The sequence below is a fragment of the Caballeronia sp. SBC1 genome, assembly GCF_011493005.1.
Taxonomy (GTDB): Bacteria; Pseudomonadota; Gammaproteobacteria; order Burkholderiales; family Burkholderiaceae; genus Caballeronia.
This window is the reverse complement of the sequence record NZ_CP049157.1, coordinates 1,836,198-1,951,540: the sequence shown is the minus strand read 5'-3', so window position 1 is coordinate 1,951,540 and position 115,343 is coordinate 1,836,198. Positions and strand designations below refer to the sequence as shown.

The 115,343-nt window shown below is 59.1% G+C and carries 99 protein-coding genes and 13 pseudogenes (2 of these 112 cut by a window edge); 40 read left to right on the top strand and 72 right to left on the bottom strand.

Translation table 11 applies throughout. From position 1 onward, the window contains the following. From SBC1_RS26770 to SBC1_RS26740, 7 genes are all read left to right on the top strand, one after another. On the top strand, window positions 1–337 hold the 3' end of the coding sequence (locus tag SBC1_RS26770; protein WP_165100389.1) for an isoaspartyl peptidase/L-asparaginase family protein. 644 nt of this gene lie to the left of the window's left edge; 337 of the gene's 981 nt are visible here — the last part of the coding sequence; its start codon lies off the left edge, out of view; the stop codon is at window positions 335–337. A gap of 72 nt (window positions 338–409) precedes the next feature. Continuing rightward, window positions 410–2,323 (top strand): dipeptide ABC transporter ATP-binding protein, encoded by a 1,914-nt coding sequence (locus SBC1_RS26765; protein ID WP_165100394.1) that lies wholly within the window; start codon window positions 410–412, stop codon window positions 2,321–2,323. Between the two features lie 87 nt (window positions 2,324–2,410). Beyond that, entirely contained in the window at window positions 2,411–3,973 is a 1,563-nt protein-coding gene (gene gsiB, locus SBC1_RS26760) for a glutathione ABC transporter substrate-binding protein GsiB (protein ID WP_165100397.1), read from the top strand. Between the two features lie 116 nt (window positions 3,974–4,089). Continuing rightward, window positions 4,090–5,010, top strand: coding sequence for a glutathione ABC transporter permease GsiC (gene gsiC / locus SBC1_RS26755; protein ID WP_165100402.1), 921 nt, complete (start codon window positions 4,090–4,092; stop codon window positions 5,008–5,010). Between the two features lie 7 nt (window positions 5,011–5,017). Next, window positions 5,018–5,926 carry a glutathione ABC transporter permease GsiD gene (gene gsiD, locus SBC1_RS26750; protein ID WP_165100405.1) on the top strand — a complete coding sequence of 303 codons (909 nt, stop codon included), beginning with the start codon at window positions 5,018–5,020 and terminating at the stop codon, window positions 5,924–5,926. Further along, window positions 5,923–6,993: a P1 family peptidase gene (locus SBC1_RS26745; RefSeq protein ID WP_165100408.1), complete on the top strand. Its 1,071-nt coding sequence runs from the start codon at window positions 5,923–5,925 to the stop codon at window positions 6,991–6,993. The genes gsiD and SBC1_RS26745 overlap by 4 nt, the downstream gene beginning before the upstream one ends. A 19-nt stretch (window positions 6,994–7,012) precedes the next feature. Beyond that, window positions 7,013–7,846 (top strand): M55 family metallopeptidase, encoded by an 834-nt coding sequence (locus SBC1_RS26740; RefSeq protein WP_165100429.1) that lies wholly within the window; start codon window positions 7,013–7,015, stop codon window positions 7,844–7,846. A gap of 82 nt (window positions 7,847–7,928) precedes the next feature. Here SBC1_RS26740 and SBC1_RS26735 read toward each other — a convergent pair whose 3' ends face one another. The 3 genes from SBC1_RS26735 to SBC1_RS26725 form a co-directional block, all read right to left on the bottom strand. Next, entirely contained in the window at window positions 7,929–8,843 is a 915-nt protein-coding gene (locus SBC1_RS26735) for a PhzF family phenazine biosynthesis protein (RefSeq protein WP_165100432.1), read from the bottom strand. A gap of 123 nt (window positions 8,844–8,966) precedes the next feature. Further along, window positions 8,967–9,611, bottom strand: a complete 645-nt coding sequence (locus SBC1_RS26730) for an ankyrin repeat domain-containing protein (RefSeq protein WP_165100436.1) — start codon at window positions 9,609–9,611, stop codon at window positions 8,967–8,969. Between the two features lie 176 nt (window positions 9,612–9,787). Then, window positions 9,788–11,842 carry a M3 family metallopeptidase gene (locus SBC1_RS26725; RefSeq protein ID WP_165100439.1) on the bottom strand — a complete coding sequence of 685 codons (2,055 nt, stop codon included), beginning with the start codon at window positions 11,840–11,842 and terminating at the stop codon, window positions 9,788–9,790. Window positions 11,843–12,663: 821 nt separating this feature from the next. Between SBC1_RS26725 and SBC1_RS26720 the strand changes: the two genes are divergently transcribed. The 3 genes from SBC1_RS26720 to SBC1_RS40110 all read left to right on the top strand — a co-directional run bounded on the left by SBC1_RS26720 (window position 12,664) and on the right by SBC1_RS40110 (window position 16,138). Further along, on the top strand, window positions 12,664–13,062 hold the full coding sequence (locus SBC1_RS26720; protein WP_165100443.1) for a hypothetical protein: 399 nt from the start codon (window positions 12,664–12,666) through the stop codon (window positions 13,060–13,062). A gap of 64 nt (window positions 13,063–13,126) precedes the next feature. After that, window positions 13,127–15,436: a hypothetical protein gene (locus SBC1_RS26715; protein ID WP_165100446.1), complete on the top strand. Its 2,310-nt coding sequence runs from the start codon at window positions 13,127–13,129 to the stop codon at window positions 15,434–15,436. Window positions 15,437–15,796: 360 nt separating this feature from the next. Then, entirely contained in the window at window positions 15,797–16,138 is a 342-nt protein-coding gene (locus SBC1_RS40110) for a hypothetical protein (RefSeq protein WP_241202174.1), read from the top strand. A gap of 227 nt (window positions 16,139–16,365) precedes the next feature. On the opposite strand, the gene SBC1_RS26705 is transcribed toward SBC1_RS40110, so the two are convergent. The 10 genes and pseudogenes from SBC1_RS26705 to SBC1_RS26660 form a co-directional block, all read right to left on the bottom strand. Further along, window positions 16,366–16,929 carry a cytochrome b gene (locus SBC1_RS26705; RefSeq protein ID WP_165100456.1) on the bottom strand — a complete coding sequence of 188 codons (564 nt, stop codon included), beginning with the start codon at window positions 16,927–16,929 and terminating at the stop codon, window positions 16,366–16,368. Window positions 16,930–17,236: 307 nt separating this feature from the next. Beyond that, window positions 17,237–17,638, bottom strand: a pseudogene (locus SBC1_RS26700) (aminotransferase class III-fold pyridoxal phosphate-dependent enzyme); the annotation flags it as partial. A 213-nt stretch (window positions 17,639–17,851) separates the two neighbouring features. Beyond that, a complete protein-coding gene (locus SBC1_RS26695) occupies window positions 17,852–19,300 on the bottom strand; it encodes an ISNCY family transposase (protein ID WP_241201903.1) in 1,449 nt (482 codons plus the stop codon). A 236-nt stretch (window positions 19,301–19,536) separates the two neighbouring features. Continuing rightward, window positions 19,537–20,262, bottom strand: coding sequence for an amino acid ABC transporter ATP-binding protein (locus SBC1_RS26690; protein WP_165100459.1), 726 nt, complete (start codon window positions 20,260–20,262; stop codon window positions 19,537–19,539). Next, on the bottom strand, window positions 20,259–20,936 hold the full coding sequence (gltK, locus tag SBC1_RS26685; protein ID WP_165086161.1) for a glutamate/aspartate ABC transporter permease GltK: 678 nt from the start codon (window positions 20,934–20,936) through the stop codon (window positions 20,259–20,261). The genes SBC1_RS26690 and gltK overlap by 4 nt, the downstream gene beginning before the upstream one ends. Beyond that, window positions 20,936–21,676 carry an amino acid ABC transporter permease gene (locus SBC1_RS26680; protein WP_165989055.1) on the bottom strand — a complete coding sequence of 247 codons (741 nt, stop codon included), beginning with the start codon at window positions 21,674–21,676 and terminating at the stop codon, window positions 20,936–20,938. Before SBC1_RS26680 ends, gltK begins: the two co-directional genes overlap by 1 nt. Window positions 21,677–21,892: 216 nt before the next feature. After that, window positions 21,893–22,687 (bottom strand): aldolase, encoded by a 795-nt coding sequence (locus SBC1_RS26675; RefSeq protein ID WP_165100465.1) that lies wholly within the window; start codon window positions 22,685–22,687, stop codon window positions 21,893–21,895. A gap of 126 nt (window positions 22,688–22,813) precedes the next feature. Next, window positions 22,814–23,719 carry a glutamate/aspartate ABC transporter substrate-binding protein gene (locus SBC1_RS26670; protein WP_165101608.1) on the bottom strand — a complete coding sequence of 302 codons (906 nt, stop codon included), beginning with the start codon at window positions 23,717–23,719 and terminating at the stop codon, window positions 22,814–22,816. A 122-nt stretch (window positions 23,720–23,841) separates the two neighbouring features. Then, window positions 23,842–24,765 (bottom strand): ornithine cyclodeaminase family protein, encoded by a 924-nt coding sequence (locus tag SBC1_RS26665; protein WP_165100468.1) that lies wholly within the window; start codon window positions 24,763–24,765, stop codon window positions 23,842–23,844. Then, window positions 24,762–25,667 carry a PhzF family phenazine biosynthesis protein gene (locus tag SBC1_RS26660; protein WP_165100471.1) on the bottom strand — a complete coding sequence of 302 codons (906 nt, stop codon included), beginning with the start codon at window positions 25,665–25,667 and terminating at the stop codon, window positions 24,762–24,764. The genes SBC1_RS26665 and SBC1_RS26660 overlap by 4 nt, the downstream gene beginning before the upstream one ends. A 489-nt stretch (window positions 25,668–26,156) precedes the next feature. Here SBC1_RS26660 and SBC1_RS26655 point away from each other — a divergent pair, with 489 nt between their 5' ends. Continuing rightward, entirely contained in the window at window positions 26,157–26,975 is an 819-nt protein-coding gene (locus SBC1_RS26655) for an AraC family transcriptional regulator (protein ID WP_165989053.1), read from the top strand. A 358-nt stretch (window positions 26,976–27,333) separates the two neighbouring features. Here SBC1_RS26655 and SBC1_RS26650 read toward each other — a convergent pair. Together SBC1_RS26650 and SBC1_RS26645 are read right to left on the bottom strand one after the other, a co-directional pair. Next, window positions 27,334–28,727 (bottom strand): annotated as a pseudogene (locus SBC1_RS26650) (ISKra4 family transposase). A gap of 37 nt (window positions 28,728–28,764) precedes the next feature. Beyond that, the gene (locus SBC1_RS26645) at window positions 28,765–29,373 is read right to left on the bottom strand and encodes a plasmid pRiA4b ORF-3 family protein (protein ID WP_165100486.1); all 609 of its coding nucleotides are present in this window, start codon (window positions 29,371–29,373) and stop codon (window positions 28,765–28,767) included. A 74-nt stretch (window positions 29,374–29,447) separates the two neighbouring features. Here SBC1_RS26645 and SBC1_RS26640 point away from each other — a divergent pair. Further along, window positions 29,448–30,018: pseudogene (locus SBC1_RS26640) on the top strand (tyrosine-type recombinase/integrase); the annotation flags it as partial. A 242-nt stretch (window positions 30,019–30,260) separates the two neighbouring features. Here SBC1_RS26640 and SBC1_RS26635 read toward each other — a convergent pair. From SBC1_RS26635 to SBC1_RS26595, 9 genes are all read right to left on the bottom strand, one after another. Continuing rightward, window positions 30,261–30,647 carry a BON domain-containing protein gene (locus SBC1_RS26635; protein ID WP_165100489.1) on the bottom strand — a complete coding sequence of 129 codons (387 nt, stop codon included), beginning with the start codon at window positions 30,645–30,647 and terminating at the stop codon, window positions 30,261–30,263. A 30-nt stretch (window positions 30,648–30,677) separates the two neighbouring features. After that, window positions 30,678–31,823 (bottom strand): porin, encoded by a 1,146-nt coding sequence (locus tag SBC1_RS26630; protein WP_165100498.1) that lies wholly within the window; start codon window positions 31,821–31,823, stop codon window positions 30,678–30,680. Between the two features lie 93 nt (window positions 31,824–31,916). Beyond that, the gene (locus tag SBC1_RS26625) at window positions 31,917–33,545 is read right to left on the bottom strand and encodes a 3-(methylthio)propionyl-CoA ligase (protein ID WP_165101611.1); all 1,629 of its coding nucleotides are present in this window, start codon (window positions 33,543–33,545) and stop codon (window positions 31,917–31,919) included. 41 nt (window positions 33,546–33,586) lie between these two features. Beyond that, window positions 33,587–33,949 (bottom strand): Rieske 2Fe-2S domain-containing protein, encoded by a 363-nt coding sequence (locus SBC1_RS26620; protein WP_165100525.1) that lies wholly within the window; start codon window positions 33,947–33,949, stop codon window positions 33,587–33,589. Continuing rightward, window positions 33,936–34,484: an alpha/beta hydrolase gene (locus SBC1_RS26615; RefSeq protein ID WP_165100530.1), complete on the bottom strand. Its 549-nt coding sequence runs from the start codon at window positions 34,482–34,484 to the stop codon at window positions 33,936–33,938. The genes SBC1_RS26620 and SBC1_RS26615 overlap by 14 nt, the downstream gene beginning before the upstream one ends. Further along, window positions 34,481–35,329, bottom strand: coding sequence for a TauD/TfdA family dioxygenase (locus tag SBC1_RS26610; RefSeq protein WP_165100533.1), 849 nt, complete (start codon window positions 35,327–35,329; stop codon window positions 34,481–34,483). Before SBC1_RS26610 ends, SBC1_RS26615 begins: the two co-directional genes overlap by 4 nt. A 10-nt stretch (window positions 35,330–35,339) precedes the next feature. Continuing rightward, a complete protein-coding gene (locus SBC1_RS26605; RefSeq protein WP_165100536.1) occupies window positions 35,340–36,320 on the bottom strand; it encodes a quinone oxidoreductase in 981 nt (326 codons plus the stop codon). A 108-nt stretch (window positions 36,321–36,428) separates the two neighbouring features. After that, window positions 36,429–37,748 (bottom strand): MFS transporter, encoded by a 1,320-nt coding sequence (locus SBC1_RS26600; RefSeq protein WP_165100539.1) that lies wholly within the window; start codon window positions 37,746–37,748, stop codon window positions 36,429–36,431. A 152-nt stretch (window positions 37,749–37,900) separates the two neighbouring features. Further along, window positions 37,901–38,956: a 3-keto-5-aminohexanoate cleavage protein gene (locus SBC1_RS26595; RefSeq protein WP_165100542.1), complete on the bottom strand. Its 1,056-nt coding sequence runs from the start codon at window positions 38,954–38,956 to the stop codon at window positions 37,901–37,903. A 247-nt stretch (window positions 38,957–39,203) separates the two neighbouring features. Here SBC1_RS26595 and SBC1_RS26590 point away from each other — a divergent pair, with 247 nt between their 5' ends. Continuing rightward, entirely contained in the window at window positions 39,204–40,205 is a 1,002-nt protein-coding gene (locus SBC1_RS26590) for an AraC family transcriptional regulator (protein ID WP_165100545.1), read from the top strand. Window positions 40,206–40,442: 237 nt separating this feature from the next. On the opposite strand, the gene SBC1_RS26585 is transcribed toward SBC1_RS26590, so the two are convergent. The 5 genes and pseudogenes from SBC1_RS26585 to SBC1_RS26565 all read right to left on the bottom strand — a co-directional run bounded on the left by SBC1_RS26585 (window position 40,443) and on the right by SBC1_RS26565 (window position 45,980). After that, window positions 40,443–41,627 (bottom strand): acetyl-CoA C-acyltransferase family protein, encoded by a 1,185-nt coding sequence (locus tag SBC1_RS26585; protein WP_165100548.1) that lies wholly within the window; start codon window positions 41,625–41,627, stop codon window positions 40,443–40,445. 274 nt (window positions 41,628–41,901) lie between these two features. Continuing rightward, a complete protein-coding gene (locus SBC1_RS26580; protein ID WP_165100551.1) occupies window positions 41,902–42,960 on the bottom strand; it encodes a 3-keto-5-aminohexanoate cleavage protein in 1,059 nt (352 codons plus the stop codon). A gap of 543 nt (window positions 42,961–43,503) precedes the next feature. Continuing rightward, on the bottom strand, window positions 43,504–44,850 hold the full coding sequence (locus SBC1_RS26575) for an MFS transporter (protein WP_165100554.1): 1,347 nt from the start codon (window positions 44,848–44,850) through the stop codon (window positions 43,504–43,506). Window positions 44,851–44,904: 54 nt separating this feature from the next. Next, window positions 44,905–45,235, bottom strand: a pseudogene (locus SBC1_RS26570) (3-keto-5-aminohexanoate cleavage protein); the annotation flags it as partial. 184 nt (window positions 45,236–45,419) lie between these two features. Then, window positions 45,420–45,980 (bottom strand): alpha/beta hydrolase, encoded by a 561-nt coding sequence (locus SBC1_RS26565; RefSeq protein ID WP_165100557.1) that lies wholly within the window; start codon window positions 45,978–45,980, stop codon window positions 45,420–45,422. A 235-nt stretch (window positions 45,981–46,215) separates the two neighbouring features. On the opposite strand from SBC1_RS26565, the gene SBC1_RS26560 reads away from it, so the two are divergent. After that, entirely contained in the window at window positions 46,216–47,250 is a 1,035-nt protein-coding gene (locus SBC1_RS26560; RefSeq protein WP_165100560.1) for an AraC family transcriptional regulator, read from the top strand. Here SBC1_RS26560 and SBC1_RS26555 read toward each other — a convergent pair. Further along, window positions 47,247–48,176: a LysR substrate-binding domain-containing protein gene (locus tag SBC1_RS26555; RefSeq protein ID WP_165100565.1), complete on the bottom strand. Its 930-nt coding sequence runs from the start codon at window positions 48,174–48,176 to the stop codon at window positions 47,247–47,249. The genes SBC1_RS26560 and SBC1_RS26555 overlap by 4 nt on opposite strands. A gap of 99 nt (window positions 48,177–48,275) precedes the next feature. On the opposite strand from SBC1_RS26555, the gene glaH reads away from it, so the two are divergent. The 4 genes and pseudogenes from glaH to SBC1_RS26535 all read left to right on the top strand — a co-directional run. Continuing rightward, window positions 48,276–49,211 (top strand): glutarate dioxygenase GlaH, encoded by a 936-nt coding sequence (gene glaH / locus SBC1_RS26550; protein ID WP_370469645.1) that lies wholly within the window; start codon window positions 48,276–48,278, stop codon window positions 49,209–49,211. Further along, complete coding sequence (lhgO, locus tag SBC1_RS26545) at window positions 49,208–50,488, top strand: L-2-hydroxyglutarate oxidase (RefSeq protein WP_165100568.1); 1,281 nt, start codon at window positions 49,208–49,210, stop codon at window positions 50,486–50,488. Before glaH ends, lhgO begins: the two co-directional genes overlap by 4 nt. A 995-nt stretch (window positions 50,489–51,483) precedes the next feature. Further along, window positions 51,484–51,642: pseudogene (locus tag SBC1_RS40685) on the top strand (DDE-type integrase/transposase/recombinase); the annotation flags it as partial. A 62-nt stretch (window positions 51,643–51,704) separates the two neighbouring features. Further along, a pseudogene (locus tag SBC1_RS26535) lies at window positions 51,705–51,949 on the top strand (transposase); the annotation flags it as partial. Here SBC1_RS26535 and SBC1_RS26530 read toward each other — a convergent pair. From SBC1_RS26530 to SBC1_RS26520, 3 genes and pseudogenes are all read right to left on the bottom strand, one after another. Continuing rightward, window positions 51,941–53,149 (bottom strand): CaiB/BaiF CoA-transferase family protein, encoded by a 1,209-nt coding sequence (locus tag SBC1_RS26530; protein WP_165100571.1) that lies wholly within the window; start codon window positions 53,147–53,149, stop codon window positions 51,941–51,943. The pseudogene SBC1_RS26535 and the gene SBC1_RS26530 sit on opposite strands and share 9 nt — an antisense overlap. Window positions 53,150–53,288: 139 nt before the next feature. Further along, window positions 53,289–53,824 (bottom strand): annotated as a pseudogene (locus SBC1_RS26525) (acyl-CoA dehydrogenase family protein); the annotation flags it as partial. 145 nt (window positions 53,825–53,969) lie between these two features. Beyond that, window positions 53,970–55,265, bottom strand: coding sequence for an MFS transporter (locus tag SBC1_RS26520; protein WP_207958444.1), 1,296 nt, complete (start codon window positions 55,263–55,265; stop codon window positions 53,970–53,972). 679 nt (window positions 55,266–55,944) lie between these two features. On the opposite strand from SBC1_RS26520, the gene SBC1_RS26515 reads away from it, so the two are divergent. Further along, window positions 55,945–56,244, top strand: a complete 300-nt coding sequence (locus SBC1_RS26515) for a hypothetical protein (RefSeq protein ID WP_165100574.1) — start codon at window positions 55,945–55,947, stop codon at window positions 56,242–56,244. A 176-nt stretch (window positions 56,245–56,420) separates the two neighbouring features. Here the strand turns inward: SBC1_RS26515 and SBC1_RS26510 are convergent, their stop codons facing one another. From SBC1_RS26510 to SBC1_RS40105, 7 genes and pseudogenes are all read right to left on the bottom strand, one after another. After that, window positions 56,421–57,245, bottom strand: coding sequence for a GntR family transcriptional regulator (locus SBC1_RS26510; RefSeq protein WP_165100577.1), 825 nt, complete (start codon window positions 57,243–57,245; stop codon window positions 56,421–56,423). A gap of 382 nt (window positions 57,246–57,627) precedes the next feature. Continuing rightward, entirely contained in the window at window positions 57,628–58,470 is an 843-nt protein-coding gene (locus SBC1_RS26505) for a TauD/TfdA family dioxygenase (protein WP_165101621.1), read from the bottom strand. 344 nt (window positions 58,471–58,814) lie between these two features. Then, entirely contained in the window at window positions 58,815–59,102 is a 288-nt protein-coding gene (locus tag SBC1_RS26500; protein ID WP_241202177.1) for a hypothetical protein, read from the bottom strand. Between the two features lie 7 nt (window positions 59,103–59,109). After that, the gene (locus SBC1_RS26495; protein WP_206366089.1) at window positions 59,110–59,631 is read right to left on the bottom strand and encodes a hypothetical protein; all 522 of its coding nucleotides are present in this window, start codon (window positions 59,629–59,631) and stop codon (window positions 59,110–59,112) included. A 225-nt stretch (window positions 59,632–59,856) separates the two neighbouring features. After that, the gene (locus SBC1_RS26490; protein ID WP_165100583.1) at window positions 59,857–60,231 is read right to left on the bottom strand and encodes a BON domain-containing protein; all 375 of its coding nucleotides are present in this window, start codon (window positions 60,229–60,231) and stop codon (window positions 59,857–59,859) included. 28 nt (window positions 60,232–60,259) lie between these two features. Next, a complete protein-coding gene (locus SBC1_RS26485) occupies window positions 60,260–61,381 on the bottom strand; it encodes a porin (protein WP_165100587.1) in 1,122 nt (373 codons plus the stop codon). A gap of 660 nt (window positions 61,382–62,041) precedes the next feature. Next, window positions 62,042–62,140, bottom strand: a pseudogene (locus SBC1_RS40105) (hypothetical protein); the annotation flags it as partial. Between the two features lie 240 nt (window positions 62,141–62,380). Here SBC1_RS40105 and SBC1_RS40680 point away from each other — a divergent pair. The 3 genes from SBC1_RS40680 to SBC1_RS26465 all read left to right on the top strand — a co-directional run bounded on the left by SBC1_RS40680 (window position 62,381) and on the right by SBC1_RS26465 (window position 64,987). Next, window positions 62,381–62,611, top strand: coding sequence for a 3-keto-5-aminohexanoate cleavage protein (locus SBC1_RS40680; RefSeq protein ID WP_165100593.1), 231 nt, complete (start codon window positions 62,381–62,383; stop codon window positions 62,609–62,611). Window positions 62,612–62,717: 106 nt separating this feature from the next. Beyond that, window positions 62,718–63,776: a 3-keto-5-aminohexanoate cleavage protein gene (locus SBC1_RS26470; protein ID WP_165100598.1), complete on the top strand. Its 1,059-nt coding sequence runs from the start codon at window positions 62,718–62,720 to the stop codon at window positions 63,774–63,776. Window positions 63,777–64,006: 230 nt separating this feature from the next. Then, on the top strand, window positions 64,007–64,987 hold the full coding sequence (locus tag SBC1_RS26465; protein WP_165100602.1) for a quinone oxidoreductase: 981 nt from the start codon (window positions 64,007–64,009) through the stop codon (window positions 64,985–64,987). A gap of 254 nt (window positions 64,988–65,241) precedes the next feature. On the opposite strand, the gene SBC1_RS26460 is transcribed toward SBC1_RS26465, so the two are convergent. From SBC1_RS26460 to SBC1_RS26450, 3 genes are all read right to left on the bottom strand, one after another. Beyond that, window positions 65,242–66,264, bottom strand: coding sequence for an IS30 family transposase (locus SBC1_RS26460; protein WP_165100605.1), 1,023 nt, complete (start codon window positions 66,262–66,264; stop codon window positions 65,242–65,244). Further along, window positions 66,216–66,554 carry a hypothetical protein gene (locus SBC1_RS26455; RefSeq protein WP_165100608.1) on the bottom strand — a complete coding sequence of 113 codons (339 nt, stop codon included), beginning with the start codon at window positions 66,552–66,554 and terminating at the stop codon, window positions 66,216–66,218. The genes SBC1_RS26460 and SBC1_RS26455 overlap by 49 nt, the downstream gene beginning before the upstream one ends. Window positions 66,555–66,728: 174 nt before the next feature. Beyond that, a complete protein-coding gene (locus tag SBC1_RS26450) occupies window positions 66,729–66,974 on the bottom strand; it encodes a hypothetical protein (RefSeq protein ID WP_165989051.1) in 246 nt (81 codons plus the stop codon). Window positions 66,975–67,209: 235 nt separating this feature from the next. On the opposite strand from SBC1_RS26450, the gene istA reads away from it, so the two are divergent. Next, window positions 67,210–68,694 (top strand): IS21 family transposase, encoded by a 1,485-nt coding sequence (gene istA, locus SBC1_RS26445; RefSeq protein WP_243830260.1) that lies wholly within the window; start codon window positions 67,210–67,212, stop codon window positions 68,692–68,694. Continuing rightward, window positions 68,691–69,542 (top strand): IS21-like element helper ATPase IstB, encoded by an 852-nt coding sequence (gene istB / locus SBC1_RS26440; protein WP_122944000.1) that lies wholly within the window; start codon window positions 68,691–68,693, stop codon window positions 69,540–69,542. Before istA ends, istB begins: the two co-directional genes overlap by 4 nt. A gap of 303 nt (window positions 69,543–69,845) precedes the next feature. Here the strand turns inward: istB and SBC1_RS26435 are convergent, their stop codons facing one another. From SBC1_RS26435 to SBC1_RS26380, 12 genes are all read right to left on the bottom strand, one after another. Continuing rightward, entirely contained in the window at window positions 69,846–70,430 is a 585-nt protein-coding gene (locus tag SBC1_RS26435) for a TlpA disulfide reductase family protein (RefSeq protein ID WP_165989049.1), read from the bottom strand. Window positions 70,431–70,601: 171 nt separating this feature from the next. Next, on the bottom strand, window positions 70,602–71,303 hold the full coding sequence (locus SBC1_RS26430) for an MBL fold metallo-hydrolase (protein ID WP_165100615.1): 702 nt from the start codon (window positions 71,301–71,303) through the stop codon (window positions 70,602–70,604). A gap of 56 nt (window positions 71,304–71,359) precedes the next feature. Next, on the bottom strand, window positions 71,360–71,809 hold the full coding sequence (cynS, locus tag SBC1_RS26425; protein WP_165100618.1) for a cyanase: 450 nt from the start codon (window positions 71,807–71,809) through the stop codon (window positions 71,360–71,362). Between the two features lie 39 nt (window positions 71,810–71,848). After that, window positions 71,849–72,772, bottom strand: a complete 924-nt coding sequence (locus SBC1_RS26420; protein WP_241202178.1) for an ABC transporter ATP-binding protein — start codon at window positions 72,770–72,772, stop codon at window positions 71,849–71,851. Further along, window positions 72,762–73,670, bottom strand: a complete 909-nt coding sequence (gene ntrB, locus SBC1_RS26415; protein ID WP_165100621.1) for a nitrate ABC transporter permease — start codon at window positions 73,668–73,670, stop codon at window positions 72,762–72,764. Before ntrB ends, SBC1_RS26420 begins: the two co-directional genes overlap by 11 nt. Before the next feature lie 16 nt (window positions 73,671–73,686). Next, window positions 73,687–75,078 (bottom strand): CmpA/NrtA family ABC transporter substrate-binding protein, encoded by a 1,392-nt coding sequence (locus SBC1_RS26410; protein WP_165100624.1) that lies wholly within the window; start codon window positions 75,076–75,078, stop codon window positions 73,687–73,689. Between the two features lie 83 nt (window positions 75,079–75,161). Then, the gene (locus SBC1_RS26405) at window positions 75,162–76,517 is read right to left on the bottom strand and encodes an FAD-dependent oxidoreductase (protein ID WP_165100628.1); all 1,356 of its coding nucleotides are present in this window, start codon (window positions 76,515–76,517) and stop codon (window positions 75,162–75,164) included. Beyond that, a complete protein-coding gene (locus tag SBC1_RS26400) occupies window positions 76,514–77,656 on the bottom strand; it encodes an acyl-CoA dehydrogenase family protein (protein WP_165100631.1) in 1,143 nt (380 codons plus the stop codon). Before SBC1_RS26400 ends, SBC1_RS26405 begins: the two co-directional genes overlap by 4 nt. A 55-nt stretch (window positions 77,657–77,711) precedes the next feature. Continuing rightward, window positions 77,712–78,269 (bottom strand): OsmC family protein, encoded by a 558-nt coding sequence (locus tag SBC1_RS26395; RefSeq protein ID WP_165100635.1) that lies wholly within the window; start codon window positions 78,267–78,269, stop codon window positions 77,712–77,714. Window positions 78,270–78,498: 229 nt separating this feature from the next. Beyond that, window positions 78,499–80,127, bottom strand: coding sequence for a sigma-54-dependent Fis family transcriptional regulator (locus SBC1_RS26390; protein ID WP_241202179.1), 1,629 nt, complete (start codon window positions 80,125–80,127; stop codon window positions 78,499–78,501). 832 nt (window positions 80,128–80,959) lie between these two features. Next, window positions 80,960–82,438 carry a YncE family protein gene (locus SBC1_RS26385; RefSeq protein WP_165100639.1) on the bottom strand — a complete coding sequence of 493 codons (1,479 nt, stop codon included), beginning with the start codon at window positions 82,436–82,438 and terminating at the stop codon, window positions 80,960–80,962. Beyond that, complete coding sequence (locus SBC1_RS26380) at window positions 82,438–82,884, bottom strand: DUF305 domain-containing protein (protein WP_241202180.1); 447 nt, start codon at window positions 82,882–82,884, stop codon at window positions 82,438–82,440. Before SBC1_RS26380 ends, SBC1_RS26385 begins: the two co-directional genes overlap by 1 nt. A 324-nt stretch (window positions 82,885–83,208) precedes the next feature. Between SBC1_RS26380 and SBC1_RS26375 the strand changes: the two genes are divergently transcribed. Beyond that, the gene (locus SBC1_RS26375) at window positions 83,209–84,252 is read left to right on the top strand and encodes a pyridoxamine 5'-phosphate oxidase family protein (protein ID WP_165100645.1); all 1,044 of its coding nucleotides are present in this window, start codon (window positions 83,209–83,211) and stop codon (window positions 84,250–84,252) included. A 267-nt stretch (window positions 84,253–84,519) separates the two neighbouring features. On the opposite strand, the gene SBC1_RS26370 is transcribed toward SBC1_RS26375, so the two are convergent. The 8 genes from SBC1_RS26370 to SBC1_RS26335 form a co-directional block, all read right to left on the bottom strand. Continuing rightward, a complete protein-coding gene (locus SBC1_RS26370) occupies window positions 84,520–85,428 on the bottom strand; it encodes a LysR family transcriptional regulator (protein WP_165100649.1) in 909 nt (302 codons plus the stop codon). Window positions 85,429–85,961: 533 nt separating this feature from the next. Then, window positions 85,962–86,879 (bottom strand): DMT family transporter, encoded by a 918-nt coding sequence (locus SBC1_RS26365; protein ID WP_165100653.1) that lies wholly within the window; start codon window positions 86,877–86,879, stop codon window positions 85,962–85,964. A 331-nt stretch (window positions 86,880–87,210) separates the two neighbouring features. Beyond that, window positions 87,211–89,391 carry a molybdopterin-dependent oxidoreductase gene (locus tag SBC1_RS26360; RefSeq protein ID WP_165100656.1) on the bottom strand — a complete coding sequence of 727 codons (2,181 nt, stop codon included), beginning with the start codon at window positions 89,389–89,391 and terminating at the stop codon, window positions 87,211–87,213. A 94-nt stretch (window positions 89,392–89,485) separates the two neighbouring features. Then, on the bottom strand, window positions 89,486–90,967 hold the full coding sequence (locus SBC1_RS26355) for an aldehyde dehydrogenase family protein (protein WP_165100661.1): 1,482 nt from the start codon (window positions 90,965–90,967) through the stop codon (window positions 89,486–89,488). 112 nt (window positions 90,968–91,079) lie between these two features. Further along, window positions 91,080–92,489: an FAD-dependent oxidoreductase gene (locus tag SBC1_RS26350; RefSeq protein WP_241202181.1), complete on the bottom strand. Its 1,410-nt coding sequence runs from the start codon at window positions 92,487–92,489 to the stop codon at window positions 91,080–91,082. A 2-nt stretch (window positions 92,490–92,491) separates the two neighbouring features. Continuing rightward, window positions 92,492–92,797, bottom strand: a complete 306-nt coding sequence (locus SBC1_RS26345) for a ferredoxin family protein (RefSeq protein WP_165100664.1) — start codon at window positions 92,795–92,797, stop codon at window positions 92,492–92,494. 173 nt (window positions 92,798–92,970) lie between these two features. Continuing rightward, the gene (locus tag SBC1_RS26340) at window positions 92,971–94,308 is read right to left on the bottom strand and encodes an MFS transporter (RefSeq protein WP_165100669.1); all 1,338 of its coding nucleotides are present in this window, start codon (window positions 94,306–94,308) and stop codon (window positions 92,971–92,973) included. A 74-nt stretch (window positions 94,309–94,382) separates the two neighbouring features. Further along, a complete protein-coding gene (locus SBC1_RS26335) occupies window positions 94,383–95,186 on the bottom strand; it encodes an aspartate dehydrogenase (protein WP_165100672.1) in 804 nt (267 codons plus the stop codon). 494 nt (window positions 95,187–95,680) lie between these two features. Between SBC1_RS26335 and SBC1_RS26330 the strand changes: the two genes are divergently transcribed. After that, complete coding sequence (locus tag SBC1_RS26330) at window positions 95,681–96,880, top strand: amino acid aminotransferase (RefSeq protein WP_165100675.1); 1,200 nt, start codon at window positions 95,681–95,683, stop codon at window positions 96,878–96,880. A gap of 223 nt (window positions 96,881–97,103) precedes the next feature. Next, complete coding sequence (locus tag SBC1_RS26325; RefSeq protein WP_241202182.1) at window positions 97,104–97,748, top strand: hypothetical protein; 645 nt, start codon at window positions 97,104–97,106, stop codon at window positions 97,746–97,748. 105 nt (window positions 97,749–97,853) lie between these two features. On the opposite strand, the gene SBC1_RS26320 is transcribed toward SBC1_RS26325, so the two are convergent. From SBC1_RS26320 to SBC1_RS26310, 3 genes are all read right to left on the bottom strand, one after another. Then, window positions 97,854–98,501: a porin gene (locus SBC1_RS26320; protein ID WP_165100680.1), complete on the bottom strand. Its 648-nt coding sequence runs from the start codon at window positions 98,499–98,501 to the stop codon at window positions 97,854–97,856. An 18-nt stretch (window positions 98,502–98,519) separates the two neighbouring features. Then, window positions 98,520–100,072, bottom strand: a protein-coding gene (locus tag SBC1_RS26315) for an IS3 family transposase (protein ID WP_241202151.1) whose coding sequence is annotated in 2 segments (ribosomal slippage) — window positions 98,520–99,610 and window positions 99,610–100,072 — 1,554 coding nt in all. Because the reading frame shifts where the segments join, the coding sequence is not laid out codon by codon here. Between the two features lie 40 nt (window positions 100,073–100,112). Continuing rightward, the gene (locus tag SBC1_RS26310; RefSeq protein WP_165100683.1) at window positions 100,113–100,457 is read right to left on the bottom strand and encodes a porin; all 345 of its coding nucleotides are present in this window, start codon (window positions 100,455–100,457) and stop codon (window positions 100,113–100,115) included. 33 nt (window positions 100,458–100,490) lie between these two features. Between SBC1_RS26310 and SBC1_RS26305 the strand changes: the two genes are divergently transcribed. The 5 genes and pseudogenes from SBC1_RS26305 to SBC1_RS26285 all read left to right on the top strand — a co-directional run bounded on the left by SBC1_RS26305 (window position 100,491) and on the right by SBC1_RS26285 (window position 103,630). Then, window positions 100,491–100,838 carry a hypothetical protein gene (locus SBC1_RS26305; RefSeq protein ID WP_165100686.1) on the top strand — a complete coding sequence of 116 codons (348 nt, stop codon included), beginning with the start codon at window positions 100,491–100,493 and terminating at the stop codon, window positions 100,836–100,838. A 54-nt stretch (window positions 100,839–100,892) separates the two neighbouring features. Next, entirely contained in the window at window positions 100,893–101,174 is a 282-nt protein-coding gene (locus SBC1_RS26300) for a hypothetical protein (protein ID WP_165100690.1), read from the top strand. After that, entirely contained in the window at window positions 101,171–101,596 is a 426-nt protein-coding gene (locus tag SBC1_RS26295) for a cupin domain-containing protein (protein WP_165100693.1), read from the top strand. Before SBC1_RS26300 ends, SBC1_RS26295 begins: the two co-directional genes overlap by 4 nt. A gap of 176 nt (window positions 101,597–101,772) precedes the next feature. Beyond that, window positions 101,773–102,687: pseudogene (locus SBC1_RS40095) on the top strand (2Fe-2S iron-sulfur cluster-binding protein); the annotation flags it as partial. A 583-nt stretch (window positions 102,688–103,270) separates the two neighbouring features. Further along, the gene (locus SBC1_RS26285) at window positions 103,271–103,630 is read left to right on the top strand and encodes a hypothetical protein (protein WP_165100699.1); all 360 of its coding nucleotides are present in this window, start codon (window positions 103,271–103,273) and stop codon (window positions 103,628–103,630) included. 221 nt (window positions 103,631–103,851) lie between these two features. Here SBC1_RS26285 and SBC1_RS26280 read toward each other — a convergent pair whose 3' ends face one another. After that, the gene (locus SBC1_RS26280; RefSeq protein WP_241202183.1) at window positions 103,852–104,205 is read right to left on the bottom strand and encodes a hypothetical protein; all 354 of its coding nucleotides are present in this window, start codon (window positions 104,203–104,205) and stop codon (window positions 103,852–103,854) included. Between the two features lie 183 nt (window positions 104,206–104,388). Between SBC1_RS26280 and SBC1_RS26275 the strand changes: the two are divergent. The 4 genes and pseudogenes from SBC1_RS26275 to SBC1_RS26260 all read left to right on the top strand — a co-directional run. Continuing rightward, window positions 104,389–104,787 (top strand): annotated as a pseudogene (locus SBC1_RS26275) (HTH domain-containing protein); the annotation flags it as partial. A gap of 136 nt (window positions 104,788–104,923) precedes the next feature. Further along, on the top strand, window positions 104,924–106,192 hold the full coding sequence (locus SBC1_RS26270) for a site-specific integrase (protein ID WP_165989047.1): 1,269 nt from the start codon (window positions 104,924–104,926) through the stop codon (window positions 106,190–106,192). Continuing rightward, window positions 106,189–107,556, top strand: coding sequence for a tyrosine-type recombinase/integrase (locus SBC1_RS26265; protein WP_165100709.1), 1,368 nt, complete (start codon window positions 106,189–106,191; stop codon window positions 107,554–107,556). The genes SBC1_RS26270 and SBC1_RS26265 overlap by 4 nt, the downstream gene beginning before the upstream one ends. Further along, window positions 107,553–108,554, top strand: coding sequence for a tyrosine-type recombinase/integrase (locus SBC1_RS26260; protein WP_165100712.1), 1,002 nt, complete (start codon window positions 107,553–107,555; stop codon window positions 108,552–108,554). The genes SBC1_RS26265 and SBC1_RS26260 overlap by 4 nt, the downstream gene beginning before the upstream one ends. A gap of 120 nt (window positions 108,555–108,674) precedes the next feature. On the opposite strand, the gene SBC1_RS26255 is transcribed toward SBC1_RS26260, so the two are convergent. Then, the gene (locus SBC1_RS26255) at window positions 108,675–109,088 is read right to left on the bottom strand and encodes a hypothetical protein (RefSeq protein ID WP_206366091.1); all 414 of its coding nucleotides are present in this window, start codon (window positions 109,086–109,088) and stop codon (window positions 108,675–108,677) included. A 55-nt stretch (window positions 109,089–109,143) separates the two neighbouring features. On the opposite strand from SBC1_RS26255, the gene SBC1_RS26250 reads away from it, so the two are divergent. The 3 genes and pseudogenes from SBC1_RS26250 to SBC1_RS26240 form a co-directional block, all read left to right on the top strand. After that, on the top strand, window positions 109,144–110,163 hold the full coding sequence (locus SBC1_RS26250; protein ID WP_370469665.1) for an alpha/beta fold hydrolase: 1,020 nt from the start codon (window positions 109,144–109,146) through the stop codon (window positions 110,161–110,163). Between the two features lie 145 nt (window positions 110,164–110,308). After that, window positions 110,309–111,095 (top strand): annotated as a pseudogene (locus SBC1_RS26245) (alpha/beta fold hydrolase). A gap of 465 nt (window positions 111,096–111,560) precedes the next feature. Then, window positions 111,561–111,962, top strand: a pseudogene (locus SBC1_RS26240) (epoxide hydrolase); the annotation flags it as partial. A gap of 154 nt (window positions 111,963–112,116) precedes the next feature. Here the strand turns inward: SBC1_RS26240 and SBC1_RS26235 are convergent. From SBC1_RS26235 to SBC1_RS26225, 3 genes and pseudogenes are all read right to left on the bottom strand, one after another. Beyond that, the gene (locus SBC1_RS26235) at window positions 112,117–112,467 is read right to left on the bottom strand and encodes a hypothetical protein (protein ID WP_241202184.1); all 351 of its coding nucleotides are present in this window, start codon (window positions 112,465–112,467) and stop codon (window positions 112,117–112,119) included. A gap of 53 nt (window positions 112,468–112,520) precedes the next feature. Continuing rightward, on the bottom strand, window positions 112,521–113,492 hold the full coding sequence (locus SBC1_RS26230; RefSeq protein ID WP_165100719.1) for a zinc-binding alcohol dehydrogenase family protein: 972 nt from the start codon (window positions 113,490–113,492) through the stop codon (window positions 112,521–112,523). Between the two features lie 56 nt (window positions 113,493–113,548). After that, a pseudogene (locus SBC1_RS26225) lies at window positions 113,549–113,701 on the bottom strand (alpha/beta fold hydrolase); the annotation flags it as partial. 268 nt (window positions 113,702–113,969) lie between these two features. Here SBC1_RS26225 and SBC1_RS26220 point away from each other — a divergent pair. After that, complete coding sequence (locus tag SBC1_RS26220; RefSeq protein ID WP_165100722.1) at window positions 113,970–114,602, top strand: ABATE domain-containing protein; 633 nt, start codon at window positions 113,970–113,972, stop codon at window positions 114,600–114,602. 74 nt (window positions 114,603–114,676) lie between these two features. On the opposite strand, the gene SBC1_RS26215 is transcribed toward SBC1_RS26220, so the two are convergent. Continuing rightward, window positions 114,677–115,343 carry the 3' portion of a 2Fe-2S iron-sulfur cluster-binding protein gene (locus SBC1_RS26215; protein ID WP_165100725.1) on the bottom strand. Its footprint extends 347 nt past the window's final position, so only the last 667 of its 1,014 coding nucleotides appear in the window; the start codon falls outside the window, past its right edge — the gene reads right to left on this strand; its stop codon occupies window positions 114,677–114,679.

The window sequence follows — 115,343 nt, the reverse complement described above, 5'->3', positions numbered from 1 at the left end:
CAACAAGCAAGCCGGGCGGGTGGGCGACACCCCGTTGATCGGTGCAGGCTGCTATGCCGACGATGCCACTTGTGCCGTCTCCACAACGGGCTCCGGCGAGATGTTCATGCGGATGGTCGCCGCTTACGACGTGGCTGCGCAAATGGCGTATCGCGGGGTATCGCTGGAAGAAGCTGCGACCGATGTCGTGATGAAACGGCTGCCGCGCATTAATGGCCGCGGTGGACTGATCGCCGTCGACGCGCGCGGCAACGTCACGTTGCCGTTCAATACCGACGGCATGTATCGCGGTTTCGCGCGGGTCGGAGAAGCACCCGTAACGGCGATTTATCGCTGACGTTCGTTCTTTTGCTGCTCGGCACTGCGCGAATCATCGCCCGGGCCGCGTTCACCTCCTGAGGAAAACATCGTGCCGATTTCACCGCACATTGCACAACCACGTCTGGACACCTTGCCGCCGCAACGCGTGCTTGCCGTCGACGATCTTTCGATCGCGTTCCGCCAGGGCGACAAGGCTTTTAACGCGGTGCGCAACCTGTCGCTGACGGTCGATCGCGGCGAGACACTCGCGATTGTCGGTGAATCGGGGTCGGGCAAGTCGGTGACTTCGCTCGCACTGATGCGCCTGATCGAGCATGGCGGCGGCCGCATTTCCAGCGGCTCCATTGCGTTCCGGCGGCGTGACGGCCACGTACTCGATCTCGCGCGCGCTTCGTCCGGCACGATGCGTTCAATACGCGGTGCAGACATCGCGATGATCTTCCAGGAGCCCATGACATCGCTTAACCCGGTGTTCACCGTGGGCGATCAGATCGGCGAAGCGATCGAGTTGCATCAGCACAAGAGCCGCAGCGCTGCCCGCGCGGAAACCTTGCGTTTGCTTGAACTCGTGCGTATTCCCGAAGCGCGCCGCGTGGCAGCGCGGTTTCCGCATCAGTTGTCCGGCGGCATGCGCCAACGCGTGATGATTGCAATGGCGCTCTCATGCAAGCCCGCGCTGCTGATCGCCGATGAACCGACCACCGCGCTCGACGTCACGATCCAGGCGCAGATCCTGCAACTGATCCGTGGCTTGCAGGACGAGATGAACATGGGCGTGATCTTTATCACGCATGACATGGGTGTAGTCGCTGAAGTGGCTGACCGCGTGCTGGTGATGTATCACGGTGAGAAGGTAGAGGAGGGCGAATCCGGAGCGCTGTTTGCCAAACCTTCGCATCCCTACACGAAAGCGTTGCTGGCCGCGGTTCCGCGTCTTGGCGCGATGTCCGGCACTCACTCGCCGGCCAAGTTTCCGATTCTCACCGTGGAACAGGCCGGTGCCGATGAAACACTGGTTCCGGCGCCAGCGGTCGCGTATGAACCACAGCCGGCTATTGCCGATGCCACGCCGCCGATCCTCCGGGTGCGTGATCTGGTCACGCGCTTCCCGGTCAGGACCGGTCTGTTCGGCCGCGTGACAGGCCGCGTGCACGCGGTTGAACGCGTGAGCTTCGACCTGCGTCCCGGCGAAACGCTTGCGCTGGTGGGCGAATCGGGCTGCGGCAAATCCACCACGGGCCGCTCGTTGCTGAGGCTCGTGGAAAGCCAGAGCGGTTCGATCGAGTTCAACGGCAACGAGATCAGCTCACTGACCGGACCCGCGTTGCAGGCGTTGCGCCGCGACATCCAGTTTATTTTCCAGGACCCGTTCTCGTCCTTGAACCCGCGCCTGACGGTTGGCTTCTCGATCATGGAGCCTCTGCTCGTACACGGCGTATCGCAAGGCGCCGAAGCACAGGCGCGGGTTGCATGGCTGCTCGACAAGGTGGGCCTGCCGGCCGAAGCGGCGCGCCGTTATCCGCACGAATTTTCTGGCGGACAACGACAGCGCATAGCCATTGCCCGTGCGCTCGCATTGAATCCGAAAGTAGTCGTCGCCGATGAATCCGTGTCAGCGCTTGATGTGTCCGTGCAGGCGCAGATCGTGAACCTGATGCTCGATCTGCAGCGTGAACTTGGCGTCGCTTATCTGTTCATTTCGCATGACATGGCGGTGGTCGAGCGGGTCAGCCATCGCGTGGCGGTGATGTATCTCGGGCAGATCGTCGAGATCGGGCCGCGCCGCGCGGTGTTCGAAGCGCCGCAGCACGCCTATACGAAAAAACTCATGGGCGCGGTGCCGGTTGCCGATCCGGCGCGGCGCCACGCGAAGCGCGTGCTTGCTGTCGATGAAATGCCAAGCCCGATTCGCGCGCTTCACGACGAGCCGGTGTTCGCCCCGCTCGTCATGGTCGGTCCGGACCATTTTGTTGCCGGACATCGAATTGGCGGTGCGTACTGATCGTTTGTGATCACTCAAGCGCCGGACGTTTTTCATCGCAACCTTGCTTACCTGTTTTTATTACCAAGCTGCCTGGAGCCCACCCTTATGACCTCGCTTGTCCTGTCTTCTCCGTTTCGTTTGCGCGCGCTGCTGGCCGGCGGCGCGGTAGTTTTCGCCATGCTCGCGAGCGGTACGGCGCACGCCGGACAAACCGCCGTGATGGCCGTTGCATCGACCTTTACGACCCTCGATCCCTATGACGCCAACGACACGCTCTCGCAAGCTGCCGCGAAGTCGTTCTACCAAGGCCTGTTCGGTTTCGACAAAGACATGAAGCTCGTGAACGTGCTGGCAACCAGCTACGAAGCGAGCCCCGATGCACGCGTCTACACGTTCAAGTTGCGCCAGGGCGTCAAGTTCCAGGATGGCACCGACTTCAACGCTGCGGCAGTGAAGGCCAACTTTGACCGGGTGACCGACCCGGCGAACAAGCTCAAGCGCTACAACATGTTCAACCGCATCGAGAAAACCGAAGTGGTTGATCCGTACACAGTCAAGGTCACGCTCAAGACGCCGTTCTCCGCGTTCATCAACGTGCTCGCACATCCGTCGGCGGTAATGATCTCGCCCGCTGCGATGACGAAGTGGGGCAAGGACATTGGCTTTCATCCGGTCGGCACGGGCCCATTCGAATTCGTGAAGTGGGACCCGGCGGGCGACCTGACGGTGAAGAAGTTCGCCGGCTATTGGAAGACGGGGTATCCGAAGATTGATGCTATTGACTGGAAGCCTGTTGTCGACAACAACACGCGTTCCGCGCTGATGCGCACCGGCGAGGCTGACTTCGCCTTTCAGGTGCCGTATGAACAGGCTGCCATGCTCAAGGCCGATCCAAAGGTCGACTTGTTTGCCGGGCCGTCGATCATCGTGCGTTATATCAGCCTGAACGTGACGAAGAAACCGTTCGATAACCCGAAGGTCCGCGAAGCGCTGAACTATGCAGTGAACAAGGACGCGCTCACGAAGGTGGCGTTCTCAGGGTACGCCACGCCAGCCGACGGTGTCGTGCCCCAGGGCGTGGACTACGCAATGAAAACCGGGCCTTGGCCGTACGATCCGGCCCGAGCGCGCGCCCTGCTGAAAGAGGCCGGTTATCCGAACGGTTTCGAGTCGACCCTCTGGTCGGCGTATAACAATTCGACCTCGCAAAAGGTCATTCAATTCGTGCAGCAGCAACTCGCGCAGGTCGGCGTGAAGGTGCAAGTGGAAGCGCTCGAAGCGGGGCAGCGCGTGGCGAAGGTCGAGAGCGCACCGGACCCGGCAACCGCGCCCGTCAGGATGTATTACATCGGCTGGTCCTCGTCGACGGGTGAAGCGGACTGGGCGATCTCGCCTCTGCTGGCCTCGGCGTCAACCCCGCCGAAGCTCGCGAACACCGCTTACTACAAGAACGATACTGTCGACGCCGATTTGTCGAAGGCGCTCGAGACCACCGACCGCGCGCAGAAGACAGCGCTCTACACAGACGCGCAAAAGCGCATCTGGGCCGACGCGCCGTGGATTTTTCTGGCTCAGGAGAAGCTGCTCTATGCGCGCAGCAAACGTCTGTCGGGTGCCTATGTGGCGCCGGACGGTTCGTTCAACTTCGATGAGATCGCTATCAAGTAGGGTTTATCTCGTTGTCCGGCTCGTCATGCCGGACGGCTTCCTAGTCTCTTTTGCTGTTGTGTGCTGTGGCCGGGAACGTCGGGCCACGGCGGCTGCATGACAGCCGGATCGCCTTCATGCTGAACTTTCTCGTCAAACGTCTCCTGGGCCTGCTGCCGACGCTTTTTATCGTCGCCGTGCTGGTCTTCCTGTTCGTGCATCTGTTGCCGGGGGACCCGGCGCGTCTTGCCGCCGGTCCCGAAGCCGACGAGGCCACTGTCGCTCTGGTACGCAGCGACCTCGGTCTCGACAAACCGCTGCCGCAGCAATTCGTGCACTTTTTCTGGCGCATTGCGCACGGCGACTTCGGCGTCTCGACACGCAGCAAACGGCCCGTCAGCGCCGAGATCGGTGAACGCTTCATGCCGACCTTGCTGCTGACGTTGGTGAGCATGGTGTGGGCGGTAGTCTTTGGGATGGCGGTGGGGATAACGTCGGCGGTATGGCGTAATCGATGGCCGGACCGCCTCGGCATGACGCTGGCGGTATCGGGTATTTCATTCCCCGCGTTTGCACTCGGCATGCTGCTGATGGAAATCTTTTCGGTACAACTGGGCTGGCTACCGGTAGTCGGCGATGGCTCATGGAAAAGCTACGTGCTGCCTTCGCTGACGCTTGGCGCAGCGGTTGCCGCGGTCATGGCGCGCTTCACGCGTGCGTCGTTCGTCGAAGTGATGCACGAGGACTTCGTGCGCACCGCGCGCGCCAAGGGCGTGCCGGAGTGGCTGGTGATCGTAAAGCACAGCCTGCGCAACGCGATGATTCCAGTCGTCACCATGATGGGGCTCCAGTTCGGCTTCCTGCTAGGCGGCTCCATTGTGGTCGAGGTCGTGTTCAACTGGCCGGGACTCGGGCGCCTGCTGATCGATGCCGTTTCCATGCGCGACTATCCGGTGATCCAGGCAGAAGTGCTGTTGTTTTCGCTTGAGTTCATTGTCATCAATCTGGTTGTCGACGTGCTGTATGCCGTCATCAATCCGACTATCCGTTTCAAGTGAGGTCCGCATGAGCACGACAAGCAGCAAGGTAAATATCGTGGCGCCCGAAACACAGGCAGACAGCGCGATCCGCACGCCCTGGGGCGAGTTCTGGCGCAAGTTCCGCAAGCAACACGTAGCGCTCGCAGCGGGCGTCGTGGTGCTGCTGCTCGTGGTGGTCGCGATCGTGGCGCCGCACATTGTTCCGTACGATCCGGAGAACTATTTCGACTACGACGCGCTGAACGCAGCGCCATCCATGGCGCATTGGTTTGGCGTCGATTCATTGGGTCGGGACATCTTCAGCCGGATTCTTTCGGGCGCTCGCATCTCGCTTGCTGCGGGTTTCCTGTCGGTTGCCATTGGCGCTGCGATCGGCACTTTCTTCGGTCTGCTTGCCGGTTACTACGAAGGCTGGTGGGATCGCATCACCATGCGCGTGGCAGACGTCCTGTTCGCATTCCCGGGCATCCTGCTTGCGATCGGCGTGGTCGCCATTCTCGGCAACGGCATGGTCAACGTGATCTGCGCGGTGTCCATCTTCAGCATTCCGGCGTTTGCACGGCTCGTGCGCGGCAATACGCTGATGCTCAAGCGGCTGACGTATATTGAGGCGGCTCGAAGCATAGGCGCGTCGGACTGGACCATCATCATGCGGCATATCCTGCCGGGGACCATATCGTCCGTAGTGGTGTACTTCACGATGCGTATTGGTACCTCGATCATTACCGCGGCGAGCCTGTCGTTCCTCGGTCTTGGCGCACAACCGCCTACGCCGGAGTGGGGCGCCATGCTTAACGAGGCGCGCGCAGACATGGTGACGGCACCGCATATCGCGTTGTTTCCGAGTCTTGCCATTTTCGTGACCGTGCTGGCGTTCAACCTGCTCGGCGACGGTTTGCGCGACGCGCTCGATCCGAAGCTCGACCGGCCATGAGCGACACGCATTTGCCCCTCAAGCCCGCTATTGGCGCGTTGCCGAGCGGGCCGCTTGGGACTATCGCCGATGTAGCGGGCGTGACGGTCGGCCATTTCACGCTGGACGACGGACCGGTTCAAACCGGTGTGACGGTCATTCATCCGCATGGAGGCGATCCCGGGGGCGATCCATTTCGCAGCAAGGTGCCGGCTGCCGTAACCGTGATCAACGGCTTCGGCAAGAGCATCGGTCTCATGCAGGTTGACGAACTCGGCGTGCTGGAGACGCCGATCGCGTTGACCAATACGTTTGGTGTCGGGGCGGTCGCTGAGGCGCAGATTCGCGCAACGATCCGTGCCAATCCGCAAGTCGGACGCGAATGGCCGACGGTGAATCCGCTCGTGTTTGAATGCAACGACGGTTACCTGAACGATATCCAGGCGCTGGCGGTCAGAGGCGAACACTACCTGCGAGCGAGCGACGCGGCAAGCATCGAGGTAGCCAGCGGCTCGGTGGGTGCGGGGCGCGGCATGTCGTGCTTCGACCTGAAGGGGGGCATAGGCACGGCTTCGCGCGTGGTATCTGTCGCGGGGAAGACGGTCACCGTGGGTGCTTTGGTGCTCGCTAACTTCGGCCGACTGCCTATGCTCACGCTCGCAGGCAAACCCATCGGCCGGATACTGGCGGAGCGCAACGCCCATGCTACTGCTACCAAACCTGAGCAGGGCTCGATCATCATGATCATTGCCGTGGACGCTGCGCTCGACGCACGCCAACTGAAACGCTTATCCATGCGCGCCGCAGCCAGTCTGGCGCGGACCGGTTCAGTCTACGGACACGGCAGCGGAGATATCGCATTGGCCTTCTCGACGGCCTACACGGTGCCCCACGACGCCAGCCTCATTACTCCGCCTCCCATCCTCGCCGATGCCCGCCTCGACCCGCTCTTCCAGGCCTGTGCGGATAGCGTCGAACAAGCTATTGTCGACGCGCTCTGGAGCGCTACCTCGCTGTCGGGCCGCGATGGCCATCGACGTCTTTCATTACTCGACGCGGCGCCGGATATCGCGCGGCTGCTCACCTGACCTGGCCTTTATCTTCCCCATGAACGTCCTGATTTCAGTCGATATAGAAGGCATCGCGGGTGTGTTTAATCCCGAGCAAACGCGTGCGGGCAATGGCGAATATGAACGCGCTCGACGCTGGATGACGCTTGAGGCAAATGCCGCGATACAAGGAGCATTTACGGGCGGCGCAACCCGGGTCTGGGTCAACGATTCGCACGGCGGATTCCGCAACTTGCTGCCGGATCTGCTCGATACCCGCGCGCAAGTCGTGCTCGGAAAACCCCGGACACTCGGCATGATGGCGGGGCTGGAATACGGAGCCGAACTCGTATTCATGATCGGATACCACGCGATGTCGCAGAGCCGCGGCATTCTGGCCCACACCGTTAATAGCTTCGCGTTTGCGCGGGTGTTGTTGAACGGCGTGGAGACCGGTGAAGCAGGGTTGTATGGCGCACTGGCTGCGCAATACGGTGCGCATGTCGTGCTGCTTTCAGGCGACGATGTTTTCGCCGAGGAAACGCGAGCACAATTCCCGGATGCCAGCTTCGTCGTTACCAAGAACGCGACCGGTCACGCGAGTGGCGTGACACAGACGCCGGAAAGCGCGTGCATGGCGATCGAGCGCGCGGCGCGCGCGGTTGTTGAGCGTCATGTGGTGGAGGGCACGATTCGAGATGCCGCGCGCGTGTCATCCGCACCCGTTGAATGCGAACTGCGTGTGCAGACTACTGCGCTTGCCGATCTGTTTTGTCAGTGGCCGTCGCTGACGCGAGTGGATGGTGTGACGCTGCGCTTTAACGCAGCGTCCGTCGAACATGTGGTGCGTATGTTGAACTGCTTGTCGGCGATGTCGTTCATGCTGCGGTGAGGGGGCGGAGGCTTGCGCCGTGCATTGCAGAACGTTCCATGTCGAATTGACTGCCAGCCTCAAGCCTCGCCGACGCGTCCGTCTAGTCAGAAGACGCGAGCCAAAACGATCCTTCCATCACGCTGACACATTTACCGCCAATGCGAACCCTTGACTTGCCGTTGTCAGTATCCACGCTGGCGATCAAGACGCTCGGCCGCCCCATGTCTACGCCTTGACCCACGCGCAGCACCAGATCCGACTGCCCGCGGACCTGGGCGACCAGTGCGGCCATGGCTCCGGTTGCGCTCCCGGTCGCCGGGTCTTCTGTCATGCGGGGCGTGAACATGCGGGCTTGCAGATCGCAGTCCGCGTTAGTCGCGTCCCGGCCTGCATCGCGTGTATAGGCGTAGATAGACACAGCGCCGTCAATGGGCAGCAAGCCTTTATAAGCGATGAGGTTCGGTGTACACCGGCGGAGCGCATCCCGGGACGCAAGTTCAACAACGACGAATGGGAGGCCGACCGAGGCGACCTGTGGTGGGTGAGCGTCGACCAGGATATCGGCGGGATCCAGGGAAAGACAAGCGGCCACGCGGTCTTGCGGCACTTGCGACAGCCGGACTAACGGCTCTGGCGCAATGAGTTCCGCTCCGACCAGCTTCCCGTCCTCTTTCAGTTGCGTGACAGGAACGAGGCCCGCGGCTTCCTCAAACACGAGTTGATCTCGCAGAGGCGTCTGACCCGATGCCGCCCGCGCAGCCAGTACAAACGCCGTACCAATGTTCGGATGTCCGGCGAAAGGAATTTCACGGCTCGGCGTAAAAATTCTTACCCAGGCCGTGTTGGCGGGATCGCGGGGTGGCAATACAAATGTAGTTTCGCTATAACCAAATTCGACAGTAATCGCCTGCATCTGGCTCGTCGACAAACCTTCTGCGTCCAACACGACAGCGACCGGATTGCCTTTGAATTTTTCGTCCGTGAATACATCTGCCGTGACATAGCGACGGTTCATGAGTGCCTCCAGGGTTCATTAAGCTCACCAACGACGAACCGCCATTATTGCGTGATGAACCGTCAAGGCGCCCTATACAGATGGGCGAGGATGGATCGGGCCAGTCGCTCTGATTCAATGCGCTCACGTACGGCTGGTCTGCATGCCGCTCTTCAGATGCTCCAGCCGGTCAATGATTGCTTTGGGCAGGCGCCTTGCCCGCGCAATGTCCACCGCGTCGCGGCCGGCGGAATCCGCTATTGACGGGTCCGCTCCCGCTTTGATCAGGAGATCCAGTGTCTTGAGCCGCTTAAGCCGGGCGGCATAGAAAATGGGTGTCTCACCATGCGCCCTGAGATCAAGCTCCGGTTTGGAGTTCAGCAGGGTGCGACATAGAAGATCATCGTCGCGCCATACTGCCGCCCAAAGCGAATAGCTTGCGTTTGCGCCACGCTGCAAAAGGAACCGGACCAGCGGCAGGTTTTCGCCCCGGGCGACGGCATACCAAAGGGGCGTTGCGCGGAAATCGCCTTCGTCCTCGTTCATAGGGACTTCCCGTTCGAGCTCCGCACCCGCCTCCAGAAGCGTTGTAACGGTCCTGATTCCGTCCGGCTCGGCGAGTTGAGGATTGCCGCCGGGCTTGACTGCACAAGCCCGGTGGAGGGCCGTACGTCCTTGGGGATCGGTTACCTTGACAAGCTCCGGCGCCAAGGCCAGATTCGCTGCGACCGAGGCGGCATCCCACCTGGCGGCCGCAGCAAAAAGTGATGTTCTGGAAGGCTTCGCCATCTCCGAGTCCTGTATTCGGCTACCGCCAAGCGTGACGCCCCGTCATGCCGGCAGAAGTTACGCTTGCTGTGACGTTCGCTGTGACGTTCGCCACTTCCCACGAAGCGATGCATGCCGGAACTCCTGCCTCGGTGTGGCAACTCGGAAGCTTGAGGCGCAGCTTGGCAAAGACCGCTTCACTCAGTTCGCAGCAATCCACGTTTGCGCAACATTGGCTCGGCGCGTGGATCGCGGCCACGAAAAGCGCGGAACGCCGCACCCTGTTCGCGGCTGTCACCGGCGCTGTACACGTACCGGTGCAGCTTGTCCGCTAGCGCGGGATCGAATGCGTCGCAGGCTTCTTCGAAGGCATCGAACGCATCAGCTTCCAGGACCTCTGCCCACATGTAGACGTAATACCCCGCGGCATAATATCCGCCGCTGAAGATATGGCCAAAGTGCGGCAGCCGGTGGCGCATACCCACCTCGCGCGGTACGCCCAGACGCTCCCGCTCGGCTATCTCGAACCGGGCGATGTCGATGCCCGCAGGATCGCTCTGCTGATGCAACGCCATATCGATCAAGGCTGACGATGTGTAGGCGACCGTCTCAAACCCCTGGTTGAAAGTCTGGGAAGCTCTGATGCGTTCGATCAGCGCAGCCGGAATAGGTTCGCCAGTCGTCACGTGACGCGCGTGCTTCGCGAGCACTTCCGCTACCGTGGCCCAGTTTTCCATCAACTGCGAAGGAAGTTCCACATAGTCTTGCGGGACATTGGTACCCGACAGACGACCGTAGTTCACATCAGACAGCAAGCCGTGCAAGCCGTGGCCGAACTCATGAAACAGCGTGCGTACGTCATCGAAACTCAGCAGCGTCGGACCATCGTCGGTGCGCGCGAAGTTGTTGTTGTTCACCACGATCGGCGTCACATTTCCGCCATTACGCCTTTGCCTGCGATAAACATGCATCCACGCGCCGCCTTGTTTATTGGGCCGGGAGTAGTTGTCACCAAGGAAAATGCCCACCAGTTCAGCTCCGCGGCGCACCTCCCAAAGGCGCACGTCCGGGTGATACAGCGACACGCCGGTCTTCTCGTGGGTTTGCTCCATGAACTGCACGCCGAACAGGCGCTCCGCGCAATCGAACATGGCGGCAAGCATGGCGTCCAGGCTGAAGTACGGTTTCACTTGCGCATCGTCGAGTGCGTAGCGGCTAACCCGTACCTTCTCGGCGAGGTAGTACCAGTCCCACGGTTCAATGTCGGTAGGTTCACCCAGCGCGGCCGCCTGCGCGGCCAGCGCCTGGCGCTCCTGTTCAACGCTGGCCTTCGCCGGCTCCCATACCTGGCTAAGCAGTGCATGGACCGCTGACGCTGTGCCCGCCATGCGATCGGCAAGCGCGTAATCGGCAAAGTTCTCGTAGCCGAGCAAACGTGCTTGTTCTTGCCGCAGCATCAGGATGTCGCGAGCGATCGGCCGGTTATCGCGTGCCGGGTTTTCTCCACGGCTAGTCCAGGCGCGCCATGCCGTCTCGCGCAGATCACGGCAGGTGGACCACGTGAGAAAGGGCTGCATCAGCGAGCGCGAGAGCGTGATCACGTAGCCCTCTACACCGCGGTCCTTTGCGGCGCTGCGTGCCGATTGGCGCAGGAAATCAGGCAATCCGGCCAGGTCCGCTTCCGATGTCAACGGCAACTGGTAGCTGGATTCGTCCGCGAGTATGTTTTGCGCGAACTGCGTTTGCAGATCAGCGAGCCGCGTGGCGATGGCCGCGAAACGCTCCCGGTCGGGCCCTTGCAGCGTGGCGCCCGTACGGACGAAATCCGTATGCATGCGTTGCAGCAAACGCCGCTGCTCTTCGCTGAGATCCAGCACGGTTGCTTGCTCGCGGACAGCGTCGAGCCTCGCGAAGAAACCGGCGTGCATGGCGACCTTGCTGTCGTGTGCGGCCAGCAGCGGCGCCATCTCGCGCTCTACCGCCTGCAACGCGGCCGGCGACTCGGAAGCGCACAGGTTTTCGAAGGTCAGGCGCACACGATCAAGCGTGGCGCCGGCCGCATCGAACGCGGCCACGGTGTTGTCGAATGTCGGCGCGGCCTGATTGCCAGCAAGGGCATCAATTTCCGCGAGATGTTGCTCGAAGAGCACCGCGAATGCGGGCGCGAAGTGTTCGGACTGGATCTGCTGGAAGGGCGGCAGTTGGTAGGGCGTTTGCCAGTCCTGCAGCAGCGGGTTGCCGTTGTCGGTCATGCTGATCCGCCTGTCGGGTATTGAGGGTCGCGAAGTGGACATCATATGACATCGCGGTCGAGCGTCTTCGATCTCGCTGGTCCTTCTTTTGATTTCATATCAAGCGCCCATAGCGTCCGATTGCAGTCGATGGCCCGCTAACCGATGCTTTAAATAAAACGCGGAAAATGCGGCGCCTTCGTTGCATCGCACTCGCAACTTGAGCTTGCAGAAATGCGGCGGTATGCGCGGCTGCTCAGCGCGCGCCCAGACCTTGGGCTGATCGTTAAAGGGGCGAAATTCGGCGAGGTGTTTCGAAAGTATTTAGTAATAGAGCGTCCCTGTAGCGGGCTCCGTCTTAGCGAATGGATTGCCGGCTTAGTCCGGCGTTCAATAGAAATACATCCGATGGCTAGGCCGCATTGAGCAGATAAGCCATAGCATCACGGGCCACTGCTAGCGAACTATTCTGTCCCATCTCTGCGACGCGCATCCTGGGGCGGACCCGCATATGAACTGTCGAGGGCATGCCTTAGACAACCTCCGCCGCAGCGCTAAGCTTCATCATATTTTCGATAAATATTATGAATTGTTTGATAAAACGCTAAGACCATTTATCATCCGGTCAACTTGCATTGAGCGTCTGCGGTGCGCTGAAAAACATGCTGGAGTGGAAGCAGTCAGCTAGTGCTGATTGTCGAGATCGCCCTTAGCGAGCGCATGGCGGTCGCACAAACGCGGCGTTTAAGATCTGCGTTTTCACATGTTTCACATGTTAGTGAGTAAGCATGCTGCAGTTGTGAATTGAGCCCAAACAATGTGTGGCGTGGAGACAAAAGCGAATGCCCAAGCTCGGTGACCCGACGAAAAATATGAATGGCCCCTTGGCCATTGCTCCCGTGGGACAACTAAATGAGCTGCGCCAATCAAACTATCCGCACCTGTGGTTTCAGCAATACGCGCCCAAATCCAAACTCGGGCGTCATTCGATTAATTCTTCATACAATATAACCAGAAATTTTCAAGCGCTCCTCGATACCAGCTCAATTGATGCTGGCAGTTGGCTTAGGAAAATTGCCCGTTCTCAAGTGCGCCGGTATGGCGCAGGCGCGGGCGAAAAATATTGCCTGCTTGATGAGCTTGCGGTGAGCAGCGGGCGTCTCCCGTCCAGGTTTATTCCAGCAACACGACTGCCATTTCGTGCAAGGCGCTGTCTTCTGCGGAAATCGCACTGCATCTGAAAAATGCTGGACTCCCGCCTGGCCGGGCCGGGAGTTTTTTATCTTTCCGCACCGAAAATAAACGATGATAAAACTCAATAGAGTTTCGATGTTTGTTGTGATCAGCAGCGTCATCCTGAGCGCCTGCGGGGGCGGCGGAGGGGGCGCTGACGCCGGTGGGTCAGGTCAGCCCAACGGGGTTTCAGGCTCCGCAAGTAGCCCTGCTTCTGCCAGCGCACCGGCGGGCGCTTCGTCCGGTTCCGCCAGCTCAAGTAACCCCGCCTCGGCTTCAACATCTTCGGGCGGTGCCGCGGGTACATCCACCTCAGCGGCGACCACACCCGCGCAAGGCACATCAGTGGCGGGCGCCATCATCATGCCTCTGGAAGTGATGAGCGCCGCCGGCGGCAATATCGTTAGCACGACGCTCACTGTCCCAAGCGGCGCATCGGCTAAAGTCCTGACCATGAAGGTCAACAATTTATCGTACGACGCTAAAGGTTCCGTTCAGATAAATGGCGGTCCCTGGATCGATTTAACCAACGCAAACGTCACGGTGCTTGGCAATGCGAAATTGTATGGCGGCATAGGAGGCGGCTACGACACCATTAGCTTGAACGTGTCTGTCTCCGGCGCGGTCAATGGCAACAACGTTATTAATTTCCGATTCAACACAACCGATGGTGTCAGTTCCGGTTACCGGGTTTTATCGTTTAACTTGCAGGATGTCTCGGGACAAAACTTGATCTCGGCCAACAACTTCACTCAAGACGATCCCACCCAATGGACCGCGCCGCTTCCGGGAGCGAGCGATATAAGCGCAGGCCAGGCGTTGTGGCAAAGCGCTACGTTGATCGACTCGCCAATCAACGCCGGCCAGCAACTCAAGGCTCATTGCATGGACTGTCACGCCGCCAGCGGAAGTGACTTGTTTAAATTCAACTATTCGAATAATTCCATTGTTGTCCGAAGTGAATACCACGGTTTGACTCAAAATCAGGGCCTGCAAATTGCTAGCTATATTCGCAGCCTGTCGAGCCGGTACCCAACCCCGGGCGTCAATTGCAGACCGTGGAACCCGCCTTATCAACCCGGCCCGGGACTGGACAGCGCTCCGGTCAGCGACTGGACATGCGGGGCCGGCGTAGATGCGGTGTCCGAGAACGATCTGGACACGCTCGCCGCGATCTTCCCCAACGGAATAAATGCAGCCACCATCGCGACCAAAGGGCACATCAATATCAGGGAAATACCCATCGGTTTTCAGTTGCCCGATTGGAATCACTGGGTCCCGCGTATCCATCCGAAAGATGCGTGGGGCGACTATTTCACCAACAGCAATCTAAACAAGTTATACGCCGGAGAGGGCACGGGGAACGGCACATACAATATGAAAACCCAGCTTGCTAACGGCGGAACTCCCTACGCTCAAGGCAAGACGGGCGATATATTTAACGACCTTTATTACTGGGGTGTCGCGCTCGGCGAAGATTTCGCTCCACCAAATGCGGGCGTGTCCGGAAATTATACGATTCCCCAACAGGAAAATCTCTATGGGACGGTGCAATGGCAGCTTTTGAAGTCGTGGGAGCTCGCCCAGGACTATTCGCTGGAGGTAAACTGCCCGGCCGCATGGGTCAATGAAGAGCAGGCTCCGAAAGCTGAAGCGCGAGGCTGGTGCGGATATTGGCGATTCATATTCAATGTCTCCCCGCATATACAGGGATTCCCGCCCAATAACAGCATGTTCGGTAGTGCCGTTGGCCACTATGTGAAGGCCAATCAATGGTATTACCTGCAGATCTTGCTGAACCCTGGATCAGGCGCGCATAACGTTCATTTGCCGACAGACTGGCAATACGCGTATGGCTTGCTCAACAACCTGTATCAAAGCAGCGGCCGAGCCGAGCCGATCAGGAACTTCCTGTACGTCTTGAAGGGTGCCCAGGAAATGGATAACGGCGTGGGGGTCACCAACGTCGACCGTGGCTGGACGATTCGCGATTCCAGTCCTCTCGATGTGTGGAATGGCGGCCAAAGCGGCGTATGGAACGGTACGAGCTTGGCGACGGAGCAAGCGGTTGTGGGCGCATTCCTGTCGAACTGGATGGATACCACAACAAGCTTCAACATCAACTCGTGGCAGCGCGAAGGCCAGGCGAACGCGGTGCCTGGCGAGACGACCTGCTATTGGAGCATGAGGAGCTTATGTGAGATCAACTATGTTCACGGGACGTTGTCCGGCGGCACTGTTGAGAATTTCCCCACCTGGACGTGGAACCAGATCCCCCTCATGCAAGGGGAGGGAATCGATAAAACCCAGGTCAATCGGCTGGCGACGTGGCTGAACACCGCGTATCCGAGCAGCAACTACCTGAGCCTGCTTCAGAACTGATCAAGGTCTGAACGTCAGGGGGCAGGTGCTTGAAGACGTGTTTAGCGGTGGCGTTACCGCGCCGCTTTCGCAGCATTATCAACTTTTTACAACTATTTATATGTCGTAGGAAGTGCACCGGTTGCCGCGACAATACCCTTGATCACGGCAACGTCCCCGAGTAGCGTCGTGGCAGGGCGGTTTCAAAGACATGCCTTGTTTGGTTGCCGGATTTGGCGGTCAATTGGGCGCATCGTGAGATGTTAGTGATGCGCGCGCATCACGGGAAGTCCCTTGCCGTGGTCAGGAGTGTTCGAGCGTGCGGGTGAGACGATCTAAGCCGACTTGAGCGGGTATGGCAAGGGCGACACGCAGTTCGGTATGATCCGCTCGTATCTCGTGCTGGAGAACTTGCTCGCGGATGGCGAGCCTGTGGCCATGATCAATTTCGACGTTGCGACGTCGCCGTACCGCATCCGCGGCGAGCCGTACTTCGACGCGGCGATGAAGGTCCTCGTCATCGGCTATCGCGTGTATCCGAGGCTTGCTGACGAGCAGGAAGACATTTCCCCTCGTGCGCGAACCTTCTGTGCCGCCTCGCCGGGAAAGATTTCATCTTCGCCGGACGTGAGAGCCGTCATGATCGCAGCGGCAACAGCTTTGGGGGACACCTTGGGCTGGGGCAAGCTCGCGCTCATAGCTGTATCCATTGGTCCAGGGTAGACGCCGATCACCCGCATGCCCCACGGCCGCAATTGAGCACGCATGCCTTGGGTCAAGGAGTGAGCCGCAGCACCGCTCGCGCGCCACGAACGAGCAAGGCGCGCAGGTGGATCGATATTCGTTCCGTGAGTTCTATTACTCGCCAGCTAACTTCATGTCCACGCCATGCGGGTCTCACAAATTTCTGCAAGGCCGACTAAATAGATCAGTGATACTGATCACCGAACCTACAGCATCCGACGCAAAACATCGTTACTGGGATCCGCGTCGACGAAGCGATGCTTCAAGGCACCGAGGACATGCAAAATTATGAGCACCAGCAACGTATAAGCTAACGTCCTATGCAACCATTGAAATACTCTAAACCAGTTGTCGTTTTTAGGCAGTAGCTCCGGTAAGTGGACTAGAAAGAAGGGTACACCATCGCTTTGAGTGTAGGTGCTTGACATGGAATAACCCATCAACGGCACCACGATTGCTAAACCATACAGCAAGTAGTGAGCTACCTTCGAGCATTTCTTTTCCCAAGTGGCAAGTCCTGCCGGCGGCGCCGGAAGACGTTTCCTGGAGCGGATCACCAACTGCACCAAGACGAGCAGAAGGGTCAAAATTCCAAACTGCTTATGTGTTGGGTAGTACCAGTCGAACTTGGCGGGCAGGTTGTCGTTCAGCCCAACCATCGTCCATCCCGTCCATAGCTGCGCGGCGATCAGCATCGCCCTGGCCCAGTGGAGTAGTCGAAGTACGAGCGGGTACCTGTCTACCACGTTGTAGCTAGCTTGAGTTTCCATGTCTCCTTGTCCACCTCGAAAATATAGACGCAATGACGGGAACTACGATCCTTATGATTCGGGCATTCCGTTCGGGAATTGACCGACACGGAGTGTAAAACCACCCAGCAGGCCACAAGGGCTACGGTATTGAGTCGACGTTCGTCGAGCACGCCGAGGCCAAAGTGAGCCGGTCATTGCCGAAAATGAGGCAGGACGACGACAGCTTGTCTGCTTGTTCTGAATCGCGAGGATGTAAAACACGAGCGCCCACTGGGGCGTTCGTGCACGTGCAGGACAAGCTCTAGCCGCTTGCCCAGCGTGGATTTCAACAGCATTCTTCCAGAGCTTCACGCAAAGCCCGAGCCATAAGGTCTGCTTCCTCAAGTTTCAGAGTTAGCGGCGGGGACATTACGACCTTGTTGGCGATTGCGCGTACCAATACGCCGCGTGTGCGCGCGGCATCGGCCACGCGCGCCGCAAACCCCTCGCTTGGATTGAGCGGCGTTCGACTGGCCTTATCGGTCACGAGGTCCAGCGCCAACATCAGGCCTTTGCCGCGTACATCGCCCAGGGTTGCATATTCCTCCCGTAATGGAAGCAGTTGCTCGAGCAAATGCTTGCCCACCCGGGCCGCGTTGGCAGGCAGATCTTCGGATTCGACGATGTCGAGTACCGCGAGAGACGCCGCACAGGCGAGAGGATGGCCACTATACGTATAGCCGTGCACCCATTGTGGTGGACGTAAATGTACCTTCAAAGAAAAGGCAAATTTCTTCCGGATGTAAAAGTCCAGACAAAGAACTTTTTTGGACTTTTACGTTTAAAAAGTCGCTTTCCAAGGATTTGGGCGGACTTTTAGGTTCGAGAACTGCTAGAACCGGACATTTCTAAAAAGCCCTGACAACTTTGTCGAGGCCAGATACAGATGTCCGCCTCTGGGCTAAATTGAAATGTCCGGTTTTGGGTTGAGAATTATCTCTGTAGAAGGCAGTTTCCCCACCGCGGCTGCCTGTATTTCAGAGGTTCGCAAGATCATCGCGTTCAGGTCAATTTGCTTGAGTTCGCGCTGCTTACGCGTGCCGCTCTTGCGCATCTTCGACCGGACTTCTTCGCCGCTATTCGTGCGTGATGGCGCGGCTCCAATACGCCGGTTGTCGCGCTCTGTTTGCACCTGCCGAGACAGCGCGAGGATGTGGCCAAGGCGCTTGTTATCGATCTCAGCACCTTGGTCTACATCCGAGAGCCGATCGTACTGGCGATAGGTCAGGGCAGTGCCATTGGCCACGATCTCGATGCGACCATCCGGGTACTCGTATACGTCCAGATAGTGATGAATCAGCGCTCGGGTCACGGGCGAATCATCGAGCAGGTAGAGCACCCGATCGTATTGCACGGTCAGTGTGGCCGACACGCAGCGCGATGCGCGAGACGTTAAAACCGAATCCAGGTCCTCGTCGTCGCGCAGTGGTCTATGAGCGTTGTAGTCGCTCTTCGGAGCCTTGCCAAACCGGTTGTTAAAGTCCGCGATGAAGTGGGGCGCATAAGCATTCGCGGCCTCCTGCGTGTCGATTCCGCGCAGCCGCAACTCCTTCACGAGCCGATCCTGCAAGGTCAGATTGGCGCGCTCCACGCGCCCCTTGGCCTGGCTGCTGTTGGCACAAAAGGTGTCGACATTGAGTTCGTACAAGGCCCGGCCGAACTGCGTTATTCCCTTGTCAGCGGTGCTTTTGTGATTAGCCGAGAATACGCTGGCTTTATCGCTGTAGAGCGCCATGGGCTTACCATGCTGCTCGATATAGCGTCGCGTCGCTTCGAAATAACTGAAGGTCGACTCGGTCGCGGTGAAGTGCAGCGTCATCAGCCGGCTGGTGGCGTCATCAATAAACACCAGCAACGTGCACGCCGGCGCGCGCTCCTCGAACCAGCGGTGATCGCTGCCGTCGATCTGGATCAGCTCGCCCAGGCACGAACGCCGGTTCCTCGGCTGGTGGATCTTGGGTGGACGTTGTCGGCGCGGCGTCCATAAGCCCGCGTCGATCATCAAGCGCCTGACCGTCTCCTTGGCCAGCTTCAGGTGGTGGCACTCACGCAGTTTCTCGCAGGCGAGCGTCGGACCGAAATCCGCGTACCGCTCACGGATGATCGCCACGGCGCGCACGGCGAGCCCAGCATCGATCCGGTGATTGCTCGGCTTGGCACAGCGGCCCGAGATCAGCCCAGGCGGCCCTTGCTCGCGCAGGCGTGCTGCCAGGCGTCGAACCTGACGCGTCGTCAACGACAGCCGCTCGGCGGCACGCCACGGCTTGAGCAGCCCCTCGACCACCGACTGAATCACTTTGAACCGGTCCAACTCGCGCATCGTCATGGTGATTCTGTCCGTCGCCGCCATCGTAGCCCCCGGCGCCGTGGGAATCGACGCCGGGTAAGCTTATGCCGCCCGAAAGCGGACATTTGAATCTAGCTAAAAGCGGACATTACAACTTAGCTGCTACATACTTAAATGTTGATAATTTATATTATGTCAATTTAAACGCAAGTGGGTGTCTATAACGATACCCCGAGGTCTGCGTGCGTGAAACCGTTGCCTGGCAGTTCACCTGAACGCGACGAAGCCAGATCAGACGATCAATGCAGAATCTTGGCCAAAAAGTCCTTGGCCCGATCCGACTTCGGATTCTCGAAGAACGCTTCCTTCTTGTCGTCTTCCACAATGAAGCCCTTGTCCATGAAGATCACGCGATGCGCGACCTTCTTCGCAAAGCCCATTTCGTGCGTCACGCACATCATGGTCATGCCTTCCTGCGCGAGTTCGACCATGACGTCGAGCACTTCGTTGATCATCTCCGGGTCCAGCGCGGACGTGGGTTCATCGAAGAGCATGGCGATCGGATCCATCGATAACGCCCGTGCAATCGCCACCCGCTGCTGCTGCCCGCCGGAAAGCTGGCCGGGGAACTTGTCAGCGTGCGTGCTTAAGCCCACGCGCTCCAGCAGCTTCAATCCCTTGACCGTTGCTTCGTCCTTCGAGCGTCCCAGCACCTTGATCTGAGCCAGCGTCAGGTTCTGCACGATCGTCAGATGCGGGAACAGTTCGAAGTGCTGAAACACCATGCCGACCTTCGAGCGCAGCTTCGACAGGTTGGTTTTCTTGTCGCCAATCGACTGCCCGTTGATCGTGATCTCGCCCTTCTGGAACGGCTCGAGTCCGTTCACGGTTTTAATCAGCGTCGACTTGCCCGAGCCCGAAGGACCGCACACCACCACTACTTCGCCTTTTTTGACTTCCGTCGTGCAATCGGTGAGCACTTGAAACGGGCCATACCATTTCGAAACATTCTTGAGTGAGATCATCGAGCGACCTTTTTCTGAAGACTTTTGACGAGACCGGATGCGGCCAGGCACACCACGAAATAACAGGCGCCGGCGAACAACACCATTTCGACGGTCGTACCGTCGCGATCACCCACATTCGTTGCCGTGCGGAAAAAGTCCGCGAGGCTGATCACATACACCAGCGACGTATCCTGGAACAATACGATAGCCTGCGTGAGCAGCAGCGGCACCATCGCGCGAAACGCCTGCGGCAGCACAATCAGCCTCATGGACTGCGTGTACGTCATGCCGAGCGCGAACGCCGCGTTCACCTGCCCGCGCGACACCGCCTGAATGCCGGCACGGATGATTTCCGAATAATACGCGGCCTCGAACAGCGAGAACGCGACCATGGCGGAAGCAAGCCGGATATCGATTTCCGGCGATAACCCCAGCACATTTTGCAGGAATTGCGGCACGATCAAAAAGAACCACAGCAACACCATCACGAGCGGGATGGAACGGAACAGCGTCACATACCCCTTCGCGAACCATTCAAGCGGCTTGATGCCCGACAAGCGAAACAACGCGAGCACGGTGCCCCAGAGAATCCCGAACACAAGCGCAAGCACCGTGATCTTGAAGGTGATAATGGCGCCGGTCCACAGCGTGGGCAGCGAACTCAGCACACTGCTCCAATTGAAATGATGCATCACTTGCCTCCAATGTAGCCGGGCAACCGGGTTTTGGCTTCGACCCAGCGCATCAGTTGCATGACGACCAGATTGATCAGCATGTAGGCAAGCGTCACGGCGATGAACGACTCATACGACTGCGCGGTGTAATCCACAAGCTGTCGCGCCTGTGCCGACAATTCAAGCAAGCCGATAGTCGATGCCACCGCGGAGTTCTTGAACACGTTCAAAAACTCCGACGTCAGCGGCGGCACGATGATCCGGTAGGCGACGGGCATCAGGATGTATCGATACGTCTGCCATTCGGTGAAGCCCATCGCGAGACCGGCGGCGCGCTGTCCGCGCGGCAAGGCGTTGATGCCCGAGCGCACTTGCTCGCACACGCGTGCTCCGGTGAACAACCCGAGGCAGATGATGGATGACGAATAGAACTGCGCGTTTGGCGGCAACTGCTTGAACCAGTTGCCGATGGAAACAGGCAGCAATTCCGGTATCACGAGATACCAGATGAAAAACTGCACGAGCAGCGGGATATTACGAAAGATGGCGACATAACCGGTGCCAATAGCGGCCAGCTTCCTGTTGGGCACGGTGCGCAGAATGCCGAACAACGAGCCGACCACCAGCGCTACGACCCATGACGCGAGCGACACGGTAACGGTCACCCAGAAACCGGAAATGAGCCAGCCGAGATAGGTTGTCGGCTCGCCGGTTGATACAGGGCTTAGGAAAACGCCCCAATTCCAGTGGTAGGACATCTTGAGTTCCAGGGTACGGATTGACCTTTAAGTCATGCGGTAGCGTGGCTCGGCGGGTCTTGATGGCGGCTGGCTCATGAAACGTGGCGAAGCTGGCGTGCCTCGCTGTAGGCGCCACGTGGCGTCCGAATGGTCATGGACATGAACGCTGATACTCCAAATCGGATAACGCGCCGGCGGCCGCTCCAGAATCCAGCAAAGCCGTGCATTCCGAGTTTAAAGTGCGTAATCGGGATCGTGTTTGTTCAGGATTCGCTTGATGCTCTCGAGATGACGGCGCGCGCTTTCACGGCCGCCCGAGCGCATCTGCCGATAAGTCTGCTCGGCCATGTCGCGATCGATCAACTGTAACGGAAGCCCCGTCGACAGTGCCAGTCGCTGAACCTCGCAGGCTCGCTCCAGGTAGTACATGTCGTCCCATGCGTCCGCAATGCTGCTGCCTAAAATCATCACGCCATGATTCTTCATGAACACCACGTCGGCAGTGCCAATAGCATCGGCAATCCGATCGCCCTCGGTCTCATCGAGCGCGAGTCCGTTGAAGAGCGGATCCACGGCGGTTCTGCCAAAAAACTTGAGCGCCGTCTGCCCGGCCCAAAGCAGCGGAGCACCCTGCACCATCGTCAATGCGGTCGCGTTCGGCATGTGCGTATGGAAGGCGACCTTGATCCGTGGTTGTCCTAGATGTACGCGTGCATGAATGTAGAACGCCGTGATTTCGGGGATACCCTCCCCCTCTATGACATTGCCATAAAGGTCACATACCAGCAGGTTCGAGGCAGTGATCTCCTCGAACGCGTACCCGAACGCGTTCACGAGGAACAAGTCGTCGCGACCGGGAAGCACAGCCGACAGATGATTACAAACGCCCTCTTGCATGCCAAGCCGCGCCGCCATGCGGAAGCACGCTGCGAGATCGACTCTCGCTTGACGAATCGCGAGCGTGTCGAGTTCACCCGGCCGCACCTGCGCTCGTTGGGTCACCTTGTTTGTATCGAGGCCATGGGCCATGTATTTCCTCCTGGAGCGGTTTCGCGTTTCGCTTTCGTCACGTGCTCAGGCGACACCTGCGGTGGACGCCTGCAAGACACGAGGCTAGTGGCGCGAATGAAGCTTTGTCCTTTCGCGCCCCGACGTTTAATAGGCGGCTTGATCGTTCGGATTTGCGTAAAGCGCCCGCAGTTCCGGGCTCATCGCGAAATCGAAGTTGATATTTTTCGGCGGAACAGGCTTCTGGAACCACTTGGCGAACAAGCTATTGATGTCGCCTGACTTCATGGTCTTGGTCAGTGCGTCGTCGACCAGTTGCTTGAACTGCGGATCGTCTTTGCGCATCATGAACGCATAGGGTTCTTTAGATTGGGCGGTTCCGGTCACTATCCAGTCGGACGGTGTCGTTGCCAGGGTGCGCGCGCCATACAGCAACACATCGTCCAGCATGAAAGCCCTGGCGCGGCCGGTTTGCAAAGTCAGGAACGATTCCCCATAGTCTTTCGTAGAGATGATGCTCATATCCAGCTTCTTTTCGACGTTTAGATGACGCAGGATGGCTTCGGCTGTGGTGCCCGCGTTGGTCACGACGGTTTGATTGGCGAGATCGCTGAAATCCTTCACGCCGGAATTCTTGTTGACCAGCAACCGCGTGAGCGTTACGAAGAACGTATCTGAAAACGCAACCTGTTCATGCCGGGCGTTCGTGTTGGTGGTGACACCGCACTCGAGGTCGACCGTGCCGTTCTGTACCAGGACAATTCTGTTCTGGGAATTCACCGGAACCATGCGCACCTTAAGGTCGGGCTTGTTCAGCTTGACTTTGATGGCGTCGATAACCTTCTGACAAAGGTCCTGCGAAAAGCCAATGACATGTTGGTTTTCATCGTAATAGGAAAAGGGAATGGATGCTTCCCGGTGGCCAATCACGACAACGTCGGATTTCTGAATCTTGTCGAGCGTAGGCCCCAGGTCATCGGCAAACACTGATCTTGTGATCAATAAAAGGAATCCTAACGTTATATACGTGAATGTGCGATGAAAGGTATTCATTTGGGTCTCCCTGAAATGGTAGTTGGTCGGGTCGATGAGAGCAACCCTGCGCGCTCTCATGACGCGGTGGATGGATATAAAGATTGGAGAAAGAACGGTTGTAGCGTTCTTAGCGAGTTTGCTTATCGAGTTCTCTTGCCGAGTGTCAGATGGACGAGGTTGGCGATGGCTGCATCCTGTAAAGCCATGCCGACCGCCTTGTACACCACAATGTCGGCACAGTCGTCCCGGCGGACCATGCCGGCTTCGATCACGGCGCAAAGGTCAGTAATCTTTTTGGTTGCCAGCAATGTGGGCGGCGCAAGCGCCAGATCGCCGGACTCTGCGGGCGTTTGCACAAGCCAGTCGACCACGATGTCGGTGCTGCGGCTGATCGTTTCGTCGTCCATCTCGCGCTGGTCGGGACGCGTCGCACCAATGGCGGCAATGAAGCTGCCGGGCTTGAGCCACATACCTCGCATGACCGGGGTGGAAGAGCGCGTGGCGAGCACCACGATGTCCGATCCTGCCGCCTCCTCGGCTGAGGCCAGCGAAACGCGGACGTTGAACCGCTGCCTCAAGTCGACAGCGAGCCGCTCCGCACTTTCAATGTCGTTGCTGCGTATCAGTGCGTCTTCAATAGCGAACCGCGAGATCAGCATCTCGGCGTGAGCGCTCGCCTGCACACCGCTTCCGAATATGCCGATGCTCTTGCTCGCCGGTCTCGCCAGATGCTGCGCCGCGAGCGCTGTCGTCGCGGCTGTGCGGAAGCGCGTCAGCGCGTCGGCTTCCATCATGGCGAGCAGCCGTCCGTCGTCCAATGACATCAACGCGACGAAAAACGAGAACTGCCCGTCGAGCGTCGTGTACATCTTCACCGCCGCAATATTCGCCGATCCGAGCATGGCGGACATCGTGCTGAATTTCGCCGTGGGGATCGCAATGCGGCTTCGAACCTGCACGGCGGCATCGCCATGGGCCAGCTCGAGATAAGCATCGCGAAGCGCGTCGATAGCGCTCTGAGCCGATAGCGCCGAGCGTACCTCTTCATTCGTGTAGAAGTTCATGGTCTTTCCCGAAGCAACTCATCAGCCTGGTTACCAATCGGATCGTCGCATTGCACGGCGCCGCTGATCCAGCAACCCCGAGCAGTGTCGAGCGAATCTCTGAATTCAACGGAGATTTCCGATGGCCGGCCCATTGCCACGCCCTGATGAACGTGCACGCCGTCCGCATGCCCGGAGAGCAATCCATAGTGCCGGGCGCCGTACAGCAGTGCAGCCGCGGCAATGCCTGTCGCGACGTCCTCGGGATAGCCGGAAGAGCGCGGAAACTGCCGCGCCTGGAGCGCGTCCGATTTTTCTGCGTCGACAGCGAACGGATACAATCCAGTTGAATTCAACGAACTGCACAACGCTTCAACGCGTTCGAATTTCGGCCGTAAGGCATGCAACTGCGCCACGGACTTGAGCGGGATCAGCGTCTTAGTACGACTTGTGGTGGCGTTGACAATGCCGACCGGCAGCAGGTCGCTCGCCGATAAGTTCATCACATCGAGTGTCGCGGCCAGCAGGCCAGCATCGTCCACAGGCTGCACCACGCCTGCCGGCTGGCTGACTTCTATCACGTCGGTGACGGGCCGGATCCGCGCCTCGACGACACCGCTCCTGGTTTCGATCAATGCCCGCTTCGTGGTCCACACGCCTAGTTTTCGGAGAAGCCACAGCGCACCCAGCGTTGCGTGGCCGCACATTTCCATCTCGTGATTCGGCACGAAGAATCGGAACCGGAACGTGTGACTGGCGTCTTCGGGACGCAGTACGAAGGCGCTTTCGCGCCCGTGCTCCCCAGCGATCGAGCGCATCTCATTGTCGGACAGGCGATCCGCATTGAGGATGATCGGAGCGGGATTGCCGCCGTCTTTGCTTGCTGCGAAAACGCGTACCAGATGGATTTCATGCGCGCTCATAGACGCCCCCTTTCCGCTCGAACGGAGTTTGGGAGGCAACCGTCGAGGGCATGATTGCGCTGGTTGCGCTTATTCGAAACGGCGCGCGTACGACGCTGATCAGTGCGCGTCAGGCAAGGCTGCATGGAAACTCTGTAACCAACAATTAACAAGATCGACTCCTTTTATCCTGGCGCTAGGATGCGCGAGTCGATTTGTTTTTTCGCGCTCGCTTGGGCCATTGTTTGATAACAATCGGGCCATGACGGATCATTGGTCCGCCTGGTGGCTTTGTTTCAAGGGCTTTTGCGCTGGAAATACTTTCGGCGACGCCCCGCTTGATTGGCCTTATCCCGCTAAGCGAGAGGCTGCTCCGGCACTGAGGCAGGCAGAAAGAGGAACCGAAAGAACTTTTTGCCGGTGTTATGCTGCCTATCAGCGTCGCGTAGTAGGGCCGGCGCGTTCATTTAAGCGTTCACATTCTTGGCCGTTCGCGACGGAAAGCACGTCATGACATATCAAACCGCGTCCTCGCACATTTCTCCGGGCCATGTCTCGGCGGTGTGTCGTGTCGCGGAAACCGGATATTCAACCGCGTTGCACAAACACGAGGAATACATGTTCCTCGTGCCGCGGCGCGGCGTACTGGCGCTGTCGTCGGAAGCTAATGACCGGCCAGTCAAAATTGCCCCGGCCACGCTCGCAGTTGTCCGTCCCAGTCTTCTTCACGAAACGGGAAGTCACTGCACGGAGAACGAACATATCGCCGTGTATGTCGAGAGCGACTTCGTCTCCTACTGCGAGAAAAAAGCGAACAGAACGTTGTCCGTGAGCAAGGTCATGGTCTGCAGCGTCAATCGGTCCCTGCTCGGCGCAATCAGGCTGCAGAGCCAGCTTGCGGTTCACGAGCCCGACGACTTTTCGCGCGATCGGCAGGACCTGGTCGATCGTCTCGTGGCAACCGCGTGTGTCGAAGCGGGATTGAGTCCCGCGCTTCGCCCGGCCATTGTGGACAGACACAAGCACCTGATCGACGATGTCAAACTGTTCCTGAGCTCAACGCTAACGGAACAACTCGATCTCGATCGGATTGCCGACGAATTCTCTTTGTCCCGCCGCCATCTCACCCGCATTTTTCGTGAGTCGACGGGCGAAAGTATCGGCGATTATCAAACGCGGCAGCGCGTCGCACGTGCAGCAGAACTTCTAAGCGTGTCAGGCACCACGGTGCTGGCTGCATCGATGGCAGTTGGCGTCGAGTCTCCCTCTTATCTGGCCCGGCTTTTCATCAAGCACGGCCAGCCGCTTCCAAAAAGATTCAAGCCTTAGCGCCCCCCGCTCTAGAGGTTTGGCCGGGATTCGTTAAAAATCCGCCACATCTCAGCCTAAGCGGCTGATTTGAATGCGAAATCGATGGTCGAATCGAGCGGTGGAACGGGGCGCTGGAGATCCAGTAGATAGTCTCCGAACCGGTTGATGTGTTCCCGCCGGTACGGCGACAGCACCCTGAGCACCTCGGCGAGCTATGGGCCTTGCTCAAGCAAGATGGTTTGATCGCGGCGAATGCACTGAATCACCTTCACAACCCGTAAACACGCGCCGTGTTGTCATGGAATAGCCGAAGGCGGTCTTCCGGCGAGAACGGCTGAACGATTGCCTTGAAGGAGACCGCGCCAAAGCGGGGGCTCTACGCTGCGATATGGCGAGCATGATCGTTGCCTGCGAGCGCTGGATACCATCGCTCGAAGCATGATCGCAGATGCTCATTCAGGACGGCAGTCCTCACCTGCAGAAGGCCTTGCGCATGAGCCGGTCGCCACGCCATTGCTGCCGCTTCACAAAGCGCTTACTGACCACCTGGTTGACCGCCGACTCGACGAAGCTCGACGTGATCGGCTCGCCATGACGGTAGCGGTCCCCGTAGTTCACGATAAAGCGCTGGTTATTCTCGATGTAGCCGATGAACTCCTCCAGTCTGGCCAGCAACCTGGCCTCCTCGGGACTGCCATCCGTGGCGAGTTCCCAACCCAGGCTTTCAAGCCGCCGCAGTGCCGGATAGGGGCAGCCGTGCCAGAGGTGCCACTTTGCACTGCGCAGCCCATCAATCAGCACTTCGGCGCATGGCCGTTCGTCGCGGTCCGGCAGCCCCTTGATCATCTGTTCGAGATTTTGTACCCGCATGGCGACGTGAAACCAGTCGAGTACACAATCGCCAAAGTCGAGCTGGGCGCGGCGCACGGTGTCGCCTCCATCGGACAGGAAAGTCACCGGCTGATCCGCGGCGACGCCTTCCTGCGCGAGAAACGCCAGCATACGATCGACGGGCGCGTGCTCGAGTGTATGAACGTACGCGAAGCTGTGTCCGCTACCGTCGTCGCGCAGTGATTTCCCGACGACGACTTCGAACCAGCCGTCCTGTCGACTACTGTGCCCGGCGAGCCGGATATAGCCGCCGTCAATGCCGACAGCGCGCACTAAACTGTGCTGAGGAATGTTGCATCGGCCAGCAGGCAGATCTGTGCATCGCCGTTGCTCGACGGCGACCGCTGCCCTCGAGCTATCAAGGCGACGGCCCAGTGTGGCGACGCGTCTCCGGATCGTGGTGGCCGCCAGCACATGCTCAAGCGGTAACACCTCCCCCAGTACCCGGACGGTCAGCCCGCAGGACCTCAACGCGGCAAATTTGGCTTGCAAATACTGCAGCTCCGGACTCGTCCGCTCACGCAGGCAACGGGCCAGTGGACTGACGGACCGTCGCCCGCTTCCGGAACAACGGCACTGGTACAACCGCGGGCTGTCGATCGATAGCCGACCAAAGACGGAGCGGTAGACCAGCCGATGGTGGCCTTTGACGGTCAGACCGGAACCGCACTCCGGACACACGCTCATTCGAGCCATTGCCTCAGCGGCCTGGGCACCGATCATTGAACGCTGCAACCGGCCCAGCAGCGACTTCCCCTCGTCGAGATGCAAACCGAGTGAACCGGCATCGAAGCATACTCGCTCAAAGTGTGCAATCTCCGTGACGCTCGCTGGCTCGTCGACTTCCGTCCGAACTACAATCTGCACGCTGATCTGCATCGCAGCCTCCCGCTCAACCGTCGCTTAAGCGATCGGTTTACCGCGCAAGCGTCTGCAGCCGCTCATTCGCCGCACACCGGTCGAAACACCGATCCAGCCAGATCAGCCATTCATCGACCTCAACGCGTAGATCGTTCACCTCGATCTGGCTTTCGCGTAAAGTCTCGATCCACTCGAGAAACTCGTGCTCGCTATGAACTTCCAGAGCATTCATATATCTCTCGGGACCTCCGGCGTCTTCTGGCGGACAACGCCCGGCGCCCGCTACGCAGCGTGGTAGGGGCGTTGACCAGTGGTTGTACGTTCGCCGCTTGACGCGCACGTCATGTAACCACCACGAGGTGAAGTCGTACAGATAGGTGAAGCGCTCATGTTCGTGCAGGCCAAACGCAGCCAAAGACAGGGTGTCTGGGCCGTCGAAGAACTGTAACGCACCATCCCGATGTCCACCGTAATGCCATGCGCGGATGACGAAGCGGTACAGGTGACGGTCGTGCCAGCCCATGGCGAGCTGCATCACATGATGCATCTGCGCAATCGCGATCTGCTCGGGAATTAGGAGTCGCCGCCAGACCGGCGGGCTAACGCCTCGCAGACTGATTCGCAGCTGGAGAACGGAAGTGGCTTCGGAGGAGTCGGAGTCCATCGACCCACTATAAACACCTCCTTCGGTTATTTTTTCGGGGCCGATTCAAGCCCCTGCTTTGGCGCGGTCTCGCGCGCGTGCGCTGGCTGATCTCGCTCCTGTACCTGATGGGGCTGCGCATCTCGGAAGTCGTGAGCAATCCGATGGGAAATTTTTAGACGGCGCGATCGCGACGGCCAGGACCGATGGTGGCTGGCGATCACAGGCAAGGGCAACAAGGAACGTTTGCTGCCGGCGACGACTGAGCTGATGGCGGAGCTGACCCGCTATCGTCGATACTACGATCTCGCGGCCCTTCCCTTCGGCGGTGAAACGACACCGCTGCTGTTGCCGATCGGCGGATCTCACCGGACGCTGACCCGTGGTGGTGTGCACCTGATCATTAAACAGGTGTTCGACAACGCGATCGACTATCTGCAATCAACCGGCGACGCGCACGAGCGCGCTACCGAACGCTTGCGCCAGGCGTCCGCGCATTGGCTACGGCACACGGCAGGCTCGCACATGATGGACGGGCAAGTTGATCTGCGATACGTGCGGGACAATCTTGGCCATGAATCGATCTCGACCACGAGTCAGTACCTGCATGCGGACGACGACGATCGGCATCGGGCAACCGAGGCCGGGCTGAGACTCAATTGGTAGCAAGACTACGGATCGAAGGTGGCATAAGCAGAGCTGTGACTGGTAGGTAAGCCGCGGCCGCTGTTGTGTGCTCGGAATGCCTCAAGGCGACATGCTGCTGTCATTCGTATAGCGTCCTCTCTCACTCGCAAGGAGGCGGTGGCCGTGCGGGGCCGCCCAATCGGGCGTCGTCCCTGATTGGTAGAAGTCGGCGTGACGAGTTGTCTTCGACCTCGCCGTACTCCGTGCTTGACTACGGCGGTTTACATGCCGCCAAACGGTTTCTTCACCGTCAGCTTGTTGGTCACCGACGTCACTCCGGAAACGCCCCTGGCCAATGCTTTAGCCTTGCCGATCTGGGCCGCTTCCGTGACCGTGCCATTCAGTGTCACCGCGCCGTCTTTCGCGATGACACTGATGTCTCCGGCGCTGATTTCCTTGTCCTTCCCGATAGCGGCATAAACACTGCGGCGCAGGGCACGGTCCGCCTTCCTGCCAGCAGGAGCCACGGCGCCCGATGCCGCCATCTCGGACGCGCCTTGCGCACCGGCCGATGCACTAGCTGCTCCAACGGGCTGGGACCACGCGGTTGCGGACGCTGCAAAGAACCATGCGGCGACCGCCAGCTCGAGTGCCTTATTTGTTTTCATGGATTACTCCGGTTCATGAAGGTGACGCAATCAGAAGCTATGGCGAATGCCGACCATGGCCGCAGTGGTGGAGACACCGGGCGCAACCGGGGCTCCATAGATGATCGTCTGGTTCATCGTCCCCTTGTTGTTGACATATCCAACCTGCGCGTACGCCTTGGTCCTCGCGGACAGGTTGTACTCCGCACCTACTGCGAACTCGCTCGAGTGATTCGCCGAGTTGTTCCGGTCCTTCAGGTAGTAGTAGCCGGACGTGATCTTGAAGGCCGGATTGAACTGATAGCCAAGGCCGCCCGAGGCCATTTCGAAGTCGACGCTATTGCTCTTCGCCGGGTTCTTGCCGATAGCGTACGAGGCGGATACTGAAAGGCCGCTGATCGTATACATCGCACCGAAATAGTAGAAGCGGTTATTGCTCGAGCCTGTCTCTGGCACCGCCGGAGCCGCTGGATAAGTCAGCGGATACGGGTTGGTGTCATGCCCGTTGTAGTACACCGCGGACAGGTTCAGACCGTAATTCGAATACTTGAGCACGGCTGACTCGCGCGTGCCGCCCTGAAACTGTCCCGCGACCCCGCCCGGCGCGTACTCGAGCGCAAGGGAGGTGCCATAGAATTTCGGCGAATTGTAGACCAGCGCGTTGCTGTCATAGAGGGCGCCGATTGGAGCGTTCGTGCTGGTACCGGGCCAGCCGGCCGCCTGATTGACGCCCAGCCACGAAGTCAGGATGCTGCCGAAATACTGCGCCCCGCGTACATCGGTTTCCGCCATTGCGTAGATCATCGGGATGATCTGCCGGCCGGCGTCGAACGTGCCAAACGGCCCGGTTGCGCCAACCGTCGCATACTGGTTGAAGAGCGCGGTCGTGCCCGGCGTATCGGACAACCCGAACTTGCCGTTCGTGGTGTTGAACGTGCCTTGCAGCTTGAACGTAATCTTGTAGCCACCGCCTATGTCTTCGCTTCCCTTCAGGCCCCAGTAGCTGGAATAGATGCCGCCGTCCTTGAGTTCATAGACATGCCCCAGGTTAGGCGCTCTCGGAGAGAACGTCGCGGCCGAGGTGCTCTGATACAGGAATCCACTGTCGAGTACGCCATATAGCGTAACCGACGACTGGGCATGCGCCGATGCGGAAAATACTATCAGCACTGCCAATCTATATGATTTAAATCTCATTGCGTCTCCTCCGGGTTCGGGGCGCCCCGGGTGGACCCGGTGGCTTATGATTTTGTTGCTCGAATGAACCTGTGTTGTTACCTTGCCGGCGTCTCAGGCCGACAGGTAGTAATCGCCGAACTGATCCCGTAACTGGTTCTTGAGCACCTTGCCAGTTGCACCGAGCGGAACCGAGTCGACGAACACCACGGCCTCCGGCTTCCACCACTTCGCAACCCGGCCGTCAAAGAACGTGAGCAGTTCATCTGCGGCGAGTCCACTGCCAGGCTTCTTCACGATTAGCAGCAGCGGTCGCTCGTCCCACTTCGGATGCCGCGCGGCGATGCAAACCGCCGTCGTGACGTCGGGGTGCAGATACGCGACGTTTTCGATGTCGGTCGAACTGATCCATTCCCCGCCGGACTTGATGACGTCCTTGCTGCGATCCGTAATCTGCATGAAGCCGTCCGGATCGATCCTTGCCACGTCGCCGGTCGGAAACCAGCCGTCGTGCAGCGGCGATCTGCCGTCATGCCCGAAGTACGCCTGCGTGACCCAATGACCGCGTACGAGGAGATCACCCGTCGCCGTGCCGTCCCACGGCAAATCGTTGCCCTCCGGGTCGACGATTTTCATATCAATGCCGAATACCGGGCGCCCCTGCTTCGCCTGAAGCGCGTAGCGCTCTTCCATGGGTCGCGACACCTGATGCGCCTTGAAACTGCAGATGGTGCCGAGCGGGCTCAATTCCGTCATGCCCCACGCATGCAGGACGTCAATGTGATAGCGCTCCTGGAACGCCGTTGTCATAGTGGTCGAGCAGGGAGCGCCGCCAATAATGGTGCGTTTCATCGATGAAAACGAACCCATGATTGTCTCGACATGCGCAAGCAGGCCTTGCCAGACTGTCGGGACACCGGCTGATAAAGTGACCTGTTCGTCCTCGATCAGGTCATGGAGCGACTTGCCATCCAGCGCCGGCCCCGGAAACACCAGCTTCGCACCCACCATGCAGGCGATATACGGCAGTCCCCACGCATGCACATGGAACATCGGCACGACCGGAAGAATCACATCTCGCGCTGAACAGTTCAGTGAATCCGGTAGCGCTGCCGCGTAGGTGTGCAGCAGGGTCGAGCGGTGGCTGTATAACACTCCCTTCGGATTGCCGGTGGTCCCGGACGTGTAGCACAACGATGAAGCGCTGTTTTCGTCCAGCAGCGGCCAGTCGAAAGCGTCGCTGTGACCCTCGGCGAGATCTTCGTAGCACAGCAGCATCGTGGATAGGTCATGATCTTGCGGCATGTGCGCACTATCGGTCATTGCTACGAAAACCTTCGGACTCCTGACCCGCGCCGCAACGCTCTCGATCAGCGAGAGAAACGTCAAGTCGAAGAACACGACACGATCTTGCGCATGCTCGATGATGTACGCAAGCTGATCGACGTGCAGGCGGGGGTTGAGCGTATGCAACACGGACCCGGACCCAGACACGGCGAAGTACAACTCCATGTGCCGGTAGCCGTTCCACGCCAGCGTCCCGACCCGCTCGCCCGGCTGGATGCCGAGGCTTGCGAGGGCATTTGCCATGCGGCGCGCGCGTTGTGCAAAATCCCGGTACCGATACCGGTGAATGTCGCCTTCGACCCGTCGTGACACGATTTCCTGTTCGCCATGGTGGCGTTCAGCGTGCATGAGCAGTGACGCAACCAGTAGCGGTTGCCGCATCATCAAACCTTGCATCCTTGTCCCCTGATTGAATACATGTTCCAGCGCTGCCCGGATCACGGTTCCGCACTGCATGCCGGTACCTGCGCGGGACTGGTTTTCGGATCCTCAATACTCACGATCAGCTTTCCGTCGATGGCGCGGACGGGGAAAGTTGTCAGGCTCAACCCGCCTGCGCCCGGCATGCAGCCGGTGCGCACGTCAAAGCGCAGACCGTGCGCGGGGCAGCTCAGCACGCCTCCCTCCAACTGACCGCTTGCTAGCGAGGCCCCATTGTGAGGACACGCGTTATCGATTGCGTGGATCGTGCCGTCGATGTTGAACAGGACAATGCCGCGGCCATTGATGAAGGCCAGCTTGCGCCGGCCTGGCGGGAGGTCATCGACCGCGCCAGCCGGTATCTGATCAGACGAGGTCATGAATCAGTGCCTCCGCCATCGGCCATTCACCAAACCCCGCTGCGGGATTCAGGTGACCGACATCGCCCAAGTCGACGAGCCGACTGCCCCAGTCTTTCGCCATCGCGGCCGCACGCTCGAACTGCGCGAGCGGATCGTTGCGGCTAGCACCGACAATGCTCGGGAACGGCAGCGGCTTTCGTGGAATCGGCTGCCAACCGTTCCGGGCGAGTGCATCGAGGGCCGGATAGCCTGCGGGCAACGGCGTCTCGAGGTCGGCCGGAGCGGCGAGCAGTGCGCCGTGAATCTTGCGGCTGTGCTGCTGGGCCCAGTGCACCGTGATCATCACGCCCGCGCTGTGCGCGACCAGGATCACCGGGCCATCGACTTTCGCGAGGGCAGCATCGAGCGCCGCGACGCGTGCCGCGCAACTGAGTTTGCCGTGCTCAAGCGGCGGCACTGAGACCACCTTGGGCAACTTTTGCACCAGCAGCGTTTGCCAATGCTCCGCAACGTAGTCGCGCAAGCCCGGCACCATGAGGACGGTGGGTGTCATATCGGCTTATCACCGATAATTCCGGCGCGCTCCATCTTGCGGTGACACGGCGGGTAGTCCATCACTGCATAGTGCTGCGTGCTGCGGTTGTCCCAGATCGCAATGCTGTTGGATTTCCAGCGCCAGCGGACCTGGTACTCGGGGATGTAGGCTTGACTGATGAGATAGCGCAGCAGCTCACCCGCGCCTGGATTGGCGTCCTGCCCGAAGCGCACGCGCGCCGGCGTGTGGTAGTTGGTGAAATGGGTGGTGAAGGCGTTCACGAACAACACCTTCTCGCCGGTCTCCGGGTGCGTGCGCACGACGGGATGCTCCGCGTCCGGGAATTGCGCCTTGAGAGCGAGACGTTTTTCAATCGGCATCGCGGCACCGAAGCTCGCCTCGATGCTGTGGCGGGCGCGCAGGTCTGCGATCTGGCTCTTGATATGGTATGGCAGGTTCTCGTGGGCGAGGACCATGTTTGCCCACATCGTGTCACCGCCGACTGGCGGGCACTCCACGCAGCGTAGGACAGCGCCGAACTGCGGCGCCTCGCGCCAGGTGGCATCCGCGTGCCACGCGTTTTCATACCGGTCGTTGGGTTGATCCGGGTTCTTGTAGATGCGCACGAGGCCCGGATGTTCCGGGTCGCTGCCGGCAACAGGATGATCCTCCAGTTCGCCAAAACGGCGTGCAAACGCAACATGCTCAGCGCGCGAGATGTCCTGGTCGCGCAGGAACAGGACCCGGTGCTTGAGCAGCGCCGCACGCATCTGGGCAAACAGGCCGTCATCGTCGATGGCATCGGCAAGATTCACGCCAACCAGTTCGGCTCCAATGGCGCAGGTCAATTGTTCGACTCGCATGGCATTTTCCTCAGATGACGAAGACCGACGAGCCGGTCGTCTTGCGCGATTCAAGGTCGCGGTGGGCCTGCGCCGCGTCCTCCAGCGCGTAACGCTGGTTGAGTTCGATCTTGATGCGGCCCGCGGCGACATGCCCGAAGAGTTCACCGGCGAGTTCGTCCTTCTCGGCGGGGTCGGCGATATAGTCCGCCAGCGCGGGGCGAGTCAGGTAGAGCGAACCCTTCATCGCCAGAATCTGTGGATTGAACGGCGGAATCGGCCCGGACGCCGTGCCGACGCAGACCATCAAACCACGGCGCCGGAGCGAATCGAGTGACGCCTCAAAGGTATCCTTGCCGACGCTATCGAACACGACGTCCACCCCGACGCCGCTGGTCAGTTCGCGCACACGCTTCGCGACGTCTTCCCGGCTGTAGTAGACGATGTGATCGCAGCCATGCGCACGGGCCACGTCGCCCTTGGCCTCGTTCGAAACCGTGCCGATCACGGTGAGGCCCAGCAGCTTCGCCCATTGCGACACAATCAGTCCGACACCGCCGGCGGCGGCATGCAGCAGGATGGTGTCACCCGTCTTGAAATCGTGAATGCGGCGCATCAGGTACGACGAGGTCAGGCCTCGCATCGTCATGCCGGCAGCCGTTTCGGAGGAGATCGCATCCGGCAGCTTGATGAGCGGCGCTGCCGGGACCAGGCGTTCAGTGCTGTAGGCGCCGAGCGTGTTGAGAAAGCCGGTGTAGGTCACGCGATCGCCGAGCGTGACGTTGGTCACGCCGGAGCCGATTGCCTCGACCACACCCGCAGCCTCGACACCCATGCCTGCAGGCAGCGGAACGGGGTACAGGCCGGTGCGGAAGTAGGTGTCGGCGAAATTCAGGCCCACCGCCTCATGGCGCAAGCGGACCTGTCCGGGGCCGGGGTCGCCCACTTCAACGTTTTCATATCGCAAGACTTCGGGACCGCCGGTTTCATGGAAGCGCACTGCTTTCGCCATGTCGAATCTCCTGTTATTTACTCGAACTGCAAATTTATATTTGGTCGGTAACGGTGCTGTCCGTCCCGCTCTCAGGTTCACTTGCCAGGCCTGAAGCTTGCCGGTGGGTCAGCATCCGGCCTGTTCACGCAGGGCACTCACGCGATCGAGGTCGACGCCATAGTTCCGCTTGCCGATGAAGAAGGCGACTGCAGCGACCAAGGGTGCAAACGGCACGAATTGCAACGCGCCGAGCAGCCCGATCCGGTCGGCCACGATGCCCGTCAGGACGGCGGCGGGCGCCAACCCGAGCAGGTTATTCGCCAACGTCAGGGTGGCAAACGCCGACGCATGGATCGACGGTGGGGTGAGGTTCGCCACCATCGCACCCGAGGGTCCGGTCGCGCCTGCGCAGAAGAACATGCCAGCGCCGATCACGACGAGCTGGGCCAAACCCGCCGGCATCCGGAAACCGATCGTGAGCAGCACGAAGCAGATCACGCAGAAGGCGACGGCAGTGCTCCACTTTCTTTCCCGCCGATGTTTGCTAAGCCGGTCGGTCAGATTTCCGCACACCACCATGCCGAAAGCGGTGACCAGCACAAACACGGCCGCGCTCATGGCCGCCTTGCCGGTGGGCATGCCGTAGTAGCGGTTCAAGAAGCTGGGCATCCACGCCCATACGGCTGCTGGGACCAGCAGATGGATACCGCTGCCGACGTAAGCACACACGACCGACTTTGTCGAAAAGAGCCCTTTCATCAGCGAGGGGAAGCTCATGCATACGCCTTGGCCCTGCGCTTGCCTGCTCATGCTTGCGGGCTGCAGGCGCGCCAGTTGTTTTTCGGTGACGGCAAACCGGTAGAAAACCAGCAGCACGATCCCCAGGGCTGCCATTGCGCCGAACGCCGCGCGCCAGCCAAGGTGAGCCGCGACCGTGCCCCCGAGCGCCATGCCGAGCACTGAACCGAACGCCCCTCCGGCCATGAACGCGGCGGTGAGCGTGGAGCGCAGCCGTGCCGGAAAGATGCTTAGGACGACCGCGATGCCGACACTGCCATAGGCAGCTTCACCGACACCGACGAAGGCGCGCGCAAGCAGCATCTCGTTGTAGTTCGTCGAGAGCGCACAGCCGAGCGTTGCGAGACTCCACATCGCCGCCATCAGGACAATGCTCTTCACGCGGCCCCAGCGGTCGGCGAGCACCGACAGCGGAAAGGTGAGCATGCCGACCATCAGCGCGACCACACTGCTCAGCGAACCCAGCCGGGTGTCGGAGAGGTTCCACGTGGCCTTGAGCATCGGAAACACCGCGTTCAATACCTGCCGCGACATGTAGTCGGAGAGCAGCAATCCCACCGTCAGGGCAAATACCACCCACGCATAAGCGCGCACGTCTTTCTGCGTCGTCGAAACATCGGCCGTCGTGGGCTCAGCATGCGTGAACATGAGTCGTCTCCTTCGTCTCCAGCTTGTTGGCGTCCGCCTTGTCTTGCAGGACAAAGTGGGCCTTTATGGATACCGCGCAGCCCTCCGCGGCATGCCGGGGAGCCTTACCTATGAAACCCGGCATCCGCGAAGCGTCAGCGGTGCTCAATTCTTTACGCCGCGCGCAGCGGGAGGTTCTTCACACCGGCCTTGCGATTAGGCGCCATGCCGTTGGCCGCGAGCGTCTCGTCGGCCGTTTCGTACTGCACGCCAATGCGGTAGATGTCGTGCGCTTCCTTGCCGGAAGCAATCTCGCGGCCCAGTTCGCGCGCCACGCGCACGCACTGTTCGATCTGCTGCACTGAAGTCATCCTGTTGCCGTGCTGGTCGATGATCGTGTCTTCGATTCCGCAGCGAGGATGCAGGCCCATGGCCATCGCCATCATGTTGAACGGCAATACGTTCTTCAGCAGCGACTCCGCCGTGAGCGTGCAGCCGTCCGGCGCGCGATGAACGAAGTTGGAGAAGTTGAACGGGTTCGGCCCGTCGAAGCCCCCGCCAATACCGATCCACGTCAGGTTGAGCGGACCCTTGTAGGCACCCTTGCGCACGAGGCGATCGAGTGTCTCGAGCGCATGGATGCCCGTGAGCTGGAAGTGCGGCTGGATCCCCGAAGCCTGCAGGCGCCGCAGGTGTTCCTCGACCCATGCCGGGCCGGCGGGCACCGTCATTTCGCTATAGGCGGTCATCAACGCAGGGTTAGACAACGAGGTGCCTTCCAGGTACTCGGGATAGAGCAACTCCATGATGTTCATCTGCGTGGTGTTGATCGCGACCGTCACCTGATCGGGCTTCGGGTCGAGATTAGCGAGCATGTGGCGCGTGTCGTCGGACAGCCACTTGGCGGCCTGACCGTCGTCTTCCGGTGCAAATGAGATCGAGCCGCCTACCTGGATGATCATGTCCGGCACGGCCGCGCGCACACCCGCGATGAGTTCGTTGAATTTCGACAGGCGCTTGGAGCCCTTGCCATCCAGTTCACGTACGTGCAGGTGCAGGACAGTCGCGCCGGCGTTGTAGCAATCGACGGCCTTCTGGATCTGCTCCTCCATCGTCACCGGAATATCTTCCGGAAAGTCGTCGGGCATCCATTCCGGGCCGTACGGAGCGGTCGTGATGACAACCTTGTCCTGGTTCTCGGGGTGCAGCGAATCGTCGAGGAATTGCATCGTATTCTCCAATTAGGTGACGGTATTCCGACGCTCCCGGCACGGCTGGCCGCATGAAAACTGGTCGAAATATGATGAACCGTTGAGATCGCACGATACGGCAATCCTGCGTTACACTTTTGTGATTGGGCGCCATCCTTTTAGGATTTCATGCCACTACGCGTTAACACCGGTATGTGCGCGCGGGAGGCATTTTCATGACCGGACGGCAAGGCGCTGCCCTTAAGATGCGCGCGGAGGCATAACGATGGAAACGATGCTGCGCTCGGTAGCCATGAGCGGCTATTTCGATGTGACACGGCGGGTTGGATTGAACCCGGTCGAGCTTGCACAGCAGGTCGGGATCGATACCGCAGCGCTTGCGAATCCGGACGATCGCATTCCGGCCGCCGCCGCGTGCCGGCTGCTGGAACTGACGGCCGAAAAGGCGTCATGCCCGACTTTCGCGCTGCAGATGGCCGAAACCCGGCAGAAGTTCGGTACCGGTGTGATCAATGTTCTGCTCGCGCATAAGCGCACGCTGCGCGAGGCATTGCTGGCCGCAGCCGAATACCGGCATTTACTGAACGAAGCCCTGGCTGTGCATGTCGAGGACGCGGGTGAAACGGTCACCATCCGGGAAGAACTGATCGTCGAACCAGGTACCCCGACGAATCAGGCGATCGAGCTCACGGTCGGCGTGCTCGGGCGCCACTCCAGCGCCCTGCTAGGCAATCACTGGAAACCGCGCTCGGTCCATTTCGTTCATCAAGGACCCAAAGATCTGACGTTTCATCGACGGTTCTTCGGCTGTCCGCTGGAGTTCGGGAGCGATTTCAATGGCTTCGTGTGTGCAGCTGCCGATCTGGACTACCCGAACCCCGCCGCTGACCCGGAACTCGTGCGCTATGCCGAGAGCCTCGCCGACTCGCTCAACGTGACGGGTGCCGACTCGATCGCGCTGGAAGTGCGCAAGGCGATCTACCTGCTACTACCCCTCGAGCAGGCCACCGTGGAACGGGTTGCCCGCCATTTGCGTCAGAGCGTTCGAACCATGCAGCGCCAGCTCGAACTGGCGCATACCAGCTTCTCGCGTCTGGTGGAGGAGGTCAGATGCGAACTTGCCGTGCGCTACATGAGCAACCCGCGCTATCCAATCGGGCGGGTTTCGGCACTGCTGGGCTATTCACAGCAGGGCTCTTTCACCAACTGGTTCAATTCACGCTTCGGCGTGACCCCGCGCGACTGGCGCAACAGCCATTTGAAATGATGGCACTGCGCATTGAGCCTTCGATGGTTTCGCTAGTAAGTACGTCATCGAATCAACCCAAGCTCGCAACCGCAAACCACCAGGACGACCGGCGCGCCAGTGGGCACGCCTTGCACGGAGTCATTTGAAACGCTGTCAGGCGGCGAGTTGAGGTTGCTCATACCGGACAATGGTCCAGTCATGTGCCACTTTGCGTCGCCGCCGCCACACGTGATTGACCTTATCTGGTCTTCGACCTCACAGGCGCTCGAACACTGCGGCAATACCTTGGCCACCGCCAACGCACATCGTCACAAGCGCGTAGCGGCCACCGATGCGTTGCAGTTCGTAGATCGCTTTGGTAGCGAGAAACGCGCCCGAGCAGCCGATTGGATGACCCAGCGCAATCGCGCCGCCGTTCGGGTTGGTCTTTTCCATGTCGAACTCAAGTGCGCGCGCCACCGCGATGGCCTGCGCTGCGAACGCTTCGTTGCTCTCGATCACGTCGATCTGGTCGAGCGTAACGCCACCTTTCTTGAGCGCCAGCTTCGTGGCGGGGATCGGGCCTTCGCCCATGATGTCGTTGGGCACCCCGGCCACCGCGTAGGACACCAGTCGCGCAATCGGCTTGTGGCCCGCCGCGGCCGCCACTGCCGCGTCGGCGAGCACGAAAAAGGCCGCGCCATCATTGATGCCCGAGGCGTTGCCCGCGGTCACCGAGCCGTCCTTCTTGAACGCCGGCTTCATCTTGGCCAGCGTCTCCATGGTCGTGGTGGACTTCACGTGCTCGTCAGTGTCAAAGATCACCTCGCCCTTCCTCGTCTGCTTGACGATGGGGACGATCTGCGATTTGAAGCGCCCTTCGGCAATCGCCTGCGCCGCTCGGCGGTGCGACTCCACCGCCAGCGCATCCTGCTGCTCGCGCGTAATGCCCCATTTTGTCACCAAGTTCTCAGCCGTGATACCCATGTGGCCCACACCGAACGGGTCAGTCAGCGTGGCGACCATGGTGTCGATCATTTTGGTGTCGCCCATGCGCGCGCCACTGCGCATTGCGGTGGACAGATAGCCGCCGCGGCTCATCACCTCAACCCCTCCGCCGACGCCGTAGTCGCAATCGCCGAGCAGGATGTTCTGCGCTGTCGTCACGATGGCCTGCAGGCCAGACGAACATAGGCGATTCACCGACATCGCCACCGAATCCATAGGTAGCCCGGCCTGGATGGCCGCCACGCGCGCCACGTAAGCGAAGCGGCTCTCGGTGGGAATCGTGTTTCCAACGGTCACGTAATTGATCGCCGTCGGGTCAACGCCGGCGCGCGTGATCGCCTCCCTCATCACGGTGCCGGCCAGCTCCGCCGGTTCAATGTCGGCGAGCGATCCGCCGAAAGTTCCGATCGCCGACCGGGCCGCGCCCAATACCACGACATCACGCTTGCTCACGATTACTCTCCTTGCAATTGAATGACAATAGTTGCCCCGTGGACTAGTCGATATATTACCTGGGTCGTTCTGGACAGTCTCTGACACTCAACGAGGGAGTACCTGGCCTCAATGCTTGCGGTGTACGACAGAGCGAGAATCAGGAACTGCGCCTGCTTACGCAGCAGGGTGTGCTTTAGGCCGACTACGGACATCTGACAATTCTCAACACGCCGTCGGTCCGGCACATGACCCGGGGCGCGCACAAGCGTCAGACCACCTTGCGTTCGATCATTCAGACGGCCTTGCGCAGGAAGCCCTGATTTCCACCGTTGCGGTTGGGCGCGAAGCCGTTGGCCAACAGGGTCTCTTCCGCCGTGTCGTAGAACACGCCTATTTTGCTGATCGCGCGCGCCTGCCGGGCAGTGGCCACCTCGCGGCCGAACTCACGCGAGATACGCACCAGTTGCTCGATCTGCTCGACTGAGCTCATCTTCTTCGTGCGTGTCTGGTTCCAGAGGCAGTCCTCGGTGCCACAGCGCACGTGCAGGCCCATTGCAATGCCGATCATGTTGACCGCCAGCACGTTGCGCACTGAGCTCTCCACCGTCAGCACCGCGCCGTCCGGCGTGGCGCGCACGAAGTTGGCCAGGTTGTAGATATTCGGTGCGTCCATGCCGCCGCTGATCGCCACCCAATTCATGACCAGAGGGCCCTTGTAGATACCGCGCCGGATCAACCGCTCAACCGACTCGAAGCTGTTGATGTTGTAGCACTGGAAGGCGCTCTGGATGCCGGCTTCGCTCAGGCGGCGGATGTGCTCCTCGGCCCAGCCGGGCTGCGCTGGCACTGTCATCTCCTTGTAGGCGTTGTAGATCGCAGGAATTTCCCTGGATGTGCCCTTGAAATCCGCCAGCTCTGCATGTTCGGTGACGTTCATCTGCGAGGTATTGATCGTCACCGTGACCTGCTCGGGCTTGGGATCGAGCTCGGCCAGCATATGGCGCGTGTCGTCGCTCAGCCACTTGGCCGCGGCCCCTTCGGTCTCGGGCGCGAAGCTGATCGAGCCGCCCACCTGGATGACCATCTCGGGCACCGCATTGCGCACGCCGGCAATCAGCTCGTTGAACTTCGACAGGCGCTTGCTGCCTTTGCCGTCGAGTTCGCGCACATGTAGGTGCAGCACGGTAGCGCCGGCGTTGTAGCAGTCCACCGCCTTCTGGATCTGCTGCGCCATCGTGACAGGAATGTCCTCGGGAAAGTCGGAGGGCAGCCAACCCGGGGCATAGGGTGCGGCCGTAATGATGAGAGGTTGCTGGTTTTCAGGGTAAAGGGAACCGTCGAGAAAGTTCATGTCATGTCTCCAAAGGCAGGTTGGGAGTAAGGAAGGAAATAGGAGGATGGGGCTGGCGAGCCCGGCGCTCAGTACGCTTATCGCCGACAATTCCGGCTCACTCCAACTTGCGCGGGGCGGACCAGGAGTCCATCACCGTCGCTGCGTGCTACGTTTGTCCCAGATCGCAACGCCGCTGGTTTCCCGCTGCAGCATCTGCGGATCACCGATGTGGTCACAGCAAATGCCCATAGCCGATGAGATATCCCATCGCCACAATGCGAAGCAGCCAGCGCGAAACTCGTGGCGTGAAGAGAATTTTCTGGCGCCGTGTCCAAAGGTGCTTGTCACACCGCGCCACGACTTGACCGCCCGCGACAGCACAATTGCGGTCCTCTGCTTAGCTGCCAGCCATCTGTGAAAGAGGAACGGTCACGGCCAAAGGTATGGGACACCGTGAGACAGTGGCGATGCTGATCTCGTCGCACTGTTGAGGGACTGACGCTTTCGGCGAGCAAATGAGCATGTTTGTTTGAAGCGTCTCCGTGACCAGCTACTCCTTGCTCAGACTGCAGTGCCGGTGCTCAGGGTGCCGGCGAGGACTGGCGCCACATCCAGCTTCACATTGGAGATCTGGGCCGCATCCGCGTCATAACTGCGCATTGCGATGACAAAAAACACCGCGGCCAATATACTGAAGAGAGGAATGACTGTGAGTGCCTGCTGCAAACCCCATTGGTCGGACAGGACACCCGCCAGGAACGGACCCACGGCTAGGCCAAACACGTTTTGAAACAGGGAAAGTACGGCCGCGCCGGTAGAGCGCACACCTGGGTGAACGACGTCCATGGCAACGCCGGCGACCACACCGACGGTGCAGTTCATGAAAAAACCGCCAAGAACGATCAGCTTGAACTGTGCATCACCCGTATATGTGCCGCCAAACGCCACCACGAAGATCACCGATGTGACCAGGCACAGCACGGATAGCACGGGCAGCTTGTTGCGCGGCTTGCGACGTGCCAGGCATCCCGCCACGATGCCCCAGAACGTGCAACCAAAGGCACCGACCAATACCACCACCGCCGCCGCCTTGCCTGCAGCCTCCGGTGCCATGCCTTGGAAACGGTTGAGGTAGCTGGGCAGCCACGACCAGATCGCCGACACGGTGATCAGTTGAGTCGACGCTCCAGCGCAGACCCACAGCAGCGTGCGCGTGCGCGCCAGCGTGCCAAAGATGTGCTTGAGCGCCCCACCCAGAGACTGGGTCACCTGGTTCGAGCTTGGCGTCAGTGCCACCGTCTTGTAGTCGCGCACGAGCAGATAAAGCCATGCCAGCACGAGCCCAGGTACACCGACCACACCAAAGGCGGCCTTCCAGCCCCACCTGGCCGCGATCATCCCCCCCAACACCACACCCAGCACTGAACCCAGCGCTGGCGCAGCGTAGAAGGCGCCGAGCGCGGCGCTCCGCAAGCGATTGGGAAACAGTGTTGAGATAAGGGCTACTCCTACCGAACCATAGCCGGTTTCACCAACCCCCACCATCGCACGCGCCACAAACAATTGACTGTAATTGGCCGTGAACATGCACGAGATCGTGGCCAGGCTCCAGGTGATAGCCATCACCACGATGCTCTTTACACGGCCCATGCGGTCTGCCACCAGCGCTACCGGCAATCCCCCGACCCCTACCACGATGGCAATGATGGAAACCAGGGAACCCAGCTGTTTGTCACTCAGGTTCCATTCGCTCTTGATGTGGGGAAATAGTGAGACGATCACCTGTCGGTCGAGAAAATCGAAAAACATAAGCGCGAAGGTCATCGCGAATGCAAACCAGGCTTGCCGTCTGCTCGTCAGGTAATCGTCGTTGTTGCGGGCCTCCGGGCGATCGGGTATCACGTTCATGCTCGTCTCCTAATATTTTTAAAATACCGGCCACGGTCCTGGCGCCTCGCGCGTTCAGACGGCCTTGCGCAGAAAGCCCTGATTACCACCGTTGCGGTTGGGCGCGAAGCCGTTGGCCAGCAGGGTCTCTTCCACTGTGTCGTAGAACATGCCAATCTTGCTGATCGCGCGCCTGCTGGGCGGTGGCCATCTCGCGGCCGAACTCGCGCGAGATGCGCACCAGTTGCTCGATCTGCTCGACTGAGCTCATCCTCTTCGTGCGCGCCTGATTCCAGATGTTGTCCGCGATGCCGCAGCGCACGTGCAGGCCCATTGCAATGCCCATCATGTTGACCGGCAGCAGGCTGCGCATTGAGCTCTCCACCGTCAGCATCGCGCCATCCGGCGCGTAAGGCATCCAGGGAAGGTCTTCATCATTGAGACAACCCGTATCGATCGTTTCAAACAACCTGTCGCGCATTCCTCATAGAAAATCCCACGCCTTCGATGCGTGGCTCGGGCACTGTCGTCTTCAAATCCCGCAGACCTGATCCCTTTTTCCCCGCCAGTGGCACTTGGCCATCGTTCGGTCATGAGAGTTCGCGAATGAACTCATCGGCACGCGGCCACTCGCCATGGCCCGAGGCCGGATTCAGATGCCCGACCTCGCCGAGTTCGACGAAGCGACTGCCCCACGCCTGCGCGAACTCACGGGCGCGATCGAGACGCGTCAGAGGATCGTTGCTGCCTGCCGCAACGATGCTCGGAAACGGCAATGTGCCGCGCGGGATCGGCAGCCAGCCATGCTCTTTCAGTGCGTCGATCTCCGGGTAGCCTGCCGGCATAGGGGTCTCGAGATCCGCGGGTGCCGCAAGCAGTGCGCCGCGCACCTCGCGTGTCGCACCCCGTGCCGCCCAATGGGCGACCATCATCGCGCCGGCGCTATGCGCCACGATAGTCACCGGGCCCTCGATGCCGGCCAGAGCGCGGTCGATCGCGTCGACGCGGGCCGCACAGCTCAGCTTGTGGTGCTCAAGCGGGGCGACGCTGCATACACGAGGCAGCTTCGCCGCCAGCAGGGTCTGCCAGTGGTTCGGCACATGCTCACGCAGGCCGGGGACGATGACAACGGTTGGCGTCATAGAGTTCATGTCGATCATTCGGTAAGGCCTGTCACCCATGAGGGTGATGCGTTCCATCTTGCGGTGGCACGGCGGTTAATCCATCACTGCGTAGTGCCGGGTTGAGCGGCTGTCCCGGAACGCAACAGTGTCTTTCTTCCAGCGAAAACGCGCGTGACATAGTGTTAGTGCGACGGGTTTCCCCCGCTTGACAATACATGACAGGGACTTATCATTTCGTGCCAATCTTCTATTCAGTTCTCCGATGTCTTCCCTTGTCCGCGCTGCGAGCCTGACCAACTATAGCGAGGTCGCTCGTGCAGCCGGACTGGACCCGGTGCGCATGCTCCTTGACGCCGGGTTAAGTCCGGACGTGTTGCGCGAGCCGGACCTCATGATTCCAGTAGAGCGTGTCGGACAACTGCTCCAGGCGTCCGCAACCCTGTCAGGCAACGAGAGTTTCGGACTATGCATGGCCGAGTCGCGCCTCTTGTCCAACCTCGGGGCCGTAGGATTGCTGATCCGCGACCAGGCAACGCTGCGCGACTCGCTCGACATGCTGATGCGCTACCAGACCTTGCTCAACGGCGCGCTGTCGCTGGCGGTCGAGGAATGCGGCGAACTGGTCATCATTCGCGAGGCGATAATTGCTGGCAGTGCGCATCAGCCCACGCGCCAAAGGGTTGAACTGGCGCTGGGTGTCATGGTGCGGTTGATACGCCAGCTCCTCAAGACCGACTGGCAGCCGCGGCGGGTATGCTTCGAACATCCGGCGCCGCGCGACGCTGGTCCACACCAACGGTTTTTTGGCGGTTGCGTCGAGTTTGGCTATGACTTCAACTGCATCGTCTGCTCGAAGGCAGATCTCGACGCACGCAACCCGTCAGCAGATCCGGCGATGGTGCGCTACGCGCAGCAGTTGCTGGACGCGTCTGTCATGTCGCAGCAGGCGACCATGCTTGAGGACGTGCGGCGTACGATCCTGCTGCTGTTACCCAGTGGGCGCTGCGGCATCGAACAGGTGGCCAAGCACCTCGGCGTGGTGTGCCGCACGGTCCAGCGCCGGCTGGAGGAACAGGGACAGAGCTTCTCGTCGATCCTGAACGATATCCGCAAGGAACTCAGTACGCGTCATGTCATCGAGAGCGATCGTCCGTTGACCGAGGTGGCGACCCTGCTCGGTTTTTCCGCGCCGAGCGCATTCTCCCGCTGGTATCACGCGCAATTCGGTTGCAGCCCCAAGGACAGCCGGGCGACACGCGACGCAGTGCGCCGACAGTCGACCGGCGAGGCTCGCTAGCGCGTCGTGCGGTGCGTCCCCTGGCGCTTCGCGAGACCACCGTATGACAGCGCTGTATCGATGAACCCCCGCACGCAAGGCGAATACTCGCGAACACGATACGCCACTGCGAGTTCGACCTGATCTTTGAAATCGCTTACAGGTTTGAACACCACGCCAGGTTGGGCGAACCCCCGGATGGATTGAGGCACGAGCGCCACGCCGTAGCCCGCCGACGCCATGCTGACCGCCGTAATGAAATCGTTGACCCGATACTCCGGTTGCGCATCGAACCCACCGATGCTGCCGAGTCTGGCGAGATCTTCCGCAAAGCCGGCCGCCTCATTGAACTGCGGCGCAATGAATGACACCCCCCGCAACTGGGAAGCCTTCACGGCTTTCACGCGCACGAGGGGGCTGTCCGCCGGCAGGGCAATCAGCAAGCGTTCGCTCTGAACGACTTTGGCTGTGACACCGTCGGGATAGTGCGCGCGGGGCCGAATGAAACCGACATCGATGGTCCCGTCCGACAAACGTTCCAGTTGCGTCGGTGTTTCCATTGCCACGATGTGCATGCGAACGTCCGGGCTCGCCATCCTGAATGTCTTGAGCGTATCGGGCAGCAGCCCGGTCGTGACCGCCGAGCCGATATAGCCGAGCGCAACGTGACCTGCCTCTCCTCTTGCTGCCAGACGCCCGATGCGGTCGGCTCGCTCCAGTTGCCGCAGTGCGGCCTTGGCTTCGAGCAGAAATACGTCGCCTGCATTGGTTAGCGTGATTGCCGCGCGTTTGTTGCGGTTGAGCAGTCGTACGCCGAGATCGGTTTCGAGCCGCTTGATCTGCAGGCTGAGCACCGATTGAGCGATATCGAGCCGGTCGGCTGTGCGAGCGAAGTGCAAATCTTCGGCCAATGCGACGAATAGATTGAGTTGCCGGCAATCGATCATCTTTAATCTCGATTTACGAATAAAAACGCAGTTTATACGTGTTTAACGAATCCTGGATAAGGAGTCAAATAGCCACACTTTCTTCCCAAGGACATCTTCATGAGCTCCGTCACCGCATTTCCGATGGCCGCACCGGTCGATTCACAACTGAAGTTTTCGATCGAGTGTCACCCGCATCACGAACGCTTGCGTCACATCACGGTGCGGCCTGACGCGTTGCAGAAATTCTTCTCTTCGGTCAAAGACATCGACCTACAGAACCTCGAGTACGTACCGTTCATGCGCTTTATGCTCGCGGACGCGCTCGAGCGCGCAGTCGGCAACGGTTTCGCCTCAGCACTTCGGCAACTCGTGCGGGACCGTTCCGCCGGAGGATTCACCTTGGGCATCCAGGACGCAACCACCGATCCTCGCGATTTCGTCCGATTCGGAACGGCAGTTGGACACTTGCTCGGACCGGCGAATCACGATGCTATGTCCGGCACGTACTACGCTCGCTTTCTCGTGAAGGACACCGACGACAGCGACTCCTATCTACGTCAGGCATACCGGCTGTTCACGCTGCACACGGACGGAACCTTTGTCGAAGAGCCGACAGAATGGCTGCTCATGATGAAATTCGCGGAAGAGAACGCGGTCGGGGGCGAGTCGCGTTTCATGCATATCGACGACTGGAGCGAGCGCGATACGTTCCTCAACGATCCACTCGGCACCCGGCCATTTCTCTACAAGGCGCCGGGTTCGAAGAACGTCGACGCGCAGGTCGAGCGCCCCGTGTTCTTCCAGAACGAGTATGGTTTGGCGATGTCGTTCATCGATCAATTCGTGCAACCCCGTTCATCAGCCGAAGCGGTTTATCTGCACGACTTGTCGGCGTCAATGGAAGCGTCGTCCGCGACGCGCGAAGTGCCGCTTCCCGTGGGCGACCTCGTGGTGCTCAACAACTATTTCTGGCTGCATGGCCGGGCGCCGTTCCAGAAGCATCCCGCGCTTCATCGTGAACTAATGCGCCAACGCGGAGTGTTCGCAAAATGACAACCGTCCAGCATCACCGAGGTTATGACGCGGACGTCCTTATCGTGGGCGGTGGCATCGTCGGCGTCTCGACGGCCATGCAACTGATCGAACGTCATCCGGGCCTGAGCGTGCTGCTGCTCGAGAAGGAGGCCTCACTCGCAGCTCACCAGTCCGGGCACAACAGCGGCGTGATTCACGCCGGCGTGTATTACGCGCCGGGAAGCCTCAAGGCCGAGTTCTGCAGGCAAGGCGCCGCCGCGACCTATGAGTTCGCCCGCCGCCATGACGTGCCGGTCGAGCAATGCGGCAAGCTGATCGTCGCGACCGAAGACGTCGAAGTCGAACGGCTGAATGCGCTCTACGCACGTTGTGAGCAGAACCGGCTCGAACCGCAGATGCTCGATGAAGCGGCGTTAAGGGAGCTCGAACCGCGCATCGCGGGTCGTGCGGCGATCCGCGTGGCAACGAGCGGCATTGCGGACTATCCGGCCATGACCGCGACGATGGCCCGACTCGCGCAGGAGCGGGACGCGCAGATTCTGCTGAACCAGCGTGTGGACGCGCTCCACGAGGACGAAAACGGCATTACCGCGGAGACGTCGGGCGGCCGCTTCCGGGCAAAGCACGCCATCGTCTGCGCAGGCCTGATGGCGGATCGCCTCGCGAAGATGTGCAATGTCGATCTTGATTTTCGGATCGTGCCGTTTCGCGGCGAATATTATCGGTTGCCGGCGGACAAGAACGACATAGTGAAACACCTGGTCTATCCAGTACCCAACCCCGCCCTGCCTTTTCTCGGCGTGCACCTGACGCGCATGATCGGAGGATATATCACGGTGGGTCCAAACGCCGTGCTGGCGCTGGCGCGCGAGGGCTATCGCTGGCGCGACGCAAGCCTGAAGGATCTCGCCGGCATGGCAGCGTTCCCGGGCTTCTGGAAGATGCTCGGAAAGCATGGTGCATCGGGGCTTGTCGAGATGCGCAACTCGCTTTGGAAACAGGGCTATCTCGAACTGTGCCGCCGGTATTGTCCGGAACTCGCGCTATCTGACCTCGAGCCTTACCCGTCCGGCGTACGCGCGCAGGCCGTGATGGCAGATGGCAGCATGGTGCATGACTTCCTGATCCGTTCATCGCAGCGCAGCCTGCACGTCTGCAACGCGCCTTCTCCGGCGGCGACCTCTGCGTTGCCGATCGGCGCCTATCTCGTTGACGAGTTCGACAAGCGTTTCGATCTTGCTCCACTTATCCGCCCACACTCGACAGACCGGGTACATGGTCTAGCGATCGGGTAAGCAGACGGCTGGATGATGCTGTGCATTTGAGATCGAAGGGGTGCGCCGTCCGGTCGTCAGTCGGCGCCACCTTCCAGTAGAGGCGATGCATGCATGATCATCACCGCGGGTCTGAGCGAGAACCATCGCTCGCAGCGATATTCGTTCAAGGTAAAGCAATATGGAGCGCGCCTGTGAGTGCTCTGCGCCATGCGTATGACTTTGGGTCGTGGCCAGTGCGCACGGTGCATGCTGCGACTCAAGCCGCGGTATATCGAGCTGGGACAAGAGTCTGAGGCTCGGCCGATTCAATTCAGAAACTCACCAGTCGGGACTACCTTGCGCGGAGCCGGCAAAAAATCCATGAATGCGTAACCACGACGTGATCGTCCATTCACGTGCGCTTTCATCCGTTCGGGCAGATAGCGATTATTAACGCGGCGTGCTGATTACGCCGCAGACGCAAGTACGTCACTTGCCGCGGGTACCGGGTTCCGCACGACACTCATCGTGGATCGCTTCGCATCAGGTGGAAAGACGCACCACGAACCGTCGTCGTGTCGAAAGAAAACGATCGCGATCGGGCCGGCAGGTTGAGTGATCTCCACGCATACGGAACGCCACGGCCTTTGCCGCGATTGGCTGAACCGCGTAACTCGGGCGCTACCCATCAAATCCTGACCAAGCCACTTTTCAACCAGGACGCTCAACGACCTTTCCCGGGTACTCATTTGCTCCTCCAACCATTTAAACGCCCGATACGAACTGCGTCGTACCACTTGTTCCGGGCGGCGGTCGATCACGCCGCCCAACCACTGACACGCTGCTTCGCCTCGTTTTATGCGTCGCGTGGTGATCTTGCACCGGGGCACTGACTTTAGAATAGTTCCTGAAATTAAACATGTCGACATTATTTATTTATCGTGATCCAACGAACGATAGCGCTTCACCGCGTCATGCCTTTTAAAATAGGGCATCCCCTCGATCCCCGGTAAGTGGGTCTACCTCTTCGGACGATGGATCGGGCCGGCCAGAGAGGAGACTTCATGCTGCGAGCTAAACGCGACGTGGCAGAAGTCAAAGCATTTTTCAGGAAGGCCATCAAGCGTCAGGTGCTGCCGAAAACCATCACACTCGATGGCTATGCGGCCTCGCACGGGCCCGTGCGCGAGATGAAGGCCGGCGGCTTGCTTCCAGCCGCGACCGAGGTCAGATCTGCGAAATATCTCAATAGCGCGACTGGCAAAAGGCTGACGGGTGGGACTGGCCGCACCAGCTGTTGCCTGCGAAGTTACGCGAGGCCGGCCTCCTCGATTTCTCGCGAGCGGCGGTCGATTCGTCGTCGGTGCGAGCCGTTGGGGCGGGCGAAAAACTGGCCCGAACCCTACAGATCGCTCGCGACCCGGTTCCAAACATCACATCCTCGTCGATGCGAACGGCGTCCCCATCAGTGCCATCCTGGCCGGTACGACGTCAAATGACGGCATCAGCCCTCAACCGGGAGATTTGCTCACCGGACAGCCCGAGCAACGTCTGGAGCACGTCGTCCGTGCCTTCCCCCAGCCGGGGCGGCGCGCTTCGTACCGGCAGCCGCGCGCCGTCGAAGCGATAGGGCGGAGCGAGGACTTGCGTGCTGCCAACCTCCGGATGCGGATACGTCGTCACGAGCCCGGCGTCCGTCGCGCGCTTCGAGGTCAGCGCTTCGTGAAGCCCGAGGACTTCACCGCATGGAACGCCAGCCCGCGTCAGACGGTCGAGCAGAATACGGCGCTCTCTTCGTCCGATCTCGCGATCGATTTCGGGCACCAGCACCGCCCGATTCGCGGCGCGGCCGATATTGGTCTGGAAGCGATCGTCCTCGGCAAGATCGGGCCGTTCGATCACCTCGCGGCAAAAGCGTACAAACTGGTTATTGTTGCCGACCGTGATGACGAGCGGCCCGTCCGCGGCATCGAACACACCATAAGGGACGATTGAAGGGTGCGCGTTTCCGTAACGCGGCGTGTCCTCACCCGTGATCAGCGCTTCCATCCCGCAATACGAGGTGATCATCAGTCCGCAATCGAACAGCGCCATTTCGATGTGGTGCCCCTTGCCGGTTCGTTGACGCTCGAAGAGCGCCGCCAGAATGGCCTGTGCCGAGTGCATCCCGGTGAACATGTCGACTGCTGCGATCCCGAACTTCAACGGGGGCTGGCTGGCCTCGCCGTTGAGCGCCATCAGCCCGGCCTCGCCCTGAACGACCAGATCGTAGCCGGGACGTGCGGCTTCCGGTCCCGTGCGGTCGTAGCCGGAAATCGAGCAGTAGATCAGGTCCTCGTGGTCCTGCTTCAGTTGCTCGTATCCGAGACCCAGCTTCTCCATGCCGCCGAACTTGAAGTTCTGGATCACGACGTCGCTCTTCTGAGCCAAATCCCGCGCGATCTGCTGGCCCTCGGCCATTTGCAGGTCGAGGCTCACAGAGCGCTTGTTGCGGTTGACGCTATTGAAATAGGCCGTCTCGGTCGATCCTATGCGCAAGCCCCAATCGCGCGTGTCGTCGCCGCGTTTCGGGTGCTCGACCTTGATGACTTCGGCGCCGAGGTCGCCCAGCACCATGGCACACCAAGGGCCCGCCAGCACGCGGGAAAGATCGAGTACGCGCACGCCCGCAAGCGGCAGCGAAGGATTCAGGTTTGACATGGCAAGTCCGTATTTGCAGAAGTTTCTGGTGAATAGCAAGCGAAGGCGCTTTTACCGGCGTGAATGAGCAGTCGTACCGCGACGTAGGGCCGCGAAAGCACCCGTACAGCGCCCACGCGATGCGCAAGGATCGCCTCGCTCATGGCTCCATCCGGCCGAGGGTGACGTAACGGTCCAAATGATGGTCTTCGTCGCCCAGTTGATGGTCGATCATGACGAGACGCTTGGCATAGTGCGCGAGCGGTAACTCCCAGGTCATGCCGATACCGCCATGCGACTGAATGCATTCCTCGGCCACCCGTGCACCGATGCGGCCGACAGCGCGCACTCGCGCGCCGTACGCTCGGAGCCGAACGCAGCGGCGGCGTTGATGACCGCCGAACGAGCCTGTTCGATCTCCAGCAGCATGTCGGCCATGCGGTGCTGCAACGCCTGGAAGCTGCCGATCACCGCACCGAACTGCTTGCGCGTGCGAAGGTATTCGAGCGTGAAGTCTTTCGCAACGTCCATTGCGCCAAGTGCTTCCGCGCAGAGCGCCAGCACGCCAAAGCCCACGCTGTGTTCGAGTGTCGCGAATCCCGCGTCCTGCGCACAGAGCAATGCGTCGTCGCCGAGGCATACCTCGTCGAGGACGACTTCGGCGGCCCGTCCACCATCGATCTTGCGATAACCCTCGAGTCTTTCATACCGGCCGGATGCTGTGCAGAGCACAAAGCTCGCCCCGGCGTAAGCGGCGTAGCTGGACCATCAAGGCGGACCTCTCGGAACATGGACGTCAGAAAACGTCCAGTCGATGAGGTTCGCCACGCCGGCAGCACGCTCAGCCGCGCCGCGCTTCCGCGATGTGACACCACCGGCCAATGAGGTACACCGTCAAGGGCAGGACTGCCGCGAGCGGAAGCCAGCGCAAGGCACCTTGAAGACCAACCGCGTCCGCTATCACGCCGGTGAAAAAGGGACCCGCTGCGAGGCCCAATATATTATTGAACAGCGTCAGTGTGGCGAACGCCGAACCATGAATAGACGACGGCGTGGCTCCGGCAATGATCGCGCTACATGTACCGAACGAACTGGCAAGGAAGAACACTGCGGGCACAAGGAGCGCGAGCTGCATAGTGCCCGGTGGCAAGCGGAACGCGATCGCCAGCAGGATGCCTAGCACGAGGCAATAACCAATGGCCATGTTCCACCTCTTAAGCGACGAGTCCCCGCTGATCCGGTCGGTCATCACACCGCACAGGAGTTGGCCCATACCGCTGACAAGGACAAGGCCGGCCGCCACCACGGCGGCCTTGCTGACAGGCATGTCCCAGTAGCGATTCAGGTAGCTGGGCAGCCACACGAAAAGAGTACCCTGAATGAAGATCTGCAGGGCGCTGCCGAGGTACGCACAAAAAACGGAACTGGACGGAAACAGGCCAGAGAAAAGCGCTCGTGGTGTCAGTTTCACACGCTCGTACGCCGGCGTTCCGCTCGCATTGTCCGGATGCGCGCGCGCGAGTCTTTTTTCCGTGACTACGAAGAAGTAAATGATCACCAGCACAAAACCAAAGATCGCCATCAGACCCATCGACCAGCGCCAGCTAAAGCGCGTCGCAATGATGCCGGAAAGCGAAACACCGAGCACGGACCCAAACGCGGCGGCAGACGTAAAGCCCCCGGCAATAGTCGAGCGCAGGTGCTTTGGAAAGATGCTCACGAGCATCGCGAGTCCGACACTTCCGTAGGCAGCCTCGCCGACACCAACGAAGATGCGTGCGACGAACATCTCGTGGTAGCTGCTGGCAATCGCACACCCGAGCGTGGCAAGACTCCACAGCGCAGCCATCAGTGCAATGCTTTTGACACGTCCCCAGCGGTCCGCCATTATGGAAAATGGCAGGGTCAGCACGCCGACCGCCAACGGCACCACGCCGCTGATCGAACCGAGCTGTGTATCGGACATCTGCCACTGCACTTTCAAGATCGGAAACAAGGCATTGAGCGCCTGCCGCGACATGTAGTCAGACAGCAAAAGGCAAAACATCAATGCAAATACCACCCACGCGTAAGCTCGGGCACCACTGGTAGCCGCAGCCGGCTCGACCGGCACTGCGTTACTTGTATAAAGGTTCAATTCTGTCTCCTCCGATGATTCACTAGATTTATATTGAATCGTGCCGCCTGATGTCGTCTGGCCCATGTGAAGCAAGACCTCTAAGCCGAGATCATCAGTAGTTTCTGCTGGCCGCCAGCATCGCCGGACGCTTTCTTTGTGTCGCCGTGCGCGCTTTGGATTTCGACGCTTATTTCAAGCATCTTGATGAATTGTGTGATGACGTTGACGTTAGCTCGTTTTGCTCCTCGATCAGAATCGGGTGTTCACCGGAAAGTCAATGCTTGGCTGCTGCAGCGGAGAACGAGTCGTACATCGACTCTGCCAGTCACATGCACCGCGCGGGAAAGTTCGACGATTGACCGCACACAGAACGAAGGCGCTCGCCAGCACGAACGACCTCCGTTTAAGGATTGCGCCATGGTCTTCCTTGCCGCCGCAAAGCTCCAGACGACGCACGTTGATTTCAGGATAGCATCGACAGTAATTTTTGGCGACATTAATTATAATCCGCACGCAAAACGTCACACCTGCGCGCAGAGGCGAATTGTTACGGAGCGGTGTAAACCCGAAGCGAAGCTAAGGTTCGTGCTATTGATTGCACGACGAAATGATCATCGACCAGGATTTCTCGCGCTGGATCGAGCCGCTCGGGTGCAAGTAAAGTTCGAGCGTGCGTGGCCTGATCAAGAGGATCGGCATGGTGAACTGCGTGTCCGCGAATCCGCTGATGCGGGAGCACTGGATCATCGACTACCGCATCAAGGATCCAGACGGCGACGGCAAGACAAAACGGGATTACGTGCGCGGCATCCTGACTCACCTGATTCATTGTCAGCGCCGGTCTTTCTGTCGAATCCCGATGGATATCTGGTACATCGCGCTCGTCCCGATGCTGTTCGTCGAGTCGCTGAAGAAGAACGACTATTGCCCGCTATGCTTCCACCAACATGTGGACGACTCGGGCGCAAGGTCCCACCGGCGCAAATCAAACAACTGAAGGTGCTCGTATGCGGTGTCCGGTCTTAGGTGAGCGTACCCAGTATGAAGAAAAAATGGATGAGCGCGAAGCGAAGTCAATTCCGGCGACATGCCGTCCCCACTCGCCACGGAGTCCTCAAAAAAATGGAACCCACGCAACCAGGATTCAACCGTCCTAAGCACGCAGGGAGCGCCTCACAATAAAGAGGTAGCCGCTACTTTGGGTTGCGCTGCCTTTGGGCCACGTGCAAGCCGACTGTCCGCAGGTTTGCCAGCGATCGCGCGAATAGCAGTTTCCCTGGCGTCGTCCAGGCGCGAAGCTGCAAGGGAAAGCAGTAGTTCGTTGTCCCGTTTGATCGCGGCCTTCTGGAGCGCGCGCCAGACTTTTAAAGATGTGCGAACCGATTGAGGCGTAGTCACAAATCCTAGCCGAACATAGCGCAAGGTTCGCAATGAGATGGAGTGCAGGACATCAACCAGAAGCCGGTTGCGGCAGAGATCGACCGTGGTGAAATTCAGAAGAAAGCTTTCCACGGCATAGGCGTCTATCGACTCCTCGGCCGCCTTGGCTAGCCTGGGCATATGCGCGGCAAGTAGCGCATCGAGCTCGGACGGGCTTTCGCGCGCCACCTGCTCCAACATCGTGACGTAAAGCACGCTGCGCACGCGAAAAATGTCCCGAAGCTCATTCTCGTCGGGCGCCGTGACGATCGCCCCGCGTCTGGCCTGAAACTCGACCAGGCGGTCCCGCTCCAGTATACGCATCGCTTCGCGCACTGGAGCACGGCTGACGTGCAACACCTCACTGATATCTTTCTCCAGCAATCGTTGCCCCGGCTTCACCAGGTCAAGCGTAATGACCCCGGCCAGCCGGGCAGCGATCTGCTCGGCAATCGGCACCGAGGCAGACGCCCAGTCCTGCCCGCGCAGCACTGCCCTCTCGACTGCCAACATCAGTGAATTCTTGGGCGTAAGGAGCGAGGAAAGATCGGGAAGGTTTTGCGTTTTATTTCGAGCCATGGCGTATAGCGGAATCAATTTTCGTCGAATTTAATCCTTTTGATTATAGTCCTCAGAATTGTAATGTCGACAAAAACTCAACCTCACTTTTGAAGACTCGACGCCTCCTCTGCTTACTCGCTGTACAGCAAAAATTCCTGCGCTCCGTCTGGCAATTGCCGCGAATTTCGAGGCGTTGTGACGACTCGTTGAATACGAGCAATGCGTATCCATTCGCTATGGCGAGCCTCTGGCAGATGCCCGTATCCCGCACTCCGTGGGTCGCCAAGGACGGCAATCAGGGCGACGCGCCTACCGAGGCGAGATGATCCATACAAAGCCGAACTGCGACCGCCGACCTGAGCCCGAACACCTCGACGAACATCGCGAGGACAAGCAGACGTCAGTATGGTTTATCGCCTTCGATTCCTGCGCGCTCCATCTTGCGCGGGGCCGGCCAATAGTCCATTACCGCGTAATGCTGCGTTGGCCGGTTGTCCCAGACTGCAATACTGTTCGGTTTCCACCGGAAACGAACCTGATACTCAGGGATCGATGCCTGGCTCTGCAGATAACTCAGCAGAAGGCTCGCACCCGGTGTCTTGTCTAAACCGTAACGCACATTCTCAGCTGTGTGGTAGTTGGCAAAATGCGTCGTGAAGCTGCTGACGTATAGAATCTTTTCGCCAGTCTCTGGGTGCGTCCGCACGACAGGGTGCTCCACCTCCGGATTCTGCGCCGCCAGTTTTCGTCGCTCCTCCAGATCCATTGCCGCACCGAACGAGTGCTCAATGCTGCTTTTTGCTCTCAATCCCTCGATGCGCTTCTTGATGTCTTCTGGTAATTGCTTATAAGCCTCGACCATGTTGACCCAGATGGTGTCGCCCCCAACCTCTGGACACTCGATGCAGCGCAGCACGGCGCCCATGGATGGGTTCGGCCGCCAAAGTCCGTCGCTGTGATAGTTGTTTTCGTAAGGATTCTTTTGTTCCGATCGATAGATCTGCACGAGGCCCGGGTTTTCCGGATCGCTCTCCGCAACTGGATGATCTTCCAGTTTCCCGAAACGGCGCGCAAAGGCGACATGCTCTTTCCGAGAGATATCCTGATCTCGAAAAAAGAGGACTCGGTGCTTAAGCAAAAGAGCCTTGATTTCGGCGAACAGCGATGCATCTCGAGACGCATCCCCCAAGCTCACGCCGGACACCTCGGCACCAATGCAAGCGGTCAGCCTTACTACTTTCATCATGAGCGATATCTCCTTGTTTCTGGCAGGAACTACGCCAATTCGGCCGCCATCGCCGCGTGGCGCCCCGGCTTTACGAACCCGCGAAATATTGTTTCCCCACCTTCTGTTCGAATACAATAACAGGCCGTTTTATTTATGTCGACATTAATTTAATGTCTGCCGACTTTGATTGGTCACGGAAACGCCGCTTGCCCGCATAAAGCGAGATCAGCTTCTCCCGGTCCATTTGCACGCGCGGCTTAAGCTTCACGATGAGCATGGTTCGTTGGTCCCCCCTCGGTTGCGACACACAGGGAACTCGACAACCGGATGGATCATTGCGACGCTTTCCGATGAAGCAGTCATGGCGGGCGCCTGGCGAGTGTGCTGATCAATCGAAGCAGTTCCAGCGCTCGAGCAGCGGCGTGAGAACCGTCTGGTAGGTCTCCCCGAACATAAAGGGGGCGCAGCTCCTCGATTTCCGTCAGCGCACCAAGCAGTTCACTTTCCGCAAGCGAATACTTGCGTAGCATGCTCACGACCAGCATCGAGTTGTGGACGATGTCCTCATTGTCTGAAGTAACGCCGCAGCGATGCAGCGCGAAGTTTGCCCAGTGTGTCCCAGCCAGCATCGCTGCCTCAATTTTCATTTCCCAGTCATCTTCGCCGAGAAGCCTCAGCGACGTCTCGATGTTCTCGGCTTTGAGCCGATGATTCTCGGTTTTCATACTCGGTACCCTTCAACCCCTGTTCGAATGTGTACATGACTTGTGTAAACGCTTGCTCACATTCGTCGACGATCGCTTGTGTTGGAACCCGATCTCCGCGAACGCATGGATCCCGGTAATGCTCGATGGTATGCAACGCGTGTTCGAGTTGCCGAACCGCCTGAGGTACTTCTCCCTCGATTTCTGGCCAACCGACATGGCTCACATCGCCGAGCCCACGCAACTCGCGCGCGTAGCTGCCATCCGGTTGCTTCACAACGTGCACGCCGGGAATGGTCGAGAACACGGGATCCTCACGCGTCAGGCCAGTGAGATGAAGCGTTGCATTGAACACGTTGATACTCGCGGTCAGCGTGGTCCCGAACCACAATTCGAAGTCGGCTAACGGGTTGAGGCGTTGTCGAAGCACCGCCATGCGTCGCACTTTATCGAGGTGAGAGATGACCTTCATGACGGGTTCCTCCTTAAGTGAACAACTGGCCGCCCTGAATATCATTGAAGGTTGACGGACTCCATCCAATGCCGGCCTTCGAGTTCCAGTTGCGCTTCGAAAGTATTTTCACCAGCGTGACGACCCAACGTCTCGATCCGGGCGCTCACCCGCTTCGCTGACGTGGATCAGGTTCAAATCCATGGGGCGTTTGTCAATTCGAACTGGACCGGCCTGCTCGCCGCACTACTGGCCGAACGGCCGCTGCACCATGAGCTTGCTGGTGACCGATGTCACACCCGCGACGCCCTTCGCGACCTCGGCGACAGTGTTGATCTGCGACGCCTCCGGGACCGTGCCGCTGATCATCACCGCACCGCCTTTCGCGGTGATGCTGATATCGCCCGCGTCGATCTCCTTGTGCTTCGCGAGTGCCGCATACACCTTGCGCCGTAGCGCGCGATTCGCCTGCCGCGCGGCTTTGGCCGTCATACCGCCGGATGCTGTCACCGCCGTGCCAGCCGATGCCCCCACCGACGCGCCCTCCTGCGCCCACGCGCTGATCGACACCGCAGCGATCGCAACGCCGAGTGCCACCCTGAATCCATTCATCGTTTTCATCGATGTTCTCCGTTTCGATTTCAAATAATTAGAAGTTATGGCGCACGCCGATCATCGCGGCCGTAGTCGACACGCCCGGCGCGACGATCTGGCCGTACATGATTGTCTGGTTCATCGTCCCCCGGTTGGCGACGTACCCGACCTGCGCAGAGACGATCGTGCGCTTCGACAGGCTGTATTCCGCACCCACCGCGTATTCACTCGAATGGTTCGCCGAATTGTTGCGGTCCTTCAGGTAGTAGAAGCCGGACGTGATCCTGAAGAACGGGTCGAACTGATAGCCGAGCCCGCCCGAAATCATTTCGTAATCCGCGAGGTTCGGGTTCGACGGATTCTTGGCGATCCCATACGACGCCGACACGGATACGCTGTGGAACGTGTACTTGGCGCCGAAATAATAGAAGCGGTTGTTGTCGTACCCGGTCGGCGTGGCTGCCGCGAGGTTCGTGTCGTGGGCGTTGTAGTAGACCGCGGACAGATTGAGGCCGTAGTTCGAATACTTGAGCACCGCCGATTCGCGCGTACCGCCCTGAATCTGGCCCGCCACGCCGCCCGGCGCGTACTCGAGCGCGGCCGACGCACCATAGAACTTCGGCGACTGGTAAACGAGCGCGTTGCTGTCGTACAGCGCGCCGAGCGGCACGTTCGTATTCGTCCCGGGCCAGCCGGCGGCCTGGTTCAGCCCGAGCCAGGCGCCCAGGATGCTGCCGAAGTACTGCGCCGCGCGGACGTCGGTATCGGCCATCGCGTAGATCATCGGCGTGTACTGCCGTCCGGCGTCGAAGGTGCCGAACGGTCCGGAGAGGCCGACCGTCGCCTGCTGGTTGAACACCGCAGTAGTGCCGGTCGTGTCGGGCAGCCCGACCTTGCCGTTACTGCTGTTGAACACCCCCTGCAGTCTGAAGTTGACCTTGTAGCCACCGCCGATGTCCTCAGCTCCCTTGATACCCCAGAAGCTCCCATAGAGGCTGCCGTCCTTGATGCCGAACACGTGTCCGTTGTTGTGGGCGTTAGCCGCGAACGACGATGCTGCAGTGCTCTGATAGAAAAGGCCCGAATCGATTGCGCCGTACAACGTGACCGACGACTGCGCATGCGCCGCGCTGGCGAATACCGCGAGTACCGCTACACCGCTCCACTTCAGTTTCATTGACGTCTCCTCCATTTTTTATAGTGACCAGGCGAACCCGGCCGGATGCCTGCCTGTTACCGAACGACGCAGGATCGTCGATCCCCACTGCGGTCGCAATCGACGCATACGCGCGTCCTTGTAGCGAAAGATCCTTCCGGTATTGGGGCCATGGGATTGAACGATGCCGCCGACAACTTCTGATACAGAAGGCTGGCGGCGATCGCCGAATCCAGGATGCCTGCCGACTGAACATTGACGACACCGATCATCCTCTATAATTTTTGATGTCGACATTAATACTTATACTGAGTCGACCTAGCGAACAGAACGGTATATGGCGCATCGGCAAGCGATGACGTTCGGAACCCCAGATTCGCATTGGAGGAGTCAATAGGCGTCTACCACATCAGGCGACGAATTCTCCATTTCTATTTTTGTCGACATTATTATTTTTCGGCGATACACTATGACTCATAGCCTTGCCGTGCTCGATGCGAAGTTCAATGAACGGAGAAATTCCGATGCTGTCGGCGCTGCCATTTGCGAAGATATTGATGAACCAAACTCATGCTGCTCGACGGATTGCGGCGCGGATTGCTTCAGCGTTTGTCCCGAGGAGGAATCTCACTCCAATGACTCATGAAGCGCTTTGCTATGTGTGCATGGTGGGCATTGTGGCGCTGGCCCACCATGACGTTTCGCCGGCGCATCCGCCTCATTGCCGAAGCCGCCGAGAAGCACGTTGAAGAACGAACGATTCATCGCGCAGCACATGACTTATGACTGAATCGTGCGCGACGCGCCAAGGTTTCATCAGGATTCCGATTAAATTCCGACGCTAATAATGAATCAGGTTGGTCCTTCATGTTGTGCGCTTAATAGTGTTTTTCCTGCCATCGCGGTCGGGATCCGCGGATGCGGTAGTCGATGATCCGGTGCTCCTGCGCCAGCGAATCAATGTCATGAAAAGTCAAGTGCAAGACATGCAATGTAAAGCAGGAGGAGGCGCCAGGCCAGATGATCCACTGGTCGCTCAGACACTCAGACAACAACCGCTTAAAGAAGATGGTTATGCACTTTGTGGACGCTTCTCTGCCCGGCGATACGGACGATGTACCGGTGACGATGGCAGCTCAGGTGCAAAAGGCAGTGGACTGCTACAACGCGGGCGCCACCGTTTTGCACGCGCAGGTGCACGATGCCGACAGCAAAGGCTCCAAGGGCATGTTCATGTTGAACGAATGCTGATCGCCCATGCACTGCCGCGCAGAAGGTGGTTCTGTAAATGGGGATCTAGAGCGTTCTCATCTAGTTCGACATTCTCAATATTCACGTTTCAACTTGGAGATCCATCATGAACTTCCTTGACGGCCACCTTTACCCTGAGAACCAGCAGCCCCTGATCATTACAGCCGCCCCGTATGCGCCGGGCTGGATTCCCTCAGACTTCCCGGAAGATATCCCCGTAACAATGGAGGAGCAGATCCAGAAGGCGGTGGATTGCTACGAAGCTGGTGCCACCGTGCTGCATCTGCATGTGCGCGAACCCGATGGCAAGGGCAGCAAGCGCCTGTCTATGTTCAATGAGCTGATCGCCGGGGTGCGGGCCCGCGTGCCGGAAATGGTCATTCAGGTGGGCGGCTCCATCAGCTTTGCGCCCGAGGACGATGGTTCTGCCGCCAAATGGCTAAGCGATGACACGCGGCATATGCTGGCCGAACTCGATCCGAAGCCCGACCAGGTGACTGTCACCGTCAACACGACGCAGATGAATGTGACGGAGCATGCCGGTATAGATGACTTCCAGGGAGTTTCGCGAGGGTTCCCGAAGCTTTATGCAACCTACAAGGACATGATCGTGCCCTCGAATCCCAGCTGGGCCGAAGAGCACATCCGACGCCTGACTGCCGCCGGAATCCAAAGTGAGTTTCAGTGCTACAACATCAACAGCTTTGAAACGATTGAGCGGATGATTCGCCGCGGCGTCTACAAGGGGCCACTCGTGATGAACTGGGTGGCTATCAGCGGCGGCATGGATCAAGCGAACATCTACAACCTGGCCAACTTCCTGCGTGCTGCGCCCGACGGCGCAGTGATCACGGTGGAGAGTTCGGTGCTGAATGTGTTGCCCGTGAATATGATAGGCATTGCCTTGGGCCTGCATGTGCGGTGCGGCATCGAGGATGTGCTCTGGAACCAGACTCGCACGGGCAAGATGAGCTCCGTCGAGCAAATTAAGCAGTTGGTGCGTATCTCCGGCGAATTTGGCCGCCCCATAGCAACAGCGAAACAGGCACGAGAGATCATGAAGATTGGGGTCTTCTACGAAACGGCGGACCAGACGCTTCAGGCCAATGGCTTCGCGCCCAACCGTAACGGCGGCAACCAGGGATTTCTGCGCAAGCCGACCTAAAGCCTCCGAGGGAATTGGCATCATATGCTGTATGAGTCGTCCTGCATTTTCTAAAGACGGACTCAAGCTGAAGTTGAAGTTCCCCTACATCGACAAGAGCTTTTTGGCGAGATCAAGGAGCGAACCAAGGGCTGGCGAGCCGCAGGCGAACTGCGGCAGTCGATACACAACCGCAACTTGCATGAGATCGAAGTAAGCGCTAGCGCTAACTCCGATCGACAGGAGACAACATGGCGAAAGTCGTTAAATTCTACGAAACCGGTGGTCCCGAGGTCCTTCGTTTTGAGGACGCTGACGTTGGAGAGCCAAGACCGGGAGAGGTGCGCGTCCGTCACGTCGCAGTGGGTCTTAACTTTGCCGACACCTACTTCCGCGGAGGCACCTACACGGTTCCGCTCCCCAGCGGCCTCGGCAACGAGGCAGCCGGCGTGGTCGAGGCTATCGGTGCCGGCGTGACCCATCTGGCGGTCGGCGATCGTGTGACCTACACGGGCTTCATCAACACACTCGGCGCTTACAGCACTGAGCGGCTGATTTCCGCCGCGCTGCTAATCAAGCTGCCGGAGGCCATCAGCTGCGAGACCGCGGCGGCCATGACCATGCGGGGTTTGTCCGCCGCCTACCTGGTACGCCGAATCTACCCTTTCAAGGCGGGCGACGCCGTGCTGCTGCATGCCGCAGCAGGCGGTGTTGGTCTAATCGTTTCGCAGTGGGCCAAATTACTCGGGCTGACGGTAATTGGTACGGTTTCGACCGACGCCAAAGCCGAAGTAGCGCGCGCCCACGGCTGCGATCACACGATCAACTACAGTCATGAGGATGTGGCCAAGCGCGTGCGGGAACTGACCGGCGGGGTGGGCGTGTCCGTGGTCTTCGACAGCGTGGGGAAGGCCACCTTCATGTCCTCGCTAGACTCCCTCAAGCGTCGCGGCCTGATGGTCTGCGTCGGCACAGCGTCCGGCACAATCCCGCCGTTCGATCCGCAAATTCTGGCCCGCAAGGGCTCGCTGTACCTGACCCGCCCGGGCCTGGCCGACTACATCGCCGATCCGGTCGAAAAGGCGGAACTTGTCGATGAGCTATTCGGCCATGTGGCGGCAGGCCGCATCCACATCGAGATCAATCAGCGGTATGCCTTGCAGGACGCGGTGCAGGCACATCGGGACCTGGCGGCTCGAAAAACCACAGGCTCCTCCATTTTCGTGATTTGAGTGTGTCAGTCTGTTTGGCCTGCGAAACTTAGCCCAGTGATTCGGCAGGTCGGGTCGGTCGTTCAGGGCTCGCTGCCGGTAGCACTCTTCGAAGTATGTGGCGCCGGGATACACCTGCTCCATGCCGCAGTGCAGAAGGACACTTCCATGATGATCTCTGATCGGGATTGAGCACCGCTAGGTTAACTCACTCGCGAGGCGGGAGAGACCATCTTATTAGTTGGCGGTTTCAAACCGAAGCGCAACAGGAGGGGCTAGTGTTTAGAGCCTTGAGGTTGGCTTGCTGAGGCAAGTGTCGCAGCGAAGACCTCGAATGGCGAATGGAACGCGTGAGTGGCGCGCGGGCGGCTGTTCAGACTGTCGGCGATCGCGTCGAGTTCTTCCTGACTGTAGACCGATAGGTCCGTGCCTTTAGGCAGATACTGGCGCAGCAGCCCGTTGGTGTTCTCGCAGGTTCCACGTTGCCAGGGGCTATGTGGGTCACAGAAGTAGACATTCACGCCGGTGGCGGCGGCCAGCTCCTTATGCCGCGACATCTCTTTGCCCTGGTCGTAAGTAAAGCTTTGCCGTAAGGGCGCCACAATCGAATTGAGTTTGGCGGAGAAGCCCGCTAGCGCTGACGCGGCGGTGGCGTCCTCCATCTTGGCAAGCAGCACCAGGCGGCTGGTGCGCTCGACCAGAACGCCGACAGAGGATTGGTTGTTCGCACCCTTGATGAAGTCGCCTTCCCAGTGACCTGGCAGCAGTCGGTCTTCAATTTCGGGCGGGCGCACGTGGATACTGACCATGTCGGGAATCTGTCCGCGCCGGTCGGTGCCCCGCGTGCGTGGCATGCGCGTGCTGTGGCCATGGCGCAGGCAGGCAATGAGTTGGCGGCGCAGTTCACCGCGCGGCTGAGCATAGATAGCCGTGTAGATGGTTTCGTGCGAGACGTGCTGGGTCGAGTCGGTTGGATACATGCGCTTCAGTGTGCCCGATATCTGCTGAGGCGACCATTTCCACTCAAGCAGGGTGAGAACGATGCGCCAGCAGACACTTTGCGGGCAAAGCTTGGCCCGAGGGCGTGACGCACTGCGGCGCGCGCTGCAAAGCGCTGCAGCAGGCACTGATGCATAGCCAACAGGAGAGCTGTTTCGCGTTAACTCGCGGCTGATAGTTCCCGGCGAGCGCCCAAGTATGCGAGCCATGGCTCGCATACTTGAACCCTGCAGATGCAAGCTTGCAATGATCAGACGTTCTTCAGGCTGAAGTTGTTGGTAAGAAGTTTTTTCGGGCATTGCGACACCTTATACGAGATAGGTGTTGCACTTCGCTTTTGAGGCCGCCCTAACAAGTGGACACCGCCGATCAAACCCAAGGCAGCGACTGTCCAAAAGGCAGTGCGGTGCCGATCGGTGAACATGTCCCAACTGCCCCGTTTCGACTCGCTGTCAAATGGCCCATGCGCGCCGTAGTTGCTCGCCACCAGTTCGAATAGATTGGCTGGCGGATCTGCCGCCAGAGGCGCATCGGTCAGCTGACCGGTGTAGCCTGCTGACGCCAGATACTTATCGATCAGACCCGGCAAGCGAGGTTCGCAGCTTGGCGCAACGCAGCGCGCAAGGTGACGCCCGGCAGGCATCCCGCCCCCGCCCGGTCTTGCCCGAGGATGGCGGAAATCCTTTCAACTATTTCCACTACTTCCGGCCGCAGATACACGCGAAACCGATGATCGTCGTCACCGGAATTCGCAGGATCGGGCTCAAGGAGCGACAGACGCGTGCTGATAGAAGTTTTCCAGCGCCTGCCGAAATGTTGCCTTGGAGAACGGCCCCAAGTGCGTTGCCAGCAAGCGGCCATGACCGTCATAAAAGAGCGTTGTCGGGTAGCCGGCTGGGTCAACGGCCTTCGCCAGATCAAGTCGCGAATCAAGCAGGACATTCTTGATCTGCAACCCGTGCGAAGCGAGATAACCCTCAATGATCGCTTGCGTTTCCCCTTGATTCACGAAGATCTGCCGCGCGTCAAACAAGATGAGAGCCGTGCGTCAATCAGGATGAGAGTACTGGCGTTGCGGCAGCGGTGGAGGGCGTAGCCCAGAACCGCTGCCGCAACGCCGCGCCGAGGAGTCCGCCCCGCTGCCGGGGTGCCTTGTCGGTGGTCGCGGTAAATCGGGTATGAACAGCTCTTCCATGTAGCGAAGGGAGGCTGAGTTGCCCGGCCGACACATCAACGACCATCAGATGAGGCTCTTCATGAAGTACAGACTCAAGGAAGGACCAGCTCAAGCGGCTGCGCGCGCCGGGTTCAGCGCCGCCACGGGTTATCGCATCGATCAGGACCGGCGACTGCCATCGAAGAAGAAGGCACCACGTGCGCGTCGCCGTCCCGATCCCCTGGCGGCAATCTTTGACACAGAGATCGTGCCGCTGCTCCAGTGCGCTCCCGGCATCCGGCCGATAGCCGTACTGGACGAGATGCTTCGGCGCCATCCCGACCTTCCGGGCAACGTGCGCCGCACACTGGAGCGCCGTATTCGCGACTGGCGCGCACTCCATGGCGAGGAGCATGACGTTATGTTCCGTCAGGTACACGAACCCGGTCGTCTCGGGTTGTCCGACTTCACCGAGATGGACAGCTTGGGCGTCACCGTGGCGGGTGTCGCGCTTGACCACCGCCTCTATCACTTCCGGCTGGCCTGCTCGGGCTTTGAGCACGCTCACGTCATTCTCGGCGGCGAGAGCTATGTCGCGCTGGCCGAAGGGCTGCAGAACGCCATCTGGGCACTCGGGGGCGCGCCGCGCGAGCACCGCAGCGACAGCCTGTCGGCGGCGTTCCGCAATCTCGATGCCGACGCGCGCAAGGATCTGACCACGCGTTACGATGCGCTGTGCGCCCACTACGGCATGCAGCCCACACGCAACAACCGTGGCGTTGCCCACGAGAACGGCTCCATCGAGAGCCCTCATGGCCACCTCAAGAGCGCAGCGCGTGATGCGTTGCTTCTGCGCGGCAGTCACGACTTCGACGATCTTGGTTCCTATCGCCGCTTCATCGACGAGATCGTCGGTCGAATCAACGCGCGTAATGGCAAACGCATTGAGCTCGAGCGGGCACTGCTTCAGCCGCTTCCGGCCCAGCGTACGTGTGACTACGAGGAAACGCGCGTGTACGTCACGACCACCTGCGGCTTCGTCCTGCGCAAGGTGTTCTATACCGTCCCGTCCCGGCTGATCGGCCATCACCTGCGCGTGCGCCTGTACGACGACCGGCTGGAGCTGTTTCTGGGCAGTACGGCCCTGATGACACTGCAGCGCGGCCGTGCGGGTCCCAAGGGCAAGCACGGCCATGTCATCAACTACCGGCACGTCATCCACGCGCTGCGCCGCAAGCCCATGGCACTGCTCAACCTGGTCTACCGCGATCAGATCTTTCCGCGCGAGGCGTATCGCCTGAGCTTCGATCGCCTGCTCGAGCAGCTCCCGGAGCGTCAGGCATGCAGGACCATGGTAGAACTGCTCAGCCTGGCCCACGAGCACAACTGCGAAGCCCAACTGGCCAAGGCGCTGCAACAGTGCCTGGACGATGGACGGTTACCCGATCTCGACGCACTGTGTTCGCGCTTCGAAGCGAAGCCGACGAGCAGCATGCCAGAGGTGAACATCCAGCTCGCCGCGCTGAGCGACTACGAAGCCCTGCTTGACATGGCAACGGAGGTGACGGCATGAATCTCGACATCGACGCCACCCGCTTGTCGCTGCTGCTCAACGATTTGCGGCTGCCCGCCATCAAGCAGATCTGGTCCAGCTTTGCCGAGCGCTCCGACACGGAAGGCTGGCCGGCAGCACGCCTGCTGATGGCGCTGGCCGAACACGAGATCGCCGAGCGCGATCGACGCCGAGTCGAACGTCACCTCAGGGACGCCAAGCTCCTGCCGGGCAAGACACTGGAGAACTTCGATTTCGACGCGGTGCCAATGGTGTCGCGCGCGCACGTCTCGGCGCTTTGCGCGGGCGACGGCTGGTTGCGTAACGGCACCAACCTGATTCTTCTGGGGCCGAGCGGAGGGGGCAAATCGCACTTGTCGTCGGCCATCGGACTGAGCCTGCTGGAGAAGGGCTGGAAGGTCCTCTTCGCTCGCACTACCGACCTCGTGCAACGGTTGCAGGTCGCGCGCCGCGAGCTCGCGCTGGAGTCCGCCATCAACCGGCTGGATCGCTTCGACCTGGTCATCCTGGACGATTTCGCATATGTCAGCAAGGATCAGGCAGAGACGTCAGTGCTGTTCGAGCTCATCAGCGCCAGGTACGAGCGCCGTTCCCTTTGCATAACGGCCAACCAGCCGTTTGGCGAATGGGACAAGGTTTTCCCCGACCGGGCCATGACGGTGGCCGCCGTCGACCGGCTGGTCCATCACTCGACCATCTTTGAGCTGAACGTCGAAAGCTACCGTCGCCGTACTGCCCTGCAGCGCAAGCAGCAGGGACCGGGACGCCCGGCCAGTCGAGCGACACCAAAGAACGTTGGCGTGCCACCGACACAGGAGGATCAGCACGGCATCGACCTCACCGAATGACCCGCTGTTCTCATCCTGATTGACGCGCGGCTCGCAGGCAAAGCTAGCCGGCGTCAATCAACCCCGGATTCACCTTCCACGCCACCACATTCTCATCTGATTGTCGTGCAGCCAGAATACCTGCGGCGTCACAATTACACAGCAATCCTCATCGACTGATCGCTTCAGCTTGATTGTCGCGCGACACCCACTCGCCCGCGTCAATCAACGCCGCACGTCAATCAATAAACGCTTGCCAGCGTCAATCAACATCGGCATCATCATTTCTGCCGCGACATTCTCAACTTGATTGTCGCGCGTCTCTCATCCAGATTGTCGCGCCACAAAGATCAGACGAAGGTGCGGATTGTCGGCCTGGGCAGCAGCGAGAACCGGCATTTCCGCTTGGCAAGGTGGGCACCATGTCGCCCACAGGTTGATGACGGTCGGTTCGCCATCGGCTGATTTGAGGGGCTGGAGCCGCCCGCTCATGTCGGCCAGCGAGATTGCGGGTATCAGGTCTGGCCCTCCGCGTGAAGCCACCGCGGCGCTCGCAGCGCTCCATGCAACGGCGCCTGACGCAATCGCCACAACGAGTGCCCGGCGAATTGCCCTGACGCGCAAGACGAACCATAACGCCACGCATGCGCCCGCAATAAGCCCCGGAAATGCGTCGAAGCCAAGATCCCGAATGTCCAGTACCGACATGACGTGCCCTTTGTATGCGGGAAGGTAGCGCAACACAAACGACACCCGTGCGACGCCAAATCCCGCAACGAGCGTCCAGAGAAGCGCCTTGTCGATATCCGGATCGCGCCGTGCAAGCTTTCGGCCAAGCACGAATGCAACGGCAATACTAAGAAAAAGAACCAGCGGTGGCCAGGCAAAACTAAAAGTTCCAATACGCATGCGAATTTCGTTGTCGCTCCATGTATCTGTTCGCGGGCGCGAAAGTGCCATCAGTCTATAACCTGCGATCGTGTACACCTATCCTCCAAAGACTCATCGACACGCTCGATCGTCTCAGGTTAGTGGTGTCACGGGAGAGAAAAGCGCGCATGCCAGCTTGCACAGGTGCGGCTAGGCCTGAACTTGCCCACAGGCAAGGTTCGCGGCAATGGCGACATCCATCATCCTTGGATCAGGCAAGTTCAAATTGTTCATGATCTCGACGTACTCTTCCTGGCTCTTCCCGGCAAGGCGCGGATTCAGGCGCTTTTCGTCGCCAATGCTTGACGACCTACGGCCCTGGTAGTCATGTGCCGGATACAACGTCGTGTCATCAGGTAAAGCGAAGAGCTTGTTGGCGATCGAGTCCCAGGAGCATCGTGCATCGCCGCCCTGGAAATCGGTGCGCCCGGTCCCGCGTATGAGCAGCACGTCGCCTGTAAAAACGGCCTTGGGTCGTATGGGATCAAGCACGAAGCTAAAGGACTCGACGGTATGTCCAGGCGTATACAGCGCTTTCAGCTCGATGCCGTCAACGCGAAGTGTTTCGCCCTCGCTCACTTGCCGCGACACGCACAGCGCCTTCGACAAATCGCCCATGATGGTCGTGCATTGCGTGGCGTCTCGAAGATCGCCTAGCGCAGTCACGTGGTCGGCGTGCGTGTGCGTATCGATCGCATGAACAAGCCGCACCCCAAAGCTGTTAATCGCAGTCAAATAGATCGCCAGTTGTTCTTTGACGGGATCGATGATGAGTGCCTCGCCACCCACGCGTGAAGCAATAAAATACGTATAGGTATTCGAAATCGGATCGAAAAACTGGCGAAAAATCATAGGGGATTCCAGGATTCAGGACGGCGTCGCCCGCATCGCAGCCGGCCGCACGACGCTCAATAACTCTTATAAGGGAGGAACTTTCCAGACAGGACAACCTTGACGCGATCCCCCTTGGGATCGGCTTCACGCTCTATGTCCATGGAGAAGTCGATGGCGCTCATGATGCCGTCACCAAACTCTTCATGGATCAGTTCCTTGATGGTGGTCCCGTAGACGCTGACGATCTCATACCAGCGATAAATCAGCGGGTCGGTCGGCACGGCTGTCGGCAACGACCCTTTGTATGGCACGATTTGCAGCCACGCGATCGCCTCTTCCGAAAGATCGAACAGCTCGCCCGCCTTCTCCGCCTGGCTCTTGGTCAGCGTCATCTGTCCAAGGCAGGCGGCGGTCGTCCATTCCTTGCTTTGGCCGATTGCCTCGGCAATGCCGGCCCATTTGAGTCCCTTACTGACTTTGGCGGAAACAATCATCTGCGTTACCTGGTCGCGGCTCGAAATCATGGTCTTCTCCGTTGGTGATAAATAGGTGTCAGGCAGCTGTCAGGCGACTGCCTTAATGTTCGGGATGGCATTGCGCACGACTGCGTCGCCCTCGCCCTCGTCAAGTCCGGGCCGAACGAGACGTGGCGCCGTGCTGCTTTCCAGCTGGCGATCAGTCTCCCGCGAGCGCCTGACCAGGAAATCGACCAGATGGTTGCGGATCCGGTAGTACTGCGGATCATGATGCATGGTCTCGCGTTGACGGTCAGCCGGCAGCGTATTGACTACAATCTCGGCTATGCGGGCACACGGTCCGTTGCTCATCAGCATGATCTTGTTGGACAGAAGTATTGCTTCGTCCACGTCATGGGTAATCATAAAGACGGTCTGGCGCGTCGCAGAAACAATCTTCAGCAACTCGTCCTGAATGACGCCGCGTGTAAGCGCATCAAGCGCGCCGAAAGGCTCATCGAGCAGCAGCATTTTGGGTTCAACCGCGAACGCGCGGGCAATACCCACGCGCTGGCGCATGCCGCCGGAGAGTTCAGACGGCTTCTTTTTCTCCGACCCGCTCAGCCCTACCATGTCGACGAAACGCTGAACATGTGCACCAATTTGCTCCCGAGTCCATTTAGGATGCCGGGAACGCACGGCAAACGCGATGTTGGCCTGCACCGTCAGCCATGGCATGAGCGCATGGCCCTGGAAGACCACGCCTCGATCGAGGCTTGGCCCCGAGATCTCGCGACTGGCCATGATGACGTGTCCGCTCGTGGCTTCTTCTAGGCCCGCGAGTACGTTCAGGATCGTGCTCTTTCCACACCCGGAGTGTCCTATGATGCAAACGAATTCGCCCTGCCCGATCGTGAAGCTGATGTTTTCGAAAACGGGTGGCATGTCTGGGCGATAACGCTTGGTCAGCGCTTCGACGCTGATGAAACCCGGCATGCTGGCAGGCTGTGTCATGCGCGTATCAGTCGACATAGGTCACCTTCCTTTGAAGCTGGGCAAAAAGAAGGTCGAGCGCCATGCCGACCAGACCGATGAGCAGGACCGAGAACAACACGTTTGCGAGCGACAGGTTGTTCCATTCATTCCAGAGAAAATAGCCAATGCCCGTCCCGCCCACCAGCATTTCGGCAGCAACAATGACCAGCCACGCAATACCCATCGAGATACGCATGCCCGTGACAATGGTCGGTGCGGCAGCGGGCAGGATCACCCTAAGCGCGCGGCGCAGCGGCGTAACTTCAAGCGTGCGGGCTACGTTGAGCCAGTCGCGCCGGACAGCGGCTACGCCGAACACGGTGTTGATCAGCATCGGCCAGACCGAGCAGATGAAAATCACGAAGATCGCCGACGTCGAGGAGCTCTTGATCGTGTAAAGCGCGATGGGCATCCACGCGAGCGGTGAGATCGGCTTCAGCACCTGGATAAAGGGATTGAATGTCAGGAACGCCAGCCGCGACATGCCGATCAGGAAGCCGAGCGGAACGGCCACGGCGAGTGCTATTACATATCCCGCCGCGACCCGCGCGAGTGAATAGCCTAGCTGGATCGCGAAGCCCTTGTCATTTGGACCGTTGTCACGAAACGGATGCGCCAGTTGCCGCGACGCTTCGGCGGCAAACTGCGCGGGCGTCGGGAATCCAGTCACCTTGGAGGATGACTGCGACGCCGCCCCGGTCTCCGGGATCCTGCCCATGAGCATTGCGTACTCCACCGCCTCGGCGTCGCCGGGCGACTTCACCGAAGCGTCCGGCCCACTCGTGCAGGTCGCTGCCTGCCATACGATCAGCAGCACTGCCAGCAACGCGATCGAGCATAGCGCCGCTTTCTGCCGGATTGAGATTCGCGCTCCAATGCGTCTCGGTCCATTCATGATGGTACTCCTGCGCTCACGTGCGTTTGATGGGAAAGCTGCTGATATAGTCATCGGGCCGGGAAGCGTCGAAGGTACGTCCCATCACCGAAATTGGCCGATAGCCGCCGTTGCGCGCGGCGTCGGGGACCGGTTCGCCGATCTGCTGCATCGCGCGGCATGCGTCGGTCAGCAGGAACACCTTTTCAGCGAGCGAATGGTAGTCGACGTCACGCTTCAGATAACCCCAGCGTTTCATCTGCGTCATCATCCACGTCGCCATCGAATACCATGGCAGCGGCTCAAAATCGACCCGATCCGGTACGCGTTGCACCTGCCCAAGCCCGTCCGCGAACGTGCCAGTCAGCACCTGGCGCACCACCAGTTCTGGCTGGTTCAGGTAAGCCGGCGCGGAGATCATTTTGGCAAGCGCGGGGCGGTTCGACGCTTCATGCGCGTAGGCCGCCGCCTTCAGGTTCGCCCTAAAGAGAGCGGCGAACGTGTTCGGGTTTTGCTGGATAAACCCGTCAGACACGCTGAAGGAACAGCATGGATGACCCGCCCAGATATCCTTGGAGAGAATATGAATGAAGCCGACTTCGTCGAAGACCGCGCGCTGGTTGAACGGATCGGGTCCTAGGAAGCCGTCGATATTGCCCGCCCGCAGGTTCGCGATCATCTCGGCGGGAGGCGTCACACGCAATTGCACGTCGCGATCCGGATCGATGCCATGCTCGGCCAGGTAATAGCGTAGCAAGAAGTTATGCATCGAGTAATCGAACGGAATCGCGAACCTGAAGCCCTTCCAGTTGCGCGGATCGCGATTGTCCTTGTGCTTGAGCGCCAGCACGATCGCCTGGCCATTCACGTTCTGAATCGTCGCCACGCGCGTAGGAGTGGGCTGCGAGCCGATCCCCATCGAGATCGCGAGCGGCATGGGCGCCAGCATGTGCGAGGCATCCAGTTCATGGTTCAGCATGCGATCGCGCACGAGCGCCCAGCCGCCCACTTTCTGCAGCGTCACATTGAGTCCTTGCTCCTTGTAGAAACCCAGCGGCTCTGCGGCGATAAGCGGCGTCGCGCAGGTAATCGGCAGGAAGCCGATGTTCAAGTCGCGCTTTTCGAGGTTGCCCCGTTTGTCTTCAGCGAATGCCTCCTGCAATGACGCGATCGGAAAGACGCTGTAGATGGCGGCCATGGCCGCGCCTTTCCCGACCGCGCGCATGAACGAGCGACGCGCTGCATCGTCCGGGAAAAGCGTCCTGACGGCAGCGGCCTCGACGAAGTCGCGGGACATCATCGCAGCGTCCGTGGCACTCGATGCATGCGCTTGCCGTTCATGCTCGGATTGACTGGCATGCTGTCCGCATGCGCAGCCACCGAGCGTCGCGCGGCTATCGAAAGGCCGGTACCGGTTCTGGCGATCCATTGTGATTTCCTTGGGTATCAGGTATCAGGTATCAGGTATCGGGAGTCGGCCGACGTTCAGACCGTTCTATTGATCACCCATGACTAAATGGCGAATTCCAGGCTTGCCTGCCCCACCTTCAGCGACGCGACCGGTGTGCCGTTGCGGGTCTGAATCATTGATAGCTGCTGCTCGTCCTCGGCAACCACTTCCCAGCGCAGATCGCAAGACGGTACGCCGCGCATCACGATGGGCAGTGATTTCGTCTTGACGCGCAACACCGGCGGTTTGTGGTCGTATCCGCGGTGGTCACGCCCCAGCACCGCGTGCGCGATAGCCTCGGCCTGCCCCGCGATCGGTTCTATGAAGCGGCATGGCTGGCCTGCGATATTGATGCAATCGCCCAGGGCATGGATATTCGGCTCGCTGGTCTGCAGCGTCTTCGGGTCGACGACAATACCGCGCTCGAAGTGCAAGGCCGCCTGGGTGGCGAGTCTCGACTCAGCGACAAGGCCGGTCGCGCTCAACACCAGGTCGACCCGCATTTGTTCGCCACGTTGCGTCAGGACGACGCGTTCAGGGCTGTTGCCTCCCTCGGCGAGCGTGACCGAAACAACACTTCGCGCGCCCAGAAAGCGAATGCCGAGATTTTCCCAGCTTGCCAGCAAGCGCTCCGACGCCTGCTCGGGCAATAACGAAGCCAGCGGGCGGTCGTTGATGTCGAGCACACAGACCTCATGTCCGGACCGCGCAAAATCCTCCGCCAACTCGCAGCCGACCAGTCCTGCGCCCACGATCGCGATCCGCTGCGCTCCAGACGCTAGCGCGCGTTGAACGCCGCCCCACATGCGAAGGTCGTTGATCCGCCAGCAAAGGCTCGGGGGCAGCGCAGCGGACATCGCGGGGCGAGCGCCCTGCGCGAGGATCAGGCGGGTGTAGCGCACAGTTCCGGCGGTGGTGCGCAACTGGCGCAATGCCGGCGACAGCCCGACTGCGTAGGTGTGCGACAGCAAGCGCACCCGCATGCGCTTGGCCGCATCCCGGCCGCGTTCGGTGACAAGCACATCGGGCAGTTTCCCCTGACTCAACGCAACGGAAAGTTCCGGCTTGCGATACCGGTCGCCCTCGCAGGCGGTCACCATCGTGATCGGCACCTCTGCATCGAGCGCGCGAAGGGCTTCGACCGCCGCCCATCCAGCCGTGCCTCCGCCGACCACCACCACGCCCGTCTCGCGTACTGCAACCGTGGAGGAGTCCCCGGACGCGACGGCGGATATCGGTTCGTACAACGTAAAATCAGCCTTGCTGACTCCACATAGCGGACATTCCCAGTTCTCGGGGATATCGCTAAAGCGGGTACCCGGCGCGAGCCCGCTGTCGGGGTCGCCCGCTTCCTCATCGTAGATGACGCCGCATGCGCGGCAAATGAATTGCTTCCATTCATGGCTAATGGCGTTCATACCGGCAACTCCTCTTCGCTCAAGCGCGCCATTTCCAGACGCAAGTGCTTGATGGCCGGCGTGACGATCGCCACGAAATGCGACTCACGAATCCTTCGTTGCGGCGCGGCGCTCATCAGGTAGCCGCGTGCGCCCTGGTGCAAAAGTGACGCCTGGGCCGCCCGCAGCGCGAGTTCCGCGCCCCGGGTCCGGAGGTCCAGCACGTCGAGCACATAGTCCTTGCTGCCGTCATACGGCGTGAGTGCGAGCCGGGCCGCCTGCGCACGGGCTTCGTTCAGTTCCGCGCACAATTCGTCAGGGCGGTCGTGCAGGAACCGGTTGACGTGCGCGAGCATCGGCTCGACTTCAAGACTCGAATCGATACTGCCTTGCGCCACGCCCAGCGCCATGCCCACTTGCAACAGGATGAAAGCGGGCTTGATCCGCGCGATGAACGGGCGCGCCGGATCGGCGATCATGCTTGCCTCGCCGACAAAATAATCAGTCAGCCGGATACCCCACGTACTTGTGCCCTCCATGCCTGAGAACACCGGGCAGTGGCGCAGCTCGACGCGTTCGTCGCAGTCGAGCATGAACATGATTTCATGCGACACCGACCCGTCGTCACGCAGCACAGCCGCAATCGCGCCGCAATACTGGCCTCGCGCGATGTGGCTCACCCACGGCAGGGTTCCGCTGACCCGATAGCCGCCGGCCATTGGCGCTGCACGCAGCATCATCGGCTCAATGCCGGATAGGGCCTTCATCGGGTTCGAGAGCGCCGTGCCGCCGAAGGTTCGGCCGCGCGCGTGCTCGTCCAGCCGGTGGCCGCCGAGTTCCGGGTTGCCCGACTGTTCCATGTAAAGGCCGCATACGTCATGGGCCCACATCAAGAAGCCTGTCGATCCGCACGCCCGGCTGGCTTCCCGCATGGCGTCGATCGACAGGGCGAAGCGCGCTCCGTGCCGGTCGAGATGCACGCCTAGCCCGCCAGCCTCACCGAGCTTCGACATGATGTCGAGCGGGTAATACCCTTCTGTGTCGATACGCGTTGCAGCGGCCGCCAGGGGGCCGCTTGCAATGTCGATGACGTTCGCCAGGACCTCGCCGTCGATCCAGCCGTCCACGCAGACGTCGCCTGCAGCCAGTACGCTTGCCATGATGGAATTCCCGTGGGTGTTGAAGCCGGATCGTCGACGACGATCAACAGGATGTTTAGTCAGCGAGCGAGACGCTCATCGGGATTGGGTTGCGCATTGTGTTGGCAACCGGCGAGTTGAAGTTAGCCTGACGCACGATTTCATCCAGTTCCTCACGGCTGGCATCGCCTTCGATCACCACCTTGACGCGAATCTCCTGGAAGCCCATTTGCGACGGTTCCCGCTGTGCGCCCCCCGCACCCCACGCTGCCGTGTTGCCAATATCTGCTTCCAGGTAGATTTCAAGCTTCGACAGCCTGACCTGCTTCCAGGTCGCTACCGCGGTGATGCCGACGGCCAGGCAGCCGCCAAGGCCAGACAATGCGATTTCGCCCGGCGCCGGCGCCGTGTCTTCGCCGAACAAATGGAGCGGTTCGTCAACGACGACCGGAGCGTGGGCACCGACGTAGCTCAGCGACCGGTATTGGCCTTGCATTACGGTGTGAACGTTGTTCTTGCCGCGTCTGTCGGGGTCGTTGCGGCCCTTCTCCGCGAATGCCAACAGGCCGTCGCGGTCGATCGGTCGGAGGTGAGCAGAAATGGTCGTGGGGTTGTCGCTGACGGTTGTGTTCAAGGCTGGCTCCTGATGGAAAAGGTCGCTGAATAACAGCGCGCCGTACGACTAGTGCGTCGGCGTAAACCTCTAATGCAATAGGTGTGCCAATCTTGCATTTCTTCCATGAAAGCCCTTGTGCATAAGGCTTTCAAGGATCAGCGACATTTGAATTGATGACTAAGCGAAAAAGAATGGCGGCGCCATTGTCGACAATGTAAACAATGTCGACAATGGCATGTACAACGGCTCAGGCGTCCGCCAAGCCCAGCTTTTGCCACCGGTAGTTGAACTGCCGCACCGTCATCCCAAGCATCTGCGCAGCGCGCGACTTGTTCCCGCCGCACTGTCGAAGCGCCTCGCGCAGCGCGTCGGCGGAGTGCGACCCCACACGCTCATAGGGACGCGTGGGCAGCAGGCTCGCCCGCCGCATGTTTGCGGCCAGAATGCTCGCGTGATCCTGGACGTCCGGCACGTCGACCGGTTGCGACGCCAGCGCCGCCGCCCTTTCATCGGGCAGGAAACGTTCAACGTCCGCCGCGTTCAGAATCGGCCGGTCTGCCAGCAACACGATTCGCTCGATCACGTTCGCCAGTTCACGGATATTGCCGGGCCACGAATGTTGCCGGAGGCGGTCAAGGGCGCTTGCAGTCAGGTTGACGTTGCGTTGATTGACCTGGTTGGCATGACTGATGAAATGCAGCGCCAGTGCACGTATGTCCTCGCGGCGCTCCGCTAGCGAAGGCAGATGAATCGGAATGACATTGAGCCGATAGTAGAGGTCCTGCCTGAACCCTCCCCTCGCGACCTCGACCTGGAGATCGCGGTTGGTGGCTGCAACCAGGCGGACATCGATGCGAATTTCCCGCTTGCCGCCGAGTCGCGTCATCGTGCCCTCCTGCAGGGTGCGCAGCAGCTTGGTTTGCATCGTCAGCGGCAACTCGCCGATTTCATCGAGAAAGATGGTTCCCGCATCCGCTTGCTCGAACCATCCGGCGCGCATGGTGGCCGCACCGGTGAATGCGCCGCGTTCATAGCCGAACAGTTCCGATTCGAACAGCGCATCCGGTATGGCCGCGCAGTTGATCTTGATGAATGCCTTGTCACGTCGCGGGCTTGCAAGATGCAGGGCGCGCGCGAAAAGCTCCTTGCCGGTTCCCGACTCTCCGAGCAACAGCACGCTCGCGGCCGAATCCGATACCCGTTCGAGCTCGGAGATAGCGCTCAACAACCTGGGCGAAGTCCCTATGATTCCGTAGCGAGCGGTTGCCGATTCCAGCGCGCGCGCCAAAGCCGCATTCTGCTGTTCGAGCGCCTGGGTCTTTTCCTGCAAACGTGCTTCGAGTTGCAGCAGTTGCCCGACGAGCGTGGCGAGAATGCGCAGGAGCGTCAGGTCGTCGGCAAGCGCGCGCGAGCGTCTTCGTATGCGGTGACAAGCAAGAACGCCGACAGTCACCCGGTCGATCGAGATAGGGAGGGCGATGAACGCCACGGGTCCGGGGGGAAGTTTCGAGCGTTCCACTGCGCGGGCCAAGAACGATGGTTCCTGGTCGATATCCTGAACGATCGCCAACTGGCCATTCTGGATCACGCGACCGGTAATGCCTTCACCAAACGCATAGCATCCACGCTCTATTTCTTTTCTGGTCAATCCGTACGCGTGCCGAATTCGACAGAATTGCCGGTTTTCGTCGCTTAGCACGATCCGTCCCCGGTTCAGGCCGAGCAATTCCGACATCAGGTGCAGCATTTCACGCAGCGCGGCAAGCGGAGACAGGTTCTTGCCCACCAGCGCCATCACTTGTTGCAGCAGGAGCATTTCGTGCTCGCGCCAGTAGGCGGGAGACTCAGCATCTCCGAAGTCCTGATCGGTTCGCATCTTCGGACACTCGTCGCAATGGGTCGTCATAACGCGAATTATTGCAGAATCGCGAAGATGACAAACAAGCGCGGGTACATCAGTAACGAGTGGTTTCCCCGGCATTGTCAGGTTGGTGGGCAGATCACTTAAAAATTGCGCGATGAAGAAATCGAAATCGCGGTCATCGTTTCCCCAGCAGAGGTAACTCGAAAAACTGGAGATACCGAGCCTGATGAGCGAGATCCTCGTGGTCAAATCCAAGCCTCCCTGCAGGGGGTGAGTTCCGCACTGAAGTCGGGTACGGTCAGCGCGGTCCGGCGTGTTTCCTCAATGTCCGGGTCACGCAGCAACCGCGAGCGAGTACTCGGCATACGATGTCTATCCGTGATGCCTTCATTCGCTCGAACATCTGCGTCAACGTTCTCCAACTAAAATTTAGGATTACATGCTGATCTGCTGTGAAGGACGGATTCTATCTGGAGATTTAATTCCTCGATACACCCTCTTCTGCTCGTTCAAGTCTGACAACGCCACGGTCCGCTGGTTTGAATCGCCGGCGATCCTGAATACGAGCTCAACTGAGCGCTCATGGTCGGCTTGCGACAAGATTGCGTACCCACGCAGGGAAGGGTAACGCACGCATGCAGACGTGATGAGATTGAGAGCCGGCGCGCCGGTTTGAAACATGAGCGCCCAAGGGATCCCGTTGACGCCAAAAGCCGTCACGGAACTGGGCGCGCACGACGGAGCCGTCCAATGAAAGACTTCCATTTCGGAAGAGTCCGCGAGGTGAAACGCGGGAATCTACCGCCGAACAGAAGACTGTATTTCCAGCGGCTATAGACCCGCTTTACAGCGCCTGAACTTGCACCGGTGCACCCAGCTTTCCCGCCACTTGCGGAGCGATGACGAGGTAACGACGCTTGTCGGCCGTGGTGCTCGCGCCCGGCGTGACTACTTGGCGAATTTGGCCGATCGCGTTGACGATCGCAGCGCCCGCCGGGTTAGTCATGAAATTCGCGAGCGGGTCCACGTTACCGCTGCCGTCAGGGCTATCCGACAAACCTAGTACGTACGGCTGTTTCGGCAAAAGGCCAGTGACCGCGGCCTGAAGAACCTGCACCAGGCCCTGATCGAACAACGCAACAGTAGTGGGCATGCCGGTATCGTCCGCCGACTTGCCCGCACCCGCCGGCATCATCGCCAGGTGCACGGTCTGTCCTGCCACACCGAGCGGTTGCGCGTTCTGCGTGCCGTCTCCCTCCGGCACTGCGTTCGGTACATAGGTGACAGCCTGCGGCGCCTGACCGATCGGCACGGTGGCTATAACCTTGTTGGTCAGCGTGTCGATGGCAGTCATCGCATCAGCGTTTTCGAGGCCTACGTAGACTCGGCTGCCGTCGCCCGAAGGCCAGATGCCGTGCGGTAGATTGCCAACGGGAATTGTCGCGACCTGTGAGAAGTCGTCAGTGCGGAACACCTTCACCTGATTCAGCCCGCCAACGGTTACATAAGCAAACATGCCATTGGCGTTGTGAACGATGTTCACGTGGTTCGTGATCGGACCGGTATCGAGAGTCTTGAGCAACGCGAATGGCGGACGCGCGTCGAAGACTTGGGTCTTGCCCACGTCCTTTAGCGTGAACCACACCTGCTTGCCGTCCGGCGTGGCTGCCAAATCTGGGCAGAACGGACTCGCCTGCTTGACCGCACCGACGATCTTATGGTCAGCCACCGTGATGACTTCAGTCTCCGGGTTGAACGATGAGCAGACGTAGCCGTACATGCCGTCGGGCGAAAAAATCTGCATCCCTGGACCTGCTGGGACGACAATGCGGGTCTTTTCTTCGTACGTCTTGCCATCGAGAACCGCGACGTAGTTTTCGCCACGCACCGTCACCCACACTTCGCTGCCATCGGGTGTGAAGAACGCCTCGTGCGGTGAGCGTCCCACATATGTCGTATGCTTGACGGCGTTGGTCTGGGTGTCGATGAACGTCACTGAGTTCGAGCCGATCGATACGACTGCGAGCGTGCGGTGGTCCGGCGAATAACCCATGCCGTGCACCAGTACCTGCCCTTTATACAGCGGACTGAAGTTGCCCGGCGATGGGTCGCCGAGGCGAATCACGCCGACCAGTTTGTTGTCGGCTGGATCGGTCACCGACACCGTATTTGAAAATTGCTCGGCTGCATAGACCCGGTCGTGGTGACTCACCGGCACGTCCGGATCGGACAGGGAACCTGGGGCCTGCCCGGCGCAGACAACCTGGGCAGCGGCGAACGCGGTGGCGGTCAGGGCTGTAGCGAGAATCAGCTTGGTTTTCATCACGGTTCCTTGTGGATGTTCATTTGCATGTTGTCATGGGACATCGGGGATGTGCTTGTGGGGTTGGAATCCGGGCTGCGCTGCTGGTCGGCGGCAGGTGCGGGCAACGGCAGCGGCTGTCCCAGTGCGAGCCGCATGGCGATGATTTCCTGCTGCTGCTCGACGATGATTTCCTGCGCGATGCGTCGTAACTGTTCATTGTGACCGTAGCGCAGCTCGGCCTGTGCCATGTCAATGGCACCCTGATGATGAGGCTCCATCATTGCGACGAAATCGTGGTCGACATCGCCCGCGGGCTTGATGGACACCCCATCCATCATCTTTGTCATGGCTTTGTCGTTCTCAAGCAGAAACGGTGTTTCTTCGGCGCTTGCGCCGGCTGGCCCGGCAGCGAATGCAGCAACGGGCATGCTTCCCACCGCCACCGCGAAAGCGGTTACGGTCATGCGCACAGTCACACTAAGTATGTAAGGCATGGAAAGCTGTTCCTGTAAGCAACCCGAATAGGCATTGATGGAGCAAACACCGGCACATACTGACTTATTCCATGGCCACGGATTTTAGGCTACCGCCGCGTACTTCGACCGCGTCGATTGTCCACTGCCGGAGGACTGAGTTTCCGTGATCATCTATCTACCGGACAACCCGCTTACGCGCTAATCTCCACCGGAAGCCAATCGCCGGCGTGCGATCGCGAGGCTAGCTCGTTTTCACGGTGTGCTCGCTGACCAAACACACTATTTTCAACGCTCGCGCTTTCCGAGACTCCCATGACCGACACGTACGTACTGCTCGCCGACCGGTCCGCTTTATCGCCGTTTCATGCAGGCGAACTTGCGGTTCAGGAACGTGTGGGCGTACGTGACTACGCGCATTCCTCGGGAACCCGCAGCATCCGTCCTGTCCTGCAGGAGCAGCACAGGACGTTCTTCAATGACCGGCCGTTCATTGTGCTCGGTGGACTCGATGCTAACGGCCAGTCGTGGGCAACACTGCGCGTCGGGAGGCAAGGCTTCGTGTCATCGTCCGATGTTCATACCCTGCACATAGCGGGAACGACTTTGCCGGACGACCCGCTCGCCGATGCGTGGAAAGTCGGCAGCATGATCGGCTGCCTCGCAATACAGCCGGAGACCGGGCGGCGCACCCGTGTCAATGGGATGATTACGTCGATCGAGCACGACGAGATTTCCCTGCATGTCAGCCAGAGCTTCGACAACTGTCCCAAGTATATTCAAGGCCGTACTCCAACATTTGTTGCGTCCGTTCCCTCCGTGGCCCGTCACGCGCAGCGTCGAGGATCGCAGCTGGACGACATCGACCGGGTGTTGCTCGAAGCTGCGGATACCTTTTTTATCTCAAGCGCAAACGGTCCGGATACGTCAAGATTCGCACGCGAAGCGGACGTATCTCACCGAGGAGGCCGACCGGGCTTTGTTCGCGTGGATGACGCGAACACCTTGACCGTGCCAGACTTCCGCGGCAACCGGTTCTTTAACACGCTGGGCAACCTTACGGTCAACAGTCGCGCAGGGTTGCTGTTCCTGGACTTTATTCGTGGCGATTTGCTCTACGTCGCTGTCGATGCCGAAGTTGTCTGGGACGAGGCACAGATCAGCAAATTCGCGGGCGCCCAACGCCTGCTGCGCTTTCGTGTGCGCGAAGTGCGGCGTAGTACGGCGGCGCTGCCCTTTGCCTGGTCGCCAGTCGAATATTCGCAACAATTCGCCGGGTTTGAAGCCGCCCATCAAGCCGCCCGCGAAGCACCCGAACAGGTCGACCGCGAAGCAAAGCTGGAGAGCAGTATTCCGTGACATAGAGGGTGGCCTGCCGTGAGGACTTAAATGCGGGTTAGCATTGCTGCCAAAGCTGCAAGGTGTCGGCAGGCCGTACCCGTGACGATCGAGGGATCGCCGACGTCCAGCGTGATGAGGTTGCAGCCATAAATATTATGTATAACAGATTAATTACTGCCCGCCCCGCGCCCCAAAGGATCTGCGTAGGTGGTCCAACTATCCACGCCCTCATCGATCGAGATGCCGCAAACGCTACTTGCTTCGCATGGCCTCAAGGTACGTATGTCAAGACGTGGGCAGTCGCACGGCTTTCAGCAAAAATTTGAAAAATTCGGCGGCTGCCATTGGCAACTTTCGATTGCGCGACGTTATCAAATCGATCGTCGCGATTTCCGACGACCGGTCTGATAAAGGAACGGCGCACAGCCAGCCTAACTGAAGCTCACGGCTGAATGTGAGTGGCGGCATGAAGCCGATAACGTCCGACCTGTGGACGAGGTTTTTGATCATCTGCAGCGAATTGACTTCGTATGCAATCTTCAATTCAATTTTTGCCTCAATTGCTGCCTGGTCGATCAGGTATCGCACACCAAACGTTTTTTCAGGGACAGCTGCTTTGTAGTCCGAAAGTTCCCCCATTGATACCGTTTCATGCGTCGCCAATGGATGTCCAGGGCGGCATATGAGTTGCAACGGCTGAAATATCCGGCCGTGCAACACAACATCGTCGCGATTTAACACGTTAAACGCCACGCCGATATCCGCAGTATGGTTGACGACGGCCTCAACAATCTGAGCGGTACCACAGACGCTCAGATCGAACGTGATGCTCGGAAACTGCCTTGAGAACTCGATTAACAGATCAGGTAAGAAACTTCCGGACACTGCCTCGATAAGCGCAATTCGAACGTTTCCATGTTTCAGGGAGCCAAGGTCGTCAATTGCTGAATGCACGTTTTGAATGGTCTTCTCGTTGTCAGCAACGAACGCCATCAGGATCTGACCTGCCGCAGTCAAAACCATCCCCCGAGGAGATCTTTCGAAGAGTTCTGTACCGAATTCTTTCTCCAGGTTAGCGATTTGGCGGCTTATCGCACTGGGCGCCACAAAGAAAATTTCCGACGCCTGTCTCACAGACCCGCTACGAGCGACCTCGGCAAAATATTTAAGCGATTGAGGTTGGATCGAGTTCAAGTCAGTCTCCCGTAGGGTCAAAGGTCAGCCCCGTAGCCCGCTGCGAGACCCGCAGAAAATTGCGATCCGTCGAAACGGGAACTGATGAAGTATAGCGAGTCCTAGACGTTGCATTATTCAGCGCGAAGCCCGGAACCGTAGGGTGTGCCGCCTTCGCAGGTGGAATCGTTTGGACCGCTCCGGGCATACCCACCGCATCAACTGCCCAACACGCAGCCGACCAACTCGGCGAGACATTTTCAGACTTGAAGGTTTAAGTCCAGAGCCAGCCTTGCTTCACAGACGTACGAGGTCGTCGATGACATGATATCCGACCGTTAGAGCGGTACGGTATGACTTCGAGGGCATCACGAATCCAGTTTCCGCGCACTCGATGCCGAAAGCTCGCCTGCACGCTCTATGCTCATCGTCCCAGTAGCCCAGCCGCGTCAAAGGAAGCTCTGAAGCAAAAGGTAGCGCACTGAAAGGTGCAAAGCCTCGGTCAAGGTGTTGAACCGACACGAAGTGGTAGCGACACTAAAAATAAGGGAGGCCTAGCGTTTCCGTACAGGTGAAGATGCAGACGCACGCATCGCCGCCGATGCAAGTGCGGATGCAGGCGCAGCACGAAATGCCAGCAAGAGACCCGCCAGGATCGAGACCATTCCAGCCAGACTGAGGGGCGTCAGACGGTTACACAGCACGAGGTAGTCCATCACGGCGGTGACCACGGGCACGAAATAAAAGAGGCTCGTTACGTTGACCAGGTTACCGGCTTGCATCAGCCGATAAAGGAGCAACTGCGCGAAAACCGAAATCCCGATGCCTAGCCACAGAAGCGGTAAGAGAAAACCCAAGCCGGGTACGAACGTGATGGGCTGGAACGGTACGAACAACATGGCGAGCGTTAGGCTGACAACGTTCTGGAGTGGCAGGACATCGGTTGGTTGCTGCTTCAGGCTTTTCTGCAGGATGGAACCTATCGTCATGCACGCGAGCGAAGCCGAGCCGAAAAGTACTCCCGTCATCGGATACCGCTCCGCGTTGCCAGCCCCGAATACAACGAGCGACAAACCGCCCAACGCAAGCAACAGGCCACCCAGGCGTGGCGCGCTCAAGCGACGCTCCACCAGCACAAGCGTGAGGATGGGCTGTGCGCCCAGAAGCGTTACAAGAATGCCGGGTGTCAATCCGTGATCAAGGGCGAGCAGATAACAAATCGGATACCCCCCGGTCAGGAAGGCCCCGGTGATCGCAACTCGCAAACGCGTTCCAGACGCCGGCAACCAGCGTCTGCGCCATAAACCAAGCATGACCAGGACGCCCGACGCGAGCGCGAAACGCAGCACGAGGAAAGCGAAGGCCGAGGCGTGAGCGAGTCCCAGTTTTGACACGATTGCACCGCTGCTCCACAGCAGGACAAAGAGTGTCGTTGAACCATACGCGGCGACAGCGGTTTTTACAAATGCCATGGGTACTCACATGTCGAGGGAATAAGGGACTTGGCCGAGCGGGTTCAAACCGCCAGGCACCAAGAGGTGCCGCGGTCAGACCGAAAGCCCAAGAGGCGGTTTCATAAAGGCGTGAACATTGCAACTCAATGCAGCGCGCGCCCGCTTACCGAAGAGCGGCCGCAGTCCGGACTACGTGCATGCGAAATTTGCCCGAGGCTTGAATATCAACGCCATGGCTATCGCGCGTTGAATTGCTCATCGCATCTCATTGCGGCGCGATCGGTCTCGAATGAAATGCGATCGAAAGTTCTGGACTTTACGAATTTTGCGGTCGATCAGGCAAGCCCCATCAGGCGACCTTGTCAGACGGTTTCCCAATGGCGTTGAAAGGCCACCCCCGGACTTCATCCGGATCCGCCCGGCCCATTCGGCACGGGCAATTCCTCGACTCGGGAGAGCCCGATATGGGATCAAAGTCAGGTCCGTAAGGAATGGCTGTTTCAACGTTGAATTTGAGCGCACCATGATCTGCGCCTTCTAACTCAGGGAACCACCAGCCCATTCCTGTCGCAACGACGTTCGGTTGCATTTCTTCCGTCAGTTTCGCCTGTAAGTAGACTCGACTTGTGCCCCCGGGTGTCTCGACCCAAACCCATTCACCGTTGGATAAGCCAAGCCTCTCTCCCAGCGCCGGGTGCATCTTTATATCCGGTGCCTTCTGACCGCGTCGAGCCCAAGCATGGTTTCTAAACCGCGAATGATGTAGTCCCATAACGCGGATCCCGGTCATCAGTATCAGGTCGAAATCTTGCGTGGGTTGTGCGTAGCTCGGAGCCTTATAGTCCGGCACTGGATCGTAGCCAGCTTGTTCGAGCAGGCTGGAACAAAGCTCGATCTTTTTACTTTGCGTCTTGAAGCCGTCGAGTTCGTACGAACCGTACTCGTACGGATACGTGTGAAAACCTGCATCCAGCGAATCGAAAGACATGCCAGTGTCTTTGAGCTGGAAGTCGATAAACTCTCTGTGCGTCCTCCAGGGGAGGCATTCAAAGTCCAATGCACCGCGTTCTCTCAGCTTGTCACATAGAGCGATGGCGATTTCAACATCTGTCTTGACCTCACCGCGGGACTCAGCAGCCTTATTAAAAATGGAAAGACAAGGCGCACCGACCTCAACGAAGACCCCCTCCTCTTCGAGCAGCGTCGTCTTTGGCAGTACGAAATCGGCAAACTCAGCAGTCGGGGTGATGTGATCGGTGGCAACAACGACAAGATCAAGACGCTTCAGCGCATCAATCGTGTTCTGCATTCCCGGATACGTGCATACAATGTTCACGCCGCTAATGTATATCGCCTTGACCGGATAGGGCACGCCAGTCCTGATAGCATCGATTACAGACGGGTTGTGAGCAGCAGAGCCCCAACTCGAAGGCCCCGACCACAGCGGATAAGCATCGCCACCAATAATCTCGTTCTCTCTTTCACTGGGCATCCTCAGTGCAGGATCCTTCGCAATCTTCACGTAGTCCCGGAATCCCGCGCGGGTCTTGTGCAAACGATTACTTCCTTCGCGATCTATATTTCCTGTTAGCGCGAGAATTGCGTGAAATGCCATGGCTGTATGAACGCCGTTTGCCTGCGCGTCAATGCCATGCCCCAATACCAGACACGAGGGCCCCTCAAGCGCGAACATTCGGGCGGCATCAACAATTTTCGCCGCGGCGATACCAGTCACTCCAGACGCATAGTCCACGTCATAGCGCGCGACCCGTGTGCGCAGTTCGCTTTCCCCAACGCACCACCGGCTAACAAACTCACTGTCAATCAGATCCTCATCGAATAAAACCTTGACCATGGCTAAAGCCAGCGCGGCATCGGATCCAGGCTGAACCTGGAGCCAAATATCCGCCAATTTTGCAAGCTGCGTCTGGCGAGGGTCGATGACGATTAGCTTCGTGCCATTTTGCTTGGCAAGTTTGATATCCATCCATTCAATGATGTTCGACTCGGAGGGGCTTCGACCGACCACCAGAATACATTTTGCATTCCTCAGCTCACTTCCCGCTTCCGCGTGTACGCCCGTCATGATTGCCGCGGTAGATCGGCTACCAGTACACATATCCTGGTTGATCATGTAGTTTGGCGAGCCGATGCTTCTCAGGAGCAGTGACATCGCGACGCCGCGGTCATAGTATTGATTCGATACCGCCCCCGCAACCGCGCGAGCCCCAAAGCCCGATTTGATCTTTTGCAATCGATCGGCGATTTCGCTCAATGCGCTGTCCCAGGACACTCGCTCGAACTTTCCCTCGCCCCGTTCGCCTGTGCGTCGCAGGGGATAAAGTGGCCGCAGAGGATGATTCAAGGAAGCGATCGGCGCGTTCATGCCTTTCGCGCAGAACGCCCCACGTGAATGGGGATGAGCCGGATTTCCGGTGATCTTGATCACTTTGTCGTCCTCAAGATGAATCAAGGATCCACAACCCACGAAACATTCGCGACAAGTGCTCGCTACGACACGATTTGCCATCTCCGTTCTCCCGCTCAACCCTGCTCATCACAAACAACCTGGTGTCCCCCAGCGCGAGAATCGCGTGGGGTCCATCTCACCTGCCGCGACCGGATCAGGAGTAATTGATCACAAGCAACTTGATCTCGGACATTTCGTCCATTGCGTAGCGCGTGCCTTCTCGCCCGGTCCCGGACTCTTTCCAGCCACCAAAAGGCATATTGTCAATTCGGTAGATCGACACGTCGTTAATCATCAGTCCACCCACATCCCAATCCTCCAGTGCCTGGAAAGCGCGCCTGATGTCGTGTGTAAAGATACCCCCTTGCAGGCCATAGCGGGAATCGTTCGCGCGTTGAACCGCCTCCTCAAAGGTACCGTAGCTGTTAAGGGTCAGGACAGGTCCGAAGATTTCCTCATCTTCCACTTTCATACCCTTGGCAGTATTGGTCAGGACGGTTGGCTGAACCACAGCCCCGTCCCGCGTTCCACCAACAAGCAATTTGGCGCCGCTGGCTATCGCCTCGTCAACCCAACTCTGAATCCGGACGGCTGACCCTTCGTCGATGACCGGACCCACATCAATACCCTCCTCCATCGGATTTCCAACGCGGCACGCGCGCACGCCTGCGAGGAGTTTTTCCTCGAATTTCGCGCGAACGGACTCGTGAACGAGTATGCGCTGCACGCCAATGCAATATTGACCACCATAGACCACTCCTCCGCGAACACAACGCGCTGCAGCGAGATCCAGATCGGCGTCTTCGGCGACAATCACCGCGCCATTGCCTCCGAGCTCAAGCGCCACCTTCTTCCGTCCGGCAATGGCCTTGATATGCCAGCCCACCTTGGCGCTTCCGGTGAATGTCACCATGGCAAAGCGCTCATCACGGACCATCGATTCAGCAAGTGCAACCGAGCAATGGCAGACCTCCAACGCGCCATCGGGCAATCCGGCTTCAATCATCACCTCGAGCAACAGCTGACTGGTCAGCGGTGTCTGTGGCGCCGGTTTGAGAACAACGGTATTCCCAGCGGCCAGCGCTGGCGCGACTTTGTGCAAAACCAGGTTCAACGGAAAATTGAACGGTGCGATCGCCAGGATCGGGCCGATTGGAAATCGGCGTGCAATGCCAACACGCCGGCGCATTTTCGCCAAGCCTTCGTGATCGAGCTCGGCAAGCGTCGTGGGGCAACCTTGCGCGTCTGTCGTCTGGTACTCGAAAACACCCGCATCGAGGTCAAGCGGAACCTCTTCGCCGTTGCTTCGACGCGCTTCCTGAGCAGCATTCTTGAGGTTGAAAATACTTCGTGCGACCTCTCCTCGAGCGTCATACAAAGGCTTGCCCGATTCCCCCGCGATAGTACGGACAAACTCGTCACGTCGTTCTGCAATGAGCTCGGCGGCACGCAGGAGGATGTCCGCGCGCAAAAACCTCGGCAGTTTACGCGTCACCTGAAATGCTTTTTCCGCGCGGGAGATTGATCGCTCAACGTCATCAGCTTCCGCTACTGGCATCTCACCGACAACACTGCCATCGAACGGACTGAAGATAGTAGCGGTCTTTTTGGTGGTTACTTTGAGGTCTCTATACATTAGACATCCATATAATTTAAAGTGAAAGTACGCTTGGGAGATTCGGTTAGGACCGACTCGCAGCAACGCTTGGCGGCTGGACAGCTTTAAGCCAAAATCTTGTCGGCTCTGTTCAAGTAGACTGCGCGGACTCCGCTCCCATGCAAGCTGCCAGCATCTCGGCCACTCTTGCAAACTTCTCTCGCGGCTTACCGGTCAACTCGCCGCGTGCGATTTCCGCCGCGTTGATGCGGCTCCAATCCTGGTAGCTGACATATCTCTTTCCCTGACGCTGAAGAATTTCCGCCACGCCGATCGCGCCGGATTTGTCGCATCTCACAAGATGGGGCATGTCCGTTAGCAATGTCGCGACTGTCTCCAGGCTATCTGCTCGATTCGTTCCAATGATGCCGTTTGGACCGCGTTTTATCCATCCAGTCGCGTAGAGTCCGTAACAAACCGTTCCATCCTCTCCAACGAGCCGTCCGCCGAGATGCCGAAGCGTGCCGCGCGCGGCGTTAAATGGAAGGTCCAGGATTGGCCGGCCCCTATAACCGACAGATCTAAACAACAAGCCAGCGTCGATATCGACGGTTTCAATCGTATCGAGCGTCGATTGATGAAACGCTTCGCCAACCAGTCGCGTCTTTGCAAATCGAATACCTGTCACCCGCTTTTCGCCAAGAACCTCAACAGGATTACGAAGGAAATGAAAATAACAGCGACGCGCAGCATCCGACTCGGCGGCCGATCCGAATCCCGCGAGAATGCCCAGGTTAGTTGCAATGTTCCGATAACGCTTGTCAGACGCTTCTAACTGGCTTACTTCGTCCAGTGCCAGTTGCTCCGGATCAACGCGTGCGGCGCACTCGCTTATCGTTCCGAACTCGCGAAGCTCTGTTGGGGTGAACTTCGCCTGCGCGGGGCCCCGTCGACCTACGACGTGTATCTCACGAAGACGGCTTTTCGAGAGCGCATCTAGCGCGTGCTCTGCAATGTCGGTATGCCGAAAGGAGTCGACCGGTTTTGACAGGATTCTGGCAACGTCCAGCGCGACATTGCCTTGCCCGATAATGACAGCTGCTTCCTGATCAAGATCGAACGCGAGGTCGCGATAGTCCGGGTGGCCGTTATACCAACCAACAAACTCCGTGGCCGAATGGCTTCCGGGGAGGTCTTCTCCTTCGATTCCGACACGACGGTCCAGCGAAGCACCGTAAGCGAACACAATGCCGTGGTGGGTCCTGAGGAGGTCGTCGATACTTATGTCTCGGCCCACCTCCACATTTCCCAGAAAGTGGAATCGCGGATGCGCGGCGATCTTGTCGAAAACAAGCGTGGACTGCTTCAGCTTCGGGTGATCCGGTGCTACGCCGCTGCGCACGAGACCATGAGGCACCGGAAGACGCTCGATCATCGTGATCTCCACCACGTATGTCGATTGCAGCAGTGCCTCCGCAGCATAAAATCCACTCGGCCCGCTGCCCACAATTGCTATCCGAACCGGTTGTTCCGCACTTCCTAACGACATTTGAGTATTCATGATCAGAACCCCAGTGTGGCGCGCCTTTCTTCAGCCGTCGGCAGCGGATCAGCTTTCTGTGTCACCAATGGCAACACCGCGCTACGTTCGGCATTGATATCGATCCATTTTTCCAATTCGGACGGCATGTCCGAACTCATATAGATTGCCTGCACCGGACATGCGACGAGGCAGGCTGTGCAGTCGATGCAGACGGCGCCGTCGATGTACAACATCTCGCCGTCACCATGGAAGCACGCGACGGGGCAAACGTTGACACATTCGGTAAAACGGCAGGCATTGCAATTTTCAGTCACTACGGCAGTCATTACTGTCTCCTTTGAAACGGAAGTCACGATGCTTGTTTGGCAACGCACCCACCTTCATGAACCTCGCGAAAAAGATCGCCATCGCATCACGGTCTTAATTCCATTTTTTCGATAATTAGTATTTCTATTAATTATGATAAATATTGCGGAAGGTTATTTATGCCGCTACGGATTTACATGTTGTGCCCTTTGGTTTCTCCGCTGACGACGGCTCCAATCACGTACACGGCAAAAAACACAGCAGTGAAGATTGCGAGCGTGATGGGCAAGCCGCTTAGCGAAGCGCTCGACAAGGTCACGAGCACCGGTATCGAGCCACCCACAGCAAAGCCTACATTCCACGACAATCCAGTACCACTTGCGCGGATCGCCGTCGGAAACCTCTCATTGAGGAAAATGGGTAAGGGAGCAAGTACTGCATTTCCCATAAAAGCGATGATCAGCGAATAGCACGCGACAGGCGTAATGCCCACGCTCGTCGACAGCTTGATAAAGCTGTACGGGACAACCAGCAAGCCGATCAAGCCAATCAGGAGGAACGCTTTCTTACGCCCTAAAACCTCGGCCAACTGTCCGAACATCAGCCCTGCAACAATAGAAGCCAGGGCGGCTCCCACCAACAACAGTGACGCGGTGTGATTCGTCACGTGGTCGATGGTTCGCAGGTAGGTTGGCAAGTAACCTGCTGTGAGGTAGTACACCGAACCACCACTTACCGTTAATAGTAAATTGACCAACAGGGTCTTGCGATGGACCGCGGAAAAAAGAGCTTTCAATGGCGTCGCTGCTTTCTCCTTCGACAGCAATCCCGGCGCCTCTCTCAATTGCTTCCAGAGTGGCGACTCTTCAAGGGAGTTGAACAGAGTCAGGCCGAACACCGCGCTCAAGATTCCGGAAAGAAACATTGCGCGCCAACCCCAATCGTCAAACGCGGCCCCTACAAAAATGGAAGACATCACGAGAAAGGAAATGGACGCGAGCAGTGCACCCAAGCCGGCACCGCCGCCGCCGATCAGTCCCGATACAAGTCCACGCCACTTTCTCGGCACAGACTCCGTTCCTATGGTGTGTGTAGATGCCACCACACCGCCCACAAATACGCCTTGAACCAGTCGAAGGATAAGGAAAATGATTGGCGCCCATAGTCCTATGGAGGCATAGCCGGGGAGCAGTCCAAATGCCGCTGTACTGAGCCCCACGCCTGTCATTGCGACCATCATGGCGCCTTTTCTGCCACGCTTGTCTGCGTACGACCCAAATATCGCCGAACCAACGGGCCTCATGCAGAGCGTTACGGCAAACGAAGCGTACACAGCGGCAAGAGTCAGCGTGGCATTGTGTGAAGGGAAAAAAGCTTTCCCAACGTACGGTGCGACATAGAGAAGTAGAAACAGGTCAAACAGGTCAAGCGCCCAGCCGAAACATGATGCCGTCAACGCCACCGCGATCGATTTGTTCGTCGGCCTGTATGCCGGTTCGGCGTAGCTGCTGGCCAGATCTCTAAACGACATTTTGTCTCCTTACTCAATTATTTATTTCGCCGACCAGGTCATACGCCTGCCGCTCGCTCAAAGGTTTCGGAACCTCAGGCGATTACAATTGTCTGGCTCATGTTGGCAAGACTGCGAACGACGCTGTATGGCGCCAGCATCGACGTTTTCGGGTTGCCCGCCAGTGGCTTTCCAACAATTCGCACGCTCACTTCCCCGAACAGGCCGACAGCCTCGATGCGATGCGTATTGCCGGCCACATCTGGATCTGCGCTCAGGCTCACCATGGTCTTGTCGAAACCGATACCTGCGAGCGCGACCGCCGCCGCGACGTTTGCATTCTGCGGAAACAGTTGCGCGGCTTCGCGAGCAGTCCCGGAGAAGAAAACGGTCGTTTTAGTGACGTCGTCAAGCGCGATCATCGATTCCGCCGGCGTACCTTTCCACGCAAGGGGTGCTTTGTTCGACAAGTAAAGCACCCGCTCCAGTCCGACAAGTTTCGCCGCTCCCAGGGCATCAAGGCCACCCAACGCACCGGCCGGAATGCGCAGCTTGGATCGCCCGAATGTAGCGGCGCTCATCAAGGCGGCTTCCGTATCGCGGTCGGCGAGCGCGCCCACTGATACAACTAGTAGGTCCGTACCGTGTTTCAGCACCGTTGGACCGGTCGATTTCAAGGCTGCGTGGCCAGCACATTCAATTACGAGGTCCAGTCCAATATCGAGCAATGCGGATACCGACGTCTCGATCCGCGTATTCGGGTCAAGTCGGGCGCGAAGTTGGTCATGTAATTCGGCGCGTTCGACCACCGCTGATATCTGAACTTCAGGCAAGTTCCGCGGTATCAGTGCACACAGCAATTGCCCAATCGCGCCGCAGCCAATAATACCGATCTTCATTTGGCGTCTCCTTTTTTGTTTCGATTCACCGATTCGAACTAATTCACTAATTTTTCTTATTAGGCGACATCCACATTGTTTATGGAAGAGTCGTGGAGAGAGCGCCGCGTTGACTTAAACAGAACACCCCTGACGCAAGCATTGGAATGTTGCCACGGTCGCGACTCTCCAAATAGGCGGAGAAAATCGCAAGTGACTGTTTTGATGAAAGAAAGCCTGGAGATCAAGTTCCGACACACTGCGTTCAGTTCTCCGGTATTTTGTAATAAATCGGGGAATTGCCGGACAACAATAGCTAAATCCTGCGTTTCTTCCGTTTCGCGACGCCGGAAATCACAGCCCGATTCGTTAAAATGCCAACGAGAGTTTTCATCGACGAGGCGAAGTTCTTTTGTGGGCTCCTTGAAGTCCTGTTTCCCCGTTTTTTAGCCACTGATCTGCCGATTTCCCATCCCGACCGCCCGTGCCGCCTTATCCACTACCGCCGATAAATCATGTCTCTTTTCTCAGCCGTAGAGCTTGCCCCCCGTGACCCGATTCTGGGCCTGAACGAAGCCTTCAACGCCGATCCGCGCACGACCAAGGTCAATCTCGGCGTGGGCGTGTATTTCAACGAAGAAGGCAAGATTCCGCTCCTGCGCGCCGTTCGCGAAGCAGAAAAAGCGCGCGCGGAACTCGCGTCGCCCCGTGGCTATCTGCCTATTGAAGGCATTGCCGCTTATGACGCTGCCGTGCAAAAGCTGCTGCTCGGCAACGATTCCCCGCTGATCGCCGACGGCCGCGTGATCACGGCTCAGGCGCTGGGTGGAACGGGCGCGCTCAAGATTGGCGCCGACTTCCTGAAGCGGCTGAATCCCACGGGCAAAGTCGCCATCAGCGACCCGAGCTGGGAAAACCACCGCGCGTTGTTCGAATACGCGGGTTTTGAAGTCGTGAACTACCCGTACTACGATGCAGCCACGCACGGCGTGAAATTCGACGCCATGCTCGAAGCATTCAACAGCTATCCGGCCGGCACGGTCGTGGTACTGCACGCGTGCTGCCACAACCCGACCGGCGTCGACCTGACCACGGCGCAGTGGCAACAGGTCGTGGAAACGGTCAAGGCGCGCTCGCTGGTGCCTTTCCTCGATATCGCTTATCAGGGCTTCGGCGAGAACATCGACGCTGACGCCGCTGCGGTGCGCCTTTTCGCCAAGGCCGATCTCAACGTATTCGTGTCGTCGTCGTTCTCCAAATCGTTCTCGTTGTACGGCGAGCGCGTGGGCGCGCTGTCGATCATCACGAGCGCCAAGGAAGAAGCCACGCGCGTGTTGTCGCAACTCAAGCGCGTGATTCGCACGAACTATTCAAACCCGCCGACGCACGGCGGTTCAGTTGTCGCCGCAGTCCTTGCTTCGCCCGAATTGCGCGCCACGTGGGAACAAGAACTCGGCGAGATGCGCGACCGCATTCGCGCAATGCGCAACGGTCTGGTCGAGCACATCAAGGCAGCAGGCGTTGCGCGCAACTTCAGCTTCGTGAACCAGCAGCGCGGCATGTTTTCGTACTCGGGCCTGACCTCTCCGCAAGTCGATCGTTTGCGCGAGGAATTCGGGATTTACGCCGTCGGCACGGGCCGCATCTGCGTCGCCGCGCTGAACACGCGCAATCTTGAAGTGGTGGCCAACGCCATCGCAACCGTGCTGAAGTAGTTCGCGCGCCGCACGTGGGTCAGGAGCACTTTGACGCGAGGCTCCCTGACAGGCGATGTTACGCATGTCGGTCAGCGAGAATCTGAGACGAATGAGCACGTTTATGAGTTGCTTGAGTATTCGCGAAGCGAGGCCGCCTGTCTAAGCTTTCCTCGGTGGCGCTGCGCACGTCTTCCGAAATGCCCATGCGACACCGACTAACCCTCTTCGTGATTCATTGACTATGAAACTGACCCATACCTTCATGGCGGCTGCTTGCTTGTTAGCTAACGCCGCGTACGCGCAGACCGCTCCGGTCGTCGCACTGCCGTTTGTGACGCATGCGGCCTACTTTTCGAAAGAAGTGGCGTTGCCGGCCGTGCTCGACCCGCAGGTCTTCGTGCTCGACGAGAGCGAGCCGGCGGGACGCCATTGGCAGGGAATCGAACACATCAAGGGCGTACGGAATGCGCGTGAAGACGATGCCACAGGCACTGCGATTTACAACGCAAAAGGCGCTCCGTTGGGCATGACCTTGGGACAATGGCTGCATGCCAGCGGCACCGTGACGTTGACGCCCGGCTCTGACGGCCACGAGGAGGTGACCATGGCCTTGCATGGTCTCAAGCCTGGCGGCCACTATAGTGTCTTTGAAAATCACTTTGATCAGCAGCCGACTGGCTTCACTCCGCTCGATGGCGCCGGGACCAAAAACTCCTTTGTCGCGGATTCCAATGGCGGCGCTATGGTCAAGCTGAGTGCACCGGAGCAGATGACGCATCAGAACGCTGTTCTCGTTGTGTATCACTCGGATGGGACGCCACACGGTAGCGAGCGTGGTGCGATAGGCGAGACAGCACATCATCAACTGATCGCCCGTGTGCCGTGATACCGGGCGCGTACAGCGGGAATTTTCAAGGTCGTTGTCGCTTCGACGATTGAAATTCACGCTGCTTCTCTCCAAAACGTGACACCAGCAGATCAAATAGTGCTCTCAAAATCGATGTGTAATTCCCCCACCGAGCACCAGTTGTCGATTGTTCGATGAGGGACTTTCCAGGAACAGGACGGCATGCTGCCCGGCTCCGGCGAATTCCTGGACCACGCGCAGGTAAACGTCAGTGCTTTTCGATAGAAAATAGTCCACATGCGCATGCCAGATGCTCCACTTATATGATTCCATTTTTGAGTACGAATAACCCGCACCGACTCTGAAAGACGGATTAAGAAATTTGTTCGCACCTACATCGTACGTTTCGATTGTTTCCGCGTTCGCCCTATCTGGCGGAGTAAGCCGCGTATTCGTATACGTCGCCATCAATCTCCAGGTCTGCCAGTCGTAGTACCCGCCAACAGCCAGGATCGATTCGTTCTGCAGCACCGTGGCTCCGGGTGCGAACGTGGTGCCGTACAAAGAGGTGACGCCGAGACTGTTGAAGGGGGTTGCCGTCACACCACGGACGTTGAGATACACGACAGTTGCCTTCAGACGCTGGTTATCGTTGTAGTCGAGTTCGATACCCTGGCTATTGCCTGCGTTGGTGCCTCCGGTGCCTGTATCACCGAAACTGAACATCAACGCTCCGCTAAAACCGCCATAGACCGGCGTTCGATATTTGACGGCGTTATCGGCGGTTGTCAACGTAGTTGTCGCGTCACTTCAAGCAAACTGCTTTAGTTCTTCCGGCTGCATACGCTCCGGATTGAGCCAGACTTCATCCTTCAATTCCCAATTGCGCGTCGATCGGGACCAACGCTGTGGATTGCGCTGCCTGGCCTCTGCATAAACGGCTTCACGTTGCGCGAGCACTGCGGCGGCTACGCCGTTGTGGCGCTGCGCCGGCGTGACGAATTTCAGGCCGCTGTGTTTGTGCTCCTGGTTGTACCAACGCACGAACTTCTGCGTCCAGGCACGGGCCTCATCCACGCTGCCGAACGGCCTGCGTGGATAGTCGGGCCGGTACTTGCAGGTGCGGAACAGCGACTCTGCGTACGGGTTGTCATTACTCACACGCGGGCGGCTAAACGAGGCCGCAACCCCCAAGTTCTCCAGAGTGGCAAGCATCGTCGCACCCTTCATCGGGCTGCCGTTATCCGAGTGCAGCACCAGAGGACGTCCTGCCAGGCCCTCGGCCAGACTGGCACGCCGCATCAGCAACGCGGCCAGTTCCGCCGATTCGGCTTCATGCACTTCGTGAGCAACAATCTTGCGGCTGAACACGTCCAGCATCATGTACCAGTAGTAGTACTGTCCTTTGACCGCCGCCTGCAGCCACGTGATGTCCCACGACCAGACCTGATTCGGCGCTGTCGCACAATGACTGGTCACCACCCGGGTCGAAGGCTTGCGCGCACGACCCCGGTGATGCTGCTGCGAGGCGCTGCGCAGCACGCGGTAAAAGCTCGATTCCGACGCGACATACACGCCGCGATCCGCCAGGCTTGGCACGATCTGGCTGGGCGGCAAGCTGGCAAACTCCGCACTATTGGCTACCTCAAGAATCTGTTGCCGTTCGGCCTCACTCAGCTGGTTACCCGGCGGCGGCCGTTCGGTCGTGGTACGGCCATCGGCGTGCACCGCGTCACCGTCACCCACCCAGCGCTGGAACGTGCGCAGGCTCAGGCCCAGCTCGTCGCAAGCCTTCTCCAGCCGGCAGCCTGACTGCGCCGCCTCGCGTATCAACGATACACATAACAGGCGATCCGGGACGTTGATTAATCGTCCTCTTTGTCTCCCCAGATCGCCTGGGCTTTTTTTCTCAGAATCAGCAGCGCAGCCGCTTCCGCCAGCGCCTTCTCCTTGCGCTGCAATTCCTTCTCGAGCTGCTGGATCCGCTTCTTGTCGTCCTTCGACTGATGGCGCTGCTCGCGTGCCTGCTCCGTGGCATTCGCATTGGCCGAACGGCAAGCGGCTCGCCAGGCGGATATCTGTTCTGGATAAAGACCCTTTCGACGACAATACTCGGCCAGCTCCGCTGCATTGAGCGGCGCGGTTTCCAGCACTACTGCAAACTTGTCCTCCGAAGACCATGCTTCGGGATTCTTCCCATCGCCCGGCACGGCCAACCCTTGTCCTTTCGCCTGTCGGCGCCACGTGTACAACGTCTGTTCGGTAATCCCCGTTTCTCTGGCCAGCGCCGAAACCAGCGCGTTTTCCGGTGGCATCATGCGCCGCACCAGCGCTTCTTTTCTTTCTGCTGAGTAGGTTTTCATTCACCCTGATTTTACCGCCCCCGGACCATGTCTATAAGAATCAGATAACACGACAACTATTCTGACGCCGGGGGTTATTCAGGTACGTTCCGGCGCTACGATCGAAATCACCGGGATGGACTCCCGACACCGACATGTAGTATTCGGAAAAGTATGGCAGCAGATCGGCGATCAGATCACATTGGCGACCAAGACTCACCCGGCCAAAGGTTGCGTCCGCGAGTCCAACGTAGCCTTCCTTTGCGCTCGCGACGCCGTTTGCGGTCGCAATGGTTTGGGTATATCTGAAGAACGCCGACTCTCCGCCGCCAAGGTCTTCCTGTCCGCTCAAACCAAAAAATTGCGGAACATGACGACCGTCGCCATTAGGCTGGTTGCGGGGCACGATGTCGTAGTCGTGATGGGCGGCGACAGCGGGATGAACGAGCTTTTTGTTCAGCCTGATATTACGGCCATGGAGGCGTTGCGGGGGCGCAGGTTACTCGTGGACGCGCCGAACACAGCCCATGCGCTGCAAGCGAAGACCATGCTGCGAGCGGCCGGCCTCATCGCCGGAGTGGACTATGAGCTGGTTCCGGTGGGCGCTACCTACAAGCGGCTTGCAGCCATGCTCGAAGATCCGGCATATTGTGCTGCAGCGATCCTCAATCCGCCATTCTCGGTCCAGGCTCGCGACAAAGGCCTGCGTAGTCTTGGTCGAGCCACGGATCATCTGGGCCATTATCAGGCGACTGCGGCTTTCGCCATGTGTCCGTGGATAAGCTAGCATGAAGAGATCCTCGTGCAGTATCTATGCGCTTACGTCGAGGCGCTGCGATACGTGCTCGACGAACAGAACGCGGCCGAGTCGATTCAAATTCTTGTGCAAGAGCTTCAGTTGTCGGACTCGGTCGCCGCAAGAACCTACCGACTGCTCACATTGCCCGGTATTGGACTCGACCAGGATGCGCATCTCAATGCACAAGGGTTTGAAAACGTTCTTAGTATTCGTTCGGAATGCGAATGTAATGCAAAAACGACTGCCACACCATCCAATGACTACATCAACCTCACCTATCATGCGCTTGCACTCGCAAGCCTGATTACATCGGAGAAGCCATGACATTATCAGTGCGCCGCATCGTGACCGGTCACAACGCCAACGGCAAGGCCGTGGTCGCCATAGATGAGCTTGTCGTCCGTAGCACCTCCCTGCGTGAGGGCGCGCAGGGTGCCGTGATCTGGTCGACAGAGGGATTCCCAGTTGATAACAACGAAGATTTCGACGGCTCCCAGCGTAAGGTGGGCACCAGTCATCCAAACGGTTCTGTGTTTCGCGTGATTGAATTTTCCCCGGGTGTCACACTGCGGAATCATCGTACGGATTCGATCGACTATGCGGTGGTGTTGTCGGGCGAGATCGATATGGACCTCGACGGCGCAGAGGTCCATCTGAAGGCGGGGGGATGTACTGGTTCAGCGCGGGGACGATCCACAACTGGTTCAATCGCGGGACCGAGCCGTGCGTCATCGCGTTCGTATTGATCGATGCGCAGCCGTATGACTCCCACGGGCATACCTTGGATGCCATTGGCTGATACCACGCGCGCGGGCCAATCTTGAGATAGCTGACAGGCGCTGGCTGGTTCGTTAGCAGTCTCGGTTATATGGATGCAAAGGCATGAGCGCCTCTCCTACGTACAGAATATTCGGAGGATCGTATGATCCGTGTCAGACTGACACAGAAGAAGGCCGTTGCGGAAGATATCGCGGCGTTTGAACTCATGGCTCTCGACAACTCGCCGCTGCCGGCGTTCTCGGCGGGTGCGCATATCGACGTGCATCTTCGTAACGGGTTGGTGCGCCAATACTCTCTTTGCAACAACCCTGAAGATCGGCTGCGTTACGTACTGGGCGTTCTGCTGGTCCCGAATTCGCGCGGCGGCTCAACCGGGATGCACATGCTTGATGAGGGCGATACGATTGAAATAAGCGAGCCACGCAACCATTTCCCCCTAGTCCAGGACGCCGAACGCTCTATTCTCGTTGCAGGTGGGATTGGACTGACTCCGCTGCTTAGCATGGCGGAGAGCCTGGTAAAAACGTCGTCCTCATTTGTGTTGCACTATTGTGTGCGCAATGTTGATCGAGCCGCGCTCCGCGACCGCCTTGCCCTGCATGACCTGGCGCCGCATGTGCGTCTGCATCTTGATTCGGACTACACAGAACGGGCCTTTGAAGCGAAAACGTTGTTTGCCGAAGAAATCAGAACGGGAACGCACGTCTACGTCTGCGGTCCTGGCGGCTTCATCGAGACGGTACTGGCGGTGCACCGGGAATATTTTAACGCGGCAATACGCGACGCTGATGTTCAGGACGCGCCATTTACGATCCGCATTGCGAGTACCGGCGAAGATATCGAAGTGGGTGCGAAGCAGCGTGTGATCGATGCGCTGGCCGCCCGAGGCGTTGTCATCCCTGTCTCGTGTGAGCAAGGTGTTTTCGGGACCTGCCTGACACGTGTTATCGACGGGATCCCGGACCATCGGGACACGTACCTGACAGATCTGGAGCGGGCCGGGAATGAACAGTTCACACCATGCTGTTCGGCGCGTCGTTTTCCAAAACCAGTTCTCATACAACAGGCCTCCACCCCGGATCAAAATACGATCGATTGGGGGTGGATCAATTCTGAATCGGCGCGGTCAACCTATAGACATACGATTGTTTCGGGGCCGCTATTTGCAACAAAGCCCCGAAGCGTGACGCGGCGGACTTCAAGTCGCCGGCTTTTCCGCTGCCACCATTGCTGTTTCAAAACCGAGAAATTCGCCATCGGTGACGGTGCTGTCCCCATAGGGGACGAGCAGCTTCTCGAGTTCTTGCACGCCCGAACCCGCAGTGCTGCTGCCAAGTTGAGACATGGTGCTCAGCAGTTCCGAATTGGATATGGAGCCGCTGTGGTCAGTGTCAAGCGAAGAGAAAATCTGATCGGCGTCAGTCTTGGTCCCGCCAATTCCGTTGATCACTTTATCGAAGGCCGCCTGCGAAATGTTGCCGTCGTACTTACCACCGCTCGTAGGCGGGCTGATCTGGTGTTGGTTCATCTGCTGCGCAATCTGCATCATTGGGTCGCCTGAGGACCCTCGCGGACCAGTCATTTTCTCGACGCTCATGCTGACGCCGCCCGCGTCCGTCATCGAGACGTTGAGGCCTGTCGTGGCAAGCGCTTCACAAACCTGCATTGCCCAGCCATCGTCCGTCTCGCCGGACGATTTCGACGGCAGGGTCACTCCAGCGAGAGAGGCCTGCGACGCGGGTGCACCCTGTGCGTCGGCCATCGTGAAGGTAATGCCCGCAGCCGCGAGCTCGGTAAGAACCTGGGCTGTGGGGCTGAGTGTCACCTGTGTCGACGACTCGGTTGCGGTTGCCCCTGTCGCCGAGGTCGAGGCCGGTTTCACGGAATTGGCTGCGCTGCTGGCTTCGGTCTGTCCCGATGCGGATTGCGACTCTGCTAGCAGCAGACTCGCGCGGCTGTTGTTGGCGACAGCGGTAACTGACATGTTCGACACCTTCTAGTTATCGATATAAATGTCCAGCATCTGGGATTGAGCGATGCCTACGGATCTTCCATTATTCTAAATGGTCAAAGTCAAAATAGCCCGCCAGAAATATCTTACTTCTATAATTAGTACATCTTATGGCGTGCGGAAGACGCCATCTTTTTTCGCCGTTGCTAATCTCACTCCGGCGGAGTAGTCATTGCGTCCCGCACGTCAAGCCACCTCACTCGCTTCCGTTCAAAGTCTCGCCTGCTCGTCCGCGATGAGCTTGTCAAGAACTCGCCGCGCCCGCACTGCTCCTGCGTCGCCTGGAAGAAACACCGGTTTCAGAAACCAGAAGTCCGCATCGCCCATCATCGCTTGTTGGGACTCTAGCATAGGTAAGTCTTCTTCTTCGAACGGCCGCTTGAGGCTTTCTATATGTTGCTCCGCCAGCGCGACTCCCGCGTCTCCCATTGTTTTCGGATAGGAATTCGAGAACCAATAGTGCGTCGTCTTGTTGGTCTCCGGTGTAAAGTGATGCGACATCACGCGTCCAATTCGATCGCCAGTCGATTGCCCGCTTGGCACCGCGCCAACATCTAGCGCCATGTTCGCCGGTGCATCCCATCGCACGTCGATCCAGCGATCGACCAGCGTTCCCGGTTCGATGTTATTGACGGCATAAAGTGTTGATTTGCACTGAATTCTGACCCACCTGACGCGGTAATTTGCATCGAATATTGACCCACGTAGAACACACTGGCCCGCTCAAGCGACGAGCGGGAGAACGGAGTGATCGACATGGCAATATTGAGCATCATTCGACGCTGGCACTATCGCGATCATGTCTCGTTGCGCGAGATCGCCAAACGCCTCGGCGTATCGAGAAACACGGTCAGGCGCTATATCCGCGCCGGCACTGTGTTGCCGAGTTATCCCGAACGTCAGAGTCCCAGCAAGCTCGATGGATTCGCCGCGAAGCTCGCCGATTGGCTGAACACAGAAGCCAAGCGACCGCGTAAGCAGCGCCGAACGCTCAAGCAGATCCACGCTGATTTGAGCGCGCTGGGTTTCACCGGCTCTTACGATCGGGTCGCCGCATTTGCGAGGCGCTGGCGACAGGAGCAGCAGGAGCACGCACGAACGGCTGGGCGAGGTACCTTTGTGCCGCTGACCTTTGCGCTCGCCGAGTAATCGCAAGCTTGCGATTACTCGGCTAATCTGAAGGAGGCGGTAATCGGAAGAACATCGGCGAGTCGCCGGGCAGCCCGCATTTTTTCGCGATTCTGCTTTCCATTATGAGCACGTGGCATCCTCAGGCTTGGTCATGTCCGAGGAGGTTCCCATGTCCGCTCCGCTATCAACTGATGAGATGTTGATCGAGAAACTGCTGGCTCATCTGAGGGCCGAGGGGTATTCCCTACGGATCCAGCGGTGGTATCCGGCTCGCGTACGTCAGTTGCTGGATTATTGCAACCGTAATGGACTGTCGATCGAATCCGTTCGCTCGGGGCACGTGACGCGGTTCTTGCGCGGGCAATATCGGCTCTCGCGGAAACAGTACAGCGAGTTGCCACCGTTTCAGAAATGGCGACATCGATACACTGGTGCCATCAATATGATGCTGCGTCTTGTGCATGGAGCATGGCCGGTCCCGGACCCACCGCGCAGCGCTCTCGAAGTCTTTCATCGCGATATCGTCAAGGACTACGACACGTGGTTGCGCGAGCTGTGTGGACTGCACCCACTGACACGAGCCAAGCGCACCAAGCATGCGTTGCAATTCCTAACGTCACTTGGACAGCGAGCAGATCAACGGGGTCTTGCGGACTTGAGCGTTCGCGATCTTGACGCGTACTTGAAGCAATCTTGTGACGGACTAAGGCGCGGATCCATTGAAGATCGAACCGTCTGCCTCCGTGATTTTCTTCGCCACTTGTGGCGCACGGGCCGAACCGCCATCGATCTCACCGGCACCGTAATTGGGCCGCGCATCTATAAGCACGAAGACATTCCAGTCGCCCTTCGAACAGAGGAAGTGCAGCGGGTTCTGGAGGTGACTCGGAAGGATCTTTCGCCGGTCGGTCTGCGCGACTACGCCGTCTTGATCCTGTTGTCGACCTACGGCCTACGCGCTGCAGAAGTCGTCAATTTACGCCTGGAGGACATCGACTGGAGGCGGGACGTTCTTTGCGTGCGCCACTCAAAGACAGGGACCTACTCCGAGCTTCCATTGCTACGCGAACCGGGCGAAGCTGTGCTCCGATACGTGGAGAAGGCGCGCCCGCCAAGCGTACATCGAGAGATATTCCTGCGTATCCAGACACCGCACCGCCCGTTCAAGAACGGGTCGATCCTCAACTGCATCACGGGCGCTCGTCTGCGAGCAGCCGGAGTCACTCCACAAGGAAGGAAAGGCCCCCACGCCTTTCGCCACGCACGTGCCGTGAGCTTGCTGCGATCTGGTGTGCCGCTCAAGATCATCGGCGATGTGTTGGGTCACACGTCTGCTGCGGCGACCGCAGAGTATCTGAAGCTTGCGACCGAGGATCTGCGAACCATCGGACTGGATCTGCCAGGAGGATTTTTACCATGACTCACTTACCATCCATCGATGCGGCACCCGTCGAGCGATTTTTGCGGGCGCAACGCTTTCCCCATCCGGCCACGTACAAGAACTATGCGGGCATTCTATGCAACTTCAACAGCTTTCTCGCGAACCATGGCGCGATTACTTCACCGGACGTCTCACTCGTGCAGCAATGGCTGAAGGAACACAGTCTCAAGTGGCAGGCACACATCCTCTATCACCGAACTTTCCTGATCGAGCGATATGTCCGGTGGTTGCACGACCACGGACTCATCACGTCAAACCCATTTGCAGAATTACATCGGCAGTACGGCCCGCGCACCACGCCGATCGTTCGAGCCCTCGTCAGTGAGGATGGCAACGCAGCAATCCAGAAACAGCGCCGGCTTCCTCGTTTCGGAAGTTTCCTTGGAATAGTGATGGATGAGCATATTGCACACATGCGCGTCCTCGGTTATCGCTATCGCACCGAAGAGCAGAGACTGCTGCGCTTCGATCGCTTCCTGCAATACCATCCCGAGCTGGCCGGGCTTACGCTGGCCGAACTCGTCGAGCATTGGAGCGAGGAAGAACCGTGGCGGTACCATTTGTTTGAAGCTCGGAGAGCCGGCCGCACAGTGTCGAAAGCGATGCACCGGATCGACCCGCGGGTGCCGGTCCTGTCCATCGGCGATGGAGTAGCTCGTGCGGCTCGGCAACAGCAGCGATCCCCATATCTCTACACGGACGATGAGATACAGCGCATTCTCCAGGCGGCGCTGTTGTATCCCTCGCCGAAGGCACCGTGGCGTCCTGTCACCCTCTTCACAATGCTCGTGCTTGCCTACTGTGCCGGGCTTCGGGGAGGCGAGGTCGCGCGTCTGGTGCTTGGCGATGTCGATCTGCGTGAGCAGACTCTCGAGATCCGGGCGACGAAGTTCTTCAAGCGACGTCGCTTGCCTCTGGCCCCTGGAGTCATGACAGTGCTCCAGCACTATCTGGACATGCGTGAGCAAGCCGGCACTCCAACGAATCCTGAGAGCCCACTGTTCTGGAGTCCACAGCGAAACTGCGGCTACACAGTGGGCGGCATACGGCTTGTTCCTACGGATGTTCTGCGACGTGCGAACATCAAACCCGCGCACGGAGCGGTCGGGCCGCGAGTTCACGATCTGCGACATACGATGGTAGGCCATCGGATGCGCGACTGGTACAAGTCGGGAATCAACCCGCAATCCAGGCTTCCCTATCTCGCAACGTACCTCGGACACAAAGACATCCGCTCGACACTAGTCTATCTGAACATCACACCAGAATTACTGCAGGAAGCCGGCGAGCGCTTCCGTAGGAATGGCGCAGCAGCTCTCCAGACGAAGGATGGTGTGCTATGAAACCGAATTCACTCGCCTCTTTGTTGCACGCATTCTTTCATGAATGGATGGGCAAGCAGAGGAATCTCTCCCATCATACGGTATGGTCATATCGCGACACGTGGAAGATGTTCCTTCAATTTGCAGCCAGCCGGAGGCGACGGGAGATCGCGCAACTGTCGCTCGCGGACCTGCAGGCCAGCGACGTGATCGAGTTCCTCGACTATCTGGAGAAGGACAGGAAGGTGTCCATCGGCACGCGCAACTGTCGACTTGCCGCTATCCATAGCTCCTTTACCTTCGTCGCCCATCGCGAGCCGCTGGCAATCGCGCAATGCGCAGAGATCGCATATATCCCGGTCAAGAAGAGATCCCGGCCTACCATGTGCTACATGGATGCCGACGAAATCGCCGCGGTCCTTCGAGAACCCGACCAATCGAGCCCGGAAGGACAGAGGGATCACGCGTTGCTAGCGTTCCTGTACAACACGGGAGCACGAATCCAGGAGGCACTGGATGTGTGCCCACGGGCCATCCGCTTTGAATCCCCCGCGCAAGTTGAGCTGCTCGGCAAGGGCCGCAGGAGTCGCATCTGCCCCCTGTGGCCGGAAACGGTGGACATAATCAAGGCGCTGCTGAGGCGACAACCGCGTTCGGATGACGAGCCCATCTTCGTCAATCGATACGGCCAGCCGCTCGGTGCAGCCGGGGTTCGCTTCAAGCTCAAGCAGTACGTTCAGTCAGCTTCGCAGCACGTGCCATCGCTCGCGGCAAAGCGAATCACACCGCACACGTGGCGTCACAGTGTCGGAGTTCAGCTCGTCGCTGCCGGTGTCGACGTGTCGGTGATCCGTAGCTACCTCGGGCACGTGCGACTGGACACGACCAATCACTATGCTCGCGCCAATTTGGATACCAAGCGAAAGGCGCTCGAACAGATCGACCCATCAACGAAGCCCGGTCGGCCGCCGCGATGGAAGCGGAATCCGGAGTTGCTGACCTGGCTCGACTCTCTGTGAAAAGCACGCGCCCATAATGAGAAGGTCGTGCGGCCTACCAGCCAGCAGAATCCGGGAGGTAGGCCATTTCCTTCTTATAACGAGGCGCTTCCCATTAGCCGAGTAATCGCAAGCTTGCGATTACTCGGTCGGCTTGAACTCCAGGCGCAGCGGCACGTCGGGCGTGTGCGAAGCGTCTATATGCAGAAGGAAACGATAGACCGACGAATAGCTGCCGCTGTATCCGTGGTTGCGAACGAGCGTGGCGTGGATCGTTGTGCATTGAACGCCGGTTGCTCGCCACTTGGTGATCTGCTCGCGCCACGGTTCCAAGGTTGAGACGCAACTCGATGGTAGCGGCGCCTCTTTGCGATCCAGGAAAGTGGCCATTACGTGTTCGTCGGGTAAAGCCGCTTCACGCACCAACCATCCGTTCTTCGCGGCAATCTCCCGCACCTGCGCAATCTTCTTGCGCCCCATGGTCTTCGATCGTGCGATATCCCGGTCAGAGTCGCCTCGGCGCATGCGCACCAGGATCTGTCGGTATTGGTACATCTCGAACCTCCGATTGGCCACGGCCTCTCCCGGCAAAAGGCCGGCAGTCTAGCCGATCAATGAAAGTTCGAACCCTCGTTGCACGTCACCTGGGTGGCGCCATTACGCCGAAAACGAAATGGCGCCTATATGCCGGAAATTCACAGCTGCAAGCGCGGATACCGCAACGTCAAATGCATCGTTCGGCGAGATCAAGCAGATCAATGCCGGAGTCCTGAACGTCGGATATGCGGAAGTCGGCCCAGGCAACGGCCCAGTCGTGATCTTGCTCCATGGCTGGCCTTATGACATCCACAGCTTCGCCAACGTCGCGCCTCGACTCGCGTCGGCGGGCTACAGGGTGATTGTCCCGTACCTGCGCGGCTATGGGACGACGCGATTTCTTTCCCGCGATACGGTCCGCAATGGCCAGCAGTCAGTGCTCGCCGTCGACCTCATCGCGCTGATGGATGCGCTGAAGATTCAGAAGGCGATCATCGGCGGTTTCGACTGGGGCGCGCGCACGGCGAATGTCGTCGCAGCGTTGTGGCCGGAGCGCTGCAAGGCATTGGTCTCGGTGAGTGGCTATCTGATCGGTAGCCAGGCGGGCAACAAGGCGCCCTTGCCGCCGAAAGCGGAGCTCGGGTGGTGGTATGAGTTCTACTTCGCAACGGAGCGGGGCAGGCAGGGCTATGAAGCGAATCGGCACGACTTCGCGAAGCTTATCTGGCAACTTGCGTCGCCGAAATGGAACTTCGACGATGCGACGTTCGAGCGATCCGCAAGCGCCTTCCAGAACCCCGATCACGTTGCGATCGTGATCGACAACTATCGCTGGCGATTGGGTCTCTCGAACGGGGAGCCGCAATACGACGCGCTGGAAGCGCGTCTCGCGGCCGCGCCGGTCATCACCGTGCCGACGATCACCCTCGAAGGCGACGCGAACGGCGCGCCCCATCCGGAGCCTGAGACGTATGCGAAGAAGTTCGTCGGCGAATACGTGCACCGCAACATCGCAGGTGGAATCGGCCACAACCTGCCGCATGAAGCCTCCAAGGCCTTTGCGGACGCAGTGATCGAAGTTGCAAGCTACTGAGCGTCCACGTGCCCAGCCTTAAGGAAAGAATTCCAGGCGGCTTCGCGACCGATAGCGGTGGTGCCGGTCATTGGGCCGACGTCCTTCCGCGCGAGTTGCCTGCGATGCTAACTGCTCACCCCACACTTTTAACGAGGATTCCCGTATGTATCGACTGTTGAAGAGATATCTCACGTCGGCGTTCCTGCTTGGCAGCATGTTCTCGCTGCACACGGCCAATGCTGCCCCGCCACAGGACCTGAAAGGAACGAATGTCGTCCTTGTGCACGGCGCTTTCGCTGACGGATCGAGCTGGGATAAGGTAATCCCGCTGCTCGAGGCGCGTGGTCTTCATGTGGTGTCGGTTCAAAACCCGCTTAGCTCGCTCGCGGATGATACGGCTGCGACGAGGCGAGCAATAGAACAGCAAACTGGCCCCGTCGTGCTCGTAGGCCATTCGTGGGGCGGCTTCGTGATCACCCAGGCTGGCGACGACGCCAGAGTCAAGGCACTCGTATATGTAGCCGCTCTCGTTCCGGACAGTGGCGCATCGGTCAACGACATGATGAAAGACCAGCCGGCTCCGGCCTGGGCCGGCGAACTGAGGAAGGACTCCGCCAACTTCCTGACGTTGTCCACCAACGCGGTGGTCAATGACTTCGCCCAGGATCTGCCGCCAGCGCAAGCACGTATCCTCGCGACGACGCAGGGACCGTGGTTCGCGGGCTGTCTGGACGACAAGGTGAGTATCGCTGCGTGGCACACGAAGCCATCCTGGTTCGTGGTAGCCAACCACGACCGCATGATCGATCCGCGCGCAGAGGAAGCGATGGCAAGGGAGATCGGTGCAACGACGATTCATGTCGATTCGAGTCACGTCGCAATTGAGTCATCCGAAGGCGGTTGCCGACGCGATCATCGCGGCGGCAAGCAAAGTTGGTTTGTCGCAGTAAAGAACGTGAAGCGAACGAGATCGATCCACCGCTCGCCAGCGACATATGCACATATAGACCAGACCAAGCAATGCCTCGCTCCCCGCCTACCGGCATTTGAATTGCTGAAGTACGTTTGAATGTATCCATGACAATTATTTGATTGCATTGCTTGTCGGGCATGGCATTGGCGTGACGGTGCCTCTCCATTCCCACGAGGCTGCCATGCGCATTGGCATCTCACGACTTTGACGAGCTTGATTAGTCAATACATTGTGTCGCTGTTACTTTAATCATTAAGATTACTAAATTCTTTAATGAATTTGTGTGTTGGACAGTATCGACCCCCATGCGCCGTCGCGCCGTCGTTTTATTGGTGTGGCAACGGCGTCCCTTGCTGCGGCCTCATTGAGCCGGTACGCCTTTGCGGAAACGAGTCAATCCATTACTGAAGTTGCCCCACCGGGGGGCGGCGACAAAGCCGCGATCCGTGATTCGCCGATCGGCCTCGCCGCATGGATGCTTGATCACGACGCAGCCAGTCAGGCGATGATTGCGCGCGTCTTTGACGGCCAGCCCGAGGGACTGTCGCGAGACGACGTGCTCGACAATGTCACGCTCTATTGGCTGACGAATACGGGTGTTTCGTCGGCGCGGCTGTATTGGGAAAACAAGCTCAACTTCTTTGCGCCGAAGCACGTTGCGATTCCCGTTGCCGTCAGCGTGTTTCCGGATGAGATCTTCGCGGCCCCGCAGAGCTGGACCGAGAAGGCGTATCCGAAGCTGATTCACTACAACCGCCTTCCGAAGGGCGGTCGCTTCGCGGCCTGGGAGCAACCGCAGGCCTTCACGGAAGAATTTCGCGTGAGTTTCCGGACGCTGCGCTGACCTCAGGTTAATAAAGCGGATGACGCCGCTGTGGCGTCATCCGCATGGCTCGATAATCCACAGTAGACCATACCGACCCCGGGCATCCGCCATTCAGGTCCGCCGCTGGACCGCGCGAAGCGGGGTGGTGCATCAGCGCCAGTTTCGTACACGTTCAGAACGATATTCCCGGGCGCGTCACCGGTGCCGCGTTCTCGACAGCGACGACGACTACGCTTTGGCGCGCTTTCGAGCTGTGCGCGTAACCACCACTGGCTTCTGAAGGAGCGCGCATTGCTGAATCACGCTCTGGGAAATGATCCGGACCCGCCGTGATGGCGCCAAGTAGCATCATCACGACGAGGTCGATCAACTTTGGCATCGCCACTTTCGTGTCCACGCGCGGCGCGCGGTTCGCCAGGATCAGCGTGGCGAGACCATGCTCCATACTCCACGCGGTATGGGCCCCGAGCTTGAGACCGCTGCAAGCCGGCCGTAGTCCGCCAGCGGCGGACATTTGGAGCACGCGATTCTCATGGACGACTATCAATTCTCGTCGTCCCATGAGCACCTGGTCGGTCAGAGGACGACGACCATCTTTCCACCAGCTTCGTTGGCTTCCATCACGCGATGCGCTTCGCGGATTTCATCGAAACCGAACACACGGGACGGCTTTGCCTTAAGACGGCCGGCGGCGACGTCTTCGGCGATCTTCTGAAGCGGTACGTCGGAAAGCGGAAAACCGGGCGTGCCGAACACAAAGCTGGCGAAGAACGTCAGATCAACTCCGCTCGGCATTTGCGCCAGCGGGTTGAAATCCGCTATTGGAGCGAGGCCGCCGAGCCAGCCCGCAAGACAAGCCCGACCGCCGCGCCGCAACATGGCAAGCGAGTCGAGAACCGTGCTGTTGCCGACGAGGTCGAGCACCGCATCGATGCGCTTTGCTTCGGCGATGCGCTTCGACAGATCGGGGCCTTCGATCTCGGCGTGCGAGGCGCCGAGATCCTCAAGCATCGCAAAGCGCGCGGGACTACGCGTCGTCGCGATGACCTTTGCGCCGGCGTTCACAGCAAGGTTGACTGCCGCCTGTCCGAACGACGACGTCGCGCCGCGGATCACCAACGTTTGCCCTTTTTCGATCTCGAGATTGCGGAACAGGCACGTCCACGCGGTCGCATAAGTTTCCGGAATCGCCGCGAGTTCGGTCCACGGCAGATCGGACTCGATCAGCGCCACGTTCGCCACGGGTGCCCGTGTGTATTCCGCATAGCTGCCGTTGATGGTTCGTCCGAGGCCGCCCATCAACGCAGCGACTTTCGCGCCGACAGGAAATTCGCCGCCAGGACACGACTTCACCACGCCCACGCATTCGATGCCGCTGACCTTGGCAGCTTCGGCCCACTCGCCGCGCCGCATATGCAACTCGGCATGGTTGAGGCCGAAAGCCTTGATTTCGATGACCACATGACCTTCCAGTGGCTCGGGTTCCGGCAGTTCCGTATAGACGAGGCTATCGAAGTCGCCGAACTTTTCGAGCACTATTGCACGCATGACTATTCTCCTAATAGTTGATTGGACTGCTGTTGATGCTGACGAGCCGCTGCCCGTCAGCGAATGAGGAAATCCGAAATGGCCGCGACGACCTCCGCGGCGTGCGTTTCCAGCACGAAATGCCCGGTATCGAAGAAGCGCACTACCGCGCCCGGTATGTCGCGTCTGAATGCCTCGGCGCCTGCCGGCAAGAAGAACGGATCATTCTTTCTCGATAGAACACCTTGAAACCGTCGACGTCGGCATGGCGATAGGCGATAGAGGACATGTTTCCCTCGTCAGATCAACAGGATTAGACAAGTGATGAACGCGGCGACCGACTGTCGGCACGACAGGTCGCTGATGCTCATATATCGGCGATACACCATGTAACCTTTCCAAGGCTTTTTAAAAGGTTACGCATGGCACATGTAACTTGTCAAGTGTGTTTTTAGTGGTTACAATGTGAGCATCGTTACTTCACTTTCGTCTTGATAGATGGACTACCGTCAGATTCCTGCGATATTCGTGGCCGATGCCCCGGGCCTCGATTTCCTGAACTCGGTTGCAACACCAGTGGATGAGGAAGTCGACTGGATCAGCGACGGAGAAGGCTTGCTGGCCTGGTTGGAGCAGGCAGGGCTGGTGCCCCGCGCCGCGCTCGCGGCGATGCGGTCGCGGTCCACGCCGGCTCAACTCGACGCCGCTGCGGCGCAGGCGCGCGCGCTGCGGGAGTGGTTCAGGGGATTTGTCCAGAAGCGAAAGGGGCGGCCGTTAGTCGCCAGGGATGTGCGTGAGCTGGAGCCACTGAATCAACTGCTTGAGCGGGACGAACGAAATGGCGAAGTCGTCGCTGACGTCACGAACGGGGTGACGATGTTTGAATTTCGTGAGAATCGACGCTGGCAATCACCGGAGTCGTTACTGATGCCCATAGCGAAGGTGTTGGCGAAACTCGTGTGTGAAGAAGATTTCACGCACGTGAAGGCGTGCGAAGGTCCGCGGTGCACGTTGATGTTTGCCGATCACACGCGGGGCCACGCGCGCCGGTGGTGCAGCATGGCGATCTGCGGTAACCGCGCGAAGGTTGCGGCGCACCGGAAGCGGCTCAAGGAGCGCAAGAACGGCTGACGCGACGGCGCGAGATCAGGCCCGATCAACGGCGTGCTCACTCCAGGGGGCGTACGCCACACTTGCGACGCCGCTCAGACGTCGATCACCACGTCATCGCGCGGCCGGGCGCAGCAGATCAGGACATTTCCTTCTGCAGGGGGATCAAGCGGATCAGGCTGGTAGGTGACGGACCCAGCGATCAGTCCGCTCTCGCAGTTGTGACAGACACCGGTGCGGCACGACCATCGGACGGGCACGTCACACGCCTCGGCCAGCTCCAGAATGCTCTGATAGGCGGAGGCCCTCCAGTGGGCGGTGATGCCGCTGCGCGCGAACGCTACCAGCGGACCCGTGGTGGCATCGTCTTTGGGAAGATGAGAAGCTCGCGTCGGGGTACCGACAATGCCAGGAGTCATCGACTCGCCGCCGTTGAAGAATTCGACGTGAATCCGCTCCGGCGCTACGCGCAAGGTTGCGAGCGCCTCTTTCATGTCTGCCATGAAGCGAGCGGGCCCGCAGACGTAGACATCCGCCTCTTGCCGGATGCCCACCTCGTCCAGGACCGCTCGCGACAGGTGTCCGGTAACGTCGAAATCCTGACCCAGCCGGTCGTGTGGGCCCGGCCTGCTGTAACAGACATGGCTGCGGCCGTGTATAAGCGCTTGCACGAGGCGGCGTGTTTCGGCGGCGAATGGATGGTGCTGTCCATCGTGAGCCCCGTGGAGCCATAAGACCTGCCGCATCGAGCAGGCTGCCGCC

Coding starts and splice junctions, on each gene's coding strand:
- gsiB (WP_165100397.1), top strand. CDS start 2,411: ATGACCTCGCTTGTCCTGTCTTCTCCGTTTCGTTTGCGCGCGCTGCTG.
- gsiC (WP_165100402.1), top strand. CDS start 4,090: ATGCTGAACTTTCTCGTCAAACGTCTCCTGGGCCTGCTGCCGACGCTT.
- gsiD (WP_165100405.1), top strand. CDS start 5,018: ATGAGCACGACAAGCAGCAAGGTAAATATCGTGGCGCCCGAAACACAG.
- SBC1_RS26745 (WP_165100408.1), top strand. CDS start 5,923: ATGAGCGACACGCATTTGCCCCTCAAGCCCGCTATTGGCGCGTTGCCG.
- SBC1_RS26740 (WP_165100429.1), top strand. CDS start 7,013: ATGAACGTCCTGATTTCAGTCGATATAGAAGGCATCGCGGGTGTGTTT.
- SBC1_RS26735 (WP_165100432.1), bottom strand. CDS start 8,843: ATGAACCGTCGCTATGTCACGGCAGATGTATTCACGGACGAAAAATTC.
- SBC1_RS26730 (WP_165100436.1), bottom strand. CDS start 9,611: ATGGCGAAGCCTTCCAGAACATCACTTTTTGCTGCGGCCGCCAGGTGG.
- SBC1_RS26725 (WP_165100439.1), bottom strand. CDS start 11,842: ATGACCGACAACGGCAACCCGCTGCTGCAGGACTGGCAAACGCCCTAC.
- SBC1_RS26720 (WP_165100443.1), top strand. CDS start 12,664: ATGCCCAAGCTCGGTGACCCGACGAAAAATATGAATGGCCCCTTGGCC.
- SBC1_RS26715 (WP_165100446.1), top strand. CDS start 13,127: ATGATAAAACTCAATAGAGTTTCGATGTTTGTTGTGATCAGCAGCGTC.
- SBC1_RS40110 (WP_241202174.1), top strand. CDS start 15,797: ATGATCCGCTCGTATCTCGTGCTGGAGAACTTGCTCGCGGATGGCGAG.
- SBC1_RS26705 (WP_165100456.1), bottom strand. CDS start 16,929: ATGGAAACTCAAGCTAGCTACAACGTGGTAGACAGGTACCCGCTCGTA.
- SBC1_RS26695 (WP_241201903.1), bottom strand. CDS start 19,300: ATGGCGGCGACGGACAGAATCACCATGACGATGCGCGAGTTGGACCGG.
- SBC1_RS26690 (WP_165100459.1), bottom strand. CDS start 20,262: ATGATCTCACTCAAGAATGTTTCGAAATGGTATGGCCCGTTTCAAGTG.
- gltK (WP_165086161.1), bottom strand. CDS start 20,936: ATGCATCATTTCAATTGGAGCAGTGTGCTGAGTTCGCTGCCCACGCTG.
- SBC1_RS26680 (WP_165989055.1), bottom strand. CDS start 21,676: ATGTCCTACCACTGGAATTGGGGCGTTTTCCTAAGCCCTGTATCAACC.
- SBC1_RS26675 (WP_165100465.1), bottom strand. CDS start 22,687: ATGGCCCATGGCCTCGATACAAACAAGGTGACCCAACGAGCGCAGGTG.
- SBC1_RS26670 (WP_165101608.1), bottom strand. CDS start 23,719: ATGAATACCTTTCATCGCACATTCACGTATATAACGTTAGGATTCCTT.
- SBC1_RS26665 (WP_165100468.1), bottom strand. CDS start 24,765: ATGAACTTCTACACGAATGAAGAGGTACGCTCGGCGCTATCGGCTCAG.
- SBC1_RS26660 (WP_165100471.1), bottom strand. CDS start 25,667: ATGAGCGCGCATGAAATCCATCTGGTACGCGTTTTCGCAGCAAGCAAA.
- SBC1_RS26655 (WP_165989053.1), top strand. CDS start 26,157: ATGACATATCAAACCGCGTCCTCGCACATTTCTCCGGGCCATGTCTCG.
- SBC1_RS26645 (WP_165100486.1), bottom strand. CDS start 29,373: ATGGACTCCGACTCCTCCGAAGCCACTTCCGTTCTCCAGCTGCGAATC.
- SBC1_RS26635 (WP_165100489.1), bottom strand. CDS start 30,647: ATGAAAACAAATAAGGCACTCGAGCTGGCGGTCGCCGCATGGTTCTTT.
- SBC1_RS26630 (WP_165100498.1), bottom strand. CDS start 31,823: ATGAGATTTAAATCATATAGATTGGCAGTGCTGATAGTATTTTCCGCA.
- SBC1_RS26625 (WP_165101611.1), bottom strand. CDS start 33,545: ATGCAAGGTTTGATGATGCGGCAACCGCTACTGGTTGCGTCACTGCTC.
- SBC1_RS26620 (WP_165100525.1), bottom strand. CDS start 33,949: ATGACCTCGTCTGATCAGATACCGGCTGGCGCGGTCGATGACCTCCCG.
- SBC1_RS26615 (WP_165100530.1), bottom strand. CDS start 34,484: ATGACACCCACCGTCCTCATGGTGCCGGGCTTGCGCGACTACGTTGCG.
- SBC1_RS26610 (WP_165100533.1), bottom strand. CDS start 35,329: ATGCGAGTCGAACAATTGACCTGCGCCATTGGAGCCGAACTGGTTGGC.
- SBC1_RS26605 (WP_165100536.1), bottom strand. CDS start 36,320: ATGGCGAAAGCAGTGCGCTTCCATGAAACCGGCGGTCCCGAAGTCTTG.
- SBC1_RS26600 (WP_165100539.1), bottom strand. CDS start 37,748: ATGTTCACGCATGCTGAGCCCACGACGGCCGATGTTTCGACGACGCAG.
- SBC1_RS26595 (WP_165100542.1), bottom strand. CDS start 38,956: ATGCAATTCCTCGACGATTCGCTGCACCCCGAGAACCAGGACAAGGTT.
- SBC1_RS26590 (WP_165100545.1), top strand. CDS start 39,204: ATGGAAACGATGCTGCGCTCGGTAGCCATGAGCGGCTATTTCGATGTG.
- SBC1_RS26580 (WP_165100551.1), bottom strand. CDS start 42,960: ATGAACTTTCTCGACGGTTCCCTTTACCCTGAAAACCAGCAACCTCTC.
- SBC1_RS26575 (WP_165100554.1), bottom strand. CDS start 44,850: ATGAACGTGATACCCGATCGCCCGGAGGCCCGCAACAACGACGATTAC.
- SBC1_RS26565 (WP_165100557.1), bottom strand. CDS start 45,980: ATGAACTCTATGACGCCAACCGTTGTCATCGTCCCCGGCCTGCGTGAG.
- SBC1_RS26560 (WP_165100560.1), top strand. CDS start 46,216: ATGTCTTCCCTTGTCCGCGCTGCGAGCCTGACCAACTATAGCGAGGTC.
- SBC1_RS26555 (WP_165100565.1), bottom strand. CDS start 48,176: ATGATCGATTGCCGGCAACTCAATCTATTCGTCGCATTGGCCGAAGAT.
- glaH (WP_370469645.1), top strand. CDS start 48,276: ATGAGCTCCGTCACCGCATTTCCGATGGCCGCACCGGTCGATTCACAA.
- lhgO (WP_165100568.1), top strand. CDS start 49,208: ATGACAACCGTCCAGCATCACCGAGGTTATGACGCGGACGTCCTTATC.
- SBC1_RS26530 (WP_165100571.1), bottom strand. CDS start 53,149: ATGTCAAACCTGAATCCTTCGCTGCCGCTTGCGGGCGTGCGCGTACTC.
- SBC1_RS26515 (WP_165100574.1), top strand. CDS start 55,945: ATGGTGAACTGCGTGTCCGCGAATCCGCTGATGCGGGAGCACTGGATC.
- SBC1_RS26510 (WP_165100577.1), bottom strand. CDS start 57,245: ATGGCTCGAAATAAAACGCAAAACCTTCCCGATCTTTCCTCGCTCCTT.
- SBC1_RS26505 (WP_165101621.1), bottom strand. CDS start 58,470: ATGAAAGTAGTAAGGCTGACCGCTTGCATTGGTGCCGAGGTGTCCGGC.
- SBC1_RS26500 (WP_241202177.1), bottom strand. CDS start 59,102: ATGAAAATTGAGGCAGCGATGCTGGCTGGGACACACTGGGCAAACTTC.
- SBC1_RS26495 (WP_206366089.1), bottom strand. CDS start 59,631: ATGAAGGTCATCTCTCACCTCGATAAAGTGCGACGCATGGCGGTGCTT.
- SBC1_RS26490 (WP_165100583.1), bottom strand. CDS start 60,231: ATGAAAACGATGAATGGATTCAGGGTGGCACTCGGCGTTGCGATCGCT.
- SBC1_RS26485 (WP_165100587.1), bottom strand. CDS start 61,381: ATGAAACTGAAGTGGAGCGGTGTAGCGGTACTCGCGGTATTCGCCAGC.
- SBC1_RS40680 (WP_165100593.1), top strand. CDS start 62,381: ATGATCCACTGGTCGCTCAGACACTCAGACAACAACCGCTTAAAGAAG.
- SBC1_RS26470 (WP_165100598.1), top strand. CDS start 62,718: ATGAACTTCCTTGACGGCCACCTTTACCCTGAGAACCAGCAGCCCCTG.
- SBC1_RS26465 (WP_165100602.1), top strand. CDS start 64,007: ATGGCGAAAGTCGTTAAATTCTACGAAACCGGTGGTCCCGAGGTCCTT.
- SBC1_RS26460 (WP_165100605.1), bottom strand. CDS start 66,264: ATGCCCGAAAAAACTTCTTACCAACAACTTCAGCCTGAAGAACGTCTG.
- istA (WP_243830260.1), top strand. CDS start 67,210: ATGAGGCTCTTCATGAAGTACAGACTCAAGGAAGGACCAGCTCAAGCG.
- istB (WP_122944000.1), top strand. CDS start 68,691: ATGAATCTCGACATCGACGCCACCCGCTTGTCGCTGCTGCTCAACGAT.
- SBC1_RS26435 (WP_165989049.1), bottom strand. CDS start 70,430: ATGCGTATTGGAACTTTTAGTTTTGCCTGGCCACCGCTGGTTCTTTTT.
- SBC1_RS26430 (WP_165100615.1), bottom strand. CDS start 71,303: ATGATTTTTCGCCAGTTTTTCGATCCGATTTCGAATACCTATACGTAT.
- cynS (WP_165100618.1), bottom strand. CDS start 71,809: ATGATTTCGAGCCGCGACCAGGTAACGCAGATGATTGTTTCCGCCAAA.
- SBC1_RS26420 (WP_241202178.1), bottom strand. CDS start 72,772: ATGTCGACTGATACGCGCATGACACAGCCTGCCAGCATGCCGGGTTTC.
- ntrB (WP_165100621.1), bottom strand. CDS start 73,670: ATGAATGGACCGAGACGCATTGGAGCGCGAATCTCAATCCGGCAGAAA.
- SBC1_RS26410 (WP_165100624.1), bottom strand. CDS start 75,078: ATGGATCGCCAGAACCGGTACCGGCCTTTCGATAGCCGCGCGACGCTC.
- SBC1_RS26405 (WP_165100628.1), bottom strand. CDS start 76,517: ATGAACGCCATTAGCCATGAATGGAAGCAATTCATTTGCCGCGCATGC.
- SBC1_RS26400 (WP_165100631.1), bottom strand. CDS start 77,656: ATGGCAAGCGTACTGGCTGCAGGCGACGTCTGCGTGGACGGCTGGATC.
- SBC1_RS26390 (WP_241202179.1), bottom strand. CDS start 80,127: ATGCGAACCGATCAGGACTTCGGAGATGCTGAGTCTCCCGCCTACTGG.
- SBC1_RS26385 (WP_165100639.1), bottom strand. CDS start 82,438: ATGAAAACCAAGCTGATTCTCGCTACAGCCCTGACCGCCACCGCGTTC.
- SBC1_RS26380 (WP_241202180.1), bottom strand. CDS start 82,884: ATGACCGTAACCGCTTTCGCGGTGGCGGTGGGAAGCATGCCCGTTGCT.
- SBC1_RS26375 (WP_165100645.1), top strand. CDS start 83,209: ATGACCGACACGTACGTACTGCTCGCCGACCGGTCCGCTTTATCGCCG.
- SBC1_RS26365 (WP_165100653.1), bottom strand. CDS start 86,879: ATGGCATTTGTAAAAACCGCTGTCGCCGCGTATGGTTCAACGACACTC.
- SBC1_RS26360 (WP_165100656.1), bottom strand. CDS start 89,391: ATGGCAAATCGTGTCGTAGCGAGCACTTGTCGCGAATGTTTCGTGGGT.
- SBC1_RS26355 (WP_165100661.1), bottom strand. CDS start 90,967: ATGTATAGAGACCTCAAAGTAACCACCAAAAAGACCGCTACTATCTTC.
- SBC1_RS26350 (WP_241202181.1), bottom strand. CDS start 92,489: ATGAATACTCAAATGTCGTTAGGAAGTGCGGAACAACCGGTTCGGATA.
- SBC1_RS26345 (WP_165100664.1), bottom strand. CDS start 92,797: ATGACTGCCGTAGTGACTGAAAATTGCAATGCCTGCCGTTTTACCGAA.
- SBC1_RS26340 (WP_165100669.1), bottom strand. CDS start 94,308: ATGTCGTTTAGAGATCTGGCCAGCAGCTACGCCGAACCGGCATACAGG.
- SBC1_RS26335 (WP_165100672.1), bottom strand. CDS start 95,186: ATGAAGATCGGTATTATTGGCTGCGGCGCGATTGGGCAATTGCTGTGT.
- SBC1_RS26330 (WP_165100675.1), top strand. CDS start 95,681: ATGTCTCTTTTCTCAGCCGTAGAGCTTGCCCCCCGTGACCCGATTCTG.
- SBC1_RS26325 (WP_241202182.1), top strand. CDS start 97,104: ATGAAACTGACCCATACCTTCATGGCGGCTGCTTGCTTGTTAGCTAAC.
- SBC1_RS26305 (WP_165100686.1), top strand. CDS start 100,491: ATGAACGAGCTTTTTGTTCAGCCTGATATTACGGCCATGGAGGCGTTG.
- SBC1_RS26295 (WP_165100693.1), top strand. CDS start 101,171: ATGACATTATCAGTGCGCCGCATCGTGACCGGTCACAACGCCAACGGC.
- SBC1_RS26280 (WP_241202183.1), bottom strand. CDS start 104,205: ATGGCGCTAGATGTTGGCGCGGTGCCAAGCGGGCAATCGACTGGCGAT.
- SBC1_RS26270 (WP_165989047.1), top strand. CDS start 104,924: ATGTCCGAGGAGGTTCCCATGTCCGCTCCGCTATCAACTGATGAGATG.
- SBC1_RS26265 (WP_165100709.1), top strand. CDS start 106,189: ATGACTCACTTACCATCCATCGATGCGGCACCCGTCGAGCGATTTTTG.
- SBC1_RS26260 (WP_165100712.1), top strand. CDS start 107,553: ATGAAACCGAATTCACTCGCCTCTTTGTTGCACGCATTCTTTCATGAA.
- SBC1_RS26255 (WP_206366091.1), bottom strand. CDS start 109,088: ATGTACCAATACCGACAGATCCTGGTGCGCATGCGCCGAGGCGACTCT.
- SBC1_RS26230 (WP_165100719.1), bottom strand. CDS start 113,492: ATGCGTGCAATAGTGCTCGAAAAGTTCGGCGACTTCGATAGCCTCGTC.
- SBC1_RS26220 (WP_165100722.1), top strand. CDS start 113,970: ATGGACTACCGTCAGATTCCTGCGATATTCGTGGCCGATGCCCCGGGC.